The 100,998-nt window shown below is 27.9% G+C and carries 105 protein-coding genes, 2 pseudogenes and 1 riboswitch; of the genes and pseudogenes, 83 read left to right on the top strand and 24 right to left on the bottom strand.

All coding sequences use genetic code 11. The annotated features are described in order from the left end of the window. Window positions 1–87 precede the first annotated feature (87 nt). Together Q0W06_RS04535 and mgtA are read right to left on the bottom strand one after the other, a co-directional pair. On the bottom strand, window positions 88–210 hold the full coding sequence (locus tag Q0W06_RS04535; RefSeq protein WP_297631964.1) for a hypothetical protein: 123 nt from the start codon (window positions 208–210) through the stop codon (window positions 88–90). Further along, the gene (gene mgtA / locus Q0W06_RS04540) at window positions 197–2,842 is read right to left on the bottom strand and encodes a magnesium-translocating P-type ATPase (protein WP_297631967.1); all 2,646 of its coding nucleotides are present in this window, start codon (window positions 2,840–2,842) and stop codon (window positions 197–199) included. The genes Q0W06_RS04535 and mgtA overlap by 14 nt, the downstream gene beginning before the upstream one ends. Before the next feature lie 714 nt (window positions 2,843–3,556). Here mgtA and Q0W06_RS04545 point away from each other — a divergent pair. From Q0W06_RS04545 to Q0W06_RS04585, 9 genes are all read left to right on the top strand, one after another. Next, a complete protein-coding gene (locus Q0W06_RS04545; protein ID WP_297631968.1) occupies window positions 3,557–3,859 on the top strand; it encodes an urease subunit gamma in 303 nt (100 codons plus the stop codon). Between the two features lie 27 nt (window positions 3,860–3,886). Beyond that, window positions 3,887–4,210, top strand: a complete 324-nt coding sequence (gene ureB, locus Q0W06_RS04550) for an urease subunit beta (RefSeq protein ID WP_297631971.1) — start codon at window positions 3,887–3,889, stop codon at window positions 4,208–4,210. Further along, the gene (ureC, locus tag Q0W06_RS04555) at window positions 4,210–5,928 is read left to right on the top strand and encodes an urease subunit alpha (protein WP_297631974.1); all 1,719 of its coding nucleotides are present in this window, start codon (window positions 4,210–4,212) and stop codon (window positions 5,926–5,928) included. The genes ureB and ureC overlap by 1 nt, the downstream gene beginning before the upstream one ends. 53 nt (window positions 5,929–5,981) lie before the next feature. Further along, window positions 5,982–6,431 (top strand): urease accessory protein UreE, encoded by a 450-nt coding sequence (locus tag Q0W06_RS04560; RefSeq protein ID WP_297631976.1) that lies wholly within the window; start codon window positions 5,982–5,984, stop codon window positions 6,429–6,431. After that, window positions 6,406–7,110 (top strand): urease accessory protein UreF, encoded by a 705-nt coding sequence (locus Q0W06_RS04565; RefSeq protein ID WP_297631978.1) that lies wholly within the window; start codon window positions 6,406–6,408, stop codon window positions 7,108–7,110. The genes Q0W06_RS04560 and Q0W06_RS04565 overlap by 26 nt, the downstream gene beginning before the upstream one ends. Window positions 7,111–7,127: 17 nt before the next feature. Further along, on the top strand, window positions 7,128–7,736 hold the full coding sequence (ureG, locus tag Q0W06_RS04570; protein WP_297631981.1) for an urease accessory protein UreG: 609 nt from the start codon (window positions 7,128–7,130) through the stop codon (window positions 7,734–7,736). A 4-nt stretch (window positions 7,737–7,740) separates the two neighbouring features. Further along, window positions 7,741–8,604, top strand: a complete 864-nt coding sequence (locus Q0W06_RS04575) for an urease accessory protein UreD (RefSeq protein ID WP_297631983.1) — start codon at window positions 7,741–7,743, stop codon at window positions 8,602–8,604. Between the two features lie 159 nt (window positions 8,605–8,763). Beyond that, window positions 8,764–9,975, top strand: a complete 1,212-nt coding sequence (locus Q0W06_RS04580) for an ammonium transporter (protein WP_297631986.1) — start codon at window positions 8,764–8,766, stop codon at window positions 9,973–9,975. 183 nt (window positions 9,976–10,158) lie between these two features. Next, window positions 10,159–11,370 (top strand): ammonium transporter, encoded by a 1,212-nt coding sequence (locus Q0W06_RS04585; RefSeq protein WP_297631989.1) that lies wholly within the window; start codon window positions 10,159–10,161, stop codon window positions 11,368–11,370. 46 nt (window positions 11,371–11,416) lie between these two features. Here the strand turns inward: Q0W06_RS04585 and Q0W06_RS04590 are convergent, their stop codons facing one another. From Q0W06_RS04590 to Q0W06_RS04605, 4 genes and pseudogenes are all read right to left on the bottom strand, one after another. Next, window positions 11,417–11,908: a dihydrofolate reductase gene (locus Q0W06_RS04590; RefSeq protein ID WP_297631992.1), complete on the bottom strand. Its 492-nt coding sequence runs from the start codon at window positions 11,906–11,908 to the stop codon at window positions 11,417–11,419. Then, a pseudogene (gene thyA / locus Q0W06_RS04595) lies at window positions 11,908–12,210 on the bottom strand (thymidylate synthase); the annotation flags it as partial. The gene Q0W06_RS04590 and the pseudogene thyA, both read right to left, overlap by 1 nt. Window positions 12,211–12,600: 390 nt before the next feature. Then, window positions 12,601–13,089: pseudogene (locus Q0W06_RS04600) on the bottom strand (thymidylate synthase); the annotation flags it as partial. Between the two features lie 140 nt (window positions 13,090–13,229). Next, window positions 13,230–13,841 (bottom strand): hypothetical protein, encoded by a 612-nt coding sequence (locus Q0W06_RS04605; protein WP_297631994.1) that lies wholly within the window; start codon window positions 13,839–13,841, stop codon window positions 13,230–13,232. 249 nt (window positions 13,842–14,090) lie between these two features. Between Q0W06_RS04605 and dnaX the strand changes: the two genes are divergently transcribed. From dnaX to Q0W06_RS04650, 9 genes are all read left to right on the top strand, one after another. Beyond that, window positions 14,091–15,707: a DNA polymerase III subunit gamma/tau gene (gene dnaX, locus Q0W06_RS04610; protein ID WP_297631997.1), complete on the top strand. Its 1,617-nt coding sequence runs from the start codon at window positions 14,091–14,093 to the stop codon at window positions 15,705–15,707. A gap of 101 nt (window positions 15,708–15,808) precedes the next feature. Then, on the top strand, window positions 15,809–16,144 hold the full coding sequence (locus Q0W06_RS04615; RefSeq protein ID WP_297632000.1) for a YbaB/EbfC family nucleoid-associated protein: 336 nt from the start codon (window positions 15,809–15,811) through the stop codon (window positions 16,142–16,144). A 337-nt stretch (window positions 16,145–16,481) separates the two neighbouring features. After that, window positions 16,482–18,395, top strand: coding sequence for an acyl-CoA dehydrogenase family protein (locus tag Q0W06_RS04620; RefSeq protein ID WP_297632003.1), 1,914 nt, complete (start codon window positions 16,482–16,484; stop codon window positions 18,393–18,395). A gap of 6 nt (window positions 18,396–18,401) precedes the next feature. Next, window positions 18,402–19,604, top strand: coding sequence for an FprA family A-type flavoprotein (locus Q0W06_RS04625; RefSeq protein WP_297632006.1), 1,203 nt, complete (start codon window positions 18,402–18,404; stop codon window positions 19,602–19,604). Between the two features lie 176 nt (window positions 19,605–19,780). Beyond that, the gene (locus Q0W06_RS04630) at window positions 19,781–21,076 is read left to right on the top strand and encodes an acetyl-CoA hydrolase/transferase C-terminal domain-containing protein (RefSeq protein ID WP_297632009.1); all 1,296 of its coding nucleotides are present in this window, start codon (window positions 19,781–19,783) and stop codon (window positions 21,074–21,076) included. A gap of 198 nt (window positions 21,077–21,274) precedes the next feature. Then, entirely contained in the window at window positions 21,275–21,454 is a 180-nt protein-coding gene (locus Q0W06_RS04635) for a hypothetical protein (protein WP_297632012.1), read from the top strand. 11 nt (window positions 21,455–21,465) lie between these two features. Next, on the top strand, window positions 21,466–21,615 hold the full coding sequence (locus Q0W06_RS04640; RefSeq protein ID WP_297632015.1) for a hypothetical protein: 150 nt from the start codon (window positions 21,466–21,468) through the stop codon (window positions 21,613–21,615). A gap of 15 nt (window positions 21,616–21,630) precedes the next feature. Further along, window positions 21,631–22,551: an ABC transporter ATP-binding protein gene (locus Q0W06_RS04645; RefSeq protein ID WP_297632018.1), complete on the top strand. Its 921-nt coding sequence runs from the start codon at window positions 21,631–21,633 to the stop codon at window positions 22,549–22,551. Between the two features lie 10 nt (window positions 22,552–22,561). After that, window positions 22,562–24,202 (top strand): ABC transporter permease subunit, encoded by a 1,641-nt coding sequence (locus Q0W06_RS04650; RefSeq protein WP_297632021.1) that lies wholly within the window; start codon window positions 22,562–22,564, stop codon window positions 24,200–24,202. A 44-nt stretch (window positions 24,203–24,246) separates the two neighbouring features. On the opposite strand, the gene Q0W06_RS04655 is transcribed toward Q0W06_RS04650, so the two are convergent. Continuing rightward, complete coding sequence (locus tag Q0W06_RS04655) at window positions 24,247–25,116, bottom strand: AraC family transcriptional regulator (protein ID WP_297632024.1); 870 nt, start codon at window positions 25,114–25,116, stop codon at window positions 24,247–24,249. 200 nt (window positions 25,117–25,316) lie between these two features. On the opposite strand from Q0W06_RS04655, the gene Q0W06_RS04660 reads away from it, so the two are divergent. The 7 genes from Q0W06_RS04660 (at window position 25,317) to Q0W06_RS04690 (ending at window position 33,113) form a co-directional block, all read left to right on the top strand. Continuing rightward, window positions 25,317–26,195, top strand: a complete 879-nt coding sequence (locus Q0W06_RS04660) for a sugar ABC transporter permease (RefSeq protein ID WP_297632254.1) — start codon at window positions 25,317–25,319, stop codon at window positions 26,193–26,195. A 15-nt stretch (window positions 26,196–26,210) separates the two neighbouring features. After that, complete coding sequence (locus tag Q0W06_RS04665) at window positions 26,211–27,104, top strand: carbohydrate ABC transporter permease (RefSeq protein WP_297632027.1); 894 nt, start codon at window positions 26,211–26,213, stop codon at window positions 27,102–27,104. Window positions 27,105–27,130: 26 nt separating this feature from the next. Continuing rightward, on the top strand, window positions 27,131–29,290 hold the full coding sequence (gene gnpA / locus Q0W06_RS04670) for a 1,3-beta-galactosyl-N-acetylhexosamine phosphorylase (RefSeq protein WP_297632029.1): 2,160 nt from the start codon (window positions 27,131–27,133) through the stop codon (window positions 29,288–29,290). A 14-nt stretch (window positions 29,291–29,304) separates the two neighbouring features. Beyond that, the gene (locus Q0W06_RS04675) at window positions 29,305–29,463 is read left to right on the top strand and encodes a hypothetical protein (protein ID WP_297632032.1); all 159 of its coding nucleotides are present in this window, start codon (window positions 29,305–29,307) and stop codon (window positions 29,461–29,463) included. Window positions 29,464–29,575: 112 nt separating this feature from the next. Continuing rightward, on the top strand, window positions 29,576–30,925 hold the full coding sequence (locus Q0W06_RS04680; protein WP_297632035.1) for a carbohydrate ABC transporter substrate-binding protein: 1,350 nt from the start codon (window positions 29,576–29,578) through the stop codon (window positions 30,923–30,925). Window positions 30,926–31,075: 150 nt separating this feature from the next. Further along, on the top strand, window positions 31,076–32,158 hold the full coding sequence (ugpC, locus tag Q0W06_RS04685; protein ID WP_297632038.1) for a sn-glycerol-3-phosphate ABC transporter ATP-binding protein UgpC: 1,083 nt from the start codon (window positions 31,076–31,078) through the stop codon (window positions 32,156–32,158). 16 nt (window positions 32,159–32,174) lie between these two features. Beyond that, window positions 32,175–33,113 carry a BadF/BadG/BcrA/BcrD ATPase family protein gene (locus tag Q0W06_RS04690; RefSeq protein ID WP_297632041.1) on the top strand — a complete coding sequence of 313 codons (939 nt, stop codon included), beginning with the start codon at window positions 32,175–32,177 and terminating at the stop codon, window positions 33,111–33,113. A gap of 87 nt (window positions 33,114–33,200) precedes the next feature. Here Q0W06_RS04690 and Q0W06_RS04695 read toward each other — a convergent pair whose 3' ends face one another. Next, window positions 33,201–33,764, bottom strand: a complete 564-nt coding sequence (locus Q0W06_RS04695) for a TetR/AcrR family transcriptional regulator (RefSeq protein WP_297632044.1) — start codon at window positions 33,762–33,764, stop codon at window positions 33,201–33,203. Between the two features lie 165 nt (window positions 33,765–33,929). On the opposite strand from Q0W06_RS04695, the gene Q0W06_RS04700 reads away from it, so the two are divergent. The 7 genes from Q0W06_RS04700 to Q0W06_RS04730 all read left to right on the top strand — a co-directional run bounded on the left by Q0W06_RS04700 (window position 33,930) and on the right by Q0W06_RS04730 (window position 41,437). After that, window positions 33,930–35,540, top strand: a complete 1,611-nt coding sequence (locus tag Q0W06_RS04700; protein WP_297632047.1) for an MFS transporter — start codon at window positions 33,930–33,932, stop codon at window positions 35,538–35,540. Between the two features lie 196 nt (window positions 35,541–35,736). Continuing rightward, window positions 35,737–35,821, bottom strand: a riboswitch (cyclic di-GMP riboswitch). Between the two features lie 104 nt (window positions 35,822–35,925). After that, a complete protein-coding gene (locus Q0W06_RS04705; RefSeq protein WP_297632050.1) occupies window positions 35,926–37,032 on the top strand; it encodes a VanZ family protein in 1,107 nt (368 codons plus the stop codon). Window positions 37,033–37,078: 46 nt separating this feature from the next. Then, complete coding sequence (locus tag Q0W06_RS04710) at window positions 37,079–37,522, top strand: GNAT family N-acetyltransferase (protein ID WP_297632053.1); 444 nt, start codon at window positions 37,079–37,081, stop codon at window positions 37,520–37,522. Window positions 37,523–37,662: 140 nt separating this feature from the next. Then, window positions 37,663–37,902 carry a hypothetical protein gene (locus tag Q0W06_RS04715; RefSeq protein WP_297632055.1) on the top strand — a complete coding sequence of 80 codons (240 nt, stop codon included), beginning with the start codon at window positions 37,663–37,665 and terminating at the stop codon, window positions 37,900–37,902. Then, a complete protein-coding gene (locus Q0W06_RS04720) occupies window positions 37,871–38,950 on the top strand; it encodes a hypothetical protein (RefSeq protein ID WP_297632058.1) in 1,080 nt (359 codons plus the stop codon). Before Q0W06_RS04715 ends, Q0W06_RS04720 begins: the two co-directional genes overlap by 32 nt. 12 nt (window positions 38,951–38,962) lie before the next feature. Next, a complete protein-coding gene (locus tag Q0W06_RS04725) occupies window positions 38,963–39,766 on the top strand; it encodes an ABC transporter ATP-binding protein (RefSeq protein ID WP_297632060.1) in 804 nt (267 codons plus the stop codon). Between the two features lie 144 nt (window positions 39,767–39,910). Further along, on the top strand, window positions 39,911–41,437 hold the full coding sequence (locus tag Q0W06_RS04730; protein WP_297632062.1) for a family 20 glycosylhydrolase: 1,527 nt from the start codon (window positions 39,911–39,913) through the stop codon (window positions 41,435–41,437). A 34-nt stretch (window positions 41,438–41,471) separates the two neighbouring features. On the opposite strand, the gene Q0W06_RS04735 is transcribed toward Q0W06_RS04730, so the two are convergent. Together Q0W06_RS04735 and Q0W06_RS04740 are read right to left on the bottom strand one after the other, a co-directional pair. After that, window positions 41,472–41,903, bottom strand: coding sequence for a MarR family transcriptional regulator (locus Q0W06_RS04735; RefSeq protein ID WP_297632063.1), 432 nt, complete (start codon window positions 41,901–41,903; stop codon window positions 41,472–41,474). 18 nt (window positions 41,904–41,921) lie between these two features. Further along, window positions 41,922–43,112 carry an MFS transporter gene (locus Q0W06_RS04740; RefSeq protein WP_297632067.1) on the bottom strand — a complete coding sequence of 397 codons (1,191 nt, stop codon included), beginning with the start codon at window positions 43,110–43,112 and terminating at the stop codon, window positions 41,922–41,924. Between the two features lie 205 nt (window positions 43,113–43,317). Between Q0W06_RS04740 and recR the strand changes: the two genes are divergently transcribed. From recR to Q0W06_RS04790, 10 genes are all read left to right on the top strand, one after another. Continuing rightward, complete coding sequence (recR, locus tag Q0W06_RS04745) at window positions 43,318–43,914, top strand: recombination mediator RecR (RefSeq protein WP_297632070.1); 597 nt, start codon at window positions 43,318–43,320, stop codon at window positions 43,912–43,914. Between the two features lie 230 nt (window positions 43,915–44,144). Beyond that, a complete protein-coding gene (locus tag Q0W06_RS04750) occupies window positions 44,145–44,426 on the top strand; it encodes a DUF2508 family protein (RefSeq protein WP_297632073.1) in 282 nt (93 codons plus the stop codon). A 35-nt stretch (window positions 44,427–44,461) separates the two neighbouring features. Continuing rightward, window positions 44,462–44,701, top strand: coding sequence for a pro-sigmaK processing inhibitor BofA family protein (locus tag Q0W06_RS04755; protein ID WP_297632076.1), 240 nt, complete (start codon window positions 44,462–44,464; stop codon window positions 44,699–44,701). 66 nt (window positions 44,702–44,767) lie between these two features. Beyond that, window positions 44,768–45,391 (top strand): cyclase family protein, encoded by a 624-nt coding sequence (locus Q0W06_RS04760; RefSeq protein ID WP_297632079.1) that lies wholly within the window; start codon window positions 44,768–44,770, stop codon window positions 45,389–45,391. Between the two features lie 147 nt (window positions 45,392–45,538). Further along, window positions 45,539–46,438 carry a hypothetical protein gene (locus tag Q0W06_RS04765; protein ID WP_297632081.1) on the top strand — a complete coding sequence of 300 codons (900 nt, stop codon included), beginning with the start codon at window positions 45,539–45,541 and terminating at the stop codon, window positions 46,436–46,438. Between the two features lie 110 nt (window positions 46,439–46,548). Further along, window positions 46,549–47,805: an ABC transporter permease subunit gene (locus tag Q0W06_RS04770; RefSeq protein WP_297632084.1), complete on the top strand. Its 1,257-nt coding sequence runs from the start codon at window positions 46,549–46,551 to the stop codon at window positions 47,803–47,805. Between the two features lie 120 nt (window positions 47,806–47,925). Beyond that, the gene (locus tag Q0W06_RS04775) at window positions 47,926–48,840 is read left to right on the top strand and encodes an ABC transporter ATP-binding protein (protein ID WP_297632087.1); all 915 of its coding nucleotides are present in this window, start codon (window positions 47,926–47,928) and stop codon (window positions 48,838–48,840) included. After that, window positions 48,840–50,096: an ABC transporter permease subunit gene (locus tag Q0W06_RS04780; RefSeq protein ID WP_297632089.1), complete on the top strand. Its 1,257-nt coding sequence runs from the start codon at window positions 48,840–48,842 to the stop codon at window positions 50,094–50,096. Before Q0W06_RS04775 ends, Q0W06_RS04780 begins: the two co-directional genes overlap by 1 nt. Before the next feature lie 151 nt (window positions 50,097–50,247). Next, window positions 50,248–50,424, top strand: coding sequence for a hypothetical protein (locus Q0W06_RS04785; protein ID WP_297632092.1), 177 nt, complete (start codon window positions 50,248–50,250; stop codon window positions 50,422–50,424). Between the two features lie 314 nt (window positions 50,425–50,738). Next, the gene (locus Q0W06_RS04790) at window positions 50,739–52,688 is read left to right on the top strand and encodes a KUP/HAK/KT family potassium transporter (protein WP_297632257.1); all 1,950 of its coding nucleotides are present in this window, start codon (window positions 50,739–50,741) and stop codon (window positions 52,686–52,688) included. Between the two features lie 35 nt (window positions 52,689–52,723). Here the strand turns inward: Q0W06_RS04790 and Q0W06_RS04795 are convergent, their stop codons facing one another. After that, window positions 52,724–53,194, bottom strand: a complete 471-nt coding sequence (locus tag Q0W06_RS04795) for an ImmA/IrrE family metallo-endopeptidase (RefSeq protein ID WP_366516752.1) — start codon at window positions 53,192–53,194, stop codon at window positions 52,724–52,726. 9 nt (window positions 53,195–53,203) lie between these two features. Then, window positions 53,204–53,767 carry a helix-turn-helix transcriptional regulator gene (locus Q0W06_RS04800; RefSeq protein WP_297632098.1) on the bottom strand — a complete coding sequence of 188 codons (564 nt, stop codon included), beginning with the start codon at window positions 53,765–53,767 and terminating at the stop codon, window positions 53,204–53,206. Window positions 53,768–53,915: 148 nt separating this feature from the next. Between Q0W06_RS04800 and Q0W06_RS04805 the strand changes: the two genes are divergently transcribed. The 5 genes from Q0W06_RS04805 (at window position 53,916) to Q0W06_RS04825 (ending at window position 56,210) form a co-directional block, all read left to right on the top strand. After that, window positions 53,916–54,113, top strand: a complete 198-nt coding sequence (locus Q0W06_RS04805) for a helix-turn-helix transcriptional regulator (protein WP_297632101.1) — start codon at window positions 53,916–53,918, stop codon at window positions 54,111–54,113. Between the two features lie 35 nt (window positions 54,114–54,148). Continuing rightward, a complete protein-coding gene (locus Q0W06_RS04810) occupies window positions 54,149–54,661 on the top strand; it encodes a hypothetical protein (protein ID WP_297632104.1) in 513 nt (170 codons plus the stop codon). Window positions 54,662–54,944: 283 nt separating this feature from the next. Then, window positions 54,945–55,634 carry a major tail protein gene (locus Q0W06_RS04815; RefSeq protein WP_297632106.1) on the top strand — a complete coding sequence of 230 codons (690 nt, stop codon included), beginning with the start codon at window positions 54,945–54,947 and terminating at the stop codon, window positions 55,632–55,634. Window positions 55,635–55,671: 37 nt separating this feature from the next. Next, complete coding sequence (locus Q0W06_RS04820) at window positions 55,672–55,977, top strand: hypothetical protein (protein ID WP_297632109.1); 306 nt, start codon at window positions 55,672–55,674, stop codon at window positions 55,975–55,977. Between the two features lie 2 nt (window positions 55,978–55,979). Further along, window positions 55,980–56,210: a hypothetical protein gene (locus tag Q0W06_RS04825; RefSeq protein WP_297632112.1), complete on the top strand. Its 231-nt coding sequence runs from the start codon at window positions 55,980–55,982 to the stop codon at window positions 56,208–56,210. 86 nt (window positions 56,211–56,296) lie between these two features. On the opposite strand, the gene Q0W06_RS04830 is transcribed toward Q0W06_RS04825, so the two are convergent. Both Q0W06_RS04830 and Q0W06_RS04835 read right to left on the bottom strand, forming a co-directional pair. Next, the gene (locus Q0W06_RS04830) at window positions 56,297–56,683 is read right to left on the bottom strand and encodes a DUF1653 domain-containing protein (protein ID WP_297632115.1); all 387 of its coding nucleotides are present in this window, start codon (window positions 56,681–56,683) and stop codon (window positions 56,297–56,299) included. A gap of 11 nt (window positions 56,684–56,694) precedes the next feature. Continuing rightward, on the bottom strand, window positions 56,695–57,612 hold the full coding sequence (locus Q0W06_RS04835; protein ID WP_297632118.1) for a hypothetical protein: 918 nt from the start codon (window positions 57,610–57,612) through the stop codon (window positions 56,695–56,697). Between the two features lie 412 nt (window positions 57,613–58,024). Here Q0W06_RS04835 and Q0W06_RS04840 point away from each other — a divergent pair, with 412 nt between their 5' ends. The 12 genes from Q0W06_RS04840 to Q0W06_RS04895 all read left to right on the top strand — a co-directional run bounded on the left by Q0W06_RS04840 (window position 58,025) and on the right by Q0W06_RS04895 (window position 69,449). Continuing rightward, window positions 58,025–59,845, top strand: coding sequence for a hypothetical protein (locus tag Q0W06_RS04840; protein ID WP_297632121.1), 1,821 nt, complete (start codon window positions 58,025–58,027; stop codon window positions 59,843–59,845). Further along, the gene (locus Q0W06_RS04845) at window positions 59,838–60,521 is read left to right on the top strand and encodes a hypothetical protein (protein WP_297632124.1); all 684 of its coding nucleotides are present in this window, start codon (window positions 59,838–59,840) and stop codon (window positions 60,519–60,521) included. The genes Q0W06_RS04840 and Q0W06_RS04845 overlap by 8 nt, the downstream gene beginning before the upstream one ends. Continuing rightward, the gene (locus tag Q0W06_RS04850; protein ID WP_297632126.1) at window positions 60,521–61,723 is read left to right on the top strand and encodes a hypothetical protein; all 1,203 of its coding nucleotides are present in this window, start codon (window positions 60,521–60,523) and stop codon (window positions 61,721–61,723) included. The genes Q0W06_RS04845 and Q0W06_RS04850 overlap by 1 nt, the downstream gene beginning before the upstream one ends. A gap of 13 nt (window positions 61,724–61,736) precedes the next feature. Beyond that, window positions 61,737–62,201, top strand: coding sequence for a hypothetical protein (locus Q0W06_RS04855; protein ID WP_297632129.1), 465 nt, complete (start codon window positions 61,737–61,739; stop codon window positions 62,199–62,201). Between the two features lie 2 nt (window positions 62,202–62,203). Beyond that, entirely contained in the window at window positions 62,204–62,383 is a 180-nt protein-coding gene (locus tag Q0W06_RS04860; RefSeq protein WP_297632132.1) for an XkdX family protein, read from the top strand. Further along, complete coding sequence (locus Q0W06_RS04865) at window positions 62,383–64,206, top strand: phage tail protein (RefSeq protein ID WP_297632135.1); 1,824 nt, start codon at window positions 62,383–62,385, stop codon at window positions 64,204–64,206. Before Q0W06_RS04860 ends, Q0W06_RS04865 begins: the two co-directional genes overlap by 1 nt. Before the next feature lie 9 nt (window positions 64,207–64,215). Then, window positions 64,216–64,446, top strand: coding sequence for a hemolysin XhlA family protein (locus Q0W06_RS04870; protein ID WP_297632138.1), 231 nt, complete (start codon window positions 64,216–64,218; stop codon window positions 64,444–64,446). 12 nt (window positions 64,447–64,458) lie between these two features. Beyond that, the gene (locus Q0W06_RS04875) at window positions 64,459–64,848 is read left to right on the top strand and encodes a hypothetical protein (RefSeq protein WP_297632141.1); all 390 of its coding nucleotides are present in this window, start codon (window positions 64,459–64,461) and stop codon (window positions 64,846–64,848) included. 15 nt (window positions 64,849–64,863) lie between these two features. Further along, the gene (locus Q0W06_RS04880; RefSeq protein ID WP_297632144.1) at window positions 64,864–65,838 is read left to right on the top strand and encodes a GH25 family lysozyme; all 975 of its coding nucleotides are present in this window, start codon (window positions 64,864–64,866) and stop codon (window positions 65,836–65,838) included. Between the two features lie 252 nt (window positions 65,839–66,090). Beyond that, window positions 66,091–67,170 carry an alanine--glyoxylate aminotransferase family protein gene (locus Q0W06_RS04885; protein ID WP_297632147.1) on the top strand — a complete coding sequence of 360 codons (1,080 nt, stop codon included), beginning with the start codon at window positions 66,091–66,093 and terminating at the stop codon, window positions 67,168–67,170. Window positions 67,171–67,205: 35 nt separating this feature from the next. Beyond that, on the top strand, window positions 67,206–68,114 hold the full coding sequence (locus Q0W06_RS04890; RefSeq protein ID WP_297632150.1) for a D-2-hydroxyacid dehydrogenase: 909 nt from the start codon (window positions 67,206–67,208) through the stop codon (window positions 68,112–68,114). Between the two features lie 90 nt (window positions 68,115–68,204). Then, window positions 68,205–69,449, top strand: a complete 1,245-nt coding sequence (locus tag Q0W06_RS04895) for a DUF1015 family protein (protein WP_297632153.1) — start codon at window positions 68,205–68,207, stop codon at window positions 69,447–69,449. 347 nt (window positions 69,450–69,796) lie between these two features. Here Q0W06_RS04895 and Q0W06_RS04900 read toward each other — a convergent pair whose 3' ends face one another. Further along, window positions 69,797–70,120: a thioredoxin family protein gene (locus Q0W06_RS04900; RefSeq protein ID WP_297632156.1), complete on the bottom strand. Its 324-nt coding sequence runs from the start codon at window positions 70,118–70,120 to the stop codon at window positions 69,797–69,799. Window positions 70,121–70,381: 261 nt separating this feature from the next. Here Q0W06_RS04900 and Q0W06_RS04905 point away from each other — a divergent pair, with 261 nt between their 5' ends. The 6 genes from Q0W06_RS04905 (at window position 70,382) to Q0W06_RS04930 (ending at window position 75,453) form a co-directional block, all read left to right on the top strand. Next, on the top strand, window positions 70,382–70,762 hold the full coding sequence (locus Q0W06_RS04905; RefSeq protein WP_297632159.1) for a hypothetical protein: 381 nt from the start codon (window positions 70,382–70,384) through the stop codon (window positions 70,760–70,762). 139 nt (window positions 70,763–70,901) lie between these two features. Continuing rightward, on the top strand, window positions 70,902–71,453 hold the full coding sequence (locus Q0W06_RS04910; protein WP_297632163.1) for a sigma-70 family RNA polymerase sigma factor: 552 nt from the start codon (window positions 70,902–70,904) through the stop codon (window positions 71,451–71,453). Beyond that, window positions 71,446–72,183 (top strand): hypothetical protein, encoded by a 738-nt coding sequence (locus Q0W06_RS04915; protein WP_297632166.1) that lies wholly within the window; start codon window positions 71,446–71,448, stop codon window positions 72,181–72,183. Before Q0W06_RS04910 ends, Q0W06_RS04915 begins: the two co-directional genes overlap by 8 nt. Further along, a complete protein-coding gene (locus Q0W06_RS04920) occupies window positions 72,184–73,053 on the top strand; it encodes an ATP-binding cassette domain-containing protein (protein ID WP_297632169.1) in 870 nt (289 codons plus the stop codon). It abuts the gene before it with no gap. A gap of 3 nt (window positions 73,054–73,056) precedes the next feature. Further along, on the top strand, window positions 73,057–74,307 hold the full coding sequence (locus tag Q0W06_RS04925; RefSeq protein ID WP_297632173.1) for a hypothetical protein: 1,251 nt from the start codon (window positions 73,057–73,059) through the stop codon (window positions 74,305–74,307). Next, a complete protein-coding gene (locus Q0W06_RS04930; protein WP_297632176.1) occupies window positions 74,308–75,453 on the top strand; it encodes a hypothetical protein in 1,146 nt (381 codons plus the stop codon). Between the two features lie 2 nt (window positions 75,454–75,455). Here the strand turns inward: Q0W06_RS04930 and Q0W06_RS04935 are convergent, their stop codons facing one another. The 3 genes from Q0W06_RS04935 to Q0W06_RS04945 form a co-directional block, all read right to left on the bottom strand. Next, a complete protein-coding gene (locus tag Q0W06_RS04935) occupies window positions 75,456–75,578 on the bottom strand; it encodes a hypothetical protein (RefSeq protein WP_297632178.1) in 123 nt (40 codons plus the stop codon). Between the two features lie 2 nt (window positions 75,579–75,580). Then, window positions 75,581–76,066, bottom strand: coding sequence for a hypothetical protein (locus Q0W06_RS04940; RefSeq protein ID WP_297632181.1), 486 nt, complete (start codon window positions 76,064–76,066; stop codon window positions 75,581–75,583). Between the two features lie 222 nt (window positions 76,067–76,288). Further along, window positions 76,289–77,110, bottom strand: a complete 822-nt coding sequence (locus Q0W06_RS04945; RefSeq protein WP_297632184.1) for an AraC family transcriptional regulator — start codon at window positions 77,108–77,110, stop codon at window positions 76,289–76,291. A 221-nt stretch (window positions 77,111–77,331) separates the two neighbouring features. Here Q0W06_RS04945 and Q0W06_RS04950 point away from each other — a divergent pair, with 221 nt between their 5' ends. Both Q0W06_RS04950 and ebgA read left to right on the top strand, forming a co-directional pair. Next, entirely contained in the window at window positions 77,332–78,828 is a 1,497-nt protein-coding gene (locus Q0W06_RS04950; protein ID WP_297632187.1) for an amino acid permease, read from the top strand. Window positions 78,829–78,909: 81 nt separating this feature from the next. Further along, complete coding sequence (gene ebgA / locus Q0W06_RS04955) at window positions 78,910–81,975, top strand: beta-galactosidase subunit alpha (RefSeq protein WP_297632190.1); 3,066 nt, start codon at window positions 78,910–78,912, stop codon at window positions 81,973–81,975. Window positions 81,976–82,070: 95 nt separating this feature from the next. On the opposite strand, the gene Q0W06_RS04960 is transcribed toward ebgA, so the two are convergent. Beyond that, a complete protein-coding gene (locus Q0W06_RS04960; protein ID WP_297632193.1) occupies window positions 82,071–82,580 on the bottom strand; it encodes a hypothetical protein in 510 nt (169 codons plus the stop codon). A gap of 471 nt (window positions 82,581–83,051) precedes the next feature. Between Q0W06_RS04960 and sufC the strand changes: the two genes are divergently transcribed. The 10 genes from sufC to Q0W06_RS05010 all read left to right on the top strand — a co-directional run bounded on the left by sufC (window position 83,052) and on the right by Q0W06_RS05010 (window position 92,057). Continuing rightward, entirely contained in the window at window positions 83,052–83,789 is a 738-nt protein-coding gene (gene sufC, locus Q0W06_RS04965) for a Fe-S cluster assembly ATPase SufC (RefSeq protein ID WP_297632196.1), read from the top strand. A gap of 12 nt (window positions 83,790–83,801) precedes the next feature. Next, a complete protein-coding gene (sufB, locus tag Q0W06_RS04970; RefSeq protein ID WP_297632199.1) occupies window positions 83,802–85,211 on the top strand; it encodes a Fe-S cluster assembly protein SufB in 1,410 nt (469 codons plus the stop codon). After that, window positions 85,211–86,293 carry a Fe-S cluster assembly protein SufD gene (gene sufD, locus Q0W06_RS04975; RefSeq protein WP_297632202.1) on the top strand — a complete coding sequence of 361 codons (1,083 nt, stop codon included), beginning with the start codon at window positions 85,211–85,213 and terminating at the stop codon, window positions 86,291–86,293. Before sufB ends, sufD begins: the two co-directional genes overlap by 1 nt. A gap of 28 nt (window positions 86,294–86,321) precedes the next feature. Beyond that, window positions 86,322–87,545, top strand: a complete 1,224-nt coding sequence (locus Q0W06_RS04980) for a cysteine desulfurase (RefSeq protein ID WP_297632205.1) — start codon at window positions 86,322–86,324, stop codon at window positions 87,543–87,545. 4 nt (window positions 87,546–87,549) lie between these two features. Next, window positions 87,550–87,981 carry a Fe-S cluster assembly sulfur transfer protein SufU gene (gene sufU, locus Q0W06_RS04985; RefSeq protein ID WP_297632207.1) on the top strand — a complete coding sequence of 144 codons (432 nt, stop codon included), beginning with the start codon at window positions 87,550–87,552 and terminating at the stop codon, window positions 87,979–87,981. Between the two features lie 156 nt (window positions 87,982–88,137). Continuing rightward, on the top strand, window positions 88,138–88,860 hold the full coding sequence (locus Q0W06_RS04990) for a YhfC family glutamic-type intramembrane protease (RefSeq protein ID WP_297632210.1): 723 nt from the start codon (window positions 88,138–88,140) through the stop codon (window positions 88,858–88,860). A 111-nt stretch (window positions 88,861–88,971) separates the two neighbouring features. Further along, window positions 88,972–89,670: a LytTR family DNA-binding domain-containing protein gene (locus tag Q0W06_RS04995; protein WP_297632213.1), complete on the top strand. Its 699-nt coding sequence runs from the start codon at window positions 88,972–88,974 to the stop codon at window positions 89,668–89,670. A gap of 9 nt (window positions 89,671–89,679) precedes the next feature. Then, window positions 89,680–90,975: a GHKL domain-containing protein gene (locus Q0W06_RS05000; protein WP_297632216.1), complete on the top strand. Its 1,296-nt coding sequence runs from the start codon at window positions 89,680–89,682 to the stop codon at window positions 90,973–90,975. Window positions 90,976–90,992: 17 nt separating this feature from the next. Further along, complete coding sequence (locus Q0W06_RS05005) at window positions 90,993–91,382, top strand: DUF3887 domain-containing protein (protein WP_297632219.1); 390 nt, start codon at window positions 90,993–90,995, stop codon at window positions 91,380–91,382. Window positions 91,383–91,535: 153 nt separating this feature from the next. Further along, window positions 91,536–92,057: an NUDIX domain-containing protein gene (locus Q0W06_RS05010; RefSeq protein ID WP_297632222.1), complete on the top strand. Its 522-nt coding sequence runs from the start codon at window positions 91,536–91,538 to the stop codon at window positions 92,055–92,057. A 45-nt stretch (window positions 92,058–92,102) separates the two neighbouring features. On the opposite strand, the gene Q0W06_RS05015 is transcribed toward Q0W06_RS05010, so the two are convergent. Together Q0W06_RS05015 and Q0W06_RS05020 are read right to left on the bottom strand one after the other, a co-directional pair. Further along, a complete protein-coding gene (locus Q0W06_RS05015; protein ID WP_297632225.1) occupies window positions 92,103–92,495 on the bottom strand; it encodes a VOC family protein in 393 nt (130 codons plus the stop codon). An 87-nt stretch (window positions 92,496–92,582) separates the two neighbouring features. Continuing rightward, window positions 92,583–93,278: a 5'-methylthioadenosine/adenosylhomocysteine nucleosidase gene (locus tag Q0W06_RS05020; protein WP_297632228.1), complete on the bottom strand. Its 696-nt coding sequence runs from the start codon at window positions 93,276–93,278 to the stop codon at window positions 92,583–92,585. A gap of 286 nt (window positions 93,279–93,564) precedes the next feature. Here Q0W06_RS05020 and Q0W06_RS05025 point away from each other — a divergent pair, with 286 nt between their 5' ends. The 3 genes from Q0W06_RS05025 to Q0W06_RS05035 all read left to right on the top strand — a co-directional run bounded on the left by Q0W06_RS05025 (window position 93,565) and on the right by Q0W06_RS05035 (window position 96,418). After that, window positions 93,565–94,296: a tRNA threonylcarbamoyladenosine dehydratase gene (locus Q0W06_RS05025; protein ID WP_297632231.1), complete on the top strand. Its 732-nt coding sequence runs from the start codon at window positions 93,565–93,567 to the stop codon at window positions 94,294–94,296. A 320-nt stretch (window positions 94,297–94,616) separates the two neighbouring features. Then, the gene (locus Q0W06_RS05030) at window positions 94,617–95,546 is read left to right on the top strand and encodes a GNAT family protein (RefSeq protein ID WP_297632234.1); all 930 of its coding nucleotides are present in this window, start codon (window positions 94,617–94,619) and stop codon (window positions 95,544–95,546) included. A gap of 17 nt (window positions 95,547–95,563) precedes the next feature. Beyond that, window positions 95,564–96,418, top strand: coding sequence for a PRD domain-containing protein (locus Q0W06_RS05035; RefSeq protein WP_297632260.1), 855 nt, complete (start codon window positions 95,564–95,566; stop codon window positions 96,416–96,418). 103 nt (window positions 96,419–96,521) lie between these two features. Here Q0W06_RS05035 and Q0W06_RS05040 read toward each other — a convergent pair whose 3' ends face one another. From Q0W06_RS05040 to Q0W06_RS05050, 3 genes are all read right to left on the bottom strand, one after another. After that, window positions 96,522–97,013, bottom strand: a complete 492-nt coding sequence (locus Q0W06_RS05040; RefSeq protein ID WP_297632238.1) for a PTS glucose transporter subunit IIA — start codon at window positions 97,011–97,013, stop codon at window positions 96,522–96,524. Window positions 97,014–97,269: 256 nt separating this feature from the next. Next, the gene (locus Q0W06_RS05045; protein WP_297632241.1) at window positions 97,270–97,599 is read right to left on the bottom strand and encodes a peptidoglycan-binding domain-containing protein; all 330 of its coding nucleotides are present in this window, start codon (window positions 97,597–97,599) and stop codon (window positions 97,270–97,272) included. A 100-nt stretch (window positions 97,600–97,699) separates the two neighbouring features. Next, a complete protein-coding gene (locus Q0W06_RS05050; RefSeq protein WP_297632244.1) occupies window positions 97,700–98,068 on the bottom strand; it encodes a GntR family transcriptional regulator in 369 nt (122 codons plus the stop codon). Window positions 98,069–98,196: 128 nt separating this feature from the next. On the opposite strand from Q0W06_RS05050, the gene Q0W06_RS05055 reads away from it, so the two are divergent. The 3 genes from Q0W06_RS05055 to lepB all read left to right on the top strand — a co-directional run bounded on the left by Q0W06_RS05055 (window position 98,197) and on the right by lepB (window position 100,096). Further along, on the top strand, window positions 98,197–98,694 hold the full coding sequence (locus Q0W06_RS05055; RefSeq protein WP_297632247.1) for a hypothetical protein: 498 nt from the start codon (window positions 98,197–98,199) through the stop codon (window positions 98,692–98,694). A 24-nt stretch (window positions 98,695–98,718) separates the two neighbouring features. After that, window positions 98,719–99,312, top strand: a complete 594-nt coding sequence (locus Q0W06_RS05060) for a TlpA disulfide reductase family protein (protein ID WP_297632248.1) — start codon at window positions 98,719–98,721, stop codon at window positions 99,310–99,312. A gap of 256 nt (window positions 99,313–99,568) precedes the next feature. Continuing rightward, a complete protein-coding gene (lepB, locus tag Q0W06_RS05065; protein ID WP_297632251.1) occupies window positions 99,569–100,096 on the top strand; it encodes a signal peptidase I in 528 nt (175 codons plus the stop codon). Window positions 100,097–100,998 lie beyond the last annotated feature (902 nt).

A 100,998-nucleotide genomic window follows, 5' to 3' on the forward strand; every position in this document is an offset into this window, starting at 1 on the left:
AATCTATTTTATAGTAAAAAAGAAAGAGTGTCGACTTTGTCGACACTCTGAAATGTGTGCATAGCTTATACTATGCACACATTTTTTTTATAAGTCTTTTTTTATTAAAATTAATGCTGGTAATCCTAAATAAGCAATAAATCCAGCAACAAATCCAAGGATAGTTAATATCATTATAGGGACACCTCCAAATTTATTATAAAAGGGCATTGAATCTTTTGATATAAAGTTTTTTTACGAATTGAACTAATACACATAGGATAATCATTAATACAAAAATGTATAATAAATACCATGGTGTTATATATACCATTCCCATAGCGTGTCCAATAGAAGTATAAGGAAGACCCCAACCAATTACAAGAGCACCAATTATAGAAAGGTTAAATATCCAAGATGGATTACTTTGTATAAATGGAATCTTTTCTGTTCTTAAAGTATATAGAACAAAAATAGAATTTGCTACACCTTCAATAAACCAACCAGTTTGGAATAAAGGTGCTGTTGCATTTGTTGTACATCTAAATATAAACCACATAGTAAGGAATGTAAGAATATCAAATAATGAGTTAGTTGGTCCAAAGACAATCATCATTTTTCCTATTTCTCGAGCATCCCATTTTCTTGGCTTAGCTATTAATTCAGGGTCTACATTATCCCAAGGAATAAACAATTGAGTAATGTCGTACACTAAATTTTGAACTAATAATTCAAGAGGTAACATTGGAACAAATGGTAAGAAAATACTTGCCATAAGAACACTAATTGAGTTACCATAATTTGAACTTGCAGTGATTTTTAAATATTTAGTAGTATTTGCAAAAACTTTTCTTCCTTCGATAATACCTTCTTTAAGAACCATAAGATCTTTTTCAAGTAAGATAATATCAGCAGCTTCCTTAGCGATATCAACAGCGGAATCTACAGAGATTCCAACGTCAGATTCTTTTAAAGCTATGGAGTCGTTTATTCCATCCCCCATAAAAGCAACAACTTTATCAGCATTTTTTAATACTCTTACAATTCTTGCTTTTTGAAGTGGATTTAATTTAGCAAAAATATTAGTTTTTAAAGCAACATTTCTTAGTTCATTGTCAGTCATTTTTTCAATTTCTGAACCAAGTAAAATACCTGTTATTTTAAATCCAACTTGATTACAAATTTTTTGAGTAACAATTTCATTATCACCAGTTAATATTTTTACGTCTACACCGTAGTATGCAAGGGCATCTAAAGCTTCTTTAGTACTTTCCTTAGGTGGATCTAAGAAACCTAGGAACCCGATTAAAGTCATTTCAGATTCGTCATCTAATGTTAAGGTATCTTTAGATACTTTTTTTGTTGAAAGACCAATAACTCTCATACCTTCGGAGTTAAGGTAATCTACTTTTTTCTTAAGATTAGAAATGATTTTATCATTTATTTCTAATAATTGGCCATTTAACTCAACGTATTTAGATACTTGTAGCATTTCTTCAAATGCTCCTTTAGTTATTAGAGTATGGCACTCATCTTCGTTTATAAGAACCGACATTCTTCTTCTGCTGAAGTCGAAGGCTAATTCATCTAATTTTTGAATATTTTCTTTTATAGTGTTGTGGAAGTTCTTTTCTTTAGCAGCATCCATTATTGCAAAATCAATTACATTTTGTAATCCATTTTGACTTACACTATTGATATAGGCATATTTAAGAACTGTATCAGATGTATTACCTGAAATATCAATACATTCTTCAACTTTTATATGGTCATCTGTTAATGTACCAGTCTTATCGGTACAAAGTATTTCAAGAGAACCAAAGTTTTGAATAGAACTGATTTTTTTTACAACAGTTTTTTTCTTTGCCATCTTGACTGCACCTTTAGCAAGGTTTTCAGATACAATGGCAGGTAACATTTCTGGAGTTAAACCTACGGCAAGTGATGCTGCGAACATTAAAGAATCTAAGAAGCTCTTAGTTTGATACCAATCAATAATTAGAACTAATGGAACCATTACAGCCATAAATTTTAAAAGCATTTTTGAAACTTTTCGAACACTTTTATCAAAACTTGTTTCAGGATCAGCCTCTTGAAGAGAAGTTTGCATTGCACCAAAATATGTATTTACACCAGTTCCGATAACTAATGCAATGGCAGTACCACTTACAACATTAGTTCCAAGAAGACAAATATTTGTATAGTCACCTATTTCAGAACTATTAGAATTGTTTACTATGCATTTTTCAACGGGTGCAGATTCACCAGTTAAAGCAGATTGGCTAACAAAAAAATCTTTACACTCTAAAATTTTTAAATCAGCAGGAATAATATCTCCAGTTTGCAATTTAACGATATCTCCTAAAGTTAAATTTTTTATATCTATTTTGTTAAAGGAATTCCCATCTCTTTTAACAAAACAAGTGGTTTTAATATAACTTTTTAAAGCGTTTGCAGCTTTTTCAGATCTGTATTCTTGTGTAAATTGAATTGTTCCACCAAGTAAAATTAAGAAAATAATAATATAGATTTGAGACCAACTTTGTTGTGATGCTGGAACAAAAACCACATTTGTTAAATAAGTAATAATAGCGATAATTAATAATACGGCTACAAAAGGATTTATAAAAGACTTTATAAACTGCAGTATTACAGGATCTTGTCTATTGGGATGAGTATCATTATCACCAAAAATGTGTGTATTTTTTTGTGCTTGAGAATTAGTTAAACCCTCAGAAGAACTATTGAATTTTTGAAACAGGTCTTTATTAGAGGTTTCACTATTGCGATGAATCTCAGCAGTTATAGTGTTAAAGTATTCTTGATTGAATTCTTTAGCAGAATTTTGTTTTCTTTTAAACATTAGAAATCTCCTTTATATTTTCTAGAAAAAAGTATAATTTTCAGGAAGATTATACTAATAAAATACGACTAAAAGAAAAACAATAATAAAAACACATATAAACCTGTTAACGTAAAGGTTTGATGAGTATATAAAAAATAAAAAAATACTAATTAATTAATAAATGATTAATTGAAAACGTTATCTTAATAAGAAATTAATATAATGAAAAGTAAAGTAAAAATGTACTTTGTATCTAAAATACAAACAAATAAAAAATAAAAATATTTAGTGTATAAAATTAATAAATAGTAAATTAGATGAAAGAGAAATATTGATGAAAAACAAGAAAAAGAGGTGAAAAAACTTTACTTGAACATGAAAAAGTGATTAAAAAACAAAAATGTAGTATAAATCACAATGAATATTTATGTAGTAATTATTAATAAATATAACTTAAAGAAAATAAAATGTAATTTAATCGTGGAAAGTTGGTGGAGAAATATAAAAATAAAAAGGAATATTTATGAAGAAAATTAATGTGATTAAAAGAACGATATTAGAGTTAAATAAAAAAGTATAGAATGTAAATAAAATATCGATTTGGTTAAATATGAACTTAGATTATAAAATATTATAAAATTTATAATATTTATAATTAAGGGCTATATTTAAAAAAGTAGCAGTTTATAATATAATGTTGTAATCAAATAGAAATTTAGGAGGCGATTTTTTTTGAGAATTACAATGCGTGAACAAGAGAAGCTTATGATTGTAGTTGCAGCAGAAGTTGCAAGAAGAAGAATGAAAAAAGGTCTTAAATTAAATTATCCAGAAGCTGTTGCAATGATAACAGATGAAATTATGGAAGGCGCTAGAGAAGGTAAGTCAGTAGCGGATTTAATGGATGAAGGAAGAAATATCTTATCTAGAGATCAAGTAATGGAAGGAATTCCAGAGATGATTCATACTGTACAAGTTGAAGCTACATTTCCAGATGGAACAAAATTAGTTACTGTACACGATCCAATACAATAACATATTAAAACAAAGGAGGAGAATTTAATGATACCAGGTGAAGTAATTGTAAAAGAAGGCGTTATAGTTTGTAACGAAGGAAAAGAAGCAATTAAGGTAAAAGTTAAAAATATAGCAGATAGACCTGTTCAAGTAGGGTCTCACTTTCATTTTTATGAAGTAAATTCTGGACTTGAGTTTGATAGAGAAAAAGCTTACGGAAAAAGATTGGACATACCATCAGGGACAGCTGTAAGATTTGAGCCAGGGGATGAAAAAGAAATTAACTTAATAGATATTGCTGGAGTAAGAAAAGTATTTGGACTAAACAATATGGTTGATGGATGCTTAGATGAGGGGGTTAGAAAATAATGAGTTTTGAATTAGAAAGACAACGTTATGCAGAATTATTTGGACCTACTAAAGGCGACAGAATAAGACTTGGAGATACTGAGATTTTCATTGAAATCGAAGATGATAAAACTGTTTATGGTGATGAATGTAAATTTGGTGGAGGAAAAACACTAAGAGATGGGATGGGATTAAATCCTATTGAAACAAGAGAAAACAATCCTAAGGTTGTTGACTTAATAATTACAGGAGTAACTATTCTAGATTATACAGGAATATATAAAGCTGATATCGGAATTAGAGATGGAAAAATAGCTGCAATTGGTAAAGGCGGAAATCCATTAGGAATGGATAATGTAGACTTTATAGTTGGAGCAAGCACAGAAGCTTTAGCTGGAGAAGGATTAATAGTGACAGCTGGAGGAATAGATACTCATGTACATTATATAAGTCCAGATTTCGTAAGAGTTGCGACAGAAGGCGGAATAACTACTGTTGTAGGTGGTGGTACAGGACCAAATGATGGGACTAACGCGGTTACATCAACACCAGGACCATGGAATATAGAAAGAATGATAGAGGCTTCAGAAGGATTACCAATAAATATTGGATTCTTAGGAAAAGGTTGTGGAGCTAATGTAGAAGTAAATGCAGAGCAAATAAAAGCTGGTGCTTGTGGATTAAAAGTTCATGAAGACTGGGGAGCTACAAAATCAGCAATAGATTACTCACTAAAAGCTGCAGATGAATATGATGTTCAAGTTGCAATCCATACAGATACTTTAAATGAAGGTGGATTCGTTGAACATACAATAGAAGCTATAAACGGAAGATGTATACATACATTCCATACAGAAGGTGCTGGAGGTGGACATGCTCCAGATATTATGAAAATGGCACAATATCCAAATGTGTTACCAGCTTCAACAAACCCAACAAATCCATATACAATAAACACAATAGCTGAACATTTAGATATGTTAATGGTTTGTCATCATTTAGATAGAAAAGTTCCTGAAGATGTAGCTTTTGCTGATTCAAGAATTAGAAAACAAACTATAGCAGCTGAAGATATACTTCATGATATGGGAGTTTTCAGCATAATGAGTTCAGATACAATGGCTATGGGAAGAATCGGTGAAGTTGTAACTAGAACTTGGCAAATAGCTAGTAAAATGAAAATGCAAAGAGGAGCTTTAGAAGGGGATGCTGAATTATCAGATAACAATAGAGCTAAAAGATATGTTGCAAAATACACTATCAATCCAGCTATTGCACAAGGGATGTCTGATTATATAGGTTCTATAGAAATTGGAAAATTAGCTGATTTAGTTATTTATGAACCAGCATTCTTTGGAGTACAACCTAAAATGGTACTTAAAGGTGGAATGATTGTTAATGCAATTATGGGAGAAGCAAATGCTTCAATTCCAACTTGTCAACCAGAACTTCCAAGAGAAATGTTTGCAGCTAAAGGAAAAGCTATTGGAAAAACTTGTGTAACTTTCGTTTCACAATATGCATATGACAACGGAATAAAAGAAAAGTTAGGATTAGATAAGATAATCTTACCAGTTCATGGAATAAGAGATTTAACTAAAAAGGATATGATTTTAAATGATCAAATGCCTCAATTAGATGTAGATCCTCAAACTTATGAAGTTAGAGTAGATGGAGAAATAATAACTTGTGAACCAGCTACAGAGTTACCATTAGCTCAAAGATATTATTTATTCTAAGAAGAATAAATAATTTTAAACTTAAAAGTATTTTAAGAATGGAGGGAAGTTAAATGATACTAGAAAAGATTTTAGGAAATATCAAAGATGTTAAATTAGAAGGATGTCACATAGAGACAATATATCTAAATAATGAAGAAATGCTAAAAAGAATTATTAAGGCAGAGTCTGACCATGGAAATGATTATGGAATAATTGTTCCAGATGGAATGAAACTTAAAGATGGAGATATCGTATTTAATGATGGATACAATGTAGTTGTTGTAAAGTTTGCTAAAGAAGATGTTTTAATAATAAAGCCAAAAGATATAACTGAAATGGGAAGAATAGCACATTATATTGGAAACAAGCATTTCCCAGCTCAATTTGAAGATGGAAAAATGTTTATACAATATGACCGTGTAATTGAAGAAGATTTAAAAATAAGACATATAGATTATTCTAGAGAAAATATAGGGTTAAAAGAGGCATTTAGACATGTTGATTTCACACATAGACACTAAAAAATTTTTAGAGATAATGCAAATATGTGATTCTAATTTCCCTATAGGATCATTTAACCATTCCTATGGAATGGAAACATATCTTAGAGATGATAGAATACATGATGCAAAAACATTTGAGGATTGGATGATGTCTTTTTTCAGTAGCCAATTTGTTTATAGTGATGGATTTGCAATCAGACTATTATATTCTTATTTAGAAGATAATAATTTTGAAAAAATATTAGAACTAGACAGGAAGATAACAGTTCAATGTATAGCAATTGAAACACGAAACGGAAATAAAATGGTCGCAAGAAGAATGGCAGAACTATTTTTAGATTTATATGATTCAGAAAACTTGAATACATATAAAGAAAAAATGAAATCTAAAGAGATGTTTGGGCATCCTGCAATAGTATTTGGGATGTTGATGTTTGAACTAGGAATAGATATGAAAAGTGCAATCCAGTTTTATATGTATAGCACAGCATCAACATTATCACAAAATGCAGTAAGAACTATTCCATTAGGTCAAAAATCTGGACAAATTCTATTGAAAAATTGTTCAGAAAAATTTGAAGACCTTGTAGAGAAGATAGTAACTTTAGATGAAGATATGTTTGGGGCAAATGTTCCAGGGATAGAACTTTCACAAATACAGCATGAGACCTTAGTATTTAGGTTATTTATGTCATAGAAAAGGAGGAAATACTTATGAAACCAGTAATAATAGGTGTTGGAGGTCCAGTAGGAAGTGGAAAAACACACTTAATTGAGAGAATAACAAGAATGATGGGTCAAAACTATGAATGTGCAGTTATAACTAATGATATTTATACAAAAGAAGATGCTAAATTCTTAGTTACGAATTCTATATTACCAGAAGACAGAGTAATTGGAGTAGAAACAGGTGGATGTCCACATACGGCAATAAGAGAAGATGCATCAATGAATTTTGCAGCAATTGAAGAAATGAAAAGCAGATTCAATAATTTAGATATTATTTTCTTAGAAAGTGGTGGAGACAATTTAGCAGCTACTTTCAGTCCAGATTTAGTGGATTTTTCAATGTATATAATAGACGTTGCACAAGGTGAAAAAATTCCGAGAAAAGCAGGACAAGGAATGATCAAAAGTGATTTATTTATCATAAATAAAATTGATTTAGCACCTTATGTAGGAGCAAACTTAGATGTTATGAGAGCTGATACATTACATTTCAGAAAAGAAGGAACATTTATGTTTACTAACCTAAAGACACAAGAAGGTTTAAATTCTGTTATAGATTGGATTAAGTCAAACTGTCTTTTAGAAGGAATGTAGAGATATGCAAAAAGATGGAATTAATTCATACGAAAACTATGATGCATATATAGATATAGTTTTTGAGAATAGGAATGAAAAAACTATAACAACAAAAAGAAAATGCGATGGAGCTATGAGGATTTCTTCCACACTTTACTTAGATAAAGAAAAAATTCCAGCATATTTTTTAGTTCAAATAGGTGGAGGATATGTAGAGGGTGAAAAATTCCACTATGAGATAGAAGCAAAGGAGAATACTAGAGCCATGCTTCTGACTCAATCTTCTACTAAAATTTATAAGTGTGAAAACGGAGAAGAAACAACTCAAAATACATATATCAAATTAGAGAAAAATTCAGTTTTAGAATATATAAATGATCCTATTATTCTTTATAAAGATGCAAAGTATAGACAAGAAAATAATGTTTATATGGATGAAGATTCAACGTTTATTTATACTGATGGAATAACAGCAGGATGGTCTCCAGATGGTGAAAATTTCAGATATAATAGGGCAAAGTTAAAAACAAATTTATATGTTAATGATACACTTATGTTTTTAGATAATCTTGTATTAGAACCTAGTGAATCTAATTTACGAGGAGTAGGATATTTAGAGGGATATCTGAATTTTGGTACATTATTAATAATAGATAAAAAGGTAAATGATAAATTTATTGATTCTCTAAGAGAAAACTTAGAAGAAAAATTAAAAGAATATGATTTTAATATAAGCTATGGAATATCTAAATTAGAAGTAAATGGCTTTGTTTTAAGAATATTAGGAAATTTGACACAGGACATAGAAAAAGTAATATCTATTTGTCATGATTTCTCTAGAGAAAAAATATTAAATTCAATACCTTTAGTTATAAGAAAGTATTAGAGGGAATGAGAAAAAGTAAGAGGCTATAAAAGAAAAAATAATAATGAATTAATTAAATTACTTTATAGAAACTATAATGTAATTTAATTAAACTTAAACTTTAACTTGCAATACAGATTTTATTAAGGATAAGAAATTATCGCAAGAAAGGAAGATTTTATGTTTAATGGCGTTATACACGGAAATGAAACATTTATGGTCATTTCCACATTATTAGTATTTATAATGACACCAGGACTAGCATTTTTTTATGGAGGATTAGTAGAAAAGAAAAATTCTCTTACAATAATGATGCAAGTATTTTTAGCTATAGGAGTTGTAGGACTTTTATGGATATTTGGAGGATTTAGTTTAGTTTTTGGTAAGGATGTTCACGGAATTATAGGTAATCCACTTCAATATTTTGGATTTAAGAATATAACATTTGCTGTTAATTCACAATACGGATCAACAGTTCCATTTTTATTATTCTTCTTATACCAATTAATGTTTGCTATCATTACACTACCATTAATGACTGGTGCAATGGCAAACAGAATAACAATCGGTGGATGGATTGCATTCTTAGTAGTATGGATGATATTAGTTTACTTCCCAGTAGCACACTGGATTTGGGGTGGCGGATTCCTAGCTAAGATGGGATTTGTGGACTTTGCAGGGGGAACTGTAATCCATGCGACAGCGGGATTCTCAGGACTTGCAGCGATTTTAGTTCTTGGAAAAAGAAAACATATTTCAGGAAAAGGGCCTTTCAACTTAGGATTAGTTGCAATTGGTTCAGCTTTATTACTATTTGGATGGTTTGGATTTAACTCAGGTGGAGTTTTAGCTGCTAATGGATTAGCATCAATAGCTTTCACTAACACAGGAGTTGCGGCAATAGTTGCAATGATGGTATGGACTGTTATAGTTTATATAGAAAGAAGAAAATTCTCTTTCCTTGAGTTATTTATTGGAGCTATTGCTGGTCTTGCAGCAATTACACCAGCATCAGGATATGTAACACCAACATCAGCAATGATTATTGGAGCTGCAGCAGCAATATTCTGTTTCTTATGCGTTAAATTCGCTAAGAAAATGGGATGGGATGATGCTTTAGATGTTTGGGGAACTCACGGAATGGGTGGAGTTTTAGGAACATTAGCAATCGGTGTATTTGCAAATAGTTTAGTAAATGGAGTACATGCAGGAATGCATCAATTCCTAATACAATTATTTGGAGTAGTTTTAGTATCAGCATACGCATTTGTCGTAGCATTCATAATAATGAAAGTGTTAGATAAAGTATTCAAAATTAGAACTACAGAAGAACAACAAAGAATCGGATTAGACAAAACATTACTTGGTGAAAGCTATAGTATAGATGACTAATTAATATAAAAAGGAGTGTCTTGAAAAAGACACTCCTTTTAAAATGTTTAAATAAGCTTAGAGAAAGATGGTGATTTCTCTAAGGTTATTTTATTTAGAGCAAGTGAAATAAAATTTTGTAGCAAATGACAAAAGTTTTAATAAATATATTTATAAATAGTAATACGAGAGAGGATGAAGTTTATGTTTAATGGAGTTGTATATGAAAATGAAACTTTTATGGCAATTTCTACATTGCTAGTATTTATAATGACACCAGGACTTGCATTTTTTTATGGAGGATTAGTAGAAAAGAAAAATTCACTTACAATAATGTTACAGATATTTTTAGCTATAGGGGTGGTAGGACTTTTGTGGATATTTGGTGGATTCAGTTTAGTATTTGGGAAAGATATTCATGGAATTATAGGAAATCCGTTAGAGTATTTTGGATTTAAAAATATTATGTTTAGTATGAATTCAGAGTATGGAGCAACTATACCATTTATATTATTCTTTTTATATCAATTAATGTTTGCAATTATAACACTACCATTAATGACTGGGGCAATGGCAAATAGAATGAATATTGGTGGATGGATTATATTTTTAATAGTTTGGATGATAGTAGTTTATTTCCCAGTAGCCCATTGGGTGTGGGGAGGTGGATTTTTATCAAAAATGGGGTTTGTTGATTTTGCAGGTGGTTCAGTAATTCATGTAACCGCGGGGTTTTCAGGACTGGCAGCAGTAATAGTTCTTGGTAAAAGGAAGCATATTTCAGGGAAAACACCGTTTAATTTAGGGTTAGTAGCAATTGGATCAGCTTTATTATTATTTGGGTGGTTTGGATTTAATTCGGGAGGAGTTTTAGCAGCTAATGGATTGGCATCTATTGCTTTTGCTAATACAGGTGTTGCAGCAATAGTTGCAATGGTAGTGTGGACAATCATTTCTTATATAAATAAAAAAAGATTTTCATTATTAGAATTATTTATTGGAGGAATAGCTGGTCTTGCGGCAATTACACCAGCATCAGGGTATGTAACCCCTACAGCAGCTATGATTATTGGGGGGATAGCAGCAATATTTTGTTTTCTATGTGTTAGATTTGCAAAGAAAATGGGCTGGGATGATGTTTTAGATGTATGGGGAACTCATGGAATGGGAGGAGTTTTAGGAACTTTATCAATTGGTATTTTTTCAAATAGTATGGTTAATGGAATACACGGAAGCTTAAATCAGTTCTTGATACAATTATTTGGAGCGACTCTAGTCGCAGCATATTCATTAATATTAACTTTAGTAATTTTGAAGCTTTTAGATAGAGTATTTAATATTAGAACTACTGAGGAACAACAAAGGATTGGATTAGATAAAACATTGCTTGATGAAACTTATAATGCAGGTGATTAAGATAATAAAATGGTCTTGATAAAAAAATATTATCAAGACCATTTTTCTATTTTAATTTTAAATCCACAAATTCAAAAATTAATCCACTTTTTTCATCAGCTAATTCACCGGATATGTGGATAGTTTCCCAATTTGAGTAATCAATCTGTGGAAAAAATGTATCAGCTTCAAAATCTTTTTTTACAACTGTTAGATACATCTTAGAACAGTGAGGTTGAAGTAAGTTATAAATTTCACCGCCACCAATAACAAAAGTTTCTTCATCAGAATTCTTGAACTTTTCAATACACTCATCTAGTGAATGTATAACAGTTACATTTGTAGAATCTACAGTGAAGTTTTTGTCTCTAGTTAATATATAATGATGTCTATTTGGTAAAACACCAGGTAATGATTCAAATGTTTTTCTGCCCATAAGAATATTGTGGCCAGAAGTAATTTCTTTGAATCTTTTTAAGTCTTCTGATATATGCCAAAGAAGTTTATTATTAAGACCAATAGCATCATTAGAAGCCTTAGCTACAATAATTGAAAGCATTAAACGGAAACCTCCATTTTAATAGATGGATGATGTTCATAGTTTTCAAGCTTAATATCATCGATAGTGAAATCATAGAAATCTTTGATTTCAGGATTAACCCAAAGCTTTGGAGCATCAAAATCATCATTTCTTCTTTCAAGCTGAATCTTCATTCCTTCAACTTGATTTTCATAAATATGTGCATTATTAATTACATGAGTAAATAAACCAGGTTTTAAACCTGTTACTTGTGCAATTAAATGAATAAGTACTGCATATTGTGTTGTATTAAATGGCACACCTAATGGTACGTCACCTGACATGATTTTATATAAGTTTCGCTAAAACTTATATAGATAAACTACTATATATTTCTATATAGATAAGACTATATCATCTTCCTAAAAATATTTTTAATAGGAAGCCCTGCGTTTCCCGTTACCTTGTAAAAACAACCTCCAATAACTTGAGGGGTACTCTACTTGCTTATAATTAATATCCTTTTAAATATATTAATTATGCTTTCGATAGTCGTTGGGCATTTATTATTTAAAGTAAGAATGGTTTTATATAAATACCTACTTAAAATAAATTTAGCAAAGGATTATCCTTTTAAAATTAGTATGTGTATTTTACTAAAATTAATTAGGGTTTTCCCTTTTTAGCAGGGTTATTCGACATAAATTACTTTATGAAGGCGCTCAATGTTAACGCTGTACTAACATGCAGTTTAATTTTCCATCTGTCACATCCCACATTGTAAGGAAACAACAAGGATGTAATGCACCTGTATCAAGATATGGAATTTGCCAAAGGTTTATCATCATTCTTCTATCTTGAGGATTAGTTTTTAGTGCATGAATAAGGTGGTCTAGTTGTTCGAATTTTTTTACAACCCAACCATATGATGTTCCGATAGTTCCATCTTCCATCATCCATTCATTCCAAATATTAACGTTTTGTTCTTGTAGTTTTTTTACGCTGTTTGATTGATCTTTATATATCCAAAGAAGTTCTTTTACAGCAGTTTTAAATGCAACAAATTTAGTTGTAAGAATTGGGAATTCTTTTTCAAGATTAAATTGCATTATTTGATGAGGCAATTTATATGTTGCAACACCAGTTCTATTTTGATTGTAATATCCATTTTCTAAAATATTTTCTACTAGATTTAGATATTGTTTGTCATATAGACTCATAAGGTAACACCCCTTTCTAAATATTCAAATCTAATTTTATCATAAATTTATAATAAAAACTTTGAAATTTATAATAAAAAGAACCCTATCAAAACAAGAATTGTTCTTACTTTGATAGAGTTTTTTACAATAAAGAAATTTTAGTTAAATAATATATGTAAAATCATTACAATTATGAAAAGTATCCCTAAATACTTGTGATTTTTTAAGCCTTTATTAAAGATTCTAAGTAATCCAGACAGAATAAGAATTATTAATATAATTCCATCTAAAGCTCCAAGAATATAGCCTAATTTCCATTTGAATCCTAAATGAAGGAATATGTATACATGAATAGAAATAACGGCGAATCCAATCATTGCTAAAGGTATATGGAACTTTTGTATGAGTCTGCTAAGAAAAATTAAAAGTTGTTTTATTGGTTTAGTTAAAAATGACATTATATTATGTTTACTAGAATCTTTTAATTTTAGCTTAGTTTTATCTAATTTACCCCAAATAAAATCAAATGTTTTAGGATTTAAGTATCTAATAATGAGTCTTAAAGCCCAAAGTGCGACAGCAATACCAAAACATACTGCACAGGCAATGGCAATATCTTCACTTAAATTTTTTAACCCATGATAGCTAAAGTTAAATAAAAAATTACTACTCATTGAAAATAAAATAAAAATTACAGATATTATTGCTAAAATAATTCCTAAAAAAAAGATTTTAAGATTTCTTTTTTGGAATTTTGATAGTTTTTTCAAATCAATCACTCCTTAAGCATATTAAATGAAATTATACAACAATAAATGAAAGAAAAAAATATAAAAAGCTTAAATTTTAAAAAAAGAAGAACATTTTAACAGTTTACCATTTAAAAGGAAAAATATTCAAGAGAATTTAAAGATTAAAATAAAACTATAAGGATATGATTTTAAATAAAGCTAGAACATAAATTCTTTTATAGTATAATGTAAGTAGATAATTTTAAGGAAAAGGGTGGTGCAGATACCTTGGCATATACTGCTTTATATAGAGAATGGAGACCTAAAACATTTGAAGATGTAATAGGTCAAGAACATATAACAACAACATTAAAAAACCAAATATTAAATGATAGAATAGCACATGCTTATCTTTTTTGTGGAACAAGAGGAACAGGAAAAACATCTACAGCAAAAGTTTTTGCAAAGGCATTAAATTGTCTTAATTTAAAAGATGGTGAACCTTGTAATGAATGTGAAAATTGTAAAAGAATAAATGAAGGCTTATTAATGGATGTTACAGAACTTGATGCTGCTTCTAATAATGGGGTAGATAAAATTCGTGATATCATCGATGATGCGAAATATCCGCCACAAGAAGCAAAGTTTAAAATATATATTATGGATGAGGTTCATATGCTTTCAACAGGAGCTGTAAATGCTTTTTTAAAGACTTTAGAAGAACCTCCAAAGAACGTAATATTTATTCTAGCAACAACAGATCCACAAAAGCTTCCTATAACAATTCTTTCAAGATGTCAAAGATTTGATTTTAAGAGAATAGGAAATGAAACTATAGTAAATAGATTAAGAACTATAGTAGATGCTAAAGGTGTTTTAGCAGAGGATAAAAGTTTAGAGCTTATAGCAAGAGTATCTGATGGAGCAATGAGAGACTCTTTAAGTATTCTAGATCAAGCTATAGCTATGGGAAATGGAGAAGTAGACTATAATGAGTTAGTTAGTATGCTAGGACTTGTAACAAATGAATATTTATTTCAAATTGTTGCAGCATGTATAGAACGAGATGTAGAAAAATCAATGCAAATAATTGACCATATTGTTTATGCAGGAAAAGATATTTACTTATTTATAAAAGATTTAATAACACATTATAGAAATCTTCTTATGGTAAAAGTGACGAACAATCCAGAAGAAGTCTTAGATATGGCTCTTGAAAATATAGCTCTATTAAAGAATCAAGCTGAAAGAATAAGAGTAGAAGAAATAATGCGTTGTATAAGAATTTTTCAAGAATGTGAAAGTGATGCAAAGGCAACTAAACAAGCAAGACTTTATTTAGAACTTTCTGTTATTAAGGTATGTAAAATACAGTATGATACATCAAATGAAGTGATTTTAGCTAGAATTAACAAACTTGAAAGTGCATTAAAATCAGGAAAAATTGGAGTTATACAATCAAAAGGAACAGATGAGATAGCAACAACTACAACAAAAGAAGTTAAAAAAGCTCCAGTTGAGCAAAAAAAAGCTATAGATACAACACCGATTGATGAAAATAGTAATTTAACTTTAGATGATATAAAGAGATCATGGAAAGATATATTAGAAAACTTTAGAAATAGAAGATTAATGATTCTATATGCATCAGTAAGTACTGGAAGACCAATTGCATGTAGTGGTGGAATTATTACTATAAATTATGATAGTCAATATTCCTTTAATAAGGATAGATTAGAAAAACCAGAAAACAATAAACTAGTAAATGAAGTTTTTAGTGAGATATTAAAATCTAGAGTAAGAATACAGTTTACAGTAGATGCTGGAGAAGAAAAAATACAGACACCAGAAGAAAAATTGGTGGATGTAATCGGCGAAGAATTTTTAGAGATTATAGATGAGTAGTATCAAAAAAAATGCAGAAGCATAAAATAAAGCAATGGTAATGTTAAAATAAATACTATATAATATTATTATATTTTGTTATGAACAAGGAGGAGTTATATATGGCAAAAGGTGGATTCCCAGGAATGGGTAATATGAACAACCTAATGAAGCAAGCTCAACAAATGCAAAAGAAAATGGAGCAAATGCAAAAAGACTTAGAAGAGAAAGAATTCGAAGCATCAGTAGGTGGCGGTGCTGTTACTGTTAAAGCTAACGGTAAAAAAGAAGTCTTAGCTATAAACATAAAGCCAGAAGTTGTTGATGAAGATGACGTTGAAATGTTAGAAGATTTAGTTTTAAGTGCTGTTAATGAAGCATTAAGAAAAGCTGATGAAGAAACTTCAAGCCAAATGGGAAAAGTAACTGGTGGAATGAATATACCAGGATTATTCTAATATAAATTAAAAGTTAAAGAATGAAAGTCTTAAAGGCTTTCATTTTTTTTAATTTCTAGTTAAACATTTACATTGAAAATTTATCCTTATAAAAGTTAAATCTAAATTTCATTAAAAGAAGTATTAAAGGATATTTTAAAAAGCTAAAATATTAAAAAAAAATATGGATAAAATTACTAAAATGATATTTTGATAATTTGATAATAAATTTATAATGATATATCATTTCAATATAGTAAAAGGTTTTCAAATAATAATTAAATAAATTTGGAATATTTTATTGTGTACTAAAATAGTATACTTTATAAGGGAGTTTAAATTTAAGGAGGGAATTAATATGATATTTAAGATTAATGACAAGCAAGAGGAATTAAGACAAAAGATAAGAGCTTTTGCAGAAGAACAAGTAAAGCCTATAGCTTTTATGTTAGATCAACAAAATGAGTTCCCAACAGAAGCTGTAAAGAAGCTTGGAGAAATGGGAGTTTTGGGAATTCCGTTTCCTAAAAAATATGGTGGAGTAGGGCTTGATAATATAAGCTATGCTATTGCTGTAGAAGAACTTTCAAGAGTTGATGGAGGAACTGGTGTTATATTATCAGCCCATACTTCATTAGGTTCTTATCCTATTTATGCATTTGGAACAGAAAAACAAAAAGAAAAATATTTAGTGCCTTTAGCAAAAGGAGAAAAGCTTGGAGCTTTTGGACTTACAGAGACTAATGCAGGAAGTGATGCAGGAGGAACAGAAACTGTAGCAGAATTAAAAGGCGATTATTATATATTAAATGGTGGAAAAATATTTATAACAAATGCACCAAAGGCAGATACTTATGTAGTGTTTGCAGTTACAACACCTAGAATAGGTACAAGAGGAATAAGTGCATTTATAGTTGAAAAAGGTTATGAAGGTTTTGAATTTGGAGACCATTATGACAAGATGGGAATAAGATCATCATCTACAGCAGAATTAATTTTTAATGATGTTAAAGTGCCAAAGGAAAATCTTCTAGGAAAAGAAGGGCAAGGATTTAAAATTGCAATGGCAACTTTAGATGGTGGAAGAATTGGTATTGCAGCACAAGCTTTAGGAATTGCACAAGGAGCTTATGAACATGCAGTAGAATATGCAAAAGAAAGAGAACAATTTGGAATGCCAATTGCATTTCAACAAATAAATTCATTTAAAATAGCAGATATGGCAACAAAATTAAGAGCAGCAAGATTTTTAGTTTATAGTTCAGCAGAGTTAAAAGATAATCATGAACCATATGGAGTAGAATCAGCTATGGCAAAACAATATGCTTCAGATATTTGTCTTGAAATAGTTAATGATGCACTACAAATTTTTGGTGGAACTGGTTACTTAAAAGGAATGGAAGTAGAAAGAGCGTATAGAGATGCAAAGATTTGTACTATATATGAAGGAACTAATGAAATTCAAAGAGTTGTAATTGCAGCACATATTTTAGGAAAAGCACCAAAAACAAAAACAGTTAAGTCAAAAGCAAAAGGACCCATTACAGGAGATAGAAAGAAAAAATTCTTTAATGAAGGTTCTTCTAAGGAAAATGTTAAGGCTTTAGTAGAAACTTTAAAAAATGATGGATATGACTTTACTATTGGTATTCCATTAGATACGCCTATTGGATTATCAGACCGTGTAGTTAGTGCTGGTAAAGGTATTGGAAGCAAAGAAAACATGAAGCTAATTGAAGAACTTGCAACTCAGGCAGGAGCATCAATTGGTTCATCAAGACCAGTTGCAGAAACTTTAAAATATGTACCTTTAAATAGATATGTAGGAATGTCAGGTCAAAAGTTTAATGGAAATCTTTACTTTGCATGTGGAATATCAGGTGCAGGGCAACATTTAAAAGGAATAAAAGATGCGACAACTATAGTTGCAATAAATAAAAATAAAAATGCTCCAATATTTAAAAATGCTGATTATGGTATCGTTGGAGATTTAAATGAAATATTACCTTTATTAATTAAAGAATTAAATAATGGTGAAGCTAAAAAACCAGCACCACCAATGGAAAAAATGAGAAAACCTACAGTTAAAAAAGCACCATCTCCATGGACAACTTATGTATGTGATGGTTGTGGATATGAATATGATCCAGAAGTTGGAGATGCAGAAAATGAAATAAGCGCAGGAACAACATTTGAGTCACTTCCAGAAGAGTGGATTTGCCCATATTGTGGTGAAGAAAAAACTAAATTTACAGTAGTGGGGAAGGAGTAGATAGTTATGGAATGTGTAAGAGAAGTTACTAAGGATTTATATTGGGTTGGAGGAAATGATAGAAGATTAGAATTGTTTGAAAATATTCATCCTATTCAAAGAGGAGTATCTTATAACGCATATCTTTTATTAGATGAAAAAACAGTTCTTTTTGATACAGTAGATTGGTCTATAGGACGTCAATTTTTAGAAAATGTAGAATATGTTTTAAATGGAAGAAAGCTAGATTACCTTGTTATTAATCATATAGAACCAGATCACGGAGCATCACTTGAAGAAGTACTTCTTCGTTATCCAGATGTTATAGTTATAAGTACTGAAAAAGCTTATATGATAATGAGACAATTTAACTTCACAGTAAATGATAATGCTATAACAGTAAAAGAAGGAGATACTCAATGTTTTGGTAAGCATACAATTACTTTTGTAGAAGCACCAATGGTACACTGGCCAGAAGCTATGGTTAGTTTTGATATAACTAATGGAGTATTATTCTCAGCAGATGCATTTGGTTCATTTGGAGCATTAGATGGAAAACTATTTAACGATGAAGTTAATTTTGATAGAGACTGGATTGATGACGCTAGAAGATACTATACAAATATAGTTGGAAAATATGGACCTCACGTTCAAAAGCTATTAAAAAAAGCTGCAACTATTGATATAAAATATATCTGTCCACTTCATGGACCAGTTTGGAGAAATGATTTTGGATATTTATTAGATAAATATGATAAATGGAGCAGATATGAACCAGAGGAAAAGGGCGTAATGGTTGCGTATGCATCAATGTATGGAAATACAGAAAATACAGCTAATATTATAGCAACAAGATTAGTTGAAAAAGGTGTGAAAAACGTTTGGGTATATGATGTTTCAAAAACTCATGTATCAGAATTAATTTCTGAAAGCTTTAGATTAAGTCATCTTGTATTAGCATCAGTAACTTATAACCTTGGAATTTTCCCAGTTATGCATAATTTCTTGATGGATATGAAGGCTTTAAATCTTCAAAAAAGAACAGTGGCAGTTGTAGAAAATGGTTCTTGGTCTCCACAAGCAGGTTCAAAAATGATAGAGTTACTTGATGAAATGAAGGAAATGACAGTACTTAATGAACAAGTATCAGTACTATCTTCATTAAATGATATAACTTCAGGAGAATTAGATTTATTAATTGATGGAATAGTTGAATCATTAAACGAGTAGAGATAGTGATTTAAAGATAAATTAAAATGATGGAAAAGAAGAGTGATACAAAATATAAAATTATTGCGAATTTCTTTTCCATCTTTCCTTATAAAAACTATACTAAAAAAGTCTAGTTTAATTAGGGGAATGAAAGTAAATATATTTTATAAAGTATAACTTAAGGAGGTAATCGTATGAAATATTTAGATTCTTATCATAAAAAATTAATATCAGTAGAAGAGGCACTTGAATTGGTAAAAACAGATGATGAAATTGTTTGTTCTTTAGGACCTTGTGAACCACAAAAATTTTTAGGGGAACTTCATAAAATAAAGGATAGAGTTGAAAATGTTACGGTTATAACTATTCTTAGTTTAAATGAATATAAATATAATACTGATAAAAGCATGAAGGGACACTTTTTTAATGAATCTTTATTTATGGGTGGATATAGCAGGGTAGCTCAAAAAAATGGATTATGCTCATATATTCCAACTCATTTAAAATTTACAGCAACTAAAAGATTAAAATATAGAAAGCCTAATATATTTATTGGAGCAGTTTCTCCAATGGATAAGCATGGATATTTTTCTTTATCATTATCTCTTGTACATGAAAGAGAAAATTTAGAAAATGCAGATATAGTAATATTAGAAGTAAATCCTAATTTGCCAAGAGTTCATGGAGATACACAAGTTCATGTAAATGAAGTCGATTACTTAATTGAAACTGACTATCCTATACCAGAATTGTCTAATAAAGAACCTTCAGATAAGGAAAAAATAATAGGACAATATATAGCTGATTTAGTGGAAGATGAGTCAACACTTCAACTTGGAATAGGTGGAATTCCTAACGCTGTTGCAATGTCGTTAAAAGGAAAGAAAAATTTGGGGATTCACACAGAAATGATTACAGATGGTATGGCAGAATTATTTTATGAAGGAGTAATAACTAATAGTGAAAAAACTATTCATAAAAATAAACTTGTAGGAACTTTTGCATTAGGTTCAAAAAAGTTATATGAATTTTTAGATGATAATCCTTCTATAGAAATGAAAAAATGCTCATATGTAAATGATCAAACTATAATAGCAAAGAATAAAAAGATGATATCTATAAATACAGCTTTAGCAGTTGATTTATCAGGGCAATGTGCATCAGAAAGTTTTGGACTTAGTCAATACAGTGGAACAGGTGGACAAAGTGATACTGGAACAGGAGCCTTTTTATCAGAAGATGGAAAATCTATAATAGCTTTGAAATCTACAGCGAAAAATGATACAGTTTCTACTATTTGCCCATATCATAAACAGGGATCAGTAGTTTCATTTTCAAGAAATGATGTAGATTATATTGTAACTGAATATGGGGTTGCTAATTTAACAGGAAAAAGCGTAAGAGAAAGAGTGGAAAGTTTAATTAAAATAGCACATCCAAAATTTAGAGATGAATTAAGAAACTTTGCAATTGAGAATAATTTAATTTAAATAAACTTAAAAATATGTGGAACAGTTAGTTAAAGGCTTTTTAAACTAACTGTTTTTTTATTTAACTAACTTCAGAGTAAGAGATAAGTTTAAAAAGTTAGGAGAGATAAAAGGTTTTGTAAAAGAACTAGTTTGATAATCAAAGTAAAAAAATGGTATTATGCTAGTGAATGTAGAAATATCAAGGAGGAAAATTTCATGAAAATGAAAATAGCATTAGAAGTGTTGTTTTTTGTAATATTTTTTGTAATAACATTTATAGAAACATACATATTTAAAATGAAATTTAGTATTTTATTAGCAGGTATAAATGGAGGCGTAACTGCCGGTATTCATCTGCTTATAAAAAATAAAATTCTTAAAGGAACATACAAATAAACAGGTGATTTATGAAAAATAAAAGAAAAAAAGTTAAGGCAATAATAGTATTAATAGCACTTATAGCAGTGATTGTTATAAGTAATTGGAATGAATCAGGATGGAATCGTGCGACAACATGGGGAGCACTTCTATTGGGGATATTTTCTGCAAATTATTAAAAAGGAAGTGAATAGATGAATAAAGTATTGGAACTTAAAAATGTAAATAAAGTTATAGGTAAAAAAGAAATTGTGAAAGATTTAAGTTTCACTATTGAAGAAGGTGAAATTTTTGGTTTTTTAGGACCAAATGGAGCAGGAAAAACTACTACTATAAAAATGATAACGGGACTTATTTCCATAACTAGTGGGGAAATATTTATTAATGGAATAAGTATAAAAAATAACTTTGAAGAAGCTTTAAGCAATGTAGGTGGAATCATTGAAAATCCAGAGATGTATGGATACTTATCAGGATTAGACAACTTAAAGTTATATGGAAGGATGCAAGGAAGCTTAGATAAAAATAGAATAAGTGAAGTTGTATCTTTAGTAAAACTTGAAAATAGAATAAATGATAAGGTAAAGGGATATTCACTAGGAATGAGACAGAGGTTAGGACTTGCTCAAGCATTGATTCATAAACCAAAGCTTATAATTTTAGATGAACCTACAAATGGATTAGATCCAGTAGGGATAAAGGAACTTAGAGAAACGCTTAAAAGCTTAACAGCTACAGGAACATCCGTATTAGTATCAAGCCATTTATTAAGTGAAATGGAACTTATGTGTGATAGATTTTGCATAATAGATTCAGGTATTTTAAAAGATATTAAAACTATGAATGGAATAAAAGCTAGCAAAGAAGCAGCTGTGAAAAGTTATGTATTAGAAACTTCAAATAATAAATTAGCAAAAAATATAATAGAAAAAGAGACTAATAAAGAAGTGAAAGAAATTACAGAAAAGATTACAGTTCAAAGCACAAGAGAAGAAATAGGAAAGATAAATAAACTTCTTGTTCTTAAGGATATTGAGGTATATGAAATATCTATTTATTCTAAATCTTTAGAGGATGAATTTATAGAAATAACTGGCTCAAAGCAGTTAAGATAAGGAGGACAGTATGATAAAGCAAGTATATAGTTTAACATTAAACGAAATTTTGAAAAAATATAAAAAGAAAAGCTTAATAATAATAACAGTAATAATATTTTTAGTTGGAATTGGTTATCCCATATTAGTTAGAAAAATGACTAGAAATATTAATGCTGTATATGAAATTTCTTATGGATTTAATATTGGACAATTACAAGACCAATTAAAAGCAGTAAATGATAAAACAGATTTAGGGAAAATTCAAAAATCATTTTTAAAATCTCAGTTAGAAGTTCAAAATTTATTGTTAGAAGTTAAGGCAAATCCAACGGGATGGAAAGAAGAAGAAGGAAATAAGTATTTAACAGGACTTATAGAAATGGATTCATTAAAATTAATACAACAAGGTGTAAATGAAGCTATAATTCTTGGGGAGATTCCAAAGGGAGTAAATGAAAAAGATATACAAACTGTCTTAGGAACAAATAAAGGCGAAATCGATGGAAAGATAAGTGAAATAAATAAAAGCAATAATGAAATTAAAACAAGAATACAAAATGACGATTATCTAGGATATTTAAAAGATGATATTAAGAGTAAAAATAAAGAGATAACTGATTTAAATAAAACCTTAGATGCTTTAAATAAGGAAGAGAAAAAAGATGGTAATGTTGTTTTAATTCAAAATCAAATAAAAGGAATAAATGCACAAATTATAAATTTAAAAAATGATGTAAAAGTAGAGCAATATAGATATGATAACAAGATTCCTTATACATTTAATAACTGGAAAAGTATCGCCTTACTTGAAATACAAAGTAATACTAGAATCGTAAATGAAAAGATTATGACAAAGGGAGAATACTTAAGTACAGTAAATGATGGAATAAGTTATGAGAACTATGAAAAAGTATTTAATCATAACAAGGAAAAGGCAGAGAATACTGTAAAGATAAATTGGTACAGTTTAAATCATAATGTTCCACCAATAAATTCTGCAACAGGAACAAGATATTCAATAGATGCAGGGGTGGCTATATTTGTAATAATCATTGCAGTTTTTGGAGCTGTTATAGCTGGGGGAACCGTATCAAATGAATTCTCAAAAGGAACTATAAGATTATTGTTAATAAGACCAATCAAAAGATGGAAAATATTAATTTCAAAATTATTAGCATTGCTTATAATAAGTTATATAATTTTGATTATATCAATGATTATATCAATGATAAGTAGTGGAGTGATATTTGGATTTAAAGATATGTTAGAACCGGTACTTAAAGTGGTAAATGGAAATGTAGTTGAAGAGAGTTACTTAATTAGTTTATGTGGGCACTTATTCTTTAATAGCATAACAATAATATTTACTATATGTGTATCATTCTGTTTATCAACAGTTGCAAGAAGTTCGGCAGCAGCAGTTGCGATAAGTATAATTTTATTTATAGGATCTTTCCCAGCAACATTAGTGTTACTAACAAAAAAATGTTTTTGGGTAATAAGCTCACCTATACCATATATAAACTTACCAGCAGTTCCTGCAATAAACGGAATAGACGCTCAGGTGCTGTTTAAAAGCAATTTAGGAGCAATTGAATTATTGATTATAAGTGTAATATTAATAGCTATTTCATTAGTAGTATTTTGTAAAAGGGATATAACTAATTAAAAAAGTTACAAGATATAAAAATAAGGAGTTACGAAAGTAACTCCTTATTTTGCTTTAGAAAGGGCTTTGGTTTTATACTCTTTTGGGGAAGAACCAGTTATTTTTTTAAACATATGGCTAAAGTAAGAAGAGTTTGAAAAGCCTACTATACTTGAAATATCACGTATAGAAAAGTTAGTTGTTGTTAAAAGGCTTTTAGACTCTTCAATTCTTTTGTTTATCAGATAGTTAATTGGAGATGTTCCAATTTGTTTAGTGAAAGTATGGACAAGATGAAATTTATTTAAGTAAGAAAGTTCAGCTAAAAAATCTAAAGTTATATTTTGCGTATAATTAGAATCTAAATAATTTTTTATTTTCATACATTCTAAATTTAGTAGTTTAGAATCCTTTGTAATCTTTAAATCATTTTTAGCACTTCTTAAAATATAGACAATAAAAAGTGTAAGTAAACTTTTACAGGAAATTTCATAATGAGCTTCCTTCTCATCAAGTTCTTTAATTAAAGAATTCAAGAATCTATCAACACATTCATCATTCTTATAATTAAGGACTTTAAACAGTCTACTAGTATTTTGCGAATCAATATTACGTGGTTTAGAATCTAAATCGTTTAAAGAAATATTATCTATACCAAGAACAACATATTCTAAAGGGTTATTAGAAATAGTTGATTTTTCTGTATGAAGACAATTAGGATTTATAATTATTAAATCTCCAGTAGAGACGTTTACCCATTCATCATCTAGTTGAAAGCTACCTTTACCCTCAGTTATATAAAATATTTCTGTGAAAGGATGAAAGTGTGCAGTACTATGCCAGTCACTGTCGCATTTAGATTTGCTTATATAAAGTAGTTCGTAATTCATATTGATAATAGAATTTTCTTTCATTGAATATCGCTTGCTTCCCATAAAATATCACCTCTTAACTAACAAAATATTGTTTAATTTATCTAATTATACCATTAAAAGGGATATAATTATATTGTTTTGGGCAACAACATAGTTATAAAAAGAAGCAACATTCGTATTGTGTAAAAGATTACACAAATGTATAATAATTACAAAAGGGGAATTATTTTGAAGGGGTGAAATTTGTGAAGGACAAGATTATGTCAAAAAAGTTTTTTGTTTGTGCATCAGTGTTACCAGCGGTTATATTGTTTGTATTATTTATGGTTATTCCAACTATTAATGTTTTTTGGATGTCTCTGTTTAAATGGGGAGGGTTATCTAATAATAAGCAATTTGTTGGATTAGATAATTTCAAGATATTGATAAAAGATGAAAGATTCTTAAAGTCTTTTCAGAATACATTATTGTTATTAGTTGTAGTTACAGTTGTAACTATGGTATTAGCTATTTTATCAGCAGCAATATTATCAAGAGAAGATATTAAGTTTAAAAATTTCTTTAGAATAGTATTTTATTTACCAAACATTTTATCAGTAGTTGTAATTTCAGCTATATTTGCAGCGATATTAGATCCACAAAGAGGAATAATAAATGAAACGTTAGGACTTATTGGGCTGGACTCTTTAAAAAGGATGTGGCTTGGAGATCAGAAAGTTGTTATTTGGTGTATAGCAATTGCAATGATATGGCAAGCTATTGGATATTACATGGTTATGTATATGGCAAGTATGTGTAGTATTCCAGAAAGTCTTTATGAAGCGGCTGATCTTGAAGGAGCTTCGAAAATAAAGCAATTCTTCCAAATAACATTACCACTTGTTTGGAATGTTGTAAGAACAACATTAACCTTCTTCATTATAAGTACCATGAATTTAAGTTTCTTGTTTGTAAAGGTAATGACAGGCGGAGGACCTGATGGATCATCGGAAGTTCTTTTAAGTTATATGTATGGACAAGCTTATACTAATTCATCTTATGGATATGGAATGGCAATTGGAGTTACAATATTTGTTTTCTCATTTATATTATCATTCATAATAAATAAAGCTACTAAACGTGATGTTATAGAATTCTAAAAGGAGTAGAGGGGTATGAAGAAAATAAAAGCAATGTCAGCAGAAAAATTATATAAGTTTTTTATATATTTTTGTTTAACTATTTTTGCACTTAGTATATTAATTCCTATTGGATGGGCTATAATGTCAGCATTTAAGCATAAATCAGAGTTTTATGGTAATCCATGGGCACTTCCAGAAGGATTATATTTTGAGAATTTTGTAAAAGCATTTACAGAAGCTCATATGGGAGAATATTTTTTAAACTCACTAATAATAACAGGACTTTCTTTAGTGATACTTTTAATAGTTGCAGTACCAGCAGCTTATGTACTTGCAAGATTTGAATTTAAATCAAATAAATTTTTAAATGGATTATTTTCATTAGGATTATTTATAAATGTTAATTATATTGTTGTTCCAATATTTCTCTTAGTGTTAGATGGAGAAAAAGTGGTAAGAGAAATATTTTCAATAGCAGCAAATATTTCAGTGTTTCTAGATAGTAGGATTGTTGTAAGTATTATATATGCATCTACGGCACTACCATTTACTATATATCTTTTAACTACCTATTTAAAATCAATTTCAAAAGCATATGAAGAAGCAGCTTATATGGATGGAGCTTCTTATTTGAAAACTTTAATACATGTAATAATACCAATGGCTAAGCCTAGTATAATTACGGTTATATTATTTAACTTTTTAGCATTTTGGAATGAATATATAATTGCATTAACCTTACTTCCAAATGGTTCAAAAACATTACCATTAGGGCTAGTAAATTTAATGCAAGTTCAAAAAACAGCAACAGATTATGGAGCAATGTATGCAGGGCTTGTTATAGTAATGGTTCCTACAATAATACTTTATATGTTAGTTCAAAAGAAACTTACAGAGGGAATGAGTGTTGGAGGAATAAAGGAATAAAAAGAATTTAATTGAGGAGAGAAGTTATGAAAAATAAAGGGAGAGTTACCATACCTACTGATGATAATTTTATAAAGGAAACTATGGAGATTGTTGAAGCATGGGGAGCAGATGCAATAAGAGATTGTGATGGATTTAAATTACCAAAAGAAATTAAAGGAATAGCAGAAAAAATATACTCAACTTATTTTGTGGCAAGAGGAGATAATGAGTGGGCAAAGAAAAATAGAGAAGAACTTCAGCAGACATATCTTATGACAAAACACATTTTAGCTACAGAAGAAAGCCTTGAAATAGAGATAATGGATGGATATTTTAGTGAACAAGTAACACCAGATACAACACACGATATAAAGAAGTTTTGGGAGGTTATAGATAGAACTACAGAACAGGTTATAAAAAATGATGAGTGGGAATATAATAATAATACAAAAAGAGTTACAATAAACAATACAATACCATGGCATGAATATACAGTTTCTTTTTTAGCATACTGTATTTGGGACCCAACACAAATGTATAATCATATAACGAATAATTGGGGAGATAAACCTCATGATATTCCTTTTGATGTAAGAGGAAAAAAGACAAATGAATATGTTTTAGAAGCTATGCATAATTGGCTTGATGAGCATCCAGATACAAATGTAATTAGATTTACAACTTTCTTCTATCATTTTACTCTAGTATTTAATGATGTAGCTAAAGAGAAATTTGTAGATTGGTTTGGATATAGTTCAAGTGTTAGTGCAGAAGCATTAGATACTTTTGAAAAGGAGAAGGGGTATAGATTAAGACCAGAAGATATCATAGATAAGGGATATTATAATAGTACATTTAGAGTTCCGAGTAAATCGTATTTAGAATTTATAGATTTTCAACAAAAGTTTGTAGCTGAAAATGTAAAAAAACTAGTGAATATAGTTCATGAAGATGGAAGAGAAGCAATGATGTTTCTTGGAGATAACTGGATTGGAACAGAACCTTATGGAAAATATTTTGAAAGTATAGGATTAGATTCTGTAGTAGGTTCTGTAGGGAACGGAACAACTCTTAGAATGATTTCAGAGATACCAGGAGTTAAATATACAGAAGGAAGATTCCTTCCATACTTTTTCCCAGATACTTTTTATGAAGGAAATGATCCAACTGTTGAAGCTAGAGAAAATTGGGTAACAGCAAGAAGAGCGATTATGAGAAAGCCTGTAGATAGAATAGGATATGGAGGATATCTTTCTCTTGCATATAAGTTCCCGAATTTTATTCAATATGTAGGTCAAGTTTGTGATGAATTTAGAACAATATATGACAATATAAATAATACAAAACCTTATTGTGGTTTAAAAGTTGCAATTTTAAATTCATGGGGAAAACTTAGAAGTTGGCAGACTCATATGGTTGCACATGCTTTATGGTATAAGCAAATTTATACTTATGCAGGAGTTGTAGAAGCTTTAAGTGGAATGAGTGTAGACGTAAACTTTATTAGTTTTGATGATGTTAAAGAGAATGGAATAGCACAAGATATAGATGTAATTTTAAATATTGGAGATGCAGGAACCGCCTTTAGTGGTGGAGCGAATTGGAAAGATGAAAAACTTATCTCTACAATTAGAAAATGGATTTATAATGGTGGAGGTTTTGTTGGGATTGGTGAACCAACAGCAGAATTATATGGAGGGCACTTCTTCCAATTATCAGATGCATTAGGAGTAGATAAAGAATTAGGATTCTCGTTAAGTACAGATAAATATTTTAAGGATGAAGTTAAAGAACATTTTATAACAGAAGATATAAAGAAAGATATTGATTTTGGAGAAGGGATGAAAAATGTTTATGCAACTAAAAAATCAACTGAAATTATCTGTAATAGAAGTGGGGACTTAATGCTTAGTTCAAATGAATATGGAAAAGGAAGAGCTGTTTATATGGCGGGACTTCCGTATTCTATAGAAAATACAAGGATTCTTCATAGAAGTCTTTATTATTCAAGTCATAAAGAAAAGGAAATGAAGAAATGGTATTGCGATAATTTAAACTGTGAAATATCAGCTTATTTAGAAGAAAATAAATATGCAATAATAAATAATTCAAATGAATCGCAAGAAACTTATGTGTACGATGGAAATGGAAATAGAGAATTGATAGTAATGAAACCAGCTGAAATTAAGTGGAAAGAAATTTAATTGAGGTGATAAATATGTTGAAAAATGTAGTGAAATTAATACTTTTCGTAATAGCAATAATATTAGTAATAAAGGGAGCAACAATTATAGGATATACAGGATTAGGCATGATGTTTTTAGGAATAGCAATAATCTTGGGAGAGTTATATATTTATAACAAACAATACACATAGCAAGATAGTTATATAAATAGACAAGTTATCTATATAAAAACCGTTTACAAAGATTTAATATAAAAGTAAGGGAAATAATACTTTAACTAATAATTATTTTGGAGGGGAATTTATGAGAAAGAGAAGAATAGTAGGGTTATTAGGTGCCATGATAATGGGATTTTCACTAGTTGCATGTGGCGGAGATGCAGGATCGAAAGATACAGGAGCAGGAGAAGCTAAAACATTAAAAATTGCAGCATTTAAAGGTGGATATGGTAAAGAATATTGGGAAGAACTTAAAAAGAATTTTGAAGAGAAACATGAAGGTGTAACAGTAGAATTAACTGTTGAGGAGAATTTAGAAGAAGTTATAAGACCGCAAATTCAAGCTGGAAATGTACCAGATTTAGTATATTTAGCAACAAATAGAAAAGATGCATTAACAGAAACATTTATAAAGGAAGAAGCATTAACAGACTTATCAGGAGTATTAGATAAAACAGTACCAGGAGAAAGTGTAAAAGTTAAAGATAAAATTTTACCAGGATTTTTAGATACATCAGCAACAAATCCATATCCTGATGGAAAAACTTATTTAGCACCACTTTTCTATAGTCCAACAGGATTATTCTTTAATAAAGCATTATTTGAAGAAAAGGGATATAAAGTTCCACAAACTTGGGATGAAATGTTTGCGTTAGGAGATAAAGCAAAGAAAGATGGAATTTCATTATTTGCTTACCCAACTTCAGGATATTTTGATGGAGTTATGGCTTCATTATTAGCTGGATCAGGTGGAATTGAAGGATTTAATAAAGCTATGGCATATGAGAAAGATTTCTGGAAATCGCCAGAAGCTAAAAAAGCTTTAGAGATAGTTGGGAAAATGAAAAACTACTTAGAGCCAACAGTAGTAGCAAATGCAAATCCACAAGGATTTAAAAATAATCAACAATTAGTTTTAGATAACAAAGCATTATTTATACCAAATGGAAGTTGGTTACCAGATGAAATGAAAGATGCACCAAGAGCGAAAGGATTTGAATGGGGATTCACAGCATATCCTGCATTTGAAAAAGGTGGAACTTCTTATTCTTACAACTTCTTAGAGCAAATGTATATTCCTAAAGAAGCTGGAAATAAAGATTTAGCTGAAGAGTTTATGGCTTATATGTATAGTGATGAAGCTGTAAAAATTATTGGTGAAAATGCAAAAGCTGTTGTTCCTGTTAAAGGTTCTATAGAACTTGCTAAAGGTGGATTAAGTGATTTACAAGTTGAACTTTTAGGTATCTTTGATAAAGGTGCAGAACCGGTTATGGGTACTTTTGTAGCAACTAAACCAGTTGAAGGTGTAAACTTTACTGACGTTTACATGGGAACAATTGATTCAATTATGACTGGAAATAAAACAGTAGAAGATTGGCAAAAAGCATTAACTGAAGCAAGCGACAAGCTAAGAGATGCAATAATAAAATAATTAAAATTAAATAAGAGGCTGTGTTTATACAGTCTCTTATTTTAAATTAAATGAATAGTTAAGAGGAGATAAAAAGCTGTCTATTGATAACTTTTCATTTGAGAGAAGGGGTTAAATTTATAAATATAGGGGTTAAGGAGAGAGGAAGGTATGGCAAACTTATCATTAAAGGGAATTAAAAAGGTGTATGACAATGGATTTGAAGCGGTTAAAGACTTTGATTTAGAAATAGAGGATAAAGAGTTTATTGTTTTTGTAGGTCCATCGGGATGTGGGAAATCTACAACATTAAGAATGGTTGCAGGACTTGAGGAAATATCAGATGGTGAACTTTATATTGGAGATAGAAAAGTAAATGATGTAGCACCAAAGGATAGAGATATAGCAATGGTATTTCAAAACTATGCATTATATCCACATATGAGCGTATATGACAATATGGCTTTTGGACTAAAATTAAGAAAGATAAGTAAAGAAGAGATAGATAAAAAGGTAAGGGAAGCTGCAAGGATTTTAGATTTAGAGAAATTATTAGAAAGAAAACCAAAAGCTTTATCAGGTGGACAAAGGCAGAGAGTTGCTATGGGAAGAGCAATAGTTAGACATCCAAAGGTATTTTTAATGGATGAACCTTTATCAAATCTTGATGCAAAATTAAGAGTTCAAATGAGAACGGAAATATCAAAGCTTTCAAAGCAATTACAAACAACATTTATATATGTAACACATGATCAAACTGAAGCGATGACATTAGGAAGTAGAATAGTTGTAATGAAAGATGGTGTAGTTCAACAAGTAGATACACCAAAGGAAATATATAATAATCCAAGCAATATATTTGTAGCTGGATTTATAGGAAGTCCTCAAATGAATTTTCTAAAAGGTAATGTTGTTGAGGAGATGGGCAAAGTAAAAGTAAAACTAATGGAAACTGAAATTGAGTTTAATGGAGAAAAGGAAACTAAGTTAAAAGAAGTAATAGGAAAAGAAATACTGTTAGGAATAAGACCAGAAAATATAAAGTGTTCAGAACATGGAGCATTTAAAGCAGATTTAGAGATTTCAGAAAACTTAGGAGCAGAAATTTATATTCATGCATCTGTTGATAATCAAAAAATAATAATTAAAGAGACAAATACAAACTATTTATGTGTTGATGGAAAGATTAAATTTGACTTTGATATAAATAAAATTCATGCATTTAATAAAGAAACAGAAAACACAATATTTTAATAAGAGGGGATTGAAAATGTATTATATAGGGGTAGATGGTGGAGGAACAAAAACAAAATTCGTACTAGTGGATGAGAAGTTAGAAGTGGTAGCAGAGACAGAGAGAGGAACAACTCACTTACATCAAATAGGAATTGAGAAATTAAAAGAAGAAGTTTCTGTAGGGGTAAATGAGGTTTGTAATAAAGGAAATGTAAGAGAAGAAGATATTGGGTTTATATTTTTGGGGATACCAGGATATGGGGAAAGTATCGAAGATAAAAAGCTTATTGAAAATGCTGTAGAAGTAGCATTAAAAGGATATAAATATAAAATTGATAATGACTGTGTTTCAGGATGGGCAGCAGGAACGAGATGCGAAGAAGGAATAAATATTATTGCAGGAACAGGAAGTATGGTCTTTGGAATGAATGATGAAGGAAAACAAGCTAGAGTTGGTGGATGGGGACCTGTTATTGGAGATGATGGAAGTGCTCATTGGATAGGAATTAAAGTTATAAATGAATATACAAAACAGAAAGATAGAAGACATAAAGAAACCATTTTAACTAAGATTTTAGAAGAAGAAAAAGAAATTAATAGTTATTTTGGAATTGTTGATTTAGTTTTTAATAAATACAATTTATCTAGAACTGAATTAGCTAAGTTTAGTATTATAGGAAGCAAAGCAGCAAAAGAAGGCTGCGTAGCTTGTGAGAAAATATTTGAAGAGGCTGCTTATGAATTATATCTTCAAGTAAAAGCATTGAAAGAAGAATTAGATTTAAAAGATAATTTTGTGCTTTCGTATAGCGGAGGAGTATTTAATATAGGAGATTCAATTTTAAAACCTTTGGAGAAATATTTAATTGTGGAGGGGATAAAATGTATTATTAAAAAGCCGAGTATTTCACCAGCAGAAGGTTCTGCTTTAATGGCGTATAAATTAAGTGGGAAAAGCTGTATTGTAAGCTAAAAATATAATAAAATTATTTCTCATATAGGAAAATTTGAAAATAGTAGTTTAGAATAACTACTATTTTTTTATAAAGAATTTTTATAATTAATTTAAAAAATTTTTAAAAGCTTTTATGAGTATATCTGACATTTCTGTTGGGGGTTTTCGATAAGGATCATCAATCCATTTTGAGAGGATAATCCAAAGACCACCGATGGAGTAAAGGGTCATATATTGTGCATCAATATAGTCATCATAGTTATGCCAATTAGATTTAAATTTCAAGATATTCACAGTTATATTTTCTATCAAATTATTATGCTGTTCTACAAAAGTAAAAAACAATCCATTTTCCTTTAGACATTTTAAAATTTCAATATTTTTATTCCAAAAAGAAAAATAAATAGTTATAACATCTTTAAAGGAAGTTGGATTATTTTTAAGCACAATTTCAAAATAATCATTAAAAAGAAGTAGTGTATATTCTTTAAGCAATTCATTTTTATTTTTAAAATGTCTGTAGAAAGTTCTTCTAGATAATAATGCTTTTTCAGAAATTTCTTTTACTGTTATAGTAGTATAAGACTTTCCTTCTGACATCAAATTCATTAAAGCCTCACATAACCATCTTTTGGATTGTTGAACTATTTTTTCTTTTGATTTATTCATAATTCTCCTCCGAATGTGTCACACATTTAAATTAGATGTAGCACTTATAGCCATTTCATTGACTGTCTTTATATGGATAATTATACTAATAATTAAGTTAACTGTCACTTTTGTGAAAAGGTGTTAATCATGATTAGCCTAATAGTTTTTATTATGAGGTGAAATATGGAGAGTATAAAGCAAAAATTAGTAATTATTATAATGTGTGTAGGTAGTTTTTTATGTATGATAGATACGACAATTATGGTTGTATCTTTACCTAAGATAGAAACGTATATGAATGTTCAATTGTCTAAGTTATCATGGGCTTTAAATCTATATACTATAATTTTTGCTGTATTTACAATATTACTTAGTAGAATAGCAGAGATTAAAGGTAAAAATAAAATCTTTATTTTAGGATTAGTTATTTTTACTATAGGCTCTTGTTTAAGTGGAAGTGCAACTAATTGTAATTTTTTGATTGTCTCAAGAGGAATCCAAGGATTTGGAGCAGCGATTATTATTCCACTTAGTATGACTATAGCTATTTCACTAATAGATGTAGAAAAAAGGCATAAGGTTATAGGAGTACTTGGAGGAGTTCAAGGATTAGGAGCAGCAGTAGGACCAGTACTTGGAGGTTCTATATCTCAATATTTAGGGTGGAGATGGAGTTTCTTTGTAAATGTTCCATTCTTAATAGTTATGATAATTTGTTCTTTCTTCGTATTAAATTTAAAGAAGGAAGAAAGAATAGTAGCTAAGTTGGATATAATTGGAGCCTTTTTAAGTATGGTGTTTTTATTTTCTTTAACACTTGGAATAATAAAAGGAAATGATTGGGGATGGACTTCTGATGAGACTGTTAGTTTATTTGTAATAGCAGGAATAGCATTTGTAGTATTTATAATTTGTGAGAAAAAAGTATCTATGCCCATGATTAATCTTAATTTATTTAAAAATCTAGAGTTTAATGGAGCAGCAATAGTATTTATTTTAGTAAATTTCTTTTTAGTAGGAGTAACAGTAGTAATTCCAACTTATTTAACTAAATTACAGAATACATCAGAGTTTACGGCAGCTTTATTAATAACTCCAATCTCTTTAGTAATAGCATTTACAATTCCAATTGGTTCATTATATATAAAAAAAATAAGTCCTAAATACTTTATATTTATTGGATTTATATCTATTGGAATAGGATATTATTTTTTATCAAGATTAAATGTATCTCAAAATTATAATGAACTAATATTTATAGATATACTTTTAGGTTTTGGAGCAGGATTATTGATGGCTGCATCTAATATAGCAATAGCTTCAGACTTTAGAGGAGAGTTGTTAACTGCATCTCAAAGTGTAGCTAACGTTTTAAGACAGTTTGGGATAATTTTAGTGGTTTCTATATTTTTATCTGTACTAACAATAAATATAAACAATTCAAAACAAAAAATTATATTTTATGCAAAGGGACAAGTGATGGGACTTTCAATACCGAATAAAGAAAAAACTACTATAATTAATGGGATGGAAGAGAAGTTCCAAGGTAACAATATACAACAAGCATCAACTCCACAAGTTTCTACAAGTAGCAAAGAAAAAGTAGATGCAAATATACAGCAAGTACAAAGTATGTCTAACGATGTTAAAATATTTGCAAAGAACGAATTAAAAAATTCGTTTTTAGATTTATATAAATATACTTATCCATTTGTATTTGTAGCTTCTTTAAGTTTTATAATGTTTGCAATAGTAGAAAAGAAGAAAAAGGTAGCAAAATCTAATTTAAAATAGAGAGAATAAGTATGTTAAAATTTTTTATGTTTGATAAAAATTAAAACAAAAAGAGGTTTCAAAATGAAACCTCTTTTTGCTTAAAAATTCATCACATTAACCAAATAAATAAGTAAAGGTAGTATTTTATACGCAAAAAAACTGTACTTATAGGTACAGCTTATACAATCACGGCGAAAGATGAAAAACATCTTCTGGATGCAACTGGCTGGTATAGTTAAAAAACCTTAACCCCTATAGCTTTGCGTCCCTAAATTTCTTTAGGTTTGCCTATAAAATTGTTAATTACTTACAAGCTAATGATAAACCTTTTAAAAGAAAAATGCAAGAGAATTATAGTTTTTTTTTCAAATAATGTTAAAATAAGTATAAATGGGAGGGGAATATGAGAATATATAATGAGTTAATTTTAATTATGGGAATGGTAGGAGTAGCTTTTATATGGGGAAAAGCTATTTTAAAAGTGAGAAATGGTGAAAAGATAAGTAAAACTAGAGAGTTTATAAAATCAATGTTTTTAATTTATTTTGTATCAGTTTTATGGTTAACATTTGGGTTTAAATATGGATTTAGTTTAGAGTTTTATATGAATTTAAATCCTTTTGTAGAAAGTATTAAGATGTTACAGGTTAACACACAAAATGGGTTATATCAAATCATAGGAAATTTAATAATGCTTGTACCCTTAGGGGTATTCTTACCTTTGTTATATAAGAGTTGTAGAAAAGCTTATATAACAACATTTATAGGGTTTTTATTTTCTTTTTTTATTGAAATTTCACAAGGAATATTAGGAAGAACAGCAGATATAGATGATTTAATATTTAATACAGTTGGAGTAATAATAGGATATTTTACATATAAACTATTAAGTAAGATAACAAAGAAAATAGGTAATGATATGCTAGAAAATATGGTATTAGAAAAGGGCATAAGAAAGAGAGTAGTACCTATATTTGTATTGTTTTTTGTAATTATATATATGACGGGAATAAATGATATATATTCACTTATTAAAACGAATGGTGTGGAGGTTGCATCTATTCCATATAAGATAGAAGATGATGGCTATAAAATAGTAAAACAAAATAAGGATGAATATGGAGTAGAAAGATTTTTAGCAGTTAATGAAGAAGGAAATTTAAAATTAGGAGCGTATGATGCTCGTGATAAATATTTATATGGGTTAGGAAAAAAGAAATATACTTTTACATTTGATGAATCTATATTAACAGAGAATATTGGAGAAATCAGTAATGTATATAAAGATGGAGAAAATTTTATAAAATATGAGACTAGTTATAATGATAAGTACGATAAAATTAAAAGTGTTTTGTTATATGGAAAAGTGAAAAAAGGAGACACTATAAAATTAAAATCAAAGTATGGGGAATTTGAATATAAAGCAAAGGAAGAATATATAATGGAAGATGTGGATGTTGAACATTTAAATATAGATTCTCTAGCTTGGTTTGAAATTAGTGTAAAATAAAAGAAAGAATTAAAATAGAACATATGAAAAGGGCAAGGTGAATAGAATGAAGTGGAATATTAAAAAGTTTAACCAACTTACATTAGAAGAATTGTACGAAATAATGAAATCTAGATATGAAGTTTTTGCTTGTGAGCAGAAAATATTTCAAGAGAATGATTTAGACAATCTAGATAAGAAAGTAAAGCATTTATTTTTAGAAGATAAAGGTAGAGTTGTAGCTTATGCAAGAGTTATAAATTCAGGAATAAAGAGTGAATATGCAACAGTTGGAAGAGTTCTTGTTTTAAAAGAATATAGAAGAAAAGGGCTTGCAACAGAGCTAATGGAGAAGGCTATAGAGATTTTAAAGGAAGATGGAGAAAAGAAGATAATAATATCTGCTCAAGCTTATGCAAAAGGCTTGTATGAAGAAATAGGATTTAAACAAATTTCAGAAGAGTATAGTGAAGTAAATATACCTCATATTGAAATGGAGTATATAAGATAAAAGAGAATTAAAATGTACTGAAACTTAAAAGTTTTAGTACATTTTTTTATGGATATATCATAGGAATATATAAGGATAATATTCACTTTTAACTTTTTAAATGGTAAAATTTAACTATAAAAGAGTTTTGGGAGGTTGGCATGAGTAAAAGTTTAGATCTAACAGTAACCTTACTTAAGAGAAGCGGTCAAGAAACTAAATTATTTGTGATAATTACAACTTTAATTTCAGCATTGATTTTTAATTTTCTTAATCTTATGGAAGCAGATCAATTCATGGTACGAGAATCTATAATAGAAAATTTAGCTGAAAGGGGCATGATTGTATATTATTTAATAATTGTTCTATGTGTTGCATTTTTTTGTTCTTTTAAAAGCTAATAACTATTTAATTAAAGTTAAAGGAAATGAAATTGGAATAGAAGCTCTTAGCGGTATTTCAACTTTTTCTTTAGGGTTTTTATTAACAGTTCAAACTTCAATATTAAATTTTTTAGGATATCTATTTGGGATTATCTTAGGAGTAATTATTTCTCCTATATTTAATTATATTGCATTTAAAGAGATTGTTTTTCAGATAGATGTAAGTAGTTTTCTATATATGATAGCATTTCTGCTATTACAATCCTTTACTTTAGGGCTTATAAATCAAGGGTTTGGATATAGAAATGAAATAACGGTTCTTTTAGGAATTAATGATAAGAGTCAATTTGTGGCAGAGGTTTATGATAAAAAATTAAGGTTTAAAAATTTATTGTCTATTCCAATTATGTTATCAATGTTTGCAGTTATTTTTATTCCTTATGAGTTTGTTAAGGAATCTGTAGAGATAGGAGTATTTTTATTTTATATACCAGTTTTAGGATGTATAGCTTTTTTCAATAATTTTCTTCCTTTATATTTAGATAGATTAAAGGAGCAAAAGTTTTTAAATCATAAATATCATTTGATAATTATAAGTAATTTAAAGACATCAATTAAAAAGAATCAAATTATATTTCCGTTTTTATTAGGAGTTGGAACGGCTTTTCCAGTAGTTATGATTTTAAGGGAGTATACATCAGCTAGTATGTTTTTTAATGCATTAGCATTTGTATTAAGTATTATTTTTATAACTTTTTTAATGGTGTTTAATGGTCTATCTACTAGCTTAGATGAAATTAAAGCCTTAAAGCAATTAAGAGTTTTAGGATATTCTAAAAAAGATATAATGTATATATTAAAGACAAAAATAAATATATTTTATTTTATTCTAGTTACTATTCCTCTTATATTTAATATAACTTTGATGACTTATTTAGTTAAAAATCTAAACTTTGATATAGGATATGGATGTCTTTATATAGGAATGTATGTAGTAGTATTTTTTATAACTACACTTATTACTTATATTTATAGTGTAAAAGAGCTAGAAAAGAATTTATTGTAAAGGGGATTTTTTATGAGTAAAATAATTGAATGTATAGATTTATGTAAAGTATATGAAAGAAAACTAGGAATGAGATTTGCAGCTACAGCAAAAACTTTTGAAGAAATAAAAACTATTGCATTAGATAAAATTTCCTTAGGAATTGAAGAGGGAGAGTTTGTAGTTATTATGGGACCATCAGGTTCAGGAAAATCAACACTTTTAAATACAATTTCAACATTAGATATACCAACTAGCGGTAAATTATTTTTTAATGGAATAAGTATAAATAAGATAATTCATGCAGATGTAGATAAATTTAGAGGAGAAAAACTTGGGTTTATATTTCAGAATTTTAATGTGTTACCTAATTTAACTGTATTAGAAAATATTGCAGTTCCTTTAAATCTTAATTCAAAGAAAACTGTAGAAGAGGTACAAGATGCTTGTGAAAAAATTGCAAGAAAAGTAGGTATTGAAGATATTTTGAAAAAATATCCTGTAGAGTGTTCAGGAGGACAAATACAGAGAATATCTATAGCAAGAGCATTAGTAACTAATCCAAATTTAATACTAGCAGATGAGCCAACAGGAAACTTGGATTCTAAAAACTCACATGAAGTATTATCTATACTGAAAGAGTTTAATGATAAAGATAAAAAGACTATTGTTATGGTTACACATGACAATATGATAGCTAGTTACGGGCATAGAGTTATATTTTTGAGAGATGGAAAGATTGAAAGAGAGTTAATTCGTGGCGAAATGAGTCAAAGTGAATTCTTTTATAAGATTGTAGAAATAAATTCAAAAGAAGCAAGAATGTTGTTTAAATAGAAGCATAGAAAGTAAGGGAGATAAAATATCTCTTACTTTTTTTATTAAAGAGAAACATATTTTAAACTTACAAGAATAATTTTCTAATAATTTTAGATTTAATTGGGAATTAATAAACTAAAGAAAAATAGAGGAGGAAACTTTATGAGAAAAATAAGAGTTCTATTTTTAGGGCTTATTTTTATTAGTTTATTTTCATTTAAAGCTTATGGAAGTGATGAATTAGGGATAATTCCAAAACCTTTAGAATGTGAAAAAGGAGTGGGTGAATTTATAGTTAATGAAGAAACTTCTATATATGTGCAAGGAAAAAATAAAGAAGAGACAGACGAACTTTATAATATTGGAGTATTACTTCAGGAGAAAATTTATAAAGGGACAGGATATAATTTAAATATTATAAAATGGGCGAAACCATCAAGTGGAAGTATATTTTTAACTACGTTAGATGGAAGAATTGGATTAGGATATGAAGGGTATAATTTAAAAGTTTTAGAAGATTCAGTACATATAAATGGATTAAAACCAGAAGGTGTTTATAGAGGAATTCAAACTTTGATTCAGCTGTTACCACCAGAAATAGAAGGAATAAAGGAAAGTAAAAATATAAAATGGAATATTCCAGTTCTATCAATTATGGATAAACCAGAATATGAATATAGAGGTTTTATGATAGATGTGGCAAGACATTTTTTCTCTGTAGAAGAAATAAAGAGGCAAATTGATATTGCATCTAGTTATAAGATAAATAAACTACACTTACATCTTAGTGATGATCGGGGATTTAGATTACAAATTAAAAAATGGCCTAAACTAGCTTCTATAGGAGGGCAGACAGAAGTAGGTGGAGGTAAGGGAGGATATTATACGCAAGAGCAGTTTAGAGATATAGTCCTATATGCAAAGGAAAGATATGTTGAAATAATACCAGAGTTTGATATGCCCGGACATACAAATGCTATGCTTGCCTCATATGAATTTTTAAATCCAAATGGAAGAAGGAAAGAATCGTATACAGGAACTAAAGTTGGATTTAGTAGTTTAATGTGCAGAAGTGAAGCTACATATACAATTATTGAGGATATTATAAAAGAAGTAGCAGAAATATCTCCATCAAAATATATTCATATAGGTGGCGATGAAGCAAATGCAACATCTAAAGAAGACTATAGCTATTTTATAGATAGAGTTTCTAAGATAGTATTAAAATATGGAAAGATACCTATTGGCTGGGATCCAGTTGATACTGTAACACAATTAAAAACACCAATCATATTACAAAATTGGAAAGATTCAAATGAAGATGCAAAGAAAAAAGGTATGAAAATGATAATTTCAAGAGCGAATAAAGCTTATTTAGATATGAAATATGATAGAGAAACACCTTATGGTACGGAGTGGGCAGGATATAACTCAATAGAGAATGCATATAATTGGGATCCAACTGACTTTGGACCTAAGACTTTATTATTAGGATTAGAAGCACCACTATGGACAGAAACTATAACTAATTTTGAAGAACTAGATTACATGATATATCCAAGACTTTTAGGTTATGCAGAAATAGGATGGACACCTAAAGAAATGAGAAGTTTTGGTGAGTATAAAAAAAGACTTGAAATTCATAAAAGAAGATTGGATTTAAAGGGTGTAAATTATTATAAAGGATAAAAATAAGTAAAGAAGCTGCTTTTTAGCAGCTTCTTTACTTAGGATGATTTTCATTTAATTCTGTAAATAAAGAAATAAATAGTTCTACTTTTTCTTCACCTACAGCAGTAGTTAAAGCTAAATACCATCCTTGAAGAATATTATTGATAACAGGTACAAGTTCCTTACCTTCACTAGTTAGAAAAACTTTTAAACTGCGTTTATCTGTTTCATTTTTTACTCGAATAATTAAGCTTTTTTGTTCTAGAGATTTGATTATTCTACTAGTTGCAGCTTTATCGACACAAGTGTTTTGAACTAAAACCTCTTGTATAACCCCATCAGTATGGATAAGTTCTTTTAAAAAGCCAAATTCGGCAGAACTTATATTTAAATTAGAATCTTTAATTGCATTAGAGACATAAACATGATACTGCTTTCTAAAAAGAGCAGCATTTCTTAATAAATCTAGTGATGGAATATTCAATGTAAAAACTCCTTTATTCTATATTAAAATTTTCTTATCACTTATTATAACATAAATGGATACGAAAATTGCTAGTATGCAGACTATAGAAGCTCCAAACAAACAGCCTGTAACATTATTTATATTTAATAGATTTGAGAAGAATTGTAATACTATTGGAGATAAAAATTCTCCAAGATATAAAGCTGTAGTAACGATTAATATAGCAAGTCCAGTATGAGTTTTATGAACTATGTTAGAAGCAAAAAGCATTCCAAAAGGAACAATGCTTCCAAAACCAAAACCAACTAAGACAGCACCAACAATAACTAGTAAAAGAGTTGTTGAAGCTCCAAGTATTGCAAATCCTAAAGTCATTGAAACAAAAATCACTATAACATATGAAGACTTAAGTAACTTCATAAGTTTAGGGAAAAGTGTTGCAGAAACTAAAGATACTAATGTACTTATAGAAACCATATTGGCAGCTGTAGATGATGTTCCAAGATCTTTATATTTAATTAAGAAATCCATATTTGTAGGAACAGCATAAAAAGCAATAAGTGCAAGCATAGTTAATATTGCATACTTAAAAATACCTTTATTAAGTTTAATTTCTTCCTCAATCTTTTCAAGATGTATTGGCGATGTATTTTTATGTAAGTTTTTTTCAATATGTTCAGTTGGTATTCTAGGTAAAAATAAAGCAATTAAAATAAAAACAATAATAGCAACTGCATAAACTAAAAATGAATATCTCCAACCAAAACTAGCAAGAAAACCAACTAGAAGAGTTGCTAAAATACCACCTAAGTTTGTAGTAGCAGTAGAAAGTCCCATAAATTTAGCTCTATCTTTTCCGTGGAAAAAATCTCCGATTAAAACTAAAGAAAGTGGAGCAGTGATTCCAAGACCAAGCCCTAAAATAACTTTAGTAAATAAAAGCGTATAAATATTAGAAGCCAAACTAGAAGATAAACCGCCAATAGTAAAAAGTATTAGTCCAATTAAAATAAGTCGTTTCTTAGAAATAAATTTTATGAAAGTCGTATTTAAAAGACCTACAGGAATACAAATTAATGCAGGTAAAGTAACAACATATTTGATTAATGTTGGTGATGCATCAACAAAGTGAGTTTGTATTCCATTAAGTGCAGGAGCCATAGCGGCAGTTGCAATAAGTGAAATAAATGATAATGATAGTATAGTTAATTTTTGAATTATATTCATATGTAAAATCTCCTTTCAAAATTGTTGCTTTAGCAACTAAATAAAATTTAAAATAAAAGTTGCTTTGGCAACTAAAGAAAGTTTATCACCAAATAGTTGCTATGTCAACTAATTATTAGGAATAAATAAAATACAGTAAGGAAAACTTAGTGTATAATATATAATGATTATTATTGAAATAAATTTATATAAAAGGAGATTGATTATGGAATTTTATCCAGTTGCAATAGAAAAACTTATAGGGGAATTTGCGAAATTACCAAGTATAGGACAAAAGACAGCACAAAGACTGACCCTACATATATTAAATCTTCCTGATGAGGAAGTTAAAGAGTTTGCAGAAGCTTTAGTTAAAGCTAGAGGAACTATAAAGTATTGTTCAGTTTGTGGAAACTTTACTGATTCAGATCCATGTGCAATTTGTGGAAATCCTAATAGGGACAAGAGTACAATTTGTGTTGTGGAACAGCCAAAGGATATAATGACAATGGAAAAAGTAAAGGAGTTTAATGGAGTTTATCATGTACTTCATGGAAATCTTTCACCAATGCAAGGAAGAGGTCCACAGGATATAAGAATAAGAGAGTTAGTAGCTAGAATGAGTGATCAAATTAAGGAAGTTATTATAGCTACAAATCCTAATATAGAAGGTGAAGCAACAGCTATGTATATAGCTAAAATTTTAAAACCATTAGATGTTAAAGTAACAAGAATAGCTGCAGGTATTCCAGTTGGTGGAGATTTAGAATATGCAGATGAAGTTACATTATCAAAAGCACTACAAGGAAGAACACAAATATAAAAAAATAGGTATAAACAAAATTAAAATCCTTAAAATAAAGAAAGGGCTCAATAAATTGAGCCCTAGTATAGATGGGAGTTAGAAGTTTTGTTTTGAGAATGAGTGAAAAGCTTCTTATAGTGATATAGTATGGAAGATAGAAAAAAGTGTTCCTTAAAAATAAATTATTTGAATAAATTTTAGAAAAAGAGGCAAGCATTCAAATAAGATAAATTTTAAGGGGGCAAACTATGAAAAAAATTAGCATAAAAGAGTATCTTAATAATATATTAGGAAATAAGAGGGAAAAAGAGTATATACTAGAGCAAATTGAAGCTACTAAAGCTGAAATGCAAATTGCAAGTAGTGTATTTGATAATGTGGAAGATCCATTCCTTATTGAAGCTGCTATATACACAGAAAAGGCAGCTATGAAAAGATACTCATATTATATGAATATTGCAAAGAAAAAAGGATTAGAGGCATCTAACGAATACGTCATTGAGAAATGTACAAGACTTGCAAGTTACTAAATCTTATAAAAATAAGAAAAAAGTGAGGTGAGTTTATGGATGGAATAATTTACATGTTGATAGGATTAGCAGTGTTATATGTAATAATAAAGCTTTTAAAATGGCCAATAAAATTATTATTACACGGAATTGCAGGAGTTATATTACTATATGTAGTTAACTTTATTGGTGTAGGATTTGGAATTCATATAGGAATAAATATAATAACAGCTCTTATAGCCGGTATTTTTGGAATACCTGGAGTAATAGTGCTCTTAATATTTACATTTTTATAAGTGAACATAAAAGGCTTCTTAGAAAAACTCTAAGGAGTCTTATTTTATTATAAAGGAGGAAATTTAATGAAGATTATAGATTTAACACATAGACTTGAAAATGGAATGACAGTATATTCAGAAGAAGAAAATATAAATATAAGAAAAGCAGCCATTTTTGAAAAAGATAAATTTAGAACAACAAACTTTAATATATTTACTCATAATGGAACGCACATAGATGCTCCATATCATCTATTAAAAGATGGGAAGAAGCTAGAGAATTACGAACTAGAGAGATTTTTATTAAAGGTTTCAGTAGTTTATATCCCCGATAAAGAATATATTGAATGTGATGACTTAAAAATATTTGATGAACTTATTTCTAAAAATAAAGGATTAATCATAAAAACAGATCATTATAAGAAATGGAATACAGAAGGATATAATACAGGCTATCCAACGTTAACTAAAGATGCTGCAAATTATTTGAAGGATAAAGGAATAGAGCTTCTAGGTGTAGATACACTATCTCCAGATTTATATAATTCTATCGAAATTCATAAAATTTTATTAGGAAATGATATTTTAATATTAGAAAATTTAAATTTAGAGGGGGTAGAGGTAGAAGAAGGAATGTTAAGTACATTACCTCTTAAATACAAGGATGCAGATGGGTCGTTTGTAAGAGCAGTTATGACAGTTGAATAAGTAAAATTATATATAAAGCTCCCTATAGTTTTAATAGCTATAGGGAGTTTTATTTTTATAAATATAAAAGAAGGTAGACCAGTTAGAATTAAAAAAAATAAATTACGAATAATAAAAAAGATACTATAAATAAATGGTGGTGAAAGTATGAAAAAAAGTAAATTATTATTCTTAGGTGTTATTTTAATAATTCTTAATGTAGGCGCAAGTACTTTAGATGAAAGTTGCGAGAGTAGTTATAGAAATATTGATATGCAAAATATTAATGTAAGCTTAGATGAAAATGAAGAATTAATATGTGAAGCAAAAAATGATGAGGAAAAAGAAGTTTATAAAAAAGGAAAAAAGGTTTTAGAAAAAGCTATAAAAGAAAATGAAGAGTTAAAAAAATATATAAAAGAAACTGTTAGAAAGGGAGAAAGAATAGAAGGAATATCTTATACAGAATGTTACTTTCAAGAGGAGGAAAATTTAGAGGAAGTTAATTCAAAAGAAAAAGATGCAATTGATGAAGGAAAAAGTATATATCAAGGTAAAAAAGCAAAGGAAAGAAAACTAACTTTAATTTCAAGTTTAATTACAAAAAGTGAGATAGTAGGAACAGAAGCATATGCATTATCAAGTGTAGCAATATGGAATAGTAAAGATATTGAGAAAAGAGATATAAAAGATTGTATAAGTTTATGTTGGCCAAACACATATAAATATAATGGAGTTAATGTAATTAAAGGATATTACGATAATAGAAAAGAAGTTAATTTTAATAATGAGGATAAAAGAGATGATTCAGGAATAGTTTGGAGCTTTAAGAGAACTTTAAAGGATAAGGAAAATACTTATAATCCAGATAATATAACAGCAGCAGTTCAGATTATACCAAAAGGAGAAAAGGGAGAAACTAAAATATTTTCATCAGAATACATATTTGACACTGAGAAATTAAATATTAAATTAAAAAAATCTAGTTCTAAAAGATATGGTGGGGTAAAAATAATAAAGGGAAAAACATTAAAAATATCATCACCAATAAAAATTGTTGTAAAATAAAAAATTCAAGATTAAGGAAATTTTAAGAAAAATAAAAGGAGATATTAAGATATTTAAGATAATATAAATGGGTAAAGAAATGGGGAAAAATGGGGAGGGGGAATAATTGAGTGTTCCAATTAGTAAAAAATGAATATATTAAGCTATTTAAGAAACCAAAAAATATAATGGTATTGGTTTTACTAATAGTATGTACATGTATATTAATAGTAATGGGTTATATAGATGAGAAAAATACTAAAAAGTACATGGGAACAGAAAGGCAAATTAATTCATATGAAGAAATAATTAAAAACAATAAAATTGAATTAGGGAATATTGAGAAAGAATTAAATAAAGCTAGTAATGAAGAAAAAATAAGCTTAGAAGAGAGTAAATCAAGATTAAATGAGGATAACCTCTATTATAAAGAAGAGATTAAAAAATTAAATAAAATCTTAGAACATCCAGTTGAATGGAAAGGGATTTTAGAACAGGAACTAGTACAAAGTAGAAAAAGCATAGAGGAATTAACTGAAATAAATAAAGGAATAAGAAATGAAGATGCTAAATTAGATGAAATATTTTTAATAAAAGATAGAATAGCATTTAATGAATATTATTTAGAAAATAACATAAAACCAGTTTATACATGGGAGATGTATCCGAGCTTTACATTACTTAATTTAAGTAACTTTTTTGCACTTATGATTCCGATTTTTATAGTTATGCTAGGAAGTGATATAGTTTCAGATGAAGGAACAAACGAGACTTTTAAATTTTTGCTTATTCAGCCAGAAAAAAGAGGTAGGATTTTAGTTTCTAAACTTCTAACATTAATAAGTATAGCATTAATAAGTATATTTGGAATTCAATTGATTATATTTGTAGGAACAGGAATAGTGCGAGGATTTTCAGATTTAGAAATGCTAGTTAGAATTGGACTAAAGTATGAAATGAATAGTGAGAGCTTAATAAAAGAAGGATACAGCTTAGTAAAACTTATAGTAGGTTCAGGAGAAATAACGAATTATGGAGTATTTTTAGGACAGATGTTAATTTTACAAGCAATCTATATAATAGGATGTTGTTTTGTCACGTTTATGTTCTCAACAATATTTAAAAATAATTTAGTATCTTTAATTTTTTCTACAATAGTAGTAATTGGAGGGGCAGTCGTACCAATGTTTGAAATGGGAGTGCCTGGAAGTGTTCATTTATCATTTTTCATATATGGATGGACAAGAGAGATTATTTCAGGAGAGATGCAGTGGATACTTAAAAATCCTAATATATTAGCAAGTGTAGGTGCTACAGTAATTATAATTACTAGCGGAATAGTATATTTAATAGCACATAATAATTTTAAAAGAAAAGACATCTTATAAGGTGTCTTTTTGCGTTAAAAGGGAAGTTAAGGAAAACTTAAGGAAATGTTAAGTTTTTACAAAGATGATATTAAGATGTTTTGGTTAGTATTTAAACATAGAAAGTTTTAGGAGGAGAATATGAGAGTTTTAGAGGTCAAGAGCTTAAAAAAGAAACTAGGAAAAAGAGAGATAATTAAAGATATAACTTTTAGTGTGGAAGAAGGAGAAGTTTATGGTTTCTTAGGACCAAATGGTTCAGGAAAGACAACAACTATAAGAATGATAGTTGGATTAATTAAACAGAATGAAGGCACTGTAGAGATTTGTGGAAAAGACTTAGATAGAAGAAGAGAAGAAGCTTTAGCAAATGTAGGAGCAGTAGTTGAAAATCCTGCTATATATAAATTCTTATCAGGTAGAGAAAACTTAATGCAAATTGCAAGAGTAAGAAAAGTTTCAAAAGAAGAGGTTCAAGAGTTAATTGGGCTTGTGGGATTAAAAGATAGAATAGATGATAAAGCAAAAAGATACTCCCTAGGAATGAAACAAAGACTTGGAATTGCAGCAGCACTTTTAGGAAACCCTAAACTTTTAATATTGGACGAGCCAACTAATGGATTAGATCCATCAGGAATAATAGAGTTTAGAGAACTTATAAAGAAGATAGCAAAGGAAAAGAAAGTTGCAGTATTTGTTTCTTCTCATATATTAAGTGAAATAGAGCAAATGTGTGATAAAGTGGCATTTTTAAAGGATGGAGTAATAAAATCAGTTGAGACTATGGGACAATCTGTTTATGGAACAAATAAAGAAAATTTTGTTCTTCACCATAATTCAAATGAAGAAGAGGTTTTAAATATATTAAAAATACAACCATTCATTGATAATGTCAGTGTAGCTCATGGAAAGACTCATTTAATAATTCATGAAAAAACTTCATCAAAGCTTTTACGAGTTCTAGTTGAAAAGGGAATAGAGGTAGATGAACTTTATAGAAGTAAAGATGGATTAGAGCAAAGATATATGGAGCTTGTGGAAGGGGTTGAGAAGTAGTGTTTACACTAATTAAAAATGAATATATAAAGTTATTTAAAAGAACAAAAACTTTAGTAATAATAGGGCTTTTACTATTAGGAGCAGCTGGACTTACTTTTATGTTATATAAGTCAGAACAACAAAGTTTAGAATGGCGAAGTCCTGAAAAAAGAATAGAAATAGAAAAACAACAAATAGAATATGAAAAAAAGTATATAAATGATTTAAAAACAGAACAAAAGAATTTAAAAACACAAGCAGAGAAAGATAATTCTAATATAAATATAGAACAATCGAAACAATATATTAAAGATAGAGAAGCGGAAATAAAAAGATTAGAAGATGAAATAAAAAATCCAATAGATTGGAGAGTAACAACAAAGGAAGAAATAAAAGACATCAAAGGTGAAATTGCAAAGATTAAAGAAGATATTGCAAGTGGAGAAATAGAAAGACAATCGCAACTAACATATTATACTGAAAGGTTAGAAGAGCTAGAGTACTATAGTAAAAAAGATTTAAAACCTATAGAATCATGGGAGTTTTATCCGGGATTCTCATTAATTCAAGTAAGCTCTATGTTATGCTTTTTAATTCCATTATTCATAGCGATATTTGGTAATGATATAGTATCAGATGAAGCAACAAATGAAACATTTAAGTTTTTACTTATTCAACCAGTAAAGAGAGGGAAAATTCTTTTAGCAAAATTTATTACATTGATAACTTCGGTATTTTTATTATTATTTGGAGTACAGGGAATAATATTTACAGGAATAGGAGCTGTTAGAGGGTTTGCAGATTTAGATCAGCTTGTAAAGGTTGGACAAAGGTATGAAATTAATCAAGAAATACTAATAAAGCAAGGAAATAAAATTTTAGATGTAATCCCAGGAACAGGTGAGTTTATAACATATGGTGATCTTGTACTTAGAAGCTTAGCTATGCAAGCTATATTTATATTTGCATGTTGTACAGTAGTATTTTTATTCTCAACAATATGTAAAAGTAATATGATTTCAGCAGCAGCTTCAGTAGTTGTTATAGTTGGAGGAGCAGTAGCGCCATATATGATATCTCAACTAGGTGAACTAGCTCATTTATCATTCTTATCATATGGAGCAACAGCACAACTATTGATGGGAGATTTAAATAATAATTTTACTAATCCGGATATAAATTATATGTTAGGTATTGGACTAATGTTAGGCGTAACTATAATTGCATATATAATATCTCATATTAATTTTTCAAAAAAAGATATATTAGTTTAATTTAAAATGGAGAGCTTTAGGGCTCTCTTTTTTTAGAAAAAATTATAATTTTAGAAGAAGAGGCATCTTAAAACATTAGAAAATTAGATTTATAATAAATATTTGATATAATATATAAATATAAAGTTGAAATGAGTAGGAGGCGAAAAAAATGGCTGCTGGTATAGGCGTAAACTGTGAGGAATGTCCCGAGAAAAAAACAGGGAATTGCGATGGAAAAGATTTAGGCTGTGTATGCTTTAAATGTCCAAGAAAGTTAAGTGAATGTATGATTACAAAATATTGTAGAGAAACAGAATCAGTATTATATTTTGGACCAGAATGGTAAATAACAAAATATGAGAAGTTTTTTATATTAGTTATTTTAAAATATTGGTTTAAAAGAGTTTGATGAGGGAATAAATAAAGTATATTGAAATATTATAAATTTTAAAAAAATACTTATAAAAAATCTTGGAATTTATAATAAAATGGTTATTTTCTTATGAAAACTGGATATGTTAATAAAATGTCAAAAAAATAGATTTTTTTTAGACATAGACTTAAAAATTATTGTGATATAATCTTTAAGTAACAGTTAAACAATTTTAAAAATTGCTTGGCTGTTTTTCTTTACAAAAACAATAAAAGGAGCAAAAGATGATGAAGAAAAAAGTGGTTACTATGGGTTCATTGCTTGTTGCACTTGGAATAGTATATGGAGATATAGGAACATCGCCATTATACGTAATGCAAGCAATCCTGTCCACAAATAATAATTACTCTTCAAGAGGGCTGATTTTAGGTGGTGTATCATTAGTATTCTGGACTTTAACACTACAGACTACAATAAAGTACATAATATTCACCTTAAGGGCTGACAATAATGGAGAAGGAGGAATCTTTGCACTATATACGTTAGTAAAAAAATATGCTAAATGGCTGATAGTACCTGCAATAATAGGTGGTGGAGCATTGCTAGCAGATGGTATACTAACACCTCCCGTTTCAGTAAGTTCAGCAATTGAGGGATTAAATGTTATTTTCCCAATAAAAGAGGAAGTAACAATTATAATTGTAATAGTAATAATTTTAGGACTATTTTTAGCTCAAAGGTTTGGAACAGAAAAGATTGGTCGAATATTTGGACCAATAATGCTTATTTGGTTCTTAATGATAGGAATTTTAGGATTTTCTCAAATCACTAAAAATCCAGGAATATTACAAGCAGTAAATCCTTATTATGCATTGAAATTAATCATGCATGGAAATAGTGCTGTATATATATTAGGAGCAGTCTTCCTTTGTACAACAGGAGCAGAAGCGCTATATTCAGATTTAGGGCACTGTGGAAGGTCAAATATTTATTACACATGGGTATTAGTTAAAATATGCTTATTATTAAGTTATTTTGGGCAGGGGGCATACCTTCTAGCAAGAACAGGACAACAGTTTACAGAGAGTCCATTCTTCTTAGTAATGCCAAAGTGGTTTATAATTCCTGGAGTTATAATAGCAACACTTGCAACAATAATTGCCAGTCAAGCACTAATATCAGGATCATTTACACTTGTTTCAGAAGCAATTAAACTTAATATTTTCCCAAGGTTACATATAAGATATCCAAATGGCGAAAAAGGTCAGTTATATATAGGAGCTGTAAACACAGCTTTATGTATAGGTTGTATTGGGATAGTATTAATATTTAAAAAATCAGAAAATATGGAAGCAGCATATGGATTAGCAATTACAATAACAATGCTTATGACAACAATATTGTTATCACAATATATAAGATACAAGAAAAAGAAAAAAGTGTTATGGGTATTCATATTAGTTATATTTGGAACTATAGAAACAAGCTTCTTATATGCAAATAGTTTCAAAATTTTAAGTGGTGGATATATTACATTACTAATAACTGCAGGATTAATTTTCTTAATGTATATTTGGTCATACAGTTCTCAAATCAAAAAGAAATACAGAAGATTTGTTAACCTTTTTGATTACAAAGAAAAGTTTAAACTTATACAGGCAGATAAAGAATTGCCACTTTATGCAAATAACATTGTTTATTTAACAAAATCAAAAAGATGGAACGAAGTAGAAAATAAAATAGTTTATTCAATATTTAATAAAGATCCTAAGAAAGCAGAAAATTATTGGTTTATAAATATCACAGTAACAGATGAACCATATACAAAAGAATATAAATTCAATACAATACAAGAAAATAGAGTATTTAGTATAGAATTTAAATTAGGATTTAGGTTATCACAAGGAGTAAATACACTTTTAGCTGAAGTTGTACAACAATTAATGGAAAGTGGAGAAGTTCAATTTACACCAAAAGAATATATGATAACATCAGGAAATAGAAAAGCTATAGGAAACTTTAAATTTATATTACTTGAAGAAGTACTTCATAGTGAAAGCACATTTTCAGGATGGGATAAATTTATTCTTTCAGCAAAACTACTTATTAAGAAACTTACAGTTTCACCACAAAAATGGTATGGAATGGACACGAGCGTAGTTGAAGTAGAAAAAGTTCCAATACTATTTGGTCAAAATCGTTCAGCAGGAACATTAAAAAGAATATATGATAAATAAAAAGAAAGCATCTCGGCTTAGAGATGCTTTCTTTTTTATGAAAAAGATTTACCTATCTGTAAATTAGGAAGAAAATTTATAATATAGCAATCTACTGTATAGCATGAACCATACTTGTTAACATAATGATGAAGTGCCTCATCTAGATAAGCTTCAGTAATATTAAAATATTCAGCAAGCTCGTATTTGAATTTACAACCAGCATTAAAAGCATTAATTAGGCCAGATAAGCCAATAAGCTTATCATACCCCCAAGCTCGAGCTAGAAGTTCTTGTTTCCTATTGGAGATATTAAATCTTTGCTCTTTAATATCTCCTACAGTTAAAATATAGTGGCCTAATTCTTCAGCTAAAACACAATTTTTTTCACGCTCAGTAAGATTGTGCTTTATAGCGATTCTATTCCCATAGCAAAGGCCTTTTTTAGTTATTAAATCAACTTCCTTTACAATTGCACCTAGAGTTTCAGATTCTATTAATAATTCCTCATATTGCAATGAAAACACCACCTTTAGTTAACTATTCCAAAAATCATAATCTTCCATAATAGTTCTATCATGGTTGTAATCATCTTCCGAAAAATCGCCATCTAGTTCACAAGCTGCATTAGGAATTAAGTGTTGTTCATCACTAAATTCTTCAGTAAATGGCTTTTTGTTTAAAGTAGTAATTAATTTTGAATTAGAACTATAATTATATTCTGTAGTAACAGTTGTTGTGTCATGTGAATATTTTTCACTATCAATTAAATCAGAAGTATAAGAAATAACTTTACTTTGCCCCAATGAATTTAATTTTCTAAAATTATTCAAATATTCTTGTTCTTCTAAAGAAAGCTCAATAGAAGATGGAGTAAATCCTAAAAGCCATATGGGATCAATATTTAAAGCTTTTGCAATTATACCTAGTTTATCAATAGGAATATTTTTTATAGAACCAGTTTCATATCTTTGCAGTGTAGATTTACTCATATTAGTTTTTTCAGCTAAGTCTTGATAAGACAAATTTAATTCTAAACGTCTAGATTTAACTCGTTCCATAATAGCAGTTAAATTTTGAGAATTAGTTACATTATCCATTACCTCACCTCTAATATAATTATAAAACAAAATTTCAAAAATGCAACGAAAAAGTTTTAAACCTAGTAAAAAGTTGCAAATTTGGGTTGACATAGAGAAAAATGGATTGTATTATTTAATTATCCTAAATATGCAACAGAGGTGAAATATGAAATATAATGAACTAAAGAAATTAATGAAAGATAAAAATTACTCTCAGAAAAAATTAGCCGATAGACTGAAGATTTCTAAGCAAACATTAAATTTGAAAATGAATGGAAAAGCCCCATTCCTAATCTTGGAAGCAGTAGAAATAATAAATATATTGAAAATTGAGAATCCAAAGGAAATTTTTTTTGAAGAATAGTCCCAAATATGCAACGGGAAAGGAGAAGTATATAAGTGGAACATAAAAAAGTTGTAAAGTTAGAATATGAGATTAATTTATCTGATAAAAACAAAGGAGAAAAAATGAATAAAGAAAGAGTACAAGCAGCGATAAGAGCATTAAATAAGTTAAATATATTAAAGGAAAAAATTGAAGTTTTAGATGATGAAATTGAAATAATAAAAACTGAGTATAATAGTATTAAAAGTATTAATTATAGTGGAATAAGTGCTAAGCAAAATAAAGTTAGTGTAATAGAAAAAATTGTAATAAATAAAGAAGAGCAATTATTAGAATTATATACTAAAAAGGCAGAACTAGAGCTTGAAGCAAAAGATATAGAGAGAAAATTAAAAAAGCTTAATGAAAAATATAGAATTGTAATTGAAGGAAGATATGGTGAACATAAAAAAACATGGAGACAACTTGCGAATGAGTTGATGTATAGTGAAAGTTATTGCAGAAATAAACTAATTTATTCAGCACTATTAAATTTTGAAGAAATGCTAGAAACATCAAATATTTAAATTAAAGAAAGCTATAACTAGGTTTATTATAATTAGAAATTTAGTTATAGTTTTTTTTTGTATAGAAATAAAATAGATAAATTATAAAATAATATTAAAAAGGACAAAAGGGGTATAAAAGAATTACTTTAGTGAGCAAATGGAGTGAACACAAGATAAAAAATACATGTTATTCTAATATCATCATAAAAGGTTAAACACAGAGCAAGAGAACTTGAAAACATTCAAGTTCTTTTTTATATAACTTTTTATAGAAAATAACAAAATTTTAGGAGGATTTATTATGAATCAACAAGTAGAACAAAATAAAATTATAGAAGGGAGATTTGTAGGACTAAAAGATTTCTTTGTAGCTGAAGTTTTAGAAAATACAATGGATACTTACTCAGCAGATGAGCCAATTATGTTATCAAGAGCTATTAATGCAAAAATTGCACCAAAGTACAACAGTACAGCAGTATATTCAAACAATACAACAGAATATGCAAGTTCATTATTTGAAAGTGGAACAATAACACTTAGTGCAAATGATTTATCACCAGAAATGAAATCAATATTATTTGGACACAAATATAATTCAGAAACAGGACTTTTAGATTTAAGTGTAGATGATGTAAGTAATCCAGTAGCAATTGGATTTAGAGCAACTAGAAGTAATGGATGTAAACAACAATTAAGATGGTACTATGTATGTGTATTCTCACCATCAACAGAAAGTTTTGCAACATTAAGTACAAAAGAAACAGTTCAAGACTTCCAACTTACAGGACAATTCGTAGGAAGAGCAAAAGATGGGAAATATGGAGTTGAACTAGATGAAGAGTATATTTCAGCAACAGCAGATGTAGGGAATTTATTAACTAATTGGTTCTCAGCAGTTATAGATGATAGTAATGTAGAAACTTATATTGGAACAGGAATAGCAAAACCAACTGAAGCATTTGAAACATCAAGAGAAGCATTTAGAAGATAGAAATTATTAAAATAAAAAGTTAGATAGGAGAAATATTATGTTAGAATTAGAATTTAATAATACGCGATATGAATCAAAAGGAATTACAGGAAGAGTAAAGCTTGAACATGCTAGATTAGTAGATAAATTAGCAAAGAAGAATATAGATAAAATGGAAGGCTCATCAGCGGACTTCATATTAGAAGAATGTAAATTTATATGCAAGGCATTTAATGATCAATTTACTTTAGATGAATTTTTAGACTATGTTCCAGCAGAAAATATAGATATTATATTTTTTAGAATTGGAGATTATATAAATAAAAAAGTAGAGTCTAACATAAGAAATATCATAAAAAACTAGGATTGGAGCCGAAGGAAAGTTCAGGCTCCATTTTTGATGAATGGGATAAACAAGATATATATCAAAAAAACAAAAAGTCAGTAGAAAAAAAATCTACTGACTTTTATTATTATCTGTTTCATTATGCACAACAAAAATGCAATATGGGATTAGAGGAATGTTTAGATATGAATATATATGAGTTTGTAGATTATTTAGAGTTTATAACAAGATTAAACTCTAAAAATAAATAGTATGCCAATATTTAGAAAATTAATAAAATGAAAATTAAAAGCCTATAGCTAGATTTAGAAAAATTTAAATCTAGTTATAGGCTTTTTTAGTTAGTGGTAAACGCAACAATCCCCGTTCCGATAAAAGCACAGAAAATAAGAATAATTATTAGGATAACTGTAGTTTTATGTGGTTTAGGAAAAGTTGAAGAACCGATATTTTCCAAAAATTGTTTATCTTCTAGAATAATCATGTCCTTAGGTATAGCTATATTTTTATTTGTTAAGAAGAATCTATATGATTGTGAAGAAGGTGATAAACCTAAGAAGTTTTTTTGTGATGTAGTAAAAACTTCACGTTTAGTATCTAAAGAAGTATAAACAACCATTTCTTCGGAAGTTGTAGAATTTTCTACAAGACCATTTACAAAATAAATATTACCTTTATAATCTTCAATTATTTGTCCTTTAAAATTTTTTAAATCTCGTTCCATAAGAAACCTCCTTAACTTTTAAGTATTAAAAATACAAAAAGAAAAACATAAGAAATTATTAAAATTGAACCCCAAAACATATTATATTGAAAACGAATAGAACGTTCTTTAATAAACCAATTATGAAAAGAGGGTTTACTAGGAACTTTATCAGGTTCAACTAGGTTATAAATATATTTTTCTTTATATTTTGAACTACGTTTACTTTCTAGTTCAGATAAAAAATATGAGCGTGGAAGGAGTTTAAGATCATATTTCCCAAAAAGACCTTTCATTAAAACAAAATCAGTGCCTGTAATAGGGTCATGTGGCTGATCAATTACAACATAATATAACTTATTAAAACGTCTAATAACATGACCTTTAAGAGGAATTAAATCCTTTTGTTTTGGAAATAGATGAAGTGCTGTATTAGAATCAACAACTTCATAAATGTGTGGTTGTATTGCATCAGGATGTTTCTCTAAATTAACAGTTCCTAAAAATATTTTTTTAGGAGCAACAAAGGGCAATAAATTTATTTCTCCATACAAAACAAAGGGTTCATTAGAAAATCCGTCATAAACTAAATCATGAACAAAGCAAAAAGTACCTTTATAACCTTGAACAAATTTTTTATAAAAATCAACAGAGTCCCTAATTATAGACTTAGATTGTTTAGGTTTAATAAAAGGTGGCACAGAATCAGCTTTATCTACAGTTTGAAATAGAAATTTTTGTGTTGAATTTGGGAAAAATTTTTTATCATTAATATCTAAAAATATATTTTTAGGTAAAATGAATAGATTATTTTCATTATAAAAATCTCTATATAAAACCATCTTTTTTTGTGAGTTAGCAACGTCAGAAGTAATACGAAGAACTAGGTAAAAATATCCATCAGGATCTCTAACAATTTTTCCTTTTAAATCTTCAAAATTTTGTGGCATAAATTCAACTCCATTCAGTATAGAATATTATAGTAAGCATATAAAGTATAAAAATAGAAAAATATTCTTATAAATCATAAACTTTCCTTTGAGTATATAGTGGATATATGTATTGTGGGTTAAGAGAGTGTAAATAAAAATATAAAATTAAAATGCCGTAGAATGCAAAAAGAGATGAGTTAGTAGTTAAATAGAGTAAACAAAGAATGAAAAATTCATGGTATTCTAATATCATCATAAAAGGTTAAGCAATATAGAAAGAGAGAATTTGAAGAAATCAAGTTCTTTTTTTATACCTTTTATAGAAATAATGAAAGTTTTAGGAGGAATTAATATGAAGAAATTGTAGATAGAAAAAGATGATAGCAATGAAAAAAGTTTATAGAAAATTAAATGGAAGGAGGTAATTTAAATGGATATGAATGAAGAGGTAGATGAGATTCTTACAGAGGAAACTGAAGAACTAAATGAAGAAGAAACTATAATGACAGCGTATGATAATACATTGCAAAATTTATATAATCAATATCAAAGGATAAATAAAATAGCTACACAAACAATTGCTGAATTTAATACAATAGAAGCAATTTTTACGAAGAGTATAGCATTATTGCAAGAAAATATTAGTGAATATAGTAAATTTGATTTAGGTTTAAAAAAGACTACTACAGAAGAAAATACTTTAAATAAAGAATTAATACAAAGAGAGAAGTTATTAAAAGTTTTAAATACATTGACTAAGAACTTATATTCAAATGAAACAAAGTACAATGAAAGTCTTCTTAAAAGAGAAAATATATTAAAAGAATTAAATAATCTTTTAAAGACTATGAATGTAGAAGAAATGAATTTAAATAAAGAATTTAAAGAAAGTGAAGTTATATTAAATAAATTAAATGAACTTTCAAAAGTTTTAAGTAATAATTTTAAAGCAGTTGCTCAAAGTGTAGCTAAAATTTCAACTATATTTCCTATACTTAGTAAAGAAACAATGGGGTTAGGTTCTGATATACAGAAGTTAAATAAATTATTAGAAAATCAACAAAAAAATATAGAAACTGTTGGTGAAGCTTTTTCGGAAATGAATGATAAAATAAATTCAAATAAAATAAATGATTATTCAAAGGCAGTAAAAAAAGCTAATAAAAATTCAAGTGAATTATTTGAAAATATTCAAAAAAATGCATCTAAAACATCAGAGTCTATGAAGGCAAATATTGAAAGATGGATAAATGATATTGTAACAGCAATAAAGGCAATAACTGGAGTTATAACGATTATTAAAACACTTAAAGATGTAATGAACTTTTTCACTAAGAATGATGTAGATGATAATACTGAACTTAAAAATTCAATAAAAGAATTAACACAAGCTATACAAGAATCAAATCAGAAAACAAGAGATGAAATTGAAAAGACGCAAGAAGCTAAGAATGAAGAAACTGAAGATGTTGATTCAGATAATCAAAAACAAGAACATTCAGGAAATAATTTGGAAAATGAATTTGAAAATGATAATGCGGAAGAGCAAAATGAGGAAAGCACAACTGGTGGAGTTATAAATTCTGTAGACAATAATATAGAACAGGATTCAGAAACAGTAGGAGAAGACATAAGCACAGCAGCTAATGAGGGTGAGGAATCAGAAGAAACACTTGAGACAGTTACTGAAACAAGTGCAACAGGTATAGAAGTAGCAGATGAAGCTGTTGAAGTTTCAACAGATGCCATGGAAGGGCCTTTTGGACTTGTAAGTTTGGCAATACAAGAAATGATAGAACATTTTGCAGCTTTAGAAAACTTGGTCAATGATGCTAAAGGAGCATTAGAAGATGCAGGGAAAGAGATAGAAAATGTATTTCATGACTTTATAGCATTACCAGAAAAGCATGGAGCTAGTGAAAAAAATATACATCATATGATGGTATCAGAATTTGCAGTTACACCATTAGATCATAAGGTTACAAGTGTACCAATAGTTGCAAATGAAGGCTTCATGTCAGATTTTTCTTTTAATATGCCAGAATTAAATAACTTTGATTTTGAAGGTGTTACTGATGCATTAGTTGAAAAAATGATGACTGCTATAGATAAAGTATCTGAAAGACCTATAGTTACAAAAGTTCAAATGAATAATAAGACTATTGTTGAAGCTACTCATAAACAATTTAACAATCTAAATGGACAAGAAGCAGAATTAGAAGCAAGAATGAGAGGTGTATTAGTTGGATAATTATATAATTTTTAATAATCAAAATTCAATGACAGAAGGATTTAGAATTGAATCATATAATTTAGGAGCACCTACACCTAAGGTTGTTGTGGAGAATGTACCGTATATGAATGGTGGGTATAATTTTTCCATGCTAAATGGAAAGCAATATTATAATAGTAGAACTATACAAATTACATTTAGTTTTGGACGCTTTGTTAAGTTCAGTAGAGAGATGAATATCAAGAGTATTTATCAAAAATATTTTGAGTTTAAAAACTTCTTATTATCTAGTGGAAAGAGAGAACTTGATATATCAGGTCTATTAAATTTTGAGGGGAAGTTAAAGGCTGTATGTACTAATGTTTCTGGATTAGCACAAGGAAGTGAAGGTGGTAGCTTTGTTGCTACATTTACATGTGATCCACTTATTTATATCGGAGAATATGGAGAACAACCATGGAATACATTTAGCTTCGTTGATGGAATATCAGAGTTTAGTGAGTTAAATATAAATGGAAGCATGACAATTCCAATTTATAATCCAGGACAACCAGCAAGTTGTACAATAACTACAACTGGAACAGTAGAGTTAGAAAATTTACAAAATAATTTTATGATTCAAACAGGAATAACAAATTTAGAAGTTACAGGAATGGGAACTATAACAATAAACTTTAAGAAAGAGGTGATTTAATGGCTAATATACAAAATCAAATAGATGAAATTTCAACTGCCTTTTATGGTAGTCAAGTAAGAGGAGCCATTGTAGAAGGACTTGAATCAATTAATGATGAGGTTAATGAATTATATACAAACTTAAATGATCTAATGGTTAAAGCAAATACAGCATTAACTAATGCGAATAATTTAAAAAATGAAGTAGGAGAAGCAAGTGAGGGATTTCAACAAGCACAGGCTGAATATATAAATTTAAAAAATCAAATAGAAGTGATACTTCAAAAGTTGGAAAAAGAAAAAACAGCTTTAATGTTAAATCATACAATAATGAACAATAGTTTTTTAAATGATTTTGATAAAGCAGTAGAACCAGGATATTACTCATATGCAGCAACAGAAGGAACTAAAAATATACCTCCAAATTGTGGATATGGAGTTTTAGAAGTAATTTTAGGGGTAACAGCTAATGATCAAACTGAATATAATCCAAATGATAATAATTGGATTTGGCAAATAGTTTATGATACATCAGGAATAATAGCATATAGAAATGCTGAAAATCAAAGTGGATGGCAACAATGGAATACACTTGCAACAACTTCCAATGAAACATTTGAAAATTGTACGCTTAACACACCAACAATATCTAATGCTAGCTTAGATGGAAGTGTAACGCTTATTGGAGGAACAGGAATACAAGGTGGAGCAATTACGAATACTACATTATCTGGAACTATAACGAATATTGCTCAAATTAATGGTGGAACTTATGATAATCCAAGATTTATTGGGGCAAGTATAGAAAATCAAGGAACTTTTAATGGGGGAACATATTCAAATCCTACTATAGAAGCATTTGGTAATAATATTATTCAATATAATAAATTGCCTTACTCAGTAATTATTTCACCAGGAATAACAGCTACTGGAGCAGTTGAATTCTTTTTAATTAATGCTCCACAGTTAGGTGGAGAGAATATTACTGGAAGTATTGGAATAGTAACAGTAACGACAACTTTAGATGAATGGTATACTTGGCCTAAAGATAATAATATAGTGGTTGATATAACTGGTATTCCGAATGCTACGGCAAGAACAATAAGTCCATTTAATAATCTTAATATAGGTATAGATGGAGGACAACTTTATATGTCGGGAGTTGGAACAGCATTGAATAATGGACAAACATATACAAATCAAGCGTTATTATGGCAATAGAGAGGAGAAAAGAATGGATAATATGAGAAAAGAAGAATATGGAGATTTTAATTTATTATTGATTTTTAATAAAAAATTAGAAGTGATAGAGTTAGTTAACTTTTCTAATAGATGTTTAAAAGATAATATTTTTAATAAAGATTTATTTTATGTGGAATTAGAAGAAGCATTGTTCTTTGAGATTAAGAAATTACTTTTAACTAATACATTAAGACTAACAAAAGATCCTATTAAAGAAAAAATAACAATAAAGGATATAGAGAAAACACCACTACCACCAAAACCACCAACACCAGAAGAAGCCATGAATAATGGACTTTTAGCTGTAACTATGGGGGTTGGAGAACTTAATATGAAAATTCATGCTATTTCAGATGGTATGTTAAATCAAGTTGAAGAAAGATCAGAATTAAAGAAACAAATAGAAGCACTAAATGGTGCAGTATTAATGTTAACAATGAAATTAGGAGGAAAATAATTATGGAAAGTATAGTATTAGAAATGTATCAAGCAGGGAATTGGAGTTTAGCACAGGTAAGGGAGCTAGTTCCAACAGTAATAACAGCAACACAGTTTCAACAAATAACAGGACAATCTTATATAGAAAAAACTCCAATGCATTCATCTACTCAACCAGTAAATAACATGTTCGTAGATTAATGCTTTTTTTAATTAATGTAAAGGATCGTGGCACTATTGATAATTACAATAGTGCTACTATTGATTATAAAGAAAATTCAGCTTCTATTTTAACTTTTACAATATTGAAAAATAGTTCTTTTTTTAATGATTTAAATAAATATATAGATAAAATAGAAGTTATAAATTTTAATAATGAAATAATATTTACTGGAAGAGTATTAGATATTCAAAAATCTATGAATGAGCAAGGAGAGTTTATAAATACAGTTACTTGTGAATCAGTTCTTAATTATTTAGTTGATGTAACAGTTCCAGTTTGGAATTTATATGGAGGTACAGTTCCTAAAAAAGCTCCTGTAGGAGCAGAAGGAAATATCACCGTAAAGGATTTACTAAATAAGGTACTAAATGAATATAATTCAGGAGCTATATTTCCGATAAAGTTAGGAAATGTAACTGTGGATGGAAATGTAACTTTAAAAACTAATAGACAAACTTGTTTAGAAGTTATTATGAATAGTCTTGTTGAAGTGTTTGGTGGGATTGTTCAAATTAGGAATGAAAATGGAGTGTACTATTTAGATTATTTAGAAGCACCACCTATATCAGAAGAAATTATAGCTTTTGATATAGGAGTAAATATACAAAGTATCACAATTCAAGATAAATTAAATAATCTATGTACTAGATTAATAGCCGTAGGAAAAACACAGTCTATGCAAGCAATTGCAATAAATGAGGATTTAAGAAAGATTTACGGCGTTATAGACAAAGTTGTACAATTTGATAATGTAACTAATATAGATGAACTACAAGAAAAAGCGGATTTGGAAATAAAAAGTATAAATAATTATGTATTAAATGCAAATATAGGGGCGTTAGATTTAAGTTATATAAATAATGACTTTAATAGTTTAGAGTTATATAAAAGTGTTCAGGTTACTTGTGAGGAACTTGGATATAATAAGCTTCATTATGTGGTTTCTATAACATTAAATTTATTGCAGCCTTTTTTAAGTACTTTTAGTTTAAACACAAATAAAGTAACACAAATAGATCAAATAACTCAGTTAATACAGCAAAATAATGTAACAAATCGTGAGATGACAGAAATTCATGGGACTTTGGAAGAAAAAACATCAAATGTAGAATTTACAGCTTATCAAGAGCAAATAGAAAAAGAACTTAGTAATACTGTGGCTAACGAAAATATATTAGAGCTTGAAGAGGCTATTCAAAGAGAATTAAATGGTAAAGTTTCAAATACTGAGTTTATAGAATATAAAGAAGAAATAGCAACAGATTTATCTAATAAAACGTCAAATTTAAAATTTGGATTATATCAAGAAGAAGTAAATAAAGAATTAGATGCTAAAGTTTCAATTACGGATGCTAGAGGCTATAAAGAAAATATAGCATCACAAATAGAAGGAAAAGTATCAAACTCAGAATTTGGATTATATCAAGAAAAAATTCAAGGAGAGTTAAATGAGAGAGTAACTTCTGTAGAACTTGAAGAAGTGAGGGAAGAAGCTTTAAGTAATGGAAAAAACAAATCTATAGTTTGTGGCGGAGTTATAACAAATTTGAAAAGTGGAGATACAGAAACTATAACATTACCTGATATTTTTAAAAGTTTAAATGGACAGTATCAAGTTGTATATTCCATAGCAAGTATTAAAGCAGATACTGGAGCTGGAATTAGTAATGCAAATATTATTGAAGAAAGTTTAGATAAGCTAAAAGGCACTTTTACAGTACAAGCTGAAATTGTATCAGCAGAGTTAGGAGAAGTTAAGAATGCTGGAAGTATAGATATTATGTGGTTAGCTATTGGGTAGGAGTAGCAAATGAATGATGAGTTAATAAAGGAAAAATTAAAAACTCAAGAGAGTAGATTAAATGATCATTCAGAAAGAATAAAAGCACTAGAACAATCTAATATTGAATTAAAAGTTGAAATAAAAAGTTTATGTGAGGCATTAAGAGAAAGTAACAGCATAATGAGAATCTTTATAGGTATAATATCAACAGGACTTATAGGGTTCTTTTTTTATGCAGTTGAACATTATGTAAAGTGAAGGAGGAGATTTATGGAGAAGGATATTTTAAATCAAATTTTACCTTTAATTATAACGGGGATAGTAGCTATTTTAACTTGTTTTATTAAAATAATAGGAACTCATATTATTTCATATTTAGATAAAAAAGAAGAGCTTTTAGAACATCAAATAGGGATAGTTAAATTTGAAAAAGAATTATCAATTGGAAAAATGGTGTGGAATGTAGTAGAGGAAAATTTTAGAACTTTTAACTTACAAGATAATAAAATAAATAAGAGTGATATGTTTAGTGAGGAAATTCATAAATTATTACCAGAGCTAAGTGAAGCTCAAATTGAAACTATAAGACAAGGTATTAGTGGAGAAATAAATTTAGGTAAAAGAGTATTGATAAATCCTTATAGTTTTAATAAAAAATAATGTGAGGAAATTAAAATGAGTGATTTAAATATTAAAGGAATAGATATTAGTAACTATCAAGGTGAAATTGATTTTAAATCTATTGAATTGCAAGATTTTGAAGTATGTATTATAGAAAGTGGAGATGGAATAACTTTTACTAATCTATATTTAGATAATCAGTATGAAGGAGCAAAAAATGTAGGTTTGAAAGTAGGATTTTATCATTTTTTTAGAGCGGAAGATGATTGTATTCTTCAAGCACAAGCTTTCTATAATAGAATAAAGGATAAAGAATTTGAAGTATGCCCAGTATTAGATGTAGAAGTTACAATGGGAGTACAAAATGTAACACAATCAGTATTAAATTTTATAGAAGAGTTTGAAAAAATTAGTGGATATGAATGTATTATATATACCTATGTAGATTTTGCAAAATTATATTTAGGCAAAGAATTATCTAAATATAACTGCTGGATTGCTGATTATGGAGTAGAGGATATACCAAGAACAATTTTTAATAAATATGTGGGATGGCAATATACAGATTTAGGCGAGATTGAAGGATTAGAAGACCAGTTTGATTTTGATAAATTTAGTTCAGAAATATTTTTAGATAAGAATAAGCATAGAAAAGAAAAAAATGTAAAAATAGATATTAAAAATAATATTGATGAACCATTATGGAAAAAATGTATTAGTGGACAAATAGTGAAAAATTTACAGTATGAGTTGGATATTCAATTTGATGATAATTTAGTAGTAGATGGATGGTTTGGAGAATTAACATTGAATGCTTGTGTAAATATATATTTTGGAGCAGAAGGTGAAATAACTAAAATTATGCAGGAAAGGTTAATAGCGAAAGGTTTTAGTTGTGGAGTTTTTGAAGCTGATGGTATATATGGATTAGATACAGAAAGGGCGTTAAAGAGTTTTCAAAAGACTAATAGATTAGTTGCAGATGGAGTTTGTGGAAAAGAAACTTGGAGAGTTCTAATGCTTATTTAGTTTTAAAATAAAATATGTTAGAGAGCCTATAGCTAGATTTAAAAAAAATTTAGTTATAGGCTTTTTAATTTTTTCAAAATATTAAATATATAAACTACAGAATATATGCGTAGTTAAACGAATAAAGAGAAAATTTGAATTTATTTGTTTGTTTCTAAAGAACACTTGGATTTTGAATGTTTTTAAGTTTGTTTTTATTTACAAAAAGTAGTAGAATTAACAATAAATACAAAATAAGTGGGAGGAGAGAAAATGCATAAGAAATTATTTATACCAGGACCAGTGGAAGTGAGACCTGATGTATTAGAGAAAATGGCTACGCCTATGATAGGTCACAGAAGCGCAGATGCATCATTTTTACAAAGAAGAATAAGTGATAATTTAAGGAAGATTTTTTATACAAAAAGTGAGATACTTTTATCCACAACTTCAGGAAGTGGACTTATGGAAGGAGCTATAAGGTGTTGTACTTTAAAGAAGGCAGCAGTATTTTCAGTAGGAGCTTTTGGTAAGAGATGGTATGAAATGGCAAAAGAAAATGGGAAGGAAGCAGATCTTTTTGAGGTTCCTATGGGAGAGGCTATAACTCCAGAAATGGTAGATAAAGCCTTAGCGACAGGGAATTATGATTTAGTTGCAGTTACACATAATGAGACATCTACAGGTATTATGAATCCTATTAAAGAGATTGGGAAAGTGGTAAAAAAATATAATGATGTAGTGTATATAGTTGATGGGGTAAGTTCTGCTGTTGGAACTAGGATTGAAGTGGATATGTGGGGAATTGATATTTTAATAACTTCAACTCAAAAATCTATTGGATTACCACCAGGAATGTCTATATGTACATTTTCAAAAAAAGCAAAAGAAAGAGCAGAAAAAGTTCCAAATAGAGGATTGTATTTAGATCTTTTAGCCCTTTATAAATATATTCAAAAGAAGGATTATCAGTATCCATCAACACCATCATTATCTCATATGTTTGCTTTAGATTATCAGCTTGATTATATTTTGAATAAGGAAGGCTTAGATAATAGATTTAGAAGGCATAGAGAACTTGCAAAGATGGTTAGAAGTTGGGCTAAAAAGCATTTTGAATTATTTGCAGATGAAAATTATCTATCAAATACAGTAACTGCTATTAAGAATACTAGAGCTATAGAAGTATCTATGTTAAATAAAGAACTTGCTATTAGAGGATTTGCTATCTCAAATGGATATGGAAGTTTAAAAGATAAGACTTTTAGAATTGGACATATGGCAGATTGTACTATAGATGATATGAAAGACTTATTAAGCAATATAAATGAAATATTGAAATTAGAAGATTAAAGATGAATATCTTCTAGTTTAAGGGGGCTAAATAAATGTATAGAATACTGACTAATGACGGATTACAAGTTGGGGCGATTGCTAAGTTAAAAGATTTAGGTTTTGAAGTAGTAAATCATCATTATGATCAAAGTATTTTAGGTGAAGAACTTAAAAAGTTTGATGCAGTAGTTATCCGTTCAGCCACAAAGTTAACAGCAGAAGTTTTAAAAGAAGCTAAAGGTGGAAATTTAAAACTGGCCATAAGAGCAGGGGTTGGAATAGATAATATAGATATAAATTATGCAAAAAGTATTGGGATAGAAGTTAGAAATACACCAAATTCAAGTTCAGATTCTGTAGCAGAACTTGTTATTGGTCATATGTTTTCATTAGCAAGATTTATTGGGGATGCTAATGTTACTATGAGAAATGGTAAATGGAATAAAAAACTATATCAAGGAAATGAAATTTCGGGAAAAACTCTTGGAATAATTGGAATGGGGCGAATTGGTAGAAGTTTAGCTAAAAAGGCTGAAGGATTAGGACTGAATGTAATTTACTATACTATTGAAGGAAAGCATGAAGATTTAAAATATGATTTTAGGACTTTTGAAGAGGTTCTTAAAAATTCAGATTACATTTCACTTCATGTTCCATATGATAAAGATAAGGGAGCATTAATTAGTGATAAAGAGTTTGATATAATGAAGAAAGAAGCATATTTAATTAATTGTGCTAGAGGAAAAGTAGTCGATGAAAAGGCTCTTTTAAAAGCATTAGAGGAAGAAAAACTAGCAGGAGCAGGAATTGATGTTTTTGAGCAAGAACCAACAATGAATCTAGAACTTATAAATCATAGTAAAGTAAGTGTAACTCCTCATATTGGAGCTGCAACAAGAGAAGCACAAAATAGAATTGGAGAAGAGGTTGTAGATACTTTAAAGAGTTTCTTTAAGATATAAAATCCTTTTTGGGAGTAAGGGATAAATCTTTAGAGTAGTTTCGAGGATTCATACTTTGCTCCCAATTTTTACTTTTAAGGAGAAGATAAAATGGCAAAGATAAAAGGCTTTAAAGGAATAAGACCAAGAGCAGATTTAGCATCTAAAATAGCAGCACTTCCATATGATGTTATGGATAGTGATGAAGCTAGAGAAATGGTGAAAAATAACCAGTATTCTTTTTTACATGTAGATAAGGCTGAAGTTGATTTAGATAGAAAAATAGATATTCATGATAAAAAAGTTTATGAAAAAGCTAGAGATAATTTAAATTTAATGATAGAAAAAGGGCAATTTATTCAAGATAAAGAAGAATGTCTTTATGTATATCAGCAAGTTATGAATGGAAGAGCACAAACAGGTTTAGTATTTTGTGCATCTATAGATGATTATTTAAATAATAGGATAAAAAAACATGAATTTACAAGAGCTGATAAAGAACAAGATAGAGTAAATCATGTAGATTATTGTGATGCAAATACAGGACCAATATTCTTAACTTATAGAGATGATGATGTAATTTCAGCAGTAATAGATGCTTGGAGCAAAAAGGATGCTATATATGATTTTATAGCAGAGGATGGAATAGAGCATAGAGTTTGGGCTATAAATAATGAGATAATAGTTAAGGAAATAATAGAATTATTTAAAGACGTAAAGTATATGTATATTGCAGATGGACATCATCGTTCAGCATCGGCAGCTAAAGTTGGAGAAATGAGAAGAAAAGAAAATCCAAACTTTACAGGAGAAGAAGAGTTTAACTATTTTTTAGCAGTAGCATTTCCAGATAAAGAACTTATGGTAATGGATTATAATAGAGTAGTTAAAGATTTAAATGGTCTTTCTAAGGAAGAACTTTTAAATAAAATAGAAGAAAAATTTAAAGTAGAAAAATGTGAAAATAATGATGGATTTAAGCCAACAGAAAAGCATACATTTGGAATGTGTATAGAAGGTGATTGGTATAAGATTAAAGCTAAAGATGGTACCTTTAATAAGAATCATCCAATTGAAAGATTAGATGTATCGATACTTGGAGAGAATTTACTGAAGCCTATATTAGGAATAGAAGATGTTAGAACATCAAAGAGAATTGACTTTATAGGTGGAATAAGAGGAATAAAAGAATTAAATAGAAGAATAAATAAGGACATGAAAATAGCATTTTCAATGTATCCAACAGAGATTAGTGATATTATGGCTGTTTCCGATATAGGGGAAGTGATGCCACCAAAATCAACATGGTTTGAGCCAAAACTTAGAAGTGGATTATTTATTCATAAATTAAAATAGAGAATAAATTAGTAATTAGAGTAATTTTCTTTTTAATATAGGTAATATTTTATGATATGGTTCTAGCAATAGCAGTTTATGTAGATAATCTTGTAAATATAGGAGTATACTACAACTAGCAACACAAATAGTAATAATTCAAATGCTAATACTAAAAACAACACAATAGGGCATCCTTTAAGTCCTAAAACTGGTGATGCAAGTGAATTACCAATATACATGTTATTAATATTAGCAGCAGTAGGATTAGTGGTAAACATAAGAAAAAAGAAAAAATTAGCAGATAAATAACTTATAAAATTTTAACATGAAAAAAGAGGATTCAATTTTGAATCCTCTTTTTATATTTAATAAAGAAGTGAATAGTATCTATCTATAGTTTTCTCAAATTCTAATAAATCTATACTTCTACTATATCGTATAACTTCTTTCCCTTCAGTATATAAAATAAGTAAAGGAAGCGAAAAGACATTAAAATGAGCAGAGATATCTATATGCTTTTCACCACTTAATTCCATAGCAAAAATTTTATTATAATCTTTAACAATATTGTCCACTTTAAATTTTATTGCTTCACAAGCCCCGCAATCTAATCCGGTAAAATATAGAATAGTAATAGGATTTTCTTTTATATTGTTTTGTATTGTATTTATATCAGAAACTTGAATCATAAAATATCACCTCAAAATATATTATATACTCTTTTTATAAAAAATAAGAAAAATATAGTTAATGAAGAAGGATAATAGAAAAACTACAAAAAATAGAATGTATTTTTACAAATATATAAAAAAATGGATAAAAAGTAATTTGAATATTATAAATAGATTAAAAATAAACTTTAAATTAAGAAAAGATTAATTATCACGCTTTTAAAGTAATGTTATAATTTAAGATAGAAATTAAATGTAGGGTGGATAAGGTACGTAAAGATGAAAGTAACAGATTTAAAGAATATAAAATTTAATGATGGAAAAATCTATGAAAACAAAGAAACTAAAATGAGCTATAAGTTAAGCGAAAAACCTCAAAGTATAGGAAAAGAAAATAAGTTAAAAATAAACTATAGTAGAAAAGGTCAAGCTGGAACAGTAAAACATAACACAATGAGCAATAAGCTTACTTATAGTAGAAAGAATTCAGCTGTAGGGGCTAAACGTAACTCAATAACTAAGAAATTAAGTTATAAGAAGAGAAATGGAGATGCCTACACAGTTACAGAAATTATATTGATCGTTGCAATCGTAATACTAGTAATAGGAATAATACTTGCAGGAGCATCAATCTTTTTGAACTATAGTTTAAGAATGTAGTTAAAATAAAGCTATATCGTTATCGATATAGCTTTATTTTTTTGTTTATATGGAAAAAAATAAAAAATATGTTTATATTTAAAACTATATAGAAGATTATATCGAATACATATATGTAGCTACAAAAAAGGAGGAGAAGATGGAAGAAGCAAAACTAATAAAGCTAGTTAAAGATAAGGGCGATAAAGTATCTGCAAACAAGCTTATAAAAATTTATTATAAGAAAATATATATTTATGTTTATAAACAGACTTCTTGCAAAGAACTATCTAAAGATTTAACACAAGATATCTTTATTAGTATGCTTAGAAGCATTAAAGATTTTGATTTTTCTAAATCTTCTTTTCAAACTTGGATTTATAGAATCGCTAGTAATAAGGTGATAGATTACTATAGATCAAAAGCATATAAGTATACAACGAAAGTTTCAGATATAGAAGAGTTTGAATTTAAGGATTCTATAAATATAGAAAGAGAACTTATTCAAAAAGAAAGAGTACAAGAAGTTTTAGAAGTAGTAAATAGATTTGAAAGTAATATTCAGCAAATTTTCAGATTAAAGGTTTTTGGAGAAATGACATTTAAAGAAATTTCTAATGTACTCTCTTTAAGTGAATCTACTGTTAAGACTAAATATTATAGTTCAATAAAGAAATTGAAAAAGGAAGTAGGCGAAAAAATAAATGTATGATTTTGAAGATATAGACATTCCAGATTTAGAAATAGATGAAATTATAGAAGAAGGAATAGTAGAGAAACAAGGATTTTTTAAACATATGAAAATTCTTTATAAGAATCTAGGCGGAAAGGTTATTTTTATAGATCGAAAAGAGATTTCAATTCTTAGTATAATACTAACTGTAATAATGTTTCTATTAGGTTATACATTAAGTAAAGAGAATAATTTAAGTAATCTTTATGGAGCTATATTTATATTGTCTCCAGTTATGTATTTAATAATATCGTTATATGGAGTTATTAAGGCAAAGGAAAATAATATGTTAGAAATAGAAAAAACATTGAAATACAATCTATATCAGATAGCAACTTTTAGAATATTTGTATTTTCTATTTTAACAGGAATAATAAATATTTTTGTTATTGGAATTATGAGTATCTTAGAAAAAGATGTTCAATTTATAAGGCTTTCTATAATATCTGTTGCAAGTATATTTATATTTTCAAGTATACTTCTTTTGATTTTATTGAAGATAAGAAAAAAGATAATAAGATATGGATGTATAGTTTCTTGGAGTTTATTAAACTTATGGATAGGAATTTTTAATGAAAAGATTAAAGAGTTTATTTTTATAAAATTACCTATAGGAATTCATATAATAATTGGGATTATAGCTTTAGTTGTATTTATAAATGCATTGGAAAAATTGACTAATATAAAAAGGGATAGAGGGGAGATATAGATGTTAATAATAAATAATTTAGAAAAAAGCTTTGGAACTTATACTGTATTAAAAGATATAAACTTAGAATTTGGGAATGGTGTTTATGGTCTTTTAGCACCAAATGGAGCAGGAAAAACAACATTAATTAAATTACTTACAACGCTTATTTTTCCTACAAAAGGAGAAATTCTTTATGATGGGGAAGATATAGTAAAGCTAGATGATAAATATAGAGATATAATAGGCTATTTACCGCAACAGTTTGGATATTATAAAGATTATACTGCAAAGAAATTTTTGGCTTATATTGGAGCACTTAAAGGGTTAGAAAAAGATGAGTGCAATAAAAGAATAGATGAGTTATTAGAAATGGTGTCTCTTTCAGAAGTTAAAGATAAAAAGTTAAAGAAGTTTTCAGGGGGGATGTTGCAAAGGGTAGGAATAGCACAAGCTCTTTTAAATAATCCTAAAATAGTAGTTTTGGATGAACCGACAGCAGGACTTGATCCAAAAGAAAGAGTAAGATTTAGAAATCTTTTAAGTAACCTTTCAAGAGATAAAATAATTATAATTTCAACTCATATAGTTTCGGATATAGAATTTATAGCAGATGAAGTAATAATGATAAAAGATAAAGGCATTAGATATAAGGATAGTGTAGAGAATATATGTGATGAATTAAAAGGAAAAATATTTGAAACTAAAATAAATATTAAAGAGATGAAAGAGTTTGAAAAGAAATATATTACTTTATCAGAAAAAAGAGATGGAGATGGAGTGAAAATAAGATTTATTTCAAGAGATAAAAAGGATGAATGGGTAGAAGTTGAACCAAACTTAGAAGATGTTTTCCTATATGAATACAATGAAAAACTTATAGGAGAATAAAAAATGGGGATATTGAGGTATGAGTTAGAAAAAATATTTAAATCAAAAATCTTATGGGTGCTAGTGGGGATATTTGTAATTTCAAATATATCAGTGATTGTAAGAGATTCTTATAATAAAAATGATTTGAAAATATTGAATAATATAATCGATACGGTGGGAATGGAATTAGATAATAACGGAGAAAAAAGACTTGAAGATTATTATAAGATGGAACGTAGTAAAGTAGATGAATTAATTTATAGTAAAACTGGAAAAAAGAAAATAGAACTAGATGAATTTTATTCAGGTAAAGTAAATCGCAGTTTATTCTCAAATGATGAGTTAGAAAAAATATATGAGGTAAATGTATTAGAAGTGTATTATGTTACTTTTAAAAATGGTATTGAAAGATATTCTAATATTAATGTAGTAGATAAAGCAAAAGAAAATTTAAAGAGGCTAAGTAGTGCATCTGAAAAAAGTAAAGAAAGATATATAAATGCTTTTGAAAAGTTCAATGAAAGATTAAATGAGATAAGAGCAACGGATGAAAATAGAGGGTTTCATATAAATGGTGGTTATTTCATGCATAAAATGTTATTTAATGATACTTTAAAGAAGATTGGAGTTCAAGGTGTAATAATAATTCTAATGTTAACGGCATTTATATATAATTATGAATTTGAAAATAAAACAAGCTATTTAGTGTACTCGACCAAAGAGGGACGAAGAGATAAAAATAAGTTAAAGGCTTCTTTAATTGGAGGCGGTGTATTTTTAACTATTATTCTAGTAGTAACGTTAGGAATATTTTTTATTATTTATGATTATTCAAGGGTATTTAATAGTCTGATAAATAGTGTTTTTAATTGGGAGAGTATATATCCACAATTGAGTTGGATTAATGTAACTGTAAGAGAGTTTTTAATGATAAATATAGGATTAATATATGCAATTGGAACGATGATAATTTTTATAATTAGTTATATAAGTAAAATTACTAAAAATACATATATAACATTTTTTATAGGTGTGATTATATATGGAGGATTATATTTATTACCAGATATTTTAAATAAGAGTTTGATTTTACAGGGAATTTCTACTTATAATCCAATAATGATATTAGAAGGAATAAGTTTTTCTTTTAGTATGTTTAGCACTGTTTTTCCAAATAAATATTTTGAGGTTATAACAATAATTACTTGGAGTATTTTTATTTATATAGGATATGGTATTTCGGATAGAAGATTTAAAAGAGAGGATATATAAATGAGAATTATATTAAATGAGATAAAAAAGATATTTAACTTGAAAAGTTTAATTATAGGATTAATTATTAGTATTATTATGTTTGGAGTGTTTTCAGCATATTTTATAAAAAACTTCCCGGATGGACAACCGGCTGGGTGTGATTTAGAAATGATGAAAGAGTTAAGGATGAAATATGGAACCACTTTAAATACGGAAGAGGAGAAGGAATTAGGGAGCACTTATTTAAAGGAAAAAGAAAATGAAGCAGATCAATATATACAAAATCACAAAGAAGCTCAAAGGCTTGGAGTAACTTCCTATAAAGGAATTAGAAAACATTTAGCAGAATTAAAAGAAAAAAATGAAAATGATGAAATAGAGCAATTATATTTCAAAATGAGTTTTGAGGAAGATTCACAAGAACTATGGAATATGCAAGGAATAAATTACGTGAATGAAGTGCTTACGTTTAATTCAAGATATAATACAGATTACAAAGAAAAGAAAAAAATTGATAGGTTCAATGAAATTGCAAACAGAGAAGTATCACTTATAACAGAAATTGTAATAGATAATTTTGATTCATATATTGAAGGAGTAGGAGCAATAGTAATATTTTTAATTATGTTTTTCTTAGGAACCGTTTTTATAAAAGATAGAAAAGAAAAGGTAGATTATATTCAATATACAAGTAAAATAGGAAGGGAAATAACTAAGAAAAAAATAGTAGCAGCTATGATAAGTGCTCTTCTAATAACTACAACTACTATAGCTATTAGTATGATAGTTTATTTTGTGAAGTGTGGAACTACAGAATTTTTTAATGTAGATATTAATAGCGTATTCAATAAGGAATATATCATAGATATAACCTATTTACAGTTTATAATATTAAAAATTATAATTATATATGTTATAGGAATAATTACAGCAATAGTAACTTTAATTATTTCAAAAACAGGGAAAAGTTATTTAGCTATATTATCTATAGGAATAATGTCATTTGCATTTATAAATATTATCACAAAAGATATTATTTTAAATAATATTCTTGAGTTATCTAGAAATCAAGGAATAGTATTTGGAAGTATTGGAATATTAATTTTAATAGGAATTGTAGGTTGTATAAAGCTAAAGAAAAAAGAAATTGATATATTATATTAAGATTATAATAAGTAAAAAACTTCTATAACTATTTCGTTATAGAAGTTTTTATTAGCATATAAAGCTTTAATTACCTGTAAAAGATTTTCAGATTTTTTTAAAGTTGAATTTTTAAAAAGTTTCATACTTAAAACTCCTTAATTGCTTTAAATTTATTTAGTATAGGAATGTTTGTGTTATTTAAAGCTAAGATTAAGTTCTCTGTATATTTGATTTTAAAAGTTTTATGTTTTGTATTTTTTAAGTTAATAGAAACTAGAATATTGTTTGTGTAATCAGGATAGTTTTGAATAGTTATATTATCTATGTCTTCATATTTATATTTATAAAATAGTCCTTTTAAGTGGGTTTGTCCAAATGAAAGGAAACTCATACTTTTGATGGCACGTATAACACATGAAAGAGCTATGATATCACCAAAAATGAAGAATGAGTCGGGAAAGATAATATTAAAGAATAAAGTTGTAATTAAAATTATTATAAAAAAACCAAAGTGAGGACTTATGAAAAAAAGGTTTTTGTTTGATTCAATTTTAAATTTCACACAAGAATAAACTAATAATATAGCTATAAATATATCAATAATAATATTAAAAATTACTATAAATTTCATTGTGGTTTCCTCCTTAAAGTGAATTTTAATAAATTATAATTCACTTTAAGGAGAATAGAAAATTAGAGCTTTTATTAAATTAGCAGTTCAATATATTTAATAGTAATATTTATTTAAATAAGCGTTAGAGTGATTAGTTAAAATAGTGTTTTTAGTAGAAAAGAGATAATTTATATTAAAATAAAAGGAAAATGCCATCAGATGAACGGATGGCATTTTATTTTATTTAATAAATTTATTTCTATATTCAATTGGAGCTAGATTAAGGTTCTTTTTAAATATTTTTGAAAAATACGATTGAGAAGAAAAGCTTAATATTTCACTTATCTCATTTATAGAATAACTACTTTTTCTAAGTAAATCACATGATTTTTTAAGCTTAAAGTCTATTAAATACTGCTGTGGAGAAGTAAGCATTACTGATTTAAAAATCTTATAGAAATAAGTTCTATCAATATTTAAATGAGTAGCAATATCTGAAACAGTTATATTTTCATCATAATTTTCATCAATAAATGTAAGAGCCGTATCTATATAAGATTGATTTTTGTTTCTGTGACTATTGTTTAAACTAGATTCTTCTTCTATAAGAAGAGAAGCTAATTGATAGAAGTTTCCTAAAGCATTAAACATTTTATTAGATGTACAGTTTTCAAAAACACTCCTAAAATAATTATCAACTTTATTATCCTTTGTATAATTGAAAACATAATTGTCTTTAAAACCACATTGATCTAAAATCTCTTTAGCTTTAGAACCATTAATACCAATCCAACGATAAGTCCAAGGATTATTGACTATAGGATAGTAATTGTTATCTGTATGAGGCGGAATAAAGAACCCATCACCTTTCTTTAGGTGATAAACTTTACCATTCATAAAAAATAATCCTTCGCCATCTAAAATATAATGGATAAGGTAATAATCAATTTGATCATACTGATATGGGTCACGTGGTTTACAATGTTCAAAGCCACATTCATAAATATATAATTCTTCACTAATTTTTTCTTCCGTAGAAAAAATACCAACTCTATTAATCATTTAATCTCCTTTTAAAACTTACATGAGTAATCGTCTACATTTAAAAAGTAACTTTTTTCGTAAAAAATGTCAATATAAAAAAGCAACAATAATACAAAAAGTGAAAACAAAAGTATATTGCTGATATAAATGGAAAAATGTTACTATATATTCAGGGAAAACGTTATCAGATTTGAATGTAAATCTAAAAGTATAAGAGAGGTTTAAAGGGGGATTTTTTAATGAGTGATAATAGAAGAACGTTAAGTTCAAGTGCACTTATGTTAATGACATTTACAGCAGTTTTTTCATTCGGAAATATAATCGATAGTAGTGTAAATATTGGACTAGCTACTATACCATCATATATTTTCGGAACAATTTTTTATTTCTTTCCATTTGCATTGATGATTGGAGAATTTGCATCAGCAAATGAGAATTCAGAATCAGGAATTAATAGTTGGATAAAGACATCCTTAGGAGCTAAATGGGCATTCCTAGGATCATGGTCATATTTTTTCGTTAATTTATTTTTCTTTACGTCATTATTACCAAAAACTTTAATTTATGCATCTTTCACTTTTACAGGAAGAAATGTATTTGAAGGAAAAACAGTAATAATATCAATAATATCAATTATTTTATTCTGGCTAGTAACATTCCTTTCAACAAAGGGAGTTAGTTGGGTTTCTAAAATAACAAGTCTTTCAGGAGCTGCAAGAATGGTTCTTGGAATTGGATTTATAGTTTTATCTTTTGGAGTAATATTTGTTCTAGGAAAATCTCCAGCACAAGAGTTTACTGCACAAACAGTAATGCCAAAGTTTAACTGGACATACTTTATGGTACTTGCATGGGTTCTTCAAGCTGTTGGAGGAGCAGAAAGTATTGGTGTTTATATAAAGGATGTTAAGGGAGGCAACAAAACTTTTGTTAGGACAATGCTTATAGCAACAGCTGTAGTTGGTGGTATGTATGCATTAGGAGCAGTTGCAGTTGGATTAATCGTTCCAGCAGAAACATTACAAGGTAATTTCTCAAATGGTTTATTTGATTCATTTATAATTTTAGGTGGATATTATGGAATAGGAAACATAATTACAAATATAGTTGGATTTATCATGATGCTTGCAAGTTTAGGTTCATTAGTTTTATGGACAGCTGCACCAGCAAAAGTTTTATTTTCAGAAATTCCAGATGGAATCTTTGGTAAATGGGTAGCTAAAACTGATAAGACAGGAAATCCTGTAAATGCTTTATATCTTCAAGCGGTTATCGTAACAGTATTATTAATAATACCTGCACTTGGAATAGGTTCAGTAGATAGCTTACTTGAAATGCTTATAAATATGACAGCTTCAACTTCATTAATACCAGTATTATTCTTCTTAGTTGGATATATTGTATTAAGAAAAAATAAGGATAATATCCAAAGAAGCTTTAAAGTTGGATCAAGAAAATTTGGTATAACTATTGGATATATGTTACTTTCATTATTTGTTTTTGTATTCATAATATCATCAGTACCAGCACCAGCAGATTTAATAGCGTATTTCAATGGAACACTTGCAGAAGGAGCAACAAATCCAGTATTTGTACTTTTATATAATGTTCTTGGATTAGTATTCTTCTTAGGATTTGCAATGATTTGTTGGATGAGATATGAAAAGAAGGTTGGAAAAGCCGTTGCAAATGGAGAAGGTAAAGTTAATAAGGTTAAAGAGTCATCAGTACATTAATAGGTAAAATTAAAATAAGAATAAAGTAAATTAAAGCATCTTTTAAAAGATGCTTTAATAATAAAAAGGAGATTGGAATTTATGAAACTTTGGGAAAATATTAAAATTGATGGAATAAATAGAGTAGATGCAAGAGCACATTTTTTAAGCTTTGAATCTAAGAAAAAAGCATTAACAGGAGAAAGAAAATACACACATAACTTTAAAAATTTAAATGGAAGTTGGAAATTTTTATTTTTAGATGCACCAGAATATTCACCAGAAAATTTTTATAATGAAGATTTTGATGCAAAAGCATGGGATGATATTGTAGTACCGGGGAATTGGCAGTTACAAGGATATGGAAAAATGCACTATTCAGATTTATGGTACAACTTCCCTATAAATCCACCATATGTACCAACAGAAAATCCTACAGGAATTTATAAAAGAAAGTTTACTATAGGAGAAGAGTGGTTAAAGGAAAGAATAATCCTTAAATTTAATGGAGTAGATTCATCATATAATGTTTGGATAAATGGAAAAGAAGTTGGATATAGTAAGGGCGCTAGAATTCAATCAGAATTTGATATAACGGATTTAGTAAGAGCAGGGGAAAATGAATGTACTGTAAGAGTATATCAATGGAGTGATGGAACTTATTTAGAAGATCAAGATATGTGGTGGTTAAGTGGAATATTTAGAGATGTTGAACTATACACAGAACCAGTAGCAGGAATTGAAGATATTAAAATAATAACTGATTTAGATGAAAAATATGAAGATGCTATATTACATGTAGATTTAAAGTTAAGAGGAGAAGATTTAACTAATGTTAAGTTTGAACTTTTAAATAATAATAAAGAAGTTGTATTTGAAGAAGTAGTTGGAGTTGAAGAGAGCAAAAACTTTAAAAAGGAAATATCAAATCCACTAAAATGGACTGCTGAAGAACCAAACTTATATACTTTATTAGTAACAGTTTTAAAGGGAGAAGAAATAGTACAAGTTATTCCTCAAAGAGTTGGATTTAGAAAAATTGAATTAAAGGGAGAAACATTCACTGTAAATGGTGTTGCTATAAAGATTAAAGGTGTAAATAGACATGATTATAATCCAAGAAACGGAAGAGTTGTGGGGAGAGAAGAAATTATAAGCGATATAATTTTAATGAAGCAACACAATATAAATGCAGTAAGAACAGCGCATTATCCAAATTCAAGTTATTTATATGAGTTATGTGATGAGTTTGGAATGTATGTAATAGATGAAACAGATTTAGAATGTCATGGATTTGAGTTAACAGGGGATTATGCTTGGATAAGTGATGATCCAGAGTGGGAATTAGCTCATGTTAGTAGAATGGAAAGAATGATAGAGAGAGATAAAAATCATCCATGCATATTAATGTGGTCTCTTGGAAATGAATCATCTTTTGGATGTAACTTTAAAGCTATGGCTAAAAGAATGAAAGAGTTAGATGATACAAGAATTCTACATTATGAAGGAGATTTCAATATAAAAGAAGAAGATGGTCCAGTTTCAGAGGTTTATAGTACAATGTACACTTGGCTTGAGCATGATAGCAAACTATTAATGGATGAGGTAATTGAAAAAATTAAAAAGCCACATATTCTTTGTGAGTACTGCCATGCAATGGGTAATGGACCAGGAAACTTAAGAGAGTATCAAAATCTTTTCTATAAGTATGATAAATTACAAGGTGGATTTGTTTGGGAATGGTTTGACCATGGAATTCAAGCTGTAAGTGAAACAGGAGAAGTGTTCTATAAATATGGAGGAGATTTTGGAGATGATCCAAGTAATATAAATTTCTGTATAGATGGACTTATAATGCCAGATAGAACAGTTTCACCAGGACTTTTAGAATATAAGAAAGTTATAGAGCCAGCAGAAACTAGTGCTATAGATTTAGAAAATGGAATAATTAAAGTTATAAATAGATATGATTTTAAGAATTTAAATGGATTAGATTTAGTTTATACAATAATGGAAGATGATAAAGTTATTCAGTCAGGAAGAATGGCAATGCCTAATATTTTAGGAAGAGAGACTTTAGAGGTAAAACTGCCATACACATTAGATTTCTGTAAAGAAGATGGAGCAAGTTATTACTTAAACATTTCTTATGTATTAAGAGAAGACTGTATGTGGGCAAAAGCAGGACATGAATTAGCAACAGCACAATTTGAACTTCCAATAAAAACAGAAAAAATTAAAGCTTCTACAAAAGGAAATTTAGAAGTAATTAAAGAAGCTCATAAATTAATAGCTAAAGGTGATGATTTTGAAGTAATATTTGATTTAGTTAGAGGACATATTTTAGCTATAAATAAAGATAATTATAACTTAGTTCAAGAGGGACCAAGATTAAATTTCTGGAGAGCACCGATTGATAATGATATGTATGTAGTTGAAGATTATAAGAAAAAATACTTTATGCACCTTGCACATGAAGTAGTTGGAAATATAGAATATTCAACTGAAGGAAATGTCTTAACATTTAAAGTTGATACAGTAAATGGTACTACAAATTCAGCTTGGCATTTTAAATCAACTTATGAATATAAAGTTTATGGTAGTGGAGATATAGCTGTAAATGTAAGTGGAGTACCATCTGGTAGAATAGATCAAGCACCAGAAATGTTACCAAGAATAGGTCTTCAAATGAGATTAAATAAAGATTTAGACTTAGTTAAGTATAAGGGAAGAGGACCAGGAGAATCTTATGCAGATACTAAGGAAGCAAATATGTTTGGAGTATTTGATAATAATGTAGATGGACTATTTACTAATTATGTGAAACCACAAGAAAATGGTAATAGAAGTGATTGTTCATGGGTTAGCATGAGAAATGATAGAGGAATGTCATTAATGGCTATAGCTAATGATAAATTTGATTTTAGTGCTTCTTATTATGAAGATACAGATTTAGAATATGCAAAGCATACTGTAGATTTAGTTAAGAGAGACTACATCGTATTTAATATAGACTATAAGCAAAATGGAGTAGGAACTAATTCATGTGGACAATGGCAATTAGATAAATATAGATGTAAATTTGAAGAATTTAATTTAGGATTTAGATTTAATATTTTCAATAATAAAGAAATATCAGAAGTTTCTGTAGGTAGAGAGATACTTTAAAATAAAAAAAGGAGCTGATACATCGAAATATGGATGTACAGCTCCTTATTGTATAATAAACATTAATCTAAAGAACCTTTAATTAAGGCAAGAAATTAATTATAAGTAACATTAAAAATTTTATTATTTTGAACCTGACCTGAAATTGCAGGCCCTTTAGTATTATTAATTAAACTATTTGTATTATAAATATAGAAATTAAATTCATTTGAATTTCCAATTTCTTTTAATACTACAATATTAGAATCTTTTAAAGTAGTTTTATTTAAAGCAACTTTACTTAAGTTTTTCTTAGAATATAAAAGAACATCACTTTTATCAACCTTTTGAATAGTTAATTTATTAATAGGAAGTAAAAGCATTTTATTTATATCGGTGTTACTATCTTTAGAATTATCAGTTATTTGAATTGGCTGACAATAAGGAAAGGTAGAGAAAAACTTATCGTAAATAATATTTTTAGTATTAGTAAAGTCATTCATTTGAACAGTAGCTGTAGCAGTAGTTGAATGGAGTTCTTTTGCATCAGATGATTCGATTCTAAATGCAGAATATCCAATAAAACATATAAAAATACCGCAAAGCACAATTAAATATTTTCTCATTTTTAAAGCCCCCTAAAATATCTATATATAAATTATAGAAAAATAAAAAATTAATAGCAAACATGTAAAATTAACACAATAATAGAAAGGACATAAAATATCAACAAAGTTCTTAAGTATACATAAATATGATTTAAAAATGAATAAAAAAACACTACAATAAGGTTTGTAATAGAAAAAGATGTATAATATACGAAAAAATTGTATATTTTATTTATTAAAAATGTATTTTGTTAAAAAAAGTCTGGAAATAGTGAAAAAATTTTATGAAATTTTAAAAAAACTATTTATTAATTCTGACTATAATAGTATGATATAAATATATTGATGGGAGAAAAAATTTTTATCTGTAATTCAGAGTAAAATAGTATGAATATTTTTTTGAATTTAAATCAGAGTGAAATGATAAGAATATTTTTTTTAGATTTAAATCAGAGCAAAATGATAAGAAATAGTAGGAGGAATTTTATAATGAAATTATTAGAAATTAAAAATTTAAAAACTGAAGCAGAAGGAAAAGAAATTCTAAAAGGATTAGATTTAGATATAAATAAAGGTGAAATTCATGTAATTATGGGACCAAATGGGGCAGGAAAATCAACTCTTGCAAATACTATAATGAGTCATCCTAGATATACACAAACAGCTGGAGAGATATTACTAGAAGGAGAAGATATTTCAAAGCTTAAAACTGATGAGAGAGCAAAGAAAGGATTATTTTTATCATTTCAATCACCAGAAGAGATTCCAGGAATAACAGTTGAAAACTTTTTAAGGACAGCTAAGGCGGAGATAACTGGAGAACCTGTTAAGACATTAAAATTTAGTAATGAATTAAAAAAAATAAGTGATAGTTTAAAAATAAAAAATGGATATTTAAGAAGATACTTAAATGTAGGATTTTCAGGTGGAGAAAAAAAGAAGAATGAAGTGCTACAACTTTTAGCATTAAATCCTAAATTAGCAATATTAGATGAAACAGATTCAGGTTTAGATGTAGACGCAGTAAAAGTAGTTTCAGAAGGTATTAAGATGTTTAGTAATGAGGATAATGCAGTTTTAATTATTACTCATAATAATAGAATATTAGATAGTTTAAAAGTTGATTATGTACACATTTTAGTAGATGGGAAAATTGTAAAAACAGGAGATAGTTCTCTTGCTAATGAAATTCAAAAAGATGGATTTGAAAAATTTAAAGATAGATAGAGGTGAGACATAGTGGAAGAAATTAAAAAGACCCAAATAGAAGAAGCAGATAGAGGCATCTATGATGTAAAAAATAAAGATGAGTTTATTTATAAAAGTGATAAAGGATTAACAGAAGATATTGTGAAAGAAATTTCTAAAGAAAAAGAAGAACCAAAGTGGATGTTAGACTTTAGATTAAAAGCTTTAGAAACTTATAATGAACTGGGATTACCAGATTGGGGACCAGATATATCAGCACTTAATATGGATGATATAGTCACATATGTTAAACCAAAAGGGAAATTAGCAGAGTCATGGGAAGAGGTACCAGAGGATATAAAAAATACTTTTGATCTTTTAGGGATTCCAGAAGCTGAAAAAGAATCTTTAGCTGGAGTAGGAGCACAATATGATTCAGAAGTTGTATACCATAGTATAAAAAAAGAACTTACAGAACAAGGAGTTATTTATACTGATATGGAAACTGCATTGAAAGAGCATGAAGATATTGTTAAAGAATATTTTATGACATGTGTTCCAGTTAATGATCATAAATTTGCTGCATTACATGGAGCAGTATGGTCAGGAGGTTCTTTTGTGTATGTTCCAGAAGGAGTCCATGTAGATATTCCATTACAATCATATTTTAGATTGAATTCACCAGGAGCAGGACAATTTGAGCATACGTTAATAATTGTTGAAAAAAATGCTAGTCTTCATTTCATTGAAGGATGTTCAGCACCAAAATATAATTTAACAAATTTACATGCAGGATGTGTTGAATTATTTGTTAAGGAAGGGGCTAAGCTTAGATATTCAACTATAGAAAACTGGTCTAAAAATATGATGAACTTGAATACAAAAAAAGCATTAGTAGATAAAGATGGAACAATAGAATGGGTATCAGGATCATTTGGCTCAAGAGTTTCAATGCTTTATCCAACAAGTGTGCTTAGAGGAGAAAATGCTAAATCAGAATTTACAGGAGTATCTTTTGCAGGAGCAGGACAAAATTTGGATACAGGAGCAAAAGTCATTCATGTTGGGAAAAATACCTCTTCAACAATAAACTCAAAGTCTATTTCAAAAGATGGTGGAACTGCAACATATAGAGGGTTAGTGAAAATAGGAAGTGGAGCAACAGGAAGTAAATCAACAGTATCTTGTGAATCATTAATGCTTGATGATATGTCAAAATCAGATACAATACCTGTTATAGATATTGCTAATGATAATGTTGAAATGAGTCATGAAGCTAAAATAGGAAAAATAAGTGACGATGCAATTTTCTATTTAATGAGTAGAGGGATTAGCGAAGAAGAAGCAAAATCTATGATAGTTAGAGGATTTGTAGAGCCTATATCTAAAGAATTACCATTAGAATATGCAGTTGAAATGAATAACTTAATAGCTCTTGAGTTGGAAGGGAGTATAGGATAATGAGATTTGAAGAATTAAATAAAATACCTGTAAAAACTGCCAGAAGGCAGGGAGTTAATTCTGTTTCTGTAGAAATGGATGATTTAAAAATAAATGAGTTTAAAAATTTTTCTATTTCAGGAGATGAAAATGTTAGTATCTCTAAATTAGAAAAAAATAATAAGTATTTTAAAAAACTAAAATATGGAGTTAAGGAAGAATTAATAAGGGAAGCAGATGAAAGCTTCACAAATGGATTTTTAATAGAGGTAAAAGAAAACTGTAAAATAAAAGGAAATGTTATTTTGAATTTTAATTTAGATGAAAATAATAGTACGTTAATAGATAATATTATAATCATTGCTAAGAAAAATTCAGAGGCAAACTTTATTATAAATTATAATTCAAATGATTTAGGAAAGTATCATAATGGCGTATTAAGAATATTTGCAGAAGAAGATTCAAATATAAAGGTTTCAAAAATAAATATGTTAGGAAAAAATGTAACAAGTTTTGATTCAAATATTTCATTTGTAAAAGAAAATGCAAATGTAGATTTTATAGCAATTGAATTAGGAGCAAAAAACAATGTATCTAATTATGAGGCCAGATTAGAAGAAAAAAATTCTAAAGCGGATATTAATGTTATATATACAGGAATAGATGAAGAAAAAATTGATATGAATTATGTTGTGACTATAGAAGGTGAAAATTCTAGGACAAACATAAATATAAAGGGTGCTTTAAAAGATAAAGCGGTAAAAACATTTAAAGGAACTTTAGATTTTAAAAAAGGTGCTAAAAAGAGTAAGGGTGTAGAAGAGGAATACTGCATGCTATTATCAGAAAAAGCAAGGTCTAAAGCAATACCACTTTTACTATGTGATGAGGATGATGTATCAGGTGAGCATGCTGCATCTTCAGGACGTATTGATGAAAATAAATTATTTTATTTAATGAGTAGAGGAATTTCATATAATGAAGCAAAACTTTTAATTATAAATGCAGCATTTAATCCTATCATAGATAAAATTGAATCAGAAGAAATTCAAAATAAGATATTAGAAAAAATACGAGAAATATTAAAGGAAGATAAGCTTTAAATTTTAAAAGGTTTAAGGAGGAATGATCATGGATAGAAATTACACTAGAGATTTTCCAACGCTACAAGAGAATGAAGGAAAACGAATTGTTTATTTAGATAGTGGTGCAACTACTCAGAAACCAGATTCTGTTATTCGAGCAGTTGAAAAATATTATAGAGAAGAAAATGCAAATCCACACAGGGGTGCATATAAGTTAAGTTTAAAGGCCACAGAAATTTATGAAAATGCAAGAGAAAAAGTTAGAGAGTTTATTAATGCTAAGAAGTGTGAAGAGATTATATTCACTAAAAATTCTACAGAAGCATTTAATCTTTTAGCAATGAGTTATGGAATGAATTTTATAAATGAAGGTGATGAAATAGTTATCTCTATAGCAGAACATCATTCTAATTTAATCCCTTGGCAAAATGTAGCTAAAGCTAAAAAAGCTATTCTTAAATATATATATACTGATGAAAATGGAGAAATTAGTGATAGAGAGATTTCAGAGAAAATTACTAATAAAACAAAATTAGTTAGTATTACAGGGGTTTCAAATGTATTAGGAATAAGAAATCCCATTGAAAAAATTATTAGTTTTGCTCATGAAAAAGGAGCTAAAGTAATAATAGATGGAGCACAATTAGTTCCACATAGAGCTGTAGATGTTCAAAAACTAGATGCTGATTTTTTAGTTTTTTCAGGACATAAAATGCTTGCACCTATGGGAATTGGTGTCCTTTATGGAAAAGAAGAAATATTAAATAGTATGCCACCTTATATGTTTGGTGGGGATATGGTTGAATATGTGTATGAAGATACTGCAACATTTGCACCTCTTCCAGCAAAATTTGAGGGAGGAACTCAAAATGTTGGAGCTGCAGCAGGATTATTAGAGGCCATAAATTATTTGCAAGAAATAGGAATGGATAAAATAGAGAAGATAGAAAAAGAATTAACAGATTATGCAATGAAAAAGATTGAAGACCTACCATATATAAAAGTATATGGAACTCCTGAAAAATATGAGAAAGAAGGAGTAATATCTTTTGAAATGAAAGGTGTTCATCCTCACGATGTTTCAAGTATTTTAGATAACTACAATATTTGTGTCAGAGCAGGAAATCATTGTGCACAACCACTTATGAGATTTTACGGGGTGAATTCAACAACAAGAATGAGTTTATATTTTTATAACACAAAAGAAGATATAGATAAATTTATAGAAGGTCTTAAAAAAGTTTATAGTATGTTTGAGAAATGGATGTGATTAAATGGAATTAAATGATGTATATACAGAAATTATAATGGAACACAATATGTCAAAAAGAAATAGAAGAAATCTTCAAGTATGTGATGCTTGTGAAAAAGGACATAATCCTAGTTGTGGAGATGAAATTACAATTCAAGTAAAATACAATGGAGATATAATAGAGGACATAGCATTTGGAGGAAAAGGTTGTGCTATAAGCCAGGCATCAACATCAATGATGATTGATTTAGTAAAAGGAAAGACAAAAAAGGAAGCAAAAGAAATAATAGATAAATTTATTGGAATGATAAAGAGAGAAATAAAGGATGAAGATGAATTAGAAGAATTAGAGGATGCTATAGTACTTCAAAATATATCTAATATGCCAGCAAGAGTTAAGTGTGCTGTTTTAGCTTGGCATACACTTGATGAAATGATGAAAAATGAAAACTAAATTGAAAGAATGAGATAAGTTATTTTAAATGTAACTTATCTCATTTTTTATTTTAAAAATGTACTTGGTGATAAAAAATCTGTATGTTATGTTTGGAATATTTTATTTGATTTATAGAGTAAATATAATAGAGATAAAGAGGAGGGGATATAAATAATGGTAGGTGTAATGTTGGTTTTAAACATAGCAATATGCTTTGGGATACCTATAGGATATGTGGTTATAACTAGGAAGAGAGGGTATAGCTTAAAGCCATTTTTTATTGGAATTATAACATTTGTAGTTTCACAATTATTTTTAAGAATTCCTATAATGAATGCAGTACTTGGGAAAAGTTTGATGTCTTTTACAAATCCTATTTTATTCTTAGCTATATTATCATTTTCAGCAGGTATTTTTGAAGAGACAGGTAGAAGAATATTTATTGGAACTACATTAAAAAGAAATAGAAGTTTTAGAGATGGAATAAGCTTTGGAGTTGGACATGCTGGGATAGAGGCAATTATTTTTGTAGGTTTGAATAGTTTAATTAGTCTATATGGAGTAATTACAGCAAATTTGGGAATTACGGGGCAACTAACTAGTTTAAATGTATTTTTTGCAACAGTTGAAAGAGTCTTTGCAGGAGGACTTCATATAGCTTTAACTTTACTTATTTTATATGGAATAAATAGAAAATTAAAATATACTTTGCCTCTTGCTATAATAATCCATGGAATAGCTAACTTTGGAGCAGTATTAATGATGCCGAATGTTTTATTAGCTGAAGGTTGGTTATTTATAATTTTCATAATAGCAGTTGTATATATTACGAAGGTTAAAAAGAAATTTAAAGAAGATGTAGAAGAAAAAGAAGAAGCAGTAATAATGAAATATTAAACTTGAAATATAAGGATTGTTGAAAGAATATAAGAATGGATGAGAAATTATAGTTGTTAATGTAAAAATAAACCAATATAATCAGGGTATAGAGATGTAAGGGGGATAGGGATGATTAGTATTGGAATATGTGATGATGATGAATTAATTAGAAAAAAGTTAAAAACAATACTTGAAAAAGAAGATATAGATTTTAAGATATATGAATTTAAATGTGGGGAAGAGCTAGTTAGTTTTAATGAAAAAATAGATATATTATTTCTAGATATTGATATGGGTGGAATAAATGGAATAGAAACAGGAAAAGAGCTTAGAAAAAAAGATAAAGAATTGAAAATAATATATTTAACAAGTTTTTCAGATTATACGCATTTAGCATTTAAGGTGCATGCTTTTGGATATTTAACTAAGCCTTTTGAAGAAGAGGATATAGTAAATGAATTAAAAGAAGCTTTAGAATATATAGAAACTACATATGAGGAAGAAGAACTTGAATTTGTAAGCACAGATGGAGTAGTAAGATTAAAACCAAAGGATATATACTACTTTGAGTATTTTGATAGAAAAGTAAATATAGTTACTAAGAAAAAAGATTATTTAATTAAGGATAAAATAACTAGGATTATAAATGTGATGGAAGAATATAATTTTTATTCTCCACATAAAAGTTTTACAGCAAATCTTTTTCATGTGAAGTCTATAAAAGGCTATGAAATATATATGATGAATGAAGATGTAATTCCGCTTTCTCAAAAGAGATCAAAAGAGTTTAGAGATAAATTAAATGAATATATAAGTGATTTTATATAGGTGGGAAATATGGTTATATTAAAGCCAGAAACGATATTTTTATTAAATATTATTTCTACATTTTCATTAGTAGTAATCTATACATTTTTAGCTAATTTCAACAGAAAACTATTTTATAAAAAAAGAGACTATATAATAGGATTTGGTCTGTATATAATTATCACTACATTATTTAATATAATAATACCCACAATGGGTATAATAGTGAGTTTAGTAGGAATAGTTGTTTTAGGAAATAGGCTATATAATAATGAAAAAATATATATAGTTTATTACTTTATATTTTCAGTATTTATGCTAATAGGACAACTTATTTTTTCAGAAGGATTTAAAGTGATATTTTCTTATTTAAATATAAAAAATATATCTATAGAAATATATTTAATTACAAATGGAGTAATTATTCAATTGGCCAACTTAGCTTGTTGTAGATTGTTTTTAGCTTTATTTAAAAGGAATATAAAGAAACTTACAATACAACAATATTTTAGTTTTTTAATTTTACCTATATTTAGTTTCGTATATATACTTACGTTAGTTAATTTTCTGCAAGGGCAGTGGATGATAAATATTAAAGAGGATATTATTTTATTTATTATAAATTTAGTTTTAATTGTCTTTTTTAATATATTTATAACTAATATATTTGAAGCAATTTCAAAAAATAATGAGCTTAAAGGAAAGTTAGAACTATATGAAAAACAAAAGATTATGGAATATGATTATTATACATCTTTAGAGTCGAAGTATAACAGTTCAAGAAAAGTTATTCATGATATAAAAAATCATATGCAAACTATAGATAGTTTATATGAGATTGGAGAAAAGAAAGAAGCAAAGGATTATCTTAAAAATATGTATGGGCTTTTAGATTCTTTAGGACAAAAGGTTTATACGGAAAATAAGGTTTTAAATGTAGTTATAAATGATAAAGTCCATCTAGCTAAAAAGAGTGATATTGATATAAAAGTTTTAATTGGAGAGGTAGATTTAAAGCTTATAAAAGAAATAGATATAACTACTATTATTTCAAATCTTTTAGATAATGCAATAGAAGGAACTAAGGAGACAGAAAATAAAGAAATAACCTTAAAGATAGATAAGTTCAATAATTTCTTAATCATAAATGTAGCTAATAGTTTTAAGAAGGTAAAAGTTATAGATGAAATATTTAAAACTACTAAAGAAAATCATTTAGGGTTAGGACTTGAAAATATAAAGAGAACTGCTGAAAAATATTCAGGTTCTATAAATATAAAAACATCGGATAATATATTTAAAGTAAATATTATGATTCCAAATTAATTAGGGGGTAGAGGGTAATGAAAAAAATAATAAAAATGATGATGGTGGTTTTAACATTAGGGATTTTAGTAAGCTGTGGAGCAAAAACAGGAAATGTGGATGAAGAGGCAGTAGGAAAAAAAGCAGATGAAGTAATCCAATTATACAAAGAAGGAAACTTTGAAAAATTACATGAAATGGGTAGCCAAAACTTAAAAAATGCAATATCAGTAGATGGATTAAAAGAAGCAGAGCAAAATATAGAAAAAGAATTAGGAAAGTTTAAAGAGATAAAAGAAAGAAAATTTGCAGAAAAAGATGATGTAAGTCTTTGTGTAACATTAGCAGAGTTTGAAAAAGGACAAGGTCAAATACAAACAGCGTTTAATAAAGATTTGGAATTAGAAGGTTTTGCAATAGTGAAATAATAAAATTCTTATCATTTAATAAAAAAATAGATAATTGGGAGATACTTTAAGTATCTCCTATTTTTATTTTATAGTATAAGGATATTTGACAATGAATATTTAGAGTAATACCATTAAATGACAGATAATTTAATTAATTTAAGGAGGTTTGACATGAAAGAAATATGGGACTTATATAATAAAGACAGAATAAAAATAGGACAAACTATGGTGAGGGGAGATGAATTTGAAGAAGATACTTTTCATTTAGTAATTCATGTATGTATATTTAACTCTAAAGGTGAAATGCTTATACAACAAAGACAACCTTTTAAAAAAGGATGGTCAAATTTATGGGATGTTACTGTTGGGGGAAGTGCAGTTTTAGGAGACACAAGTCAAAAAGCTGCTGAGAGAGAAGTTTTAGAGGAAATAGGATATAAAATATCATTAGAAAATATTAGACCTGCATTTACATTAAATTTTGATAGAGGATTTGATGACTTTTATATAGTTGAAAGAGAAATTGACATAACAAAATTAAAGTTACAATATGAAGAGGTTCAGAGAGTTAAATGGGCAACATTAAATGAAATTTTGGAGATGAGTAATTCAAAAGAATTTATACCATATCATAAAAGTTTAATTAGAATGTTATTTGAGCTACATAGTTATGAAGATAATTATGTAAAATAAAATAATTTTACCCAAGAATACATAGAGAGTATTCTTGGGTAAAAATTATAAATTAGTTGCTTCATATAATTCCAATGGAAGTCCGTCAGGATCTGAGAAGAATGTAAATTTCATACTAGTAAATTCATCAACTCTTATTGGTTCTGTTTTGATTTCTTTAGAATTTAATTCTTTAACTGCAATTTCTATATTTGGGACTTCAAAAGCTAAATGTCTAAGTCCGCAAGCTTCAGGATAACTTGGGCGTTTGGGTGGATTTTCAAAAGAAAACAATTCTATTTGACTATCACCAATTTTTAAATCAAGTTTATATGAGTTTCTTTCTTTTCTATATATTTCTCTAATAACTTGAAATCCAAGTTTATTTACATAAAAGTCTTTTGAAACTTCATAGTTAGAAGATATTATAGCAACATGATGTATTTTAGATATATTCAAATTAAGCACATCCTTTCTATGATTAATAAAGATAATAATATTATAAAACAAAAAGAGGCATATAGCCTCTTTTACATAATTAAAATATTAAGCTAGTTTTTCAACCATAGCTTTTAATATAGTTGTTGAGTTTTTAACACCAATTGGAATGAATTTTTCATAATCCATGTGAGCTCCATTATTAGCATTATCAGAGATTGATCTGATTATTACAAATGGAATTGTGTTTAAATAACAAACGTGTGCTATACTTGCACCTTCCATTTCACATGCAACTGCTCCAAATTCAGTTTCAAGCCATTTGATTTTATCAACGCTTGCAATGAATTGATCTCCTGAAACTATTCTTCCTGAGAATGTGTTTATATCTTCTATTTCATCACATGAAAGTTTAGCTAATTTAACTAATTCTTCATCACACATGAAATCAAATGTATCCATTCTTGGTACTTGCCCATGAGCATCTCCAAAAACTGTAGTATCCACGTCATGTTGTACTAGGTTTTCAGCTACTACTACATCACCAGGATATATGTCTTTTCCTATTCCACCAGCTACACCAACGTTTATAACGCTGTTAACTTTGTATTCTGAAATAAGGATTTGAGTGCAAACTGCTGCATTAACTTTACCGATTCCTGATACTACTGCAACAACATCTTTTCCCCAAACCTTTCCTTTATGAAATGTCATGTTAGCCTTAACTGTTTTTTCTTCAACTACCATATCATTTAAAAGAAGTTCTAATTCTTCGCTCATTGCGCTAATTATTCCTATAACCATCAAAAGTTACCTCCAAAATTAAATATAAGACGATTTAGCCTTAAATAACATTATAAATTCAATAAAGCATTAAGTAAACCTGTTATACTCAATTAAAAATCTATTTTCAAATGAAAATATTTTAATTAATTAGCTTTATTATTTACTAGATAAGGAAAATATAATCAATATAAATAAATTTAGTGGTAGTAGTTATCAAATGGGAAAGATAAATTTCTTGTATAAGTATAGGAGATAAAATAAAATATAAGGTAAATAAATATTAAGATAGGAAGTGGGAATAAGAATGGAAAAAAACACATTAACTAGAACAGAATTAGTTATAGGAAAAGAAGGATTAAATAAATTAAAAAATGCTAAAGTAGTTATTTTTGGAGTAGGTGGAGTAGGTGGTTTTGCAACAGAAGCCTTAACTAGAGCAGGTATTGGAGAATTAGTAATAGTTGATAATGATACTATTGATATAACAAATTTAAATAGACAAATAATAGCTACATATGACACAGTGGATAAAGTTAAAGTTGAAGTTATGAGAGATAGAATTAACTCTATAAATAAAGATTGTAAAGTTACTATATTTGAAGAGTTTGTAACTCCAGAAAATATAGAAATGTTTCTTGATAAAGATGTAGATTATGTAGTAGATGCTATAGATACAGTAACAGCTAAGATCGCTTTAGCTAAGTACTGTTATGAAAATAATATAAAAATAATGAGTTCTATGGGAACAGGAAATAAAATGGATCCGACTCAATTTAAAGTATCTGATGTACATAAAACAAAAGTATGTCCTTTAGCTAAAGTTATGAGAAGTGAACTTAAAAAAAGAGGGGTTAAAAAATTAAAGGTTGTATATTCAGAAGAAATTCCAGCAAAACCAAATGAAGAAATGATGTCTGAAATAGTTAAAGGGACAAAGAAAAGACAAACACCAGGAAGTATTTCTTTTGTTCCTCCAGTAGCAGGAATGATAATTGCAAGTGAAGTAGTAAAAGATTTATTAAATGAAGAAAAGTAAACTGTGGATAAATAAAAAAAATAGAATCGCAAAAAAACACAAAAAAATCTAAAAAAAGAGTATTTAGAGCAAAAAAAAACTATTAAATTCAAAAATATAAATACAATATATTGTATTATGTCACAGAGTTATCCACAACATGTTGATAACTCTGTGTATAACTTAGTACAAGAATAGCTTTTTAAAATATAAAAATATATAAAAGTAATGAGGGATATTCGTATAGAATGTCTCTAATTTTTATGAATGTAAAGCCTTGTAATAACATGACTATAATATATAATAGTGTTATAAGAAACGTTAGCTTAGGAGATAGAAGGATGTCATTAAAAAGTAATGTCAATATATTTTTAAGTAGTGGTAGTAAAAATGAATATCTAATAAGAGATAAAAATAATATCAGTATAGGAAGATTTATCATAACAGAAATGGATTATGAAAATCAGAAATGTGATGTTAAATTAAAATTTTATAGGGAAAATGACTATAATCTCTTAAAAGAAACATTAGATTTAATATTAGGAGCTACTTTTAAAGATAAGAAGGTATATAAAGTAAACATAATAACTAATGAAGGAATTAAATTATCATCATTTTTAGACCTTGGATTCATATTAGAAGGAATAATTTCAGAAAATGTAATCATAAATGGGATAAGAAGAAGTGAAGTAGTTTTCGGAATTAACAGAGATGACTATAGATACAAAAATTGTGAACCAATGATTAAAATACAAGGTGAAAATATACTTTTAAGAAATTTAACTCCAAACGATGCAGAAGAATTAGTTTCTTATTATAAGAAGAATGAAAAACATTTAGAAAAATTTGAACCTGCAAGGGATAAAGAATTTTATACTTTAGATATTCAAAGAGGTATATTAAATGAAAGTTACAAGCAATTCTTAAATGGAACATGCTATGATTTAGCAATAATAAAGGATAATGATATAATTGGTAAAATGAAATTATCCAATATTGTTTATGGCGTTTTTAAAAGTGGAATATTAGGATATTCCATTGATTTAGAACACCAAGGAAAAGGATATATGAAAGAGGCTGTAAATTTAATATTAGATTATGCATTTAATGATTTAGAGCTACATAGAATAGAGGCGTCAGCTTTAGTTAGTAATGTAAGGTCAAAAGGGGTTTTAGTAACTTGTGGATTTGAAGAACTAGGAATAAATAAAAAATATTTATTTATTAATGGTGTTTGGGAGGATCACATAACTTACTATAAAATAAAATAGGGGGAGGATTGAGAATAATGAAAATATCTCTTGAAAATGATATGGTACTTATAAAAGTATTTAATAATAATATAATTCTAGTAAAATCAGAAGAGGAAGAAAAAATATTATTTGAAAAAGGGATAGGCTTCGGTAAAAAAAATGGGGCGGTTATAAAAGAGGGAACTGAAATAGATAAAATTTTTGTTATACAAAATGAGAAAAATATTGAAAATTTCAATAAAGTAATAGAAAGAACAGATAAAAAATTATTAGGATTATTTGAAGAAATAATTTATGAGATATCAAAAGAACTAAATGAAGAGCTAAGTGAAAATATTCATATTGGATTAGTGGATCATTTAGGGTTTGCAATAAAAAGATTAGAAAATAATGAAGAAATTCAAAATCCATTCTTAATAGAAATTGAAACTTTATATGCAAAAGAATTCTCTTTAGCAGAAAAAGTAGCAAAAAGAATTGAGAGTGAGATTGATATAGATATTCCAGATGGAGAAATTGGATTTATAGCTATTCATATTCATTCAGCAAGAAATGGTGGAAAATTATCCAATACAGTTAGATACAGTTACTTAGGAAATAGTATCATTGAACTTGTTGAAGATGAATTAGAAATAGAGATAGAAAGAAAATCTTTAGACTATGCAAGATTTTTAACTCACATAAGATTTGCAATTGAGAGAATAATGACTCAAAATCCAATTGAAAATGATTTAAGAGGAGTTATAAAATCAAAATATAAAATCTCTTATAAGATAGCTAAATCTGTTGGAGTAATGATTGGTGAAGAATTAAAACTTGAAGTTAGTGAAGATGAAGTTGCATATATAGCAATGCATATAGAGAGATTTAGAGTGTCGGTTAAAAGATAGAAGATTTTAAATAGAATATTTTAAACTTAAAATATAAAAAAGGTAGTTATCATTTGATAACTACCTTTTAGAGTTTTAAATATATAAATTTTAACTAAAATGACTAAACTGTATATTCAATAACAGTAGTTTCACCGGCAACGGCATCTACATCTGTTATTGTATTTAAAGATTGAATGTTGTCCACATTAGTTATAAGAACAGGTGAAATTAAAGGACAACCTTTGCTTTGTATAAAATCTCTATCTATTTTTAAAATTGGAGTTCCTGCTTTTACATTAGAACCTTGTTCAACTAATTGTTCAAAACCTTCTCCATTTAAGCCAACAGTTTCAATACCAATATGAACTAAAACTTCAATTCCATTTTTTAAAGTCATGGCAAAAGCATGTTTAGTTTTAAAAATTAAAGTAACTTCTCCATCAGCTGGTGCAACTATAGTATCACCTGTAATATCGATACCAACACCATCTCCAGCCATTTTTTGAGCAAAAACAGGATCAGGTATTTCTGTAATAGGAACAACCTTTCCTGTTGCAGGAGCAATTAAAGTTAAACTACTATCTTTTTTATTTTTTTTAAATAATCCAAACATATTCAAAATCCTCTCTTTGTGTAGATATATTTTTACGTAAAGTAAATTTGTATAAAAAAAGACATAAGTTCTCTAAAGAAAAACTTATGCCTGATAGTTACTCAGTAACACGTTAATTAAATTATATATTCAAATAATGAAAATGTCAACAAAAAATGAATAAAGTAAAGACAAATGATGAAGTGGACATTGAATGCATATGAAATCAAAAGGTAAGCTTAAAAATTTATGAAATTAAAAGGCAGACTTAAAAATTCTATAAAGTTAAAAGTTTTTCCCAAGTTGAAAAACCTATAATACCATTTGGAATTAAACCTTCGGATTTTTGTAAGCTTAAAATAGAATTCTTTGTATTTTTACCAAAAACTCCATCAGGCAAGCCGCAATTGAAATTTAAATCATTTAAGCGAGTCTGTATTATTTCAATAATTTTGCCTCTTAGTCCAAAACCTAAAATAGGGCAAACTGCCAATGTTTTATTATAATTAGAAGCATCTATAGGGATGCTACAATTAAAATTCTTATTTAATTCTTTTTGTAAGTTTATAATCCAATGAGAAATATTACTATCTAATGAGTTCTTCATTTTTTCACCTCGTAAAAATAACAATTGAAAGCAATCATTACTATATAAATATTCAGTAGAAGGAAATTTGGTTCAAACTCAATAGAATCTTTATAAAAAATTAGTTTGCTAAAAACTCTTCAGATACAATTTTAAGAAATTCATCTTTAGAAATATCTCTAAGCTTACATTCAGCATTTATAGAACTAATAAAATCCCTTAAAGAATTTTTGAACTTAGGAGTTGAGCTATTTAAATTCATATTAACAAAAGCACCGCGGCCAGGTTCAATTCTTATAAAACCTTCATTCTTTAAAAGAGAGTAACTTTTATTGACAGTATGCATATTAACATTTAAATATGATGCTAAAGTTCTAACAGAGGGAAGCATATCGCCTTCAGCCAAACTTTTGTCAGCAATCATTTGAATTATTTGATTTTTGATTTGTATATAGATTGGTTCGACTTCAGCAGATTTAAAATTTAACAAAAAAAGCCCATTATAAGGCATTAGCCTATAATGGTTTCACCTCCTTTTAAAATAATATATAATGTTCTTAATATAATTATATATTACATAACAATAAATGTAAATATATGGAATTAGGAGGTGGGATTTTGAAAAATTTAATATTAGATTCTATAAAGGATAAAATACTATATATAGAAGACATTAATGAAGGATTAAAAAAATATAGTAATGCAATTTTAAAGATAGACTTAAATAAAGAAGGGGAAGAAAACTTTATAAAATTTCTATATGAAATAGATGAGAATATAATAGTAGATTATTATGGAAACATAATAAATGATTCAGCATTTATGAAGATGGTAGAAACATTAGATGAAGAAGAAAAAAGTTATCTATTAGATTTAAAAGAAAAAGGATATAAAGAAATTTTTTATTCTAATATAGAAGAGAAATTTTTAAAGATATTAATTAATCTTTCTATAAATGAGATTTTATTCAGTTCTTTTTATCTAAAAAATATGACTATCTGGGGAAACTATAATGGAAAATTTATAATGTTTTTTAATAAGGAAACAAATATTAAAGATATAGAAAATAAAGCAAATAAATATAATTTGCAAATTGAAGATATAAAAGAAGTTTAGATATATCTTCATAAGGAGGAACATATGAAGAGAAAAATAATAATAGCTTTATTAGTAATCCTTGTACTTATAGCAGGGACTGACTACTTTTACAAATGGAAAAAAGAGAAACAACAAGAAACTATTAAATCATCACAGAGTGTTGGAAACAAATTAAATGAAGATAATTGGAATGTACGACCAAAAGAGTTTATTGAAGATAATAATAAACATATTGAAGAAATGAAGGACTTTACCTTAGAAAATCTTAATGGAGAAAAAGTAAGTCTTTCTCAATATAAAGGGAAAACCATATTCATAAACTTTTGGGCAACATGGTGTACGCCTTGTGAGAGTGAATTAGCAAGCTTATCTAAAGTTTATAATGAATATAAAGAGGATAAAGACATAGTAATACTAACGATTAATGTAGGAGAAAATGAAAAAACTGCAAAAGACTTTATGACAAAAAACAACTATAGTTTTCCAGTATTACTAGACTCAACAGGAGAAGTAGCAAAAGAATATGGGGCTAAAGCTCTTCCAATTTCAGTAGTAATAAATAAAGAAGGAAAAGTTGTAGAATATAAAAGAGGGGCAATGGATTTAATAGAAATGGAAGGAATTCTAAAAAAGTAACATAAATGAAGAAGGAGAAATTGAAGAATATAAAAGAGACGCAATGGATTTAACGGAAATGGAAGGAATTCTAAAGAAGTAAAGATAATAGAATACAAAGTTTTTTAAAAACAATGTTATTTTTAGATATAACGTAAAAAAGGATTTCGATTGTGAAATAAAAGAAACTTTAAAAAATGAAAATTTCTATACAATCATATCAATAAAATGCTAAAAAGAAGCATACCTTAGAATATAGTAATATAAGGGATTGATAATGATGGAGGAAATATGGAGATTTAATGCATATGATGATAGAGGAATATCAGTAAAAGAATTTTTAAAATTCGTATTAGCTTTTGTAATAACAATGAAGCTAATAGGACTGTTATTCCCAGTTTGTATAGTAAAAGGACAATCTATGAAAAACACACTACAAGATAAAGATTTAGTAGTTTTGAATAGATTGTCTTATTTTATAAGTGAACCTAAAAGAAAAGATATAGTAATAATAAATGTGGATGAAAATAATAACTCAGAAATAGCAGGAAAAACAATAGTAAAAAGAATAATTGGATTACCAGGAGAAAAACTAGAAATTAAAGAGAATAAAATATATATAAATGGAGAATATATAGAAGAAGGATATTTATATGATGATATGATAACACCTAATATAGATGTACTTATTCCACTAAAAGAAGTTTTTGTAATGGGTGATAATAGAAATAAAAGTGGAGATAGTAGAGATTTTGGGACATTTAGAGTTAAAGATATAGAGGCAAAAGTACTATTTAAAAAATAAAATTTAATCTAAAAGCCCCCGATATATAAAAAACCCATATATATAGAATGAAGGGAAGTATATTGATAAAATATATTTTATTAAATAGGAACCTTCAGTAAAATCAATACGGTACTAGAGATTATGATGGATATTGTATAAATTAAAGTAATTTTAAAGAAGAGCTTAGTTACAGTTCAAGTAATTCTATATATGATATAGATAAATAAAAATTTTTCAATGTGTCTTGACTCTAATTCGGTTTAAGTAATTCTATATATAATATAGATATGTAGAATTAGTTATAAGTACTAAGCAGGGAATGCTAATTAATTCTAATGGAAGATAAAATATATTAAATTAAAAAGCTCTAATAGCTTGCATATGATATTTTAAAAGCATATTCAAAAAATATATTGAGTTTAAAAAATATAAATATAAAAAAATAATAAAATATACTTAGAAAAATATTTATAAAACAAATTAAAATACATTAGAAACATCAAAAATATCTTGAAAACATAATCTAATATAATGAAAAAACGAATGAAATGAACTGTTTAAAAGAAGAATATGAATAAAAAACATACGTAAAATGTATGAAAAATGAACAGATGGATGAAAAAGAATAAATACTTATCCAGGTGTATCTTAAGTCGAAAAATAGCGAAAAATGAAGAAATATATACTAAATAAAGTATAATTTGCTTTAATAAGAATATAAATATAAATATCACAGTAGAAAGGTGATATAGTAGTAAATGTCCTAAGGACGCCGAACAAAACAAAACAAAGTTCGGATCGATACTTAAGTTAAATATTTTGAATAACTTTAAAAAAAGTTGTTGACAATGTTTAAATTAAATATTAAACTAAACAAGTCGCCAAAAGCGATGAGGAAAAAATGGTCTTTGAAAATTGAA

The sequence above is a fragment of the uncultured Clostridium sp. genome (genome assembly GCF_947072515.1).
GTDB lineage: Bacteria > Bacillota > Clostridia > Clostridiales > Clostridiaceae > Clostridium.

Bases quoted from the DNA above. Each gene is read 5' to 3' on its own strand.
- Q0W06_RS04535 (WP_297631964.1), bottom strand. From the start codon at position 210: ATGCCCTTTTATAATAAATTTGGAGGTGTCCCTATAATGATATTAACT.
- mgtA (WP_297631967.1), bottom strand. From the start codon at position 2,842: ATGTTTAAAAGAAAACAAAATTCTGCTAAAGAATTCAATCAAGAATAC.
- ureB (WP_297631971.1), top strand. From the start codon at position 3,887: ATGATACCAGGTGAAGTAATTGTAAAAGAAGGCGTTATAGTTTGTAAC.
- ureC (WP_297631974.1), top strand. From the start codon at position 4,210: ATGAGTTTTGAATTAGAAAGACAACGTTATGCAGAATTATTTGGACCT.
- Q0W06_RS04560 (WP_297631976.1), top strand. From the start codon at position 5,982: ATGATACTAGAAAAGATTTTAGGAAATATCAAAGATGTTAAATTAGAA.
- Q0W06_RS04565 (WP_297631978.1), top strand. From the start codon at position 6,406: ATGTTGATTTCACACATAGACACTAAAAAATTTTTAGAGATAATGCAA.
- ureG (WP_297631981.1), top strand. From the start codon at position 7,128: ATGAAACCAGTAATAATAGGTGTTGGAGGTCCAGTAGGAAGTGGAAAA.
- Q0W06_RS04575 (WP_297631983.1), top strand. From the start codon at position 7,741: ATGCAAAAAGATGGAATTAATTCATACGAAAACTATGATGCATATATA.
- Q0W06_RS04580 (WP_297631986.1), top strand. From the start codon at position 8,764: ATGTTTAATGGCGTTATACACGGAAATGAAACATTTATGGTCATTTCC.
- Q0W06_RS04585 (WP_297631989.1), top strand. From the start codon at position 10,159: ATGTTTAATGGAGTTGTATATGAAAATGAAACTTTTATGGCAATTTCT.
- Q0W06_RS04590 (WP_297631992.1), bottom strand. From the start codon at position 11,908: ATGCTTTCAATTATTGTAGCTAAGGCTTCTAATGATGCTATTGGTCTT.
- Q0W06_RS04615 (WP_297632000.1), top strand. From the start codon at position 15,809: ATGGCAAAAGGTGGATTCCCAGGAATGGGTAATATGAACAACCTAATG.
- Q0W06_RS04620 (WP_297632003.1), top strand. From the start codon at position 16,482: ATGATATTTAAGATTAATGACAAGCAAGAGGAATTAAGACAAAAGATA.
- Q0W06_RS04625 (WP_297632006.1), top strand. From the start codon at position 18,402: ATGGAATGTGTAAGAGAAGTTACTAAGGATTTATATTGGGTTGGAGGA.
- Q0W06_RS04630 (WP_297632009.1), top strand. From the start codon at position 19,781: ATGAAATATTTAGATTCTTATCATAAAAAATTAATATCAGTAGAAGAG.
- Q0W06_RS04635 (WP_297632012.1), top strand. From the start codon at position 21,275: ATGAAAATGAAAATAGCATTAGAAGTGTTGTTTTTTGTAATATTTTTT.
- Q0W06_RS04640 (WP_297632015.1), top strand. From the start codon at position 21,466: ATGAAAAATAAAAGAAAAAAAGTTAAGGCAATAATAGTATTAATAGCA.
- Q0W06_RS04645 (WP_297632018.1), top strand. From the start codon at position 21,631: ATGAATAAAGTATTGGAACTTAAAAATGTAAATAAAGTTATAGGTAAA.
- Q0W06_RS04650 (WP_297632021.1), top strand. From the start codon at position 22,562: ATGATAAAGCAAGTATATAGTTTAACATTAAACGAAATTTTGAAAAAA.
- Q0W06_RS04655 (WP_297632024.1), bottom strand. From the start codon at position 25,116: ATGGGAAGCAAGCGATATTCAATGAAAGAAAATTCTATTATCAATATG.
- Q0W06_RS04660 (WP_297632254.1), top strand. From the start codon at position 25,317: ATGTCAAAAAAGTTTTTTGTTTGTGCATCAGTGTTACCAGCGGTTATA.
- Q0W06_RS04665 (WP_297632027.1), top strand. From the start codon at position 26,211: ATGAAGAAAATAAAAGCAATGTCAGCAGAAAAATTATATAAGTTTTTT.
- gnpA (WP_297632029.1), top strand. From the start codon at position 27,131: ATGAAAAATAAAGGGAGAGTTACCATACCTACTGATGATAATTTTATA.
- Q0W06_RS04675 (WP_297632032.1), top strand. From the start codon at position 29,305: ATGTTGAAAAATGTAGTGAAATTAATACTTTTCGTAATAGCAATAATA.
- Q0W06_RS04680 (WP_297632035.1), top strand. From the start codon at position 29,576: ATGAGAAAGAGAAGAATAGTAGGGTTATTAGGTGCCATGATAATGGGA.
- ugpC (WP_297632038.1), top strand. From the start codon at position 31,076: ATGGCAAACTTATCATTAAAGGGAATTAAAAAGGTGTATGACAATGGA.
- Q0W06_RS04690 (WP_297632041.1), top strand. From the start codon at position 32,175: ATGTATTATATAGGGGTAGATGGTGGAGGAACAAAAACAAAATTCGTA.
- Q0W06_RS04695 (WP_297632044.1), bottom strand. From the start codon at position 33,764: ATGAATAAATCAAAAGAAAAAATAGTTCAACAATCCAAAAGATGGTTA.
- Q0W06_RS04700 (WP_297632047.1), top strand. From the start codon at position 33,930: ATGGAGAGTATAAAGCAAAAATTAGTAATTATTATAATGTGTGTAGGT.
- Q0W06_RS04705 (WP_297632050.1), top strand. From the start codon at position 35,926: ATGAGAATATATAATGAGTTAATTTTAATTATGGGAATGGTAGGAGTA.
- Q0W06_RS04710 (WP_297632053.1), top strand. From the start codon at position 37,079: ATGAAGTGGAATATTAAAAAGTTTAACCAACTTACATTAGAAGAATTG.
- Q0W06_RS04715 (WP_297632055.1), top strand. From the start codon at position 37,663: ATGAGTAAAAGTTTAGATCTAACAGTAACCTTACTTAAGAGAAGCGGT.
- Q0W06_RS04725 (WP_297632060.1), top strand. From the start codon at position 38,963: ATGAGTAAAATAATTGAATGTATAGATTTATGTAAAGTATATGAAAGA.
- Q0W06_RS04730 (WP_297632062.1), top strand. From the start codon at position 39,911: ATGAGAAAAATAAGAGTTCTATTTTTAGGGCTTATTTTTATTAGTTTA.
- Q0W06_RS04740 (WP_297632067.1), bottom strand. From the start codon at position 43,112: ATGAATATAATTCAAAAATTAACTATACTATCATTATCATTTATTTCA.
- recR (WP_297632070.1), top strand. From the start codon at position 43,318: ATGGAATTTTATCCAGTTGCAATAGAAAAACTTATAGGGGAATTTGCG.
- Q0W06_RS04750 (WP_297632073.1), top strand. From the start codon at position 44,145: ATGAAAAAAATTAGCATAAAAGAGTATCTTAATAATATATTAGGAAAT.
- Q0W06_RS04755 (WP_297632076.1), top strand. From the start codon at position 44,462: ATGGATGGAATAATTTACATGTTGATAGGATTAGCAGTGTTATATGTA.
- Q0W06_RS04760 (WP_297632079.1), top strand. From the start codon at position 44,768: ATGAAGATTATAGATTTAACACATAGACTTGAAAATGGAATGACAGTA.
- Q0W06_RS04765 (WP_297632081.1), top strand. From the start codon at position 45,539: ATGAAAAAAAGTAAATTATTATTCTTAGGTGTTATTTTAATAATTCTT.
- Q0W06_RS04775 (WP_297632087.1), top strand. From the start codon at position 47,926: ATGAGAGTTTTAGAGGTCAAGAGCTTAAAAAAGAAACTAGGAAAAAGA.
- Q0W06_RS04785 (WP_297632092.1), top strand. From the start codon at position 50,248: ATGGCTGCTGGTATAGGCGTAAACTGTGAGGAATGTCCCGAGAAAAAA.
- Q0W06_RS04790 (WP_297632257.1), top strand. From the start codon at position 50,739: ATGAAGAAAAAAGTGGTTACTATGGGTTCATTGCTTGTTGCACTTGGA.
- Q0W06_RS04800 (WP_297632098.1), bottom strand. From the start codon at position 53,767: ATGGATAATGTAACTAATTCTCAAAATTTAACTGCTATTATGGAACGA.
- Q0W06_RS04805 (WP_297632101.1), top strand. From the start codon at position 53,916: ATGAAATATAATGAACTAAAGAAATTAATGAAAGATAAAAATTACTCT.
- Q0W06_RS04815 (WP_297632106.1), top strand. From the start codon at position 54,945: ATGAATCAACAAGTAGAACAAAATAAAATTATAGAAGGGAGATTTGTA.
- Q0W06_RS04820 (WP_297632109.1), top strand. From the start codon at position 55,672: ATGTTAGAATTAGAATTTAATAATACGCGATATGAATCAAAAGGAATT.
- Q0W06_RS04830 (WP_297632115.1), bottom strand. From the start codon at position 56,683: ATGGAACGAGATTTAAAAAATTTTAAAGGACAAATAATTGAAGATTAT.
- Q0W06_RS04835 (WP_297632118.1), bottom strand. From the start codon at position 57,612: ATGCCACAAAATTTTGAAGATTTAAAAGGAAAAATTGTTAGAGATCCT.
- Q0W06_RS04840 (WP_297632121.1), top strand. From the start codon at position 58,025: ATGGATATGAATGAAGAGGTAGATGAGATTCTTACAGAGGAAACTGAA.
- Q0W06_RS04850 (WP_297632126.1), top strand. From the start codon at position 60,521: ATGGCTAATATACAAAATCAAATAGATGAAATTTCAACTGCCTTTTAT.
- Q0W06_RS04855 (WP_297632129.1), top strand. From the start codon at position 61,737: ATGGATAATATGAGAAAAGAAGAATATGGAGATTTTAATTTATTATTG.
- Q0W06_RS04860 (WP_297632132.1), top strand. From the start codon at position 62,204: ATGGAAAGTATAGTATTAGAAATGTATCAAGCAGGGAATTGGAGTTTA.
- Q0W06_RS04865 (WP_297632135.1), top strand. From the start codon at position 62,383: ATGCTTTTTTTAATTAATGTAAAGGATCGTGGCACTATTGATAATTAC.
- Q0W06_RS04870 (WP_297632138.1), top strand. From the start codon at position 64,216: ATGAATGATGAGTTAATAAAGGAAAAATTAAAAACTCAAGAGAGTAGA.
- Q0W06_RS04875 (WP_297632141.1), top strand. From the start codon at position 64,459: ATGGAGAAGGATATTTTAAATCAAATTTTACCTTTAATTATAACGGGG.
- Q0W06_RS04880 (WP_297632144.1), top strand. From the start codon at position 64,864: ATGAGTGATTTAAATATTAAAGGAATAGATATTAGTAACTATCAAGGT.
- Q0W06_RS04885 (WP_297632147.1), top strand. From the start codon at position 66,091: ATGCATAAGAAATTATTTATACCAGGACCAGTGGAAGTGAGACCTGAT.
- Q0W06_RS04890 (WP_297632150.1), top strand. From the start codon at position 67,206: ATGTATAGAATACTGACTAATGACGGATTACAAGTTGGGGCGATTGCT.
- Q0W06_RS04895 (WP_297632153.1), top strand. From the start codon at position 68,205: ATGGCAAAGATAAAAGGCTTTAAAGGAATAAGACCAAGAGCAGATTTA.
- Q0W06_RS04900 (WP_297632156.1), bottom strand. From the start codon at position 70,120: ATGATTCAAGTTTCTGATATAAATACAATACAAAACAATATAAAAGAA.
- Q0W06_RS04905 (WP_297632159.1), top strand. From the start codon at position 70,382: ATGAAAGTAACAGATTTAAAGAATATAAAATTTAATGATGGAAAAATC.
- Q0W06_RS04910 (WP_297632163.1), top strand. From the start codon at position 70,902: ATGGAAGAAGCAAAACTAATAAAGCTAGTTAAAGATAAGGGCGATAAA.
- Q0W06_RS04915 (WP_297632166.1), top strand. From the start codon at position 71,446: ATGTATGATTTTGAAGATATAGACATTCCAGATTTAGAAATAGATGAA.
- Q0W06_RS04920 (WP_297632169.1), top strand. From the start codon at position 72,184: ATGTTAATAATAAATAATTTAGAAAAAAGCTTTGGAACTTATACTGTA.
- Q0W06_RS04925 (WP_297632173.1), top strand. From the start codon at position 73,057: ATGGGGATATTGAGGTATGAGTTAGAAAAAATATTTAAATCAAAAATC.
- Q0W06_RS04930 (WP_297632176.1), top strand. From the start codon at position 74,308: ATGAGAATTATATTAAATGAGATAAAAAAGATATTTAACTTGAAAAGT.
- Q0W06_RS04935 (WP_297632178.1), bottom strand. From the start codon at position 75,578: ATGAAACTTTTTAAAAATTCAACTTTAAAAAAATCTGAAAATCTTTTA.
- Q0W06_RS04940 (WP_297632181.1), bottom strand. From the start codon at position 76,066: ATGAAATTTATAGTAATTTTTAATATTATTATTGATATATTTATAGCT.
- Q0W06_RS04945 (WP_297632184.1), bottom strand. From the start codon at position 77,110: ATGATTAATAGAGTTGGTATTTTTTCTACGGAAGAAAAAATTAGTGAA.
- Q0W06_RS04950 (WP_297632187.1), top strand. From the start codon at position 77,332: ATGAGTGATAATAGAAGAACGTTAAGTTCAAGTGCACTTATGTTAATG.
- ebgA (WP_297632190.1), top strand. From the start codon at position 78,910: ATGAAACTTTGGGAAAATATTAAAATTGATGGAATAAATAGAGTAGAT.
- Q0W06_RS04960 (WP_297632193.1), bottom strand. From the start codon at position 82,580: ATGAGAAAATATTTAATTGTGCTTTGCGGTATTTTTATATGTTTTATT.
- sufC (WP_297632196.1), top strand. From the start codon at position 83,052: ATGAAATTATTAGAAATTAAAAATTTAAAAACTGAAGCAGAAGGAAAA.
- sufD (WP_297632202.1), top strand. From the start codon at position 85,211: ATGAGATTTGAAGAATTAAATAAAATACCTGTAAAAACTGCCAGAAGG.
- Q0W06_RS04980 (WP_297632205.1), top strand. From the start codon at position 86,322: ATGGATAGAAATTACACTAGAGATTTTCCAACGCTACAAGAGAATGAA.
- sufU (WP_297632207.1), top strand. From the start codon at position 87,550: ATGGAATTAAATGATGTATATACAGAAATTATAATGGAACACAATATG.
- Q0W06_RS04990 (WP_297632210.1), top strand. From the start codon at position 88,138: ATGGTAGGTGTAATGTTGGTTTTAAACATAGCAATATGCTTTGGGATA.
- Q0W06_RS04995 (WP_297632213.1), top strand. From the start codon at position 88,972: ATGATTAGTATTGGAATATGTGATGATGATGAATTAATTAGAAAAAAG.
- Q0W06_RS05000 (WP_297632216.1), top strand. From the start codon at position 89,680: ATGGTTATATTAAAGCCAGAAACGATATTTTTATTAAATATTATTTCT.
- Q0W06_RS05005 (WP_297632219.1), top strand. From the start codon at position 90,993: ATGAAAAAAATAATAAAAATGATGATGGTGGTTTTAACATTAGGGATT.
- Q0W06_RS05010 (WP_297632222.1), top strand. From the start codon at position 91,536: ATGAAAGAAATATGGGACTTATATAATAAAGACAGAATAAAAATAGGA.
- Q0W06_RS05020 (WP_297632228.1), bottom strand. From the start codon at position 93,278: ATGGTTATAGGAATAATTAGCGCAATGAGCGAAGAATTAGAACTTCTT.
- Q0W06_RS05025 (WP_297632231.1), top strand. From the start codon at position 93,565: ATGGAAAAAAACACATTAACTAGAACAGAATTAGTTATAGGAAAAGAA.
- Q0W06_RS05030 (WP_297632234.1), top strand. From the start codon at position 94,617: ATGTCATTAAAAAGTAATGTCAATATATTTTTAAGTAGTGGTAGTAAA.
- Q0W06_RS05035 (WP_297632260.1), top strand. From the start codon at position 95,564: ATGAAAATATCTCTTGAAAATGATATGGTACTTATAAAAGTATTTAAT.
- Q0W06_RS05040 (WP_297632238.1), bottom strand. From the start codon at position 97,013: ATGTTTGGATTATTTAAAAAAAATAAAAAAGATAGTAGTTTAACTTTA.
- Q0W06_RS05045 (WP_297632241.1), bottom strand. From the start codon at position 97,599: ATGAAGAACTCATTAGATAGTAATATTTCTCATTGGATTATAAACTTA.
- Q0W06_RS05060 (WP_297632248.1), top strand. From the start codon at position 98,719: ATGAAGAGAAAAATAATAATAGCTTTATTAGTAATCCTTGTACTTATA.
- lepB (WP_297632251.1), top strand. From the start codon at position 99,569: ATGATGGAGGAAATATGGAGATTTAATGCATATGATGATAGAGGAATA.